Source organism: Bradyrhizobium sp. GW821-FHT13H06 (assembly GCF_058803975.1).
In genome coordinates, this window is sequence record NZ_JBXAPN010000001.1 from 507,412 (window position 1) to 622,754 (window position 115,343).

Annotated in this window: 92 protein-coding genes (2 of these 92 only partly in view); 46 read left to right on the plus strand and 46 right to left on the minus strand. The window is 63.2% G+C overall.

Annotated elements, in window-relative coordinates:
* The 8 genes from flgF to AC1RQP_RS02485 form a co-directional block, all read right to left on the minus strand.
* Positions 1-385, minus strand: partial view of a flagellar basal-body rod protein FlgF gene (gene flgF, locus AC1RQP_RS02450; protein ID WP_492935802.1) — the 5' portion only. The gene continues 350 nt to the left of window position 1, outside the view; only the first 385 of its 735 coding nucleotides appear in the window; its start codon is at positions 383-385; its stop codon lies off the left edge, out of view.
* Positions 386-559: 174 nt separating this feature from the next.
* A complete protein-coding gene (locus AC1RQP_RS02455; RefSeq protein WP_492935803.1) occupies positions 560-934 on the minus strand; it encodes a hypothetical protein in 375 nt (124 codons plus the stop codon).
* Positions 931-4,179, minus strand: a complete 3,249-nt coding sequence (locus AC1RQP_RS02460; protein ID WP_492935804.1) for an efflux RND transporter permease subunit — start codon at positions 4,177-4,179, stop codon at positions 931-933. The genes AC1RQP_RS02455 and AC1RQP_RS02460 overlap by 4 nt, the downstream gene beginning before the upstream one ends.
* Entirely contained in the window at positions 4,169-5,122 is a 954-nt protein-coding gene (gene ihpB / locus AC1RQP_RS02465) for a divalent metal ion exporter adaptor subunit IhpB (RefSeq protein WP_492935805.1), read from the minus strand. The genes AC1RQP_RS02460 and ihpB overlap by 11 nt, the downstream gene beginning before the upstream one ends.
* Before the next feature lie 235 nt (positions 5,123-5,357).
* Positions 5,358-5,708 carry a hypothetical protein gene (locus tag AC1RQP_RS02470; RefSeq protein ID WP_257194687.1) on the minus strand — a complete coding sequence of 117 codons (351 nt, stop codon included), beginning with the start codon at positions 5,706-5,708 and terminating at the stop codon, positions 5,358-5,360.
* Positions 5,709-5,919: 211 nt separating this feature from the next.
* Positions 5,920-6,327: a hypothetical protein gene (locus tag AC1RQP_RS02475; RefSeq protein ID WP_492935806.1), complete on the minus strand. Its 408-nt coding sequence runs from the start codon at positions 6,325-6,327 to the stop codon at positions 5,920-5,922.
* A gap of 179 nt (positions 6,328-6,506) precedes the next feature.
* Complete coding sequence (locus tag AC1RQP_RS02480) at positions 6,507-6,989, minus strand: cupin domain-containing protein (protein ID WP_492935807.1); 483 nt, start codon at positions 6,987-6,989, stop codon at positions 6,507-6,509.
* A gap of 112 nt (positions 6,990-7,101) precedes the next feature.
* A complete protein-coding gene (locus tag AC1RQP_RS02485; RefSeq protein WP_492935808.1) occupies positions 7,102-8,010 on the minus strand; it encodes a dienelactone hydrolase family protein in 909 nt (302 codons plus the stop codon).
* A gap of 160 nt (positions 8,011-8,170) precedes the next feature.
* Here AC1RQP_RS02485 and AC1RQP_RS02490 point away from each other — a divergent pair, with 160 nt between their 5' ends.
* A complete protein-coding gene (locus AC1RQP_RS02490) occupies positions 8,171-9,319 on the plus strand; it encodes a helix-turn-helix transcriptional regulator (protein ID WP_492935809.1) in 1,149 nt (382 codons plus the stop codon).
* 192 nt (positions 9,320-9,511) lie between these two features.
* Here AC1RQP_RS02490 and AC1RQP_RS02495 read toward each other — a convergent pair whose 3' ends face one another.
* A complete protein-coding gene (locus tag AC1RQP_RS02495; protein WP_492935810.1) occupies positions 9,512-9,841 on the minus strand; it encodes a hypothetical protein in 330 nt (109 codons plus the stop codon).
* Between the two features lie 209 nt (positions 9,842-10,050).
* Between AC1RQP_RS02495 and AC1RQP_RS02500 the strand changes: the two genes are divergently transcribed.
* From AC1RQP_RS02500 to AC1RQP_RS02555, 12 genes are all read left to right on the plus strand, one after another.
* Positions 10,051-10,656: a hypothetical protein gene (locus tag AC1RQP_RS02500; RefSeq protein ID WP_492935811.1), complete on the plus strand. Its 606-nt coding sequence runs from the start codon at positions 10,051-10,053 to the stop codon at positions 10,654-10,656.
* An 8-nt stretch (positions 10,657-10,664) separates the two neighbouring features.
* Entirely contained in the window at positions 10,665-11,201 is a 537-nt protein-coding gene (locus AC1RQP_RS02505) for a hypothetical protein (RefSeq protein WP_492935812.1), read from the plus strand.
* Positions 11,202-11,205: 4 nt separating this feature from the next.
* On the plus strand, positions 11,206-12,009 hold the full coding sequence (locus AC1RQP_RS02510) for a metallophosphoesterase (protein WP_492935813.1): 804 nt from the start codon (positions 11,206-11,208) through the stop codon (positions 12,007-12,009).
* 83 nt (positions 12,010-12,092) lie between these two features.
* The gene (locus AC1RQP_RS02515) at positions 12,093-12,680 is read left to right on the plus strand and encodes a hypothetical protein (protein WP_492935814.1); all 588 of its coding nucleotides are present in this window, start codon (positions 12,093-12,095) and stop codon (positions 12,678-12,680) included.
* Positions 12,677-14,752 carry an AAA family ATPase gene (locus AC1RQP_RS02520; RefSeq protein WP_492935815.1) on the plus strand — a complete coding sequence of 692 codons (2,076 nt, stop codon included), beginning with the start codon at positions 12,677-12,679 and terminating at the stop codon, positions 14,750-14,752. Before AC1RQP_RS02515 ends, AC1RQP_RS02520 begins: the two co-directional genes overlap by 4 nt.
* Positions 14,749-15,015, plus strand: coding sequence for a hypothetical protein (locus tag AC1RQP_RS02525; RefSeq protein ID WP_492935816.1), 267 nt, complete (start codon positions 14,749-14,751; stop codon positions 15,013-15,015). Before AC1RQP_RS02520 ends, AC1RQP_RS02525 begins: the two co-directional genes overlap by 4 nt.
* Positions 15,016-15,891 (plus strand): tyrosine-type recombinase/integrase, encoded by an 876-nt coding sequence (locus AC1RQP_RS02530; protein WP_492935817.1) that lies wholly within the window; start codon positions 15,016-15,018, stop codon positions 15,889-15,891. It abuts the gene before it with no gap.
* Between the two features lie 482 nt (positions 15,892-16,373).
* The gene (locus AC1RQP_RS02535; RefSeq protein ID WP_492935818.1) at positions 16,374-16,583 is read left to right on the plus strand and encodes a hypothetical protein; all 210 of its coding nucleotides are present in this window, start codon (positions 16,374-16,376) and stop codon (positions 16,581-16,583) included.
* Complete coding sequence (locus AC1RQP_RS02540; RefSeq protein ID WP_492935819.1) at positions 16,576-17,340, plus strand: hypothetical protein; 765 nt, start codon at positions 16,576-16,578, stop codon at positions 17,338-17,340. The genes AC1RQP_RS02535 and AC1RQP_RS02540 overlap by 8 nt, the downstream gene beginning before the upstream one ends.
* Positions 17,334-19,682 (plus strand): TnsB C-terminal domain-containing protein, encoded by a 2,349-nt coding sequence (locus AC1RQP_RS02545; RefSeq protein ID WP_492935820.1) that lies wholly within the window; start codon positions 17,334-17,336, stop codon positions 19,680-19,682. The genes AC1RQP_RS02540 and AC1RQP_RS02545 overlap by 7 nt, the downstream gene beginning before the upstream one ends.
* 13 nt (positions 19,683-19,695) lie before the next feature.
* A complete protein-coding gene (locus AC1RQP_RS02550) occupies positions 19,696-20,697 on the plus strand; it encodes an ATP-binding protein (RefSeq protein WP_492935821.1) in 1,002 nt (333 codons plus the stop codon).
* Positions 20,698-20,708: 11 nt separating this feature from the next.
* A complete protein-coding gene (locus tag AC1RQP_RS02555) occupies positions 20,709-21,743 on the plus strand; it encodes a TniQ family protein (RefSeq protein ID WP_492935822.1) in 1,035 nt (344 codons plus the stop codon).
* Here the strand turns inward: AC1RQP_RS02555 and AC1RQP_RS02560 are convergent.
* The 3 genes from AC1RQP_RS02560 to AC1RQP_RS02570 form a co-directional block, all read right to left on the minus strand.
* Positions 21,685-21,999 carry a hypothetical protein gene (locus AC1RQP_RS02560; RefSeq protein ID WP_354220490.1) on the minus strand — a complete coding sequence of 105 codons (315 nt, stop codon included), beginning with the start codon at positions 21,997-21,999 and terminating at the stop codon, positions 21,685-21,687. The genes AC1RQP_RS02555 and AC1RQP_RS02560 overlap by 59 nt on opposite strands.
* Positions 22,000-22,554: 555 nt before the next feature.
* The gene (locus tag AC1RQP_RS02565) at positions 22,555-23,115 is read right to left on the minus strand and encodes a hypothetical protein (RefSeq protein ID WP_194387366.1); all 561 of its coding nucleotides are present in this window, start codon (positions 23,113-23,115) and stop codon (positions 22,555-22,557) included.
* 21 nt (positions 23,116-23,136) lie between these two features.
* Positions 23,137-24,918 carry a caspase family protein gene (locus AC1RQP_RS02570; RefSeq protein ID WP_492936366.1) on the minus strand — a complete coding sequence of 594 codons (1,782 nt, stop codon included), beginning with the start codon at positions 24,916-24,918 and terminating at the stop codon, positions 23,137-23,139.
* Positions 24,919-25,107: 189 nt separating this feature from the next.
* On the opposite strand from AC1RQP_RS02570, the gene AC1RQP_RS02575 reads away from it, so the two are divergent.
* The 4 genes from AC1RQP_RS02575 to AC1RQP_RS02590 all read left to right on the plus strand — a co-directional run bounded on the left by AC1RQP_RS02575 (position 25,108) and on the right by AC1RQP_RS02590 (position 30,438).
* Entirely contained in the window at positions 25,108-25,821 is a 714-nt protein-coding gene (locus AC1RQP_RS02575; protein WP_492935823.1) for a methyltransferase family protein, read from the plus strand.
* 413 nt (positions 25,822-26,234) lie between these two features.
* Positions 26,235-28,121 (plus strand): caspase family protein, encoded by a 1,887-nt coding sequence (locus tag AC1RQP_RS02580; protein WP_492935824.1) that lies wholly within the window; start codon positions 26,235-26,237, stop codon positions 28,119-28,121.
* A 36-nt stretch (positions 28,122-28,157) separates the two neighbouring features.
* On the plus strand, positions 28,158-29,168 hold the full coding sequence (locus AC1RQP_RS02585) for a hypothetical protein (protein ID WP_492935825.1): 1,011 nt from the start codon (positions 28,158-28,160) through the stop codon (positions 29,166-29,168).
* Between the two features lie 91 nt (positions 29,169-29,259).
* Positions 29,260-30,438, plus strand: coding sequence for a hypothetical protein (locus tag AC1RQP_RS02590; RefSeq protein WP_492935826.1), 1,179 nt, complete (start codon positions 29,260-29,262; stop codon positions 30,436-30,438).
* A 19-nt stretch (positions 30,439-30,457) separates the two neighbouring features.
* Here AC1RQP_RS02590 and AC1RQP_RS02595 read toward each other — a convergent pair whose 3' ends face one another.
* The 3 genes from AC1RQP_RS02595 to AC1RQP_RS02605 form a co-directional block, all read right to left on the minus strand.
* A complete protein-coding gene (locus AC1RQP_RS02595) occupies positions 30,458-31,120 on the minus strand; it encodes a DUF4384 domain-containing protein (protein ID WP_492935827.1) in 663 nt (220 codons plus the stop codon).
* 18 nt (positions 31,121-31,138) lie between these two features.
* A complete protein-coding gene (locus AC1RQP_RS02600; protein ID WP_492935828.1) occupies positions 31,139-32,929 on the minus strand; it encodes a caspase family protein in 1,791 nt (596 codons plus the stop codon).
* A 140-nt stretch (positions 32,930-33,069) separates the two neighbouring features.
* Complete coding sequence (locus tag AC1RQP_RS02605) at positions 33,070-34,803, minus strand: hypothetical protein (protein WP_492935829.1); 1,734 nt, start codon at positions 34,801-34,803, stop codon at positions 33,070-33,072.
* Between the two features lie 159 nt (positions 34,804-34,962).
* Between AC1RQP_RS02605 and AC1RQP_RS02610 the strand changes: the two genes are divergently transcribed.
* Complete coding sequence (locus AC1RQP_RS02610; RefSeq protein ID WP_061881617.1) at positions 34,963-35,244, plus strand: hypothetical protein; 282 nt, start codon at positions 34,963-34,965, stop codon at positions 35,242-35,244.
* A 98-nt stretch (positions 35,245-35,342) separates the two neighbouring features.
* Positions 35,343-36,323: a DUF4424 domain-containing protein gene (locus tag AC1RQP_RS02615; protein WP_492936367.1), complete on the plus strand. Its 981-nt coding sequence runs from the start codon at positions 35,343-35,345 to the stop codon at positions 36,321-36,323.
* Between the two features lie 7 nt (positions 36,324-36,330).
* Here AC1RQP_RS02615 and AC1RQP_RS02620 read toward each other — a convergent pair whose 3' ends face one another.
* Genes AC1RQP_RS02620 through AC1RQP_RS02660 form a run of 9 tightly spaced genes read right to left on the minus strand, consistent with a single transcriptional unit; the run spans position 36,331 to position 49,954 of the window.
* The gene (locus AC1RQP_RS02620; RefSeq protein ID WP_492935830.1) at positions 36,331-38,142 is read right to left on the minus strand and encodes a serine/threonine-protein kinase; all 1,812 of its coding nucleotides are present in this window, start codon (positions 38,140-38,142) and stop codon (positions 36,331-36,333) included.
* On the minus strand, positions 38,139-38,915 hold the full coding sequence (locus tag AC1RQP_RS02625; RefSeq protein WP_345946121.1) for a PP2C family protein-serine/threonine phosphatase: 777 nt from the start codon (positions 38,913-38,915) through the stop codon (positions 38,139-38,141). Before AC1RQP_RS02625 ends, AC1RQP_RS02620 begins: the two co-directional genes overlap by 4 nt.
* A gap of 6 nt (positions 38,916-38,921) precedes the next feature.
* Positions 38,922-39,623 carry a type VI secretion system-associated protein TagF gene (gene tagF, locus AC1RQP_RS02630; RefSeq protein WP_492935831.1) on the minus strand — a complete coding sequence of 234 codons (702 nt, stop codon included), beginning with the start codon at positions 39,621-39,623 and terminating at the stop codon, positions 38,922-38,924.
* Entirely contained in the window at positions 39,620-43,171 is a 3,552-nt protein-coding gene (gene tssM, locus AC1RQP_RS02635; protein WP_492935832.1) for a type VI secretion system membrane subunit TssM, read from the minus strand. Before tssM ends, tagF begins: the two co-directional genes overlap by 4 nt.
* A gap of 42 nt (positions 43,172-43,213) precedes the next feature.
* The gene (tssL, locus tag AC1RQP_RS02640) at positions 43,214-44,746 is read right to left on the minus strand and encodes a type VI secretion system protein TssL, long form (protein WP_492935833.1); all 1,533 of its coding nucleotides are present in this window, start codon (positions 44,744-44,746) and stop codon (positions 43,214-43,216) included.
* Positions 44,743-46,080 (minus strand): type VI secretion system baseplate subunit TssK, encoded by a 1,338-nt coding sequence (gene tssK, locus AC1RQP_RS02645; RefSeq protein ID WP_026201979.1) that lies wholly within the window; start codon positions 46,078-46,080, stop codon positions 44,743-44,745. Before tssK ends, tssL begins: the two co-directional genes overlap by 4 nt.
* A gap of 47 nt (positions 46,081-46,127) precedes the next feature.
* Entirely contained in the window at positions 46,128-47,504 is a 1,377-nt protein-coding gene (gene tagH / locus AC1RQP_RS02650) for a type VI secretion system-associated FHA domain protein TagH (RefSeq protein ID WP_239623594.1), read from the minus strand.
* A 12-nt stretch (positions 47,505-47,516) separates the two neighbouring features.
* The gene (locus AC1RQP_RS02655; RefSeq protein ID WP_244430064.1) at positions 47,517-48,056 is read right to left on the minus strand and encodes a DUF6931 family protein; all 540 of its coding nucleotides are present in this window, start codon (positions 48,054-48,056) and stop codon (positions 47,517-47,519) included.
* 29 nt (positions 48,057-48,085) lie between these two features.
* Complete coding sequence (locus AC1RQP_RS02660) at positions 48,086-49,954, minus strand: type VI secretion system Vgr family protein (protein ID WP_239623592.1); 1,869 nt, start codon at positions 49,952-49,954, stop codon at positions 48,086-48,088.
* Positions 49,955-50,311: 357 nt separating this feature from the next.
* Here AC1RQP_RS02660 and AC1RQP_RS02665 point away from each other — a divergent pair, with 357 nt between their 5' ends.
* The 9 genes from AC1RQP_RS02665 to AC1RQP_RS02705 all read left to right on the plus strand — a co-directional run bounded on the left by AC1RQP_RS02665 (position 50,312) and on the right by AC1RQP_RS02705 (position 62,389).
* Positions 50,312-51,625: a type VI secretion system protein TssA gene (locus AC1RQP_RS02665; RefSeq protein ID WP_492935834.1), complete on the plus strand. Its 1,314-nt coding sequence runs from the start codon at positions 50,312-50,314 to the stop codon at positions 51,623-51,625.
* Between the two features lie 123 nt (positions 51,626-51,748).
* Positions 51,749-52,276 carry a type VI secretion system contractile sheath small subunit gene (gene tssB, locus AC1RQP_RS02670; RefSeq protein ID WP_492935835.1) on the plus strand — a complete coding sequence of 176 codons (528 nt, stop codon included), beginning with the start codon at positions 51,749-51,751 and terminating at the stop codon, positions 52,274-52,276.
* Positions 52,277-52,293: 17 nt separating this feature from the next.
* Positions 52,294-53,796 carry a type VI secretion system contractile sheath large subunit gene (tssC, locus tag AC1RQP_RS02675; protein ID WP_028178525.1) on the plus strand — a complete coding sequence of 501 codons (1,503 nt, stop codon included), beginning with the start codon at positions 52,294-52,296 and terminating at the stop codon, positions 53,794-53,796.
* 50 nt (positions 53,797-53,846) lie between these two features.
* Complete coding sequence (locus tag AC1RQP_RS02680) at positions 53,847-54,332, plus strand: Hcp family type VI secretion system effector (protein ID WP_028178524.1); 486 nt, start codon at positions 53,847-53,849, stop codon at positions 54,330-54,332.
* Between the two features lie 182 nt (positions 54,333-54,514).
* On the plus strand, positions 54,515-55,063 hold the full coding sequence (tssE, locus tag AC1RQP_RS02685; RefSeq protein ID WP_345946211.1) for a type VI secretion system baseplate subunit TssE: 549 nt from the start codon (positions 54,515-54,517) through the stop codon (positions 55,061-55,063).
* A 1-nt stretch (position 55,064) separates the two neighbouring features.
* Complete coding sequence (gene tssF, locus AC1RQP_RS02690; protein ID WP_239623589.1) at positions 55,065-57,032, plus strand: type VI secretion system baseplate subunit TssF; 1,968 nt, start codon at positions 55,065-55,067, stop codon at positions 57,030-57,032.
* A complete protein-coding gene (tssG, locus tag AC1RQP_RS02695; RefSeq protein ID WP_492935836.1) occupies positions 56,996-58,060 on the plus strand; it encodes a type VI secretion system baseplate subunit TssG in 1,065 nt (354 codons plus the stop codon). Before tssF ends, tssG begins: the two co-directional genes overlap by 37 nt.
* A 97-nt stretch (positions 58,061-58,157) precedes the next feature.
* The gene (gene tssH / locus AC1RQP_RS02700) at positions 58,158-60,797 is read left to right on the plus strand and encodes a type VI secretion system ATPase TssH (protein ID WP_492935837.1); all 2,640 of its coding nucleotides are present in this window, start codon (positions 58,158-58,160) and stop codon (positions 60,795-60,797) included.
* A 5-nt stretch (positions 60,798-60,802) separates the two neighbouring features.
* Positions 60,803-62,389, plus strand: a complete 1,587-nt coding sequence (locus AC1RQP_RS02705) for a class I SAM-dependent methyltransferase (protein ID WP_492935838.1) — start codon at positions 60,803-60,805, stop codon at positions 62,387-62,389.
* 152 nt (positions 62,390-62,541) lie between these two features.
* On the opposite strand, the gene AC1RQP_RS02710 is transcribed toward AC1RQP_RS02705, so the two are convergent.
* The 5 genes from AC1RQP_RS02710 to AC1RQP_RS02730 form a co-directional block, all read right to left on the minus strand.
* Positions 62,542-63,771, minus strand: coding sequence for a matrixin family metalloprotease (locus AC1RQP_RS02710; RefSeq protein ID WP_492935839.1), 1,230 nt, complete (start codon positions 63,769-63,771; stop codon positions 62,542-62,544).
* 113 nt (positions 63,772-63,884) lie between these two features.
* Positions 63,885-64,172 carry a hypothetical protein gene (locus tag AC1RQP_RS02715; RefSeq protein WP_492935840.1) on the minus strand — a complete coding sequence of 96 codons (288 nt, stop codon included), beginning with the start codon at positions 64,170-64,172 and terminating at the stop codon, positions 63,885-63,887.
* A gap of 19 nt (positions 64,173-64,191) precedes the next feature.
* A complete protein-coding gene (locus AC1RQP_RS02720; protein WP_492935841.1) occupies positions 64,192-65,220 on the minus strand; it encodes a hypothetical protein in 1,029 nt (342 codons plus the stop codon).
* A gap of 81 nt (positions 65,221-65,301) precedes the next feature.
* The gene (locus AC1RQP_RS02725; protein WP_239623582.1) at positions 65,302-65,865 is read right to left on the minus strand and encodes an OmpA family protein; all 564 of its coding nucleotides are present in this window, start codon (positions 65,863-65,865) and stop codon (positions 65,302-65,304) included.
* Between the two features lie 370 nt (positions 65,866-66,235).
* Complete coding sequence (locus AC1RQP_RS02730; RefSeq protein WP_492935842.1) at positions 66,236-67,111, minus strand: ferritin family protein; 876 nt, start codon at positions 67,109-67,111, stop codon at positions 66,236-66,238.
* 257 nt (positions 67,112-67,368) lie between these two features.
* Here AC1RQP_RS02730 and AC1RQP_RS02735 point away from each other — a divergent pair, with 257 nt between their 5' ends.
* The 8 genes from AC1RQP_RS02735 (at position 67,369) to AC1RQP_RS02770 (ending at position 81,277) form a co-directional block, all read left to right on the plus strand.
* Positions 67,369-69,591 (plus strand): 4Fe-4S binding protein, encoded by a 2,223-nt coding sequence (locus AC1RQP_RS02735; RefSeq protein WP_492936368.1) that lies wholly within the window; start codon positions 67,369-67,371, stop codon positions 69,589-69,591.
* Positions 69,592-69,613: 22 nt separating this feature from the next.
* Entirely contained in the window at positions 69,614-71,560 is a 1,947-nt protein-coding gene (gene nosZ, locus AC1RQP_RS02740) for a TAT-dependent nitrous-oxide reductase (protein ID WP_492935843.1), read from the plus strand.
* Positions 71,561-71,584: 24 nt separating this feature from the next.
* On the plus strand, positions 71,585-72,943 hold the full coding sequence (locus AC1RQP_RS02745) for a nitrous oxide reductase family maturation protein NosD (protein ID WP_492935844.1): 1,359 nt from the start codon (positions 71,585-71,587) through the stop codon (positions 72,941-72,943).
* The gene (locus AC1RQP_RS02750; protein WP_492935845.1) at positions 72,940-73,860 is read left to right on the plus strand and encodes an ABC transporter ATP-binding protein; all 921 of its coding nucleotides are present in this window, start codon (positions 72,940-72,942) and stop codon (positions 73,858-73,860) included. The genes AC1RQP_RS02745 and AC1RQP_RS02750 overlap by 4 nt, the downstream gene beginning before the upstream one ends.
* Positions 73,857-74,684: an ABC transporter permease gene (locus tag AC1RQP_RS02755; RefSeq protein ID WP_492935846.1), complete on the plus strand. Its 828-nt coding sequence runs from the start codon at positions 73,857-73,859 to the stop codon at positions 74,682-74,684. The genes AC1RQP_RS02750 and AC1RQP_RS02755 overlap by 4 nt, the downstream gene beginning before the upstream one ends.
* Positions 74,681-75,253 (plus strand): nitrous oxide reductase accessory protein NosL, encoded by a 573-nt coding sequence (locus tag AC1RQP_RS02760; protein ID WP_492935847.1) that lies wholly within the window; start codon positions 74,681-74,683, stop codon positions 75,251-75,253. The genes AC1RQP_RS02755 and AC1RQP_RS02760 overlap by 4 nt, the downstream gene beginning before the upstream one ends.
* Entirely contained in the window at positions 75,250-76,245 is a 996-nt protein-coding gene (locus AC1RQP_RS02765; protein WP_492935848.1) for an FAD:protein FMN transferase, read from the plus strand. Before AC1RQP_RS02760 ends, AC1RQP_RS02765 begins: the two co-directional genes overlap by 4 nt.
* A gap of 286 nt (positions 76,246-76,531) precedes the next feature.
* Positions 76,532-81,277: a hypothetical protein gene (locus AC1RQP_RS02770; protein ID WP_492935849.1), complete on the plus strand. Its 4,746-nt coding sequence runs from the start codon at positions 76,532-76,534 to the stop codon at positions 81,275-81,277.
* Here the strand turns inward: AC1RQP_RS02770 and AC1RQP_RS02775 are convergent.
* From AC1RQP_RS02775 to AC1RQP_RS02795, 5 genes are all read right to left on the minus strand, one after another.
* Positions 81,252-84,332, minus strand: coding sequence for an ATP-binding protein (locus tag AC1RQP_RS02775; protein WP_492935850.1), 3,081 nt, complete (start codon positions 84,330-84,332; stop codon positions 81,252-81,254). The genes AC1RQP_RS02770 and AC1RQP_RS02775 overlap by 26 nt on opposite strands.
* A 321-nt stretch (positions 84,333-84,653) precedes the next feature.
* Complete coding sequence (locus tag AC1RQP_RS02780) at positions 84,654-85,469, minus strand: hypothetical protein (RefSeq protein ID WP_492935851.1); 816 nt, start codon at positions 85,467-85,469, stop codon at positions 84,654-84,656.
* Positions 85,470-85,554: 85 nt separating this feature from the next.
* Positions 85,555-86,847: a siderophore utilization protein FsrB gene (gene fsrB / locus AC1RQP_RS02785; RefSeq protein ID WP_492935852.1), complete on the minus strand. Its 1,293-nt coding sequence runs from the start codon at positions 86,845-86,847 to the stop codon at positions 85,555-85,557.
* Positions 86,848-86,906: 59 nt separating this feature from the next.
* Positions 86,907-88,895: a TonB-dependent siderophore receptor gene (locus AC1RQP_RS02790; protein ID WP_492936369.1), complete on the minus strand. Its 1,989-nt coding sequence runs from the start codon at positions 88,893-88,895 to the stop codon at positions 86,907-86,909.
* A gap of 590 nt (positions 88,896-89,485) precedes the next feature.
* A complete protein-coding gene (locus tag AC1RQP_RS02795) occupies positions 89,486-90,310 on the minus strand; it encodes a helix-turn-helix domain-containing protein (protein WP_492935853.1) in 825 nt (274 codons plus the stop codon).
* A gap of 302 nt (positions 90,311-90,612) precedes the next feature.
* On the opposite strand from AC1RQP_RS02795, the gene AC1RQP_RS02800 reads away from it, so the two are divergent.
* The 5 genes from AC1RQP_RS02800 (at position 90,613) to AC1RQP_RS02820 (ending at position 96,662) form a co-directional block, all read left to right on the plus strand.
* A complete protein-coding gene (locus tag AC1RQP_RS02800) occupies positions 90,613-91,833 on the plus strand; it encodes an amino acid ABC transporter substrate-binding protein (RefSeq protein WP_492935854.1) in 1,221 nt (406 codons plus the stop codon).
* A 64-nt stretch (positions 91,834-91,897) separates the two neighbouring features.
* Positions 91,898-92,773 carry a branched-chain amino acid ABC transporter permease gene (locus AC1RQP_RS02805; protein WP_492935855.1) on the plus strand — a complete coding sequence of 292 codons (876 nt, stop codon included), beginning with the start codon at positions 91,898-91,900 and terminating at the stop codon, positions 92,771-92,773.
* On the plus strand, positions 92,770-94,443 hold the full coding sequence (locus AC1RQP_RS02810; RefSeq protein WP_492935856.1) for a branched-chain amino acid ABC transporter ATP-binding protein/permease: 1,674 nt from the start codon (positions 92,770-92,772) through the stop codon (positions 94,441-94,443). Before AC1RQP_RS02805 ends, AC1RQP_RS02810 begins: the two co-directional genes overlap by 4 nt.
* Positions 94,436-95,167 (plus strand): ABC transporter ATP-binding protein, encoded by a 732-nt coding sequence (locus tag AC1RQP_RS02815; protein WP_492935857.1) that lies wholly within the window; start codon positions 94,436-94,438, stop codon positions 95,165-95,167. Before AC1RQP_RS02810 ends, AC1RQP_RS02815 begins: the two co-directional genes overlap by 8 nt.
* A 43-nt stretch (positions 95,168-95,210) precedes the next feature.
* Positions 95,211-96,662: an aldehyde dehydrogenase gene (locus AC1RQP_RS02820; RefSeq protein WP_492935858.1), complete on the plus strand. Its 1,452-nt coding sequence runs from the start codon at positions 95,211-95,213 to the stop codon at positions 96,660-96,662.
* A gap of 9 nt (positions 96,663-96,671) precedes the next feature.
* On the opposite strand, the gene AC1RQP_RS02825 is transcribed toward AC1RQP_RS02820, so the two are convergent.
* Both AC1RQP_RS02825 and AC1RQP_RS02830 read right to left on the minus strand, forming a co-directional pair.
* Complete coding sequence (locus tag AC1RQP_RS02825) at positions 96,672-98,663, minus strand: primary-amine oxidase (protein ID WP_492935859.1); 1,992 nt, start codon at positions 98,661-98,663, stop codon at positions 96,672-96,674.
* 15 nt (positions 98,664-98,678) lie between these two features.
* On the minus strand, positions 98,679-99,875 hold the full coding sequence (locus tag AC1RQP_RS02830) for a serine hydrolase domain-containing protein (RefSeq protein WP_492935860.1): 1,197 nt from the start codon (positions 99,873-99,875) through the stop codon (positions 98,679-98,681).
* 178 nt (positions 99,876-100,053) lie between these two features.
* Between AC1RQP_RS02830 and AC1RQP_RS02835 the strand changes: the two genes are divergently transcribed.
* A complete protein-coding gene (locus AC1RQP_RS02835; RefSeq protein ID WP_492935861.1) occupies positions 100,054-101,043 on the plus strand; it encodes a helix-turn-helix domain-containing protein in 990 nt (329 codons plus the stop codon).
* A 16-nt stretch (positions 101,044-101,059) separates the two neighbouring features.
* Here AC1RQP_RS02835 and AC1RQP_RS02840 read toward each other — a convergent pair whose 3' ends face one another.
* The 4 genes from AC1RQP_RS02840 to AC1RQP_RS02855 form a co-directional block, all read right to left on the minus strand.
* Positions 101,060-101,833 carry a MetQ/NlpA family ABC transporter substrate-binding protein gene (locus tag AC1RQP_RS02840; RefSeq protein WP_239623562.1) on the minus strand — a complete coding sequence of 258 codons (774 nt, stop codon included), beginning with the start codon at positions 101,831-101,833 and terminating at the stop codon, positions 101,060-101,062.
* Positions 101,834-101,861: 28 nt separating this feature from the next.
* The gene (locus AC1RQP_RS02845) at positions 101,862-102,527 is read right to left on the minus strand and encodes a methionine ABC transporter permease (RefSeq protein ID WP_492935862.1); all 666 of its coding nucleotides are present in this window, start codon (positions 102,525-102,527) and stop codon (positions 101,862-101,864) included.
* The gene (locus tag AC1RQP_RS02850) at positions 102,517-103,668 is read right to left on the minus strand and encodes a methionine ABC transporter ATP-binding protein (RefSeq protein ID WP_492935863.1); all 1,152 of its coding nucleotides are present in this window, start codon (positions 103,666-103,668) and stop codon (positions 102,517-102,519) included. Before AC1RQP_RS02850 ends, AC1RQP_RS02845 begins: the two co-directional genes overlap by 11 nt.
* A 242-nt stretch (positions 103,669-103,910) precedes the next feature.
* Complete coding sequence (locus tag AC1RQP_RS02855) at positions 103,911-104,717, minus strand: enoyl-CoA hydratase/isomerase family protein (protein ID WP_239629762.1); 807 nt, start codon at positions 104,715-104,717, stop codon at positions 103,911-103,913.
* 119 nt (positions 104,718-104,836) lie between these two features.
* Here AC1RQP_RS02855 and nthA point away from each other — a divergent pair, with 119 nt between their 5' ends.
* The 3 genes from nthA to AC1RQP_RS02870 are packed head-to-tail and all read left to right on the plus strand — an operon-like array spanning position 104,837 to position 106,493.
* Positions 104,837-105,460: a nitrile hydratase subunit alpha gene (nthA, locus tag AC1RQP_RS02860; RefSeq protein WP_454647662.1), complete on the plus strand. Its 624-nt coding sequence runs from the start codon at positions 104,837-104,839 to the stop codon at positions 105,458-105,460.
* Positions 105,457-106,116 (plus strand): nitrile hydratase subunit beta, encoded by a 660-nt coding sequence (gene nthB / locus AC1RQP_RS02865; protein WP_492935864.1) that lies wholly within the window; start codon positions 105,457-105,459, stop codon positions 106,114-106,116. The genes nthA and nthB overlap by 4 nt, the downstream gene beginning before the upstream one ends.
* Entirely contained in the window at positions 106,116-106,493 is a 378-nt protein-coding gene (locus tag AC1RQP_RS02870) for a nitrile hydratase accessory protein (protein WP_492935865.1), read from the plus strand. Before nthB ends, AC1RQP_RS02870 begins: the two co-directional genes overlap by 1 nt.
* Before the next feature lie 168 nt (positions 106,494-106,661).
* Here AC1RQP_RS02870 and queC read toward each other — a convergent pair whose 3' ends face one another.
* Positions 106,662-107,375, minus strand: coding sequence for a 7-cyano-7-deazaguanine synthase QueC (gene queC, locus AC1RQP_RS02875; protein ID WP_492935866.1), 714 nt, complete (start codon positions 107,373-107,375; stop codon positions 106,662-106,664).
* Between the two features lie 126 nt (positions 107,376-107,501).
* On the opposite strand from queC, the gene mazG reads away from it, so the two are divergent.
* The gene (gene mazG, locus AC1RQP_RS02880; protein ID WP_492935867.1) at positions 107,502-108,356 is read left to right on the plus strand and encodes a nucleoside triphosphate pyrophosphohydrolase; all 855 of its coding nucleotides are present in this window, start codon (positions 107,502-107,504) and stop codon (positions 108,354-108,356) included.
* A gap of 106 nt (positions 108,357-108,462) precedes the next feature.
* Here mazG and hflX read toward each other — a convergent pair whose 3' ends face one another.
* The 5 genes from hflX to ntrC form a co-directional block, all read right to left on the minus strand.
* Positions 108,463-109,842, minus strand: a complete 1,380-nt coding sequence (hflX, locus tag AC1RQP_RS02885; RefSeq protein ID WP_492935868.1) for a GTPase HflX — start codon at positions 109,840-109,842, stop codon at positions 108,463-108,465.
* Positions 109,843-109,853: 11 nt separating this feature from the next.
* Positions 109,854-110,102 (minus strand): RNA chaperone Hfq, encoded by a 249-nt coding sequence (gene hfq / locus AC1RQP_RS02890; RefSeq protein WP_028179548.1) that lies wholly within the window; start codon positions 110,100-110,102, stop codon positions 109,854-109,856.
* Between the two features lie 310 nt (positions 110,103-110,412).
* The gene (gene ntrX / locus AC1RQP_RS02895) at positions 110,413-111,783 is read right to left on the minus strand and encodes a nitrogen assimilation response regulator NtrX (RefSeq protein ID WP_131868639.1); all 1,371 of its coding nucleotides are present in this window, start codon (positions 111,781-111,783) and stop codon (positions 110,413-110,415) included.
* Between the two features lie 17 nt (positions 111,784-111,800).
* A complete protein-coding gene (locus AC1RQP_RS02900; protein ID WP_492935869.1) occupies positions 111,801-114,209 on the minus strand; it encodes a sensor histidine kinase NtrY-like in 2,409 nt (802 codons plus the stop codon).
* A 493-nt stretch (positions 114,210-114,702) separates the two neighbouring features.
* Positions 114,703-115,343, minus strand: the final stretch of a protein-coding gene (ntrC, locus tag AC1RQP_RS02905) for a nitrogen regulation protein NR(I) (protein ID WP_239623552.1). The gene runs 802 nt beyond the window's last position; only the last 641 of its 1,443 coding nucleotides appear in the window; its start codon lies beyond the right edge, outside the window; the stop codon is at positions 114,703-114,705.

Genomic DNA, 115,343 nt, shown 5'->3' on the forward strand with positions numbered 1-115,343 from the left:
TCGCAGTCAACACGATATCGCCCGACAACGTGACCACGCGGCCTTCCTTGTCGAGCGTGAACGCTCCGTTCCGCGTGTAGCGATCTCCGGCAGCTGTCCGGATCACAAAGAAGCCGTCACCGACGATAGCGACGTCGGTCCCGTTCCCGGTGGCCTTGAGGGGGCCGCCGGAAAAATCAGTGTAGCCGGTGGCGGCCACAAGCGATCGCATCGGAGCCGAGGGTATGTCGTCGGCTTCCTTCGCCTTCGTGAGATATTCGCGGAACTGAAGCCCCTCGCGTTTGAATCCGGTCGTCGTCTGGTTAGCAACGTTTCGAGCAACCTTGTCCAATTGCTGTTGCAGCGTGATCAATCGCGATAGCCCGATGACGGTCTTGTCGGACATTGGAAGACTGCCTTTCAAACTGCCGAATGAGGCCGGTGGTCGCCCTTACGCTGCGCTTGCTTGGTTTGAGGATCGCAGCGGACGGGATCCGCCGCGCGCTCGGTTCTCGGCTTGGAGCCGACATAACTGCGCGCGGCTTTGCCTTGCCGTCGACAATGTCGTCGGATGGAGCCTTCAGCCCTTGTACTTGGCTTGGCCCGACTTGCCCGTGTCCGTCTTGATCATGAGTGTGATCGCGGTGGATGCCGTAATCGGCTTCTTCGTTTCACCCTTCAGGACGTTCTCTCCCGACGGAGAAAGGACAATCGTCTCGCGATCGTCGCCGTTCACGACCAGAGCGGAGGCCGTATAGCCCTTAGTCGACACGGGCTTGTTGTCCTCGTTGAGGACGTTGAACGTCACGGCATTTCCCGACGGCAGGAACTCGATATGCACGCCGGCCGCATCCGCAAGAACGCCGCCATTGGGTCCCTTCGAACCGTGTGAGTGTTGAGCGTGAGCCGGGACGACCGAAAGCAGTACGGCGAGTATGAATGCGGCGGGTTTCATGCAGTTTCTCCTTGTGCGGTTGCGGAAGTCGACTTCGTCGTGACCGCTTCACGACGGAAGAGCGTGTAGAGCGCCGGCAAGACCAGCAGCGTCAAAATGGTCGATGATACGATCCCGCCGATGACCACGGTGGCGAGTGGCCGCTGCACCTCGGCGCCGGCGCCGGTCGCGATCGCCATGGGCACGAATCCCAGGCTTGCCACCAGGGCGGTCATCAGAACCGGCCTCAACCGGGTCAGCGCCCCCTCGCGAACGGCTTCGACGACAGGGCGGCCCTCCGATCGCAGCTTCTGGATGAACGCGATGATGACCAGGCCATTCAGCACTGCGACGCCCGATAGCGCGATAAACCCGATACCGGCGCTGATCGAAAGCGGGATGTCGCGCAGCAGCAGGGCGGCAATGCCACCCGTGAGCGCGAGCGGCACCCCGCTAAAGACCAATGCGGCATCGGCAAAAGATCCCAGGCTCATGAAGAGCAACACGAAGATCAGGAGCAGCGCGATCGGAACGACGATGGTCAGCCGCTTGGTTGCGGAAACCAACTGCTCGAACTGTCCTCCATAGGTGATCCAGTAACCCGCCGGCACCTTGACGCCGTCGGTGATCCGCCGCTGGGCGTCGGCAACGAACGAGCCGAGGTCTCGGCCGCGCACGTTCGCGGTGACCACGATGCGCCGCTTGCCGTTTTCCCGGCTTATCTGATTGGGACCCGGAGCCGCGTCGATCTCGGCGACCGAGGAGAGCGGGACATAACGGACCTGCCCCAACGGTGAATTTCCCCAAGCCGCCTTGATGGCCCCAGCCTGACCTTCGCGCACGGGAAGAGGGATCGGAAGATTGCGGATCGCTTCCATATCCGAGCGAAGGTGTTCGGGCAGCCGAACGATGATTTCGAAACGACGATCGCCTTCGAACACCAGGCCGGCGCTCTTGCCTCCGACCGCGATCTCGACGATGCCCTGCACATCGGAGATGCTCAGGCCTTGTCGTGCCAAGGCCTGCCGGTTCAATTTGACCGTGAGCACGGGCAGCCCGGAGACCTGCTCCGTCTTCACGTCTGCAGCCCCCTGCACACCTTGCAGCACGCTTTGCACCTGGCCGGCGACCTGCAGAAGCGTGTTCAGGTCGTCGCCGAAGATCTTGACCCCGACGTCGCTGCGAACGCCCGATATCAACTCGTTGAAGCGCATCTGAATCGGCTGGGTGAACTCATAGTTGTTGCCCGGCACCTCCGCGACGACCTTTTCGATCTTGGAGACGAGCTGCGCCTTGGTCATCGAAGGATCAGGCCACTGAGCGTGGGATTTGAGCATGATGTAAGTGTCGGCGACGTTCGGCGGCATCGGATCGGTCGCCACCTCTGCCGTGCCGATCTTGGAAAAGACCTCACGGACCTCAGGCACCCTCCGGATGGCCTCCTCCAGCTTGATCTGCATATCCACGGCCTGCGTCAGGCTCGTCCCCGGAATGCGCATCGCGTGCGTGGCGACATCGCCTTCATCGAGCGAGGGTATGAACTCGCCGCCCATGCGAGACGCGGCAATTCCGCTGACGATCACCAACGCGCCGGCCGCCAGTGCGACCATGTGTCGATTGCGTATCGAGGCATCGAGAAGCGGCACATAGGCGAAGCGAGCCCCGCGCATGAACCAGTTCTCCTTCTCGGTCACTTTGCCGGTCACCAGAATGGCAACAGCGGCCGGAACAAAGGTCATCGACAAGATCGCGGCGCCGCCCAACGCCATGAGAACTGTCAGGGCCATGGGCGTGAACATCTTCCCTTCGACGCCCGTCAACGTGAGAACCGGGAGGTAGACGACCGCGATGATGAGGGTGCCGAATAGGCTGGGCTGCACGACCTCCCCTGCTCCCGCCAAAATCGTATCGAAACGCTCCTCGCGGCTCAGTATGCGCCCTCTGCGGTGCTGCTCCTCCGCAAGCAGCCGCAGGCAGTTCTCGACGATGATGACCGCACCGTCGATGATGATGCCGAAGTCGATGGCGCCGAGCGACATGAGGTTCGCGCTGACCTTATTCTCGACCATTCCCGTCACGGTAATGAGCATCGACAAGGGAATGACGAGCGCGGTGGCGACGGCCGCTCTGAAGTTGCCGAGGATCAGCAGCAGGATCACGATGACGAGGATCGCGCCCTCGAGCAAATTCTTCTCCACGGTAGCGATCGTGGCCTCGACGAGGCGCGTGCGGTCGTAGAGCGCCCTCGCCACCACACCGTCGGGCAGGGTTTTCGCGATCTCGTCCAGCTTCGCCGATACACGCTGGGCCACCGTGCGGCTGTTTTCGCCGATGAGCAGCATGGCCGTGCCGACGACGGTCTCGCGCCCATTCAGCGTTGCCGAACCGGTACGGAGCTCTCGCCCTTCGATCACCTCTGCGATGTCGCCGATCCGGACCGGGATCCCTTCCCGCGCCCCGATCACGATGTTTCGGATGTCGCTCGCGTCGCCCACCTGCCCCGGCGTGCGAACCAGGTATTGTTCGCCGTTCCGCTCGATGTAGCCCGCGCCGACGTTGGCATTGTTCGATGCAAGCGCGGTCATCACATCGCGAAAATTCAGCCGATACGCCATCAGCTTGGTAGGATCGGGCAGGACGTGGAATTGCCGCTCGAACCCGCCGATGGTGTTGACCTCGACCACGCCAGGCACCGTCCGCAACTGCGGCTTGATGATCCAATCCTGGATCGTGCGAAGGTCTATCGGGCTGATCTCGCTCCCGTCGGGGTTTTTGGCTGCCTTCTTCGCCTCGACGGCGAACATGAATATCTCTCCGAGGCCCGTCGAAATCGGTCCCATCGCCATTTCGATGCCGTTCGGCAGGAGGTCTTTCACCTGTTGCAAACGCTCGTTGACCAACTGGCGCGCGAAATAGATGTTCGTGCCGTCGGCGAAGACGACGGTGACCTGGCTTAGTCCGTATCTGGACAGCGACCGTGTGTACTGGAGGTTCGGTAGCCCGCCCATGCCGGTTTCGACTGGAAACGTGATGCGCTGTTCGACCTCCAGAGGTGAATAGCCCGCCGCGCTCACGTTGATCTGCACCTGGACGTTGGTGATGTCCGGTACCGCGTCGATCGGAAGGCGCGTGAAGTTCCAGGCTCCTATCGCCCCGACCGCAAGCACCGCAAAGAGGACCAGCCATCGCTGGCGTATCGAGAATGCGATTATCGCGGTGATGACCCCGTGCTTCCGCTCGCCGATCGGGCCCTGCTCAGTGCTCATGGGCGGCTGTTCCCTTGGCTATTTCCGCCTTGACGATGAAACTGTTCCGTCCCACGTACAGGTCGCCCTCCTCCAGGCCGAACTGCACCTCGACGTGCTCGCGATCGCGAGCACCCAGCTCGACCTCGCGCACCTCGAATTTCAGGCCATTGCGGACGAAGACGACGTTGCGGTTTTCGAAGCTTTGGACGGCGGTCGATTTGACGACGATCGGCGCGGACTTGTCCGAGAGCATCAGGCGCGCCGTGACGAAGATGCCTGGCCTCAGTCTTGTCCCCTCGTTCGGCACGCTGGTGCGCGCAAGAGCGCTCTGCGTATCCGCACTGCCGACAGGCGAAATGTAGGTCAGCCTGGCCTCGATCGGCTCCCCGCCGTCGCCGACGTCGATGACGACCTTGTCGCCTTCCCGCACCCGCTTCAGGTCCCGTCGATAGACGGATAGGTCGACCCATACGGTGGAAATATCGGCGATCGTGAAGGCTGCCTTTTGCTCCGACGCGTATTCACCGAGAGAAATTTGGCGGTCGATGACCGTGCCGGCCAACGGCGCCCGGATCTCATACGTCGTGAGACTCTGGTTGCTCTCGATCTTGGCCAGAAGGTCGTTCTTTTCGACGCGATGACCGACGCTCGCCTTGATCTCGCGGACGACTCCTGGAAATCGCGGAGTTACCTGAACGAGAGCCTCCTGATTTGGCTGCAAAATGCCGTTGAGGAGCAGACTGTCGCGAAGAACGCCGGGCGTTGCGACGAGGAGCTCGATATCGGAAGACCTGAGCTTGTCGTCGCTCATTTCGACGCCGTCGGCGTGACCTCCTTCTTCGTGGCCATGCCCCGCCTCCGATTGCTTGCCGGAGCTCTGCTGAGGCAAGTTCAACAGGAAGAAGCCGATTGCAGCCAGGGCGATAGTTGCCAGGACCGAGTTCGCGAAAAGCCGCTTCATGGCGCGCTTCTCGCTGCGCGGCGGGCGCGGTCGCGCAGCGCCAGGAAAACGAGGGTTCCCAAGCCGCATCGACCGGCCGACGACGAACGCCGCTCCCGCGTCTCGAAACCCATGGGCAAAGCGACGAATACATGCGCTCGCGCTTCTCGCGCGGCAGCGATCTCAGAAGACATGGAAATAGACCTGCAAACGAAGGCAAGAAGGCGCACGGATGCGCCGAGCGGGTTCGTTCAGATCAGGCCTTTGGAGGGGGAGTATCCAATGCGGAGGAGGTGCCGGTCAGTCGCTTCGTCGGCATAGCGACCGGCTTCGTCACGGCCGCAGCGAGCGACCAGGCTGCCGTGGCCCGAGCGGGCGAGACGGAGAAGCACCCGTGGCAATGCCGTTCGGTCAGAACGCTGTCGCCACCCGTCGTGCTTCCCAGCCCTGCAGTCGAAAAGACGGTCTCGGTCGAGCCGGTGATTGCCACATGGTCGATATGGGCACTATGGAGGACGGCGGCGCTCAAATGGCCGAACGCAAGCAACAGAACCAGCAGATCGCGTAGCCGGCGAAGGAGAGCATTGCTGGTGGCGGCGATCGGCATAACGCGAGGCAAATCCGCAGAGGCAGAAGTGGCGCTGTCGCTATGGGCGACTCGGCATACTTGGCACTCCTACACGTCGCTCGATCGGTTGTCCTCAGCAAAAACGCGGGGTGCGACAATGTTGCCGCGCTCGCTGCGGCTACCCGGCTACAAGAAGTTACTGCAGCCACTTCGCCTTCTTTGAGTTCCGCGTTGCAACGCAAGCTCTAGCCTACGCGACGCTCCGGGTCTTTTCGGAGGGTTGAGATAGGCCGGTGGTCTCGGCTGCCTCGGATTTCGCATCGGCTATTCGCTCCACCGATCCGGCGATGCCTCGCAGCGGCGTGCCGAAGTCAGGAATGTCGATCAAAGCCAACAGCAAACCGGCGATCCAGAACGCGTGCATCCCGGTGAACAAGGAGATCAGGCCGAGCACGGCGACGAACTCGAACTGCAGCTTTTGTGACTTGTGCGCCATCCGCTCGGGCAGGCTGTGCAGCTTCCAGTAAAGCACCCCCACGGAAAAGATCACCCCCACCAAGAAGACCCCCATCACCACCAGGAGCACGTCGGAGCCATCGGCCCCCGGCAGGAAGAACGGAAGCTTATGAAGAGCCTGAGGGTGAATTTCGGTTGCCAAACCTGTCTCCCGACAAAGAGCAGAATTCTTCTCTCCAAATAGGAGCGCTCGCACCGACGATATTGATCCAAATCAACGAATGAGGGCAAACGCTCCGCACCCGAGGCGACGTCCGGCATAACACTGCGTCAATTCCTGAGGTGCGATCGGCGCCCGCCTCTCCGGATGCAACGAGATGCCTACTGAGCCTTTCGCGGGTCGTCGGTAGAGTTCAGATAGTCTATCCCGGTTGGACCAATGCCAGTCACCTGGAACTCGACCTCTTCACTTCTCGTTTCTGCGAACTGCCAAACTCGAGGCGGCACATGCGAGAACGTGCCTTGTGGGAAAGCGACCAGCTTTGTGCTGTCGACGCTGTCGCCGATCGCCGAATAGTACGTGCCCGCAATGATGGTGCGAACCCGTTCGTCTGGATGGGAATGTACAGGCAACTTGAAGTTCGCCGGCAACTTGACGCGGACTACGAACAGGCCCGGCTTTGCCGGATTTCCATAGAGGACGGCAATTTGCGCACCCTTTCCCATGGCCGGCAGAGCATTCCACTTGAGGTCGGCGGCCGTAAGACGGGTGTAGGCGGCGGGTCGATCCTGCGCCCATGCGGGAGGTGATCCAAGGAAATCGAACATGAGCGCAGCGCAAATCACCAGCCCAAAGAAGCGCATCGCACTCTCCCATGCGGGTTAGAGCTCGGAATTCTTGTCACGTGTGATCGGTAGCCTGGCCTCAGACTCGACTGGCGAAGCTTCTGCTTCATCAAATCATCCCAACGATCATCTACTTCATTTCGCTCGCCAGAAACCGATTGACGCGACCAATCGCATCGGCGCGCGCTTCCGGATTTGAACCCATCATGGGTGCGCTGCCGTCCGGCCGCCTCTGACTCGTCATTGGCGCCAGTGGAAGGTTCGGATGGTCGAACGCGTGAACTGTATCTGGATAGAAGTGCGCCTCGATTGAAGGGCTGCCAGCCTCTCTTGCGCGCGCTATCATGGCCTTGCATGGCCCGGCAGGCGTGGCCGTGTCCGCCTCGCCCATCAGGAGCAGCATCGGTTGACGAGGCTGCCATTTGGGATCTTTATCCGCGACCGGAGGGCAGTTCGGGTAAAGGGCGATCGCTGCGCGAAAATCCTTTTCAGGCGATACAGCCGTGGGCAAGCTCGCAGCGGCAATGGTAAACATCATTGCCATTCCACCATACGATTGCCCCAAGATGGCAATGCTGTCGGGGCGGACGTCGGAACGCGTCCTCAAATAATTCAATGCGCCGAACGCATCCATCGGCGTCTCCCGGTTCGGAAGGACGGGTCGCGAGAAGACCGGCAGTAACGCGCATAGGCTGCCATGGCCGCGTGGTTGAAATGAATCGATCAACAGGACCACGTAGCCATTCTGAGAGAGAACCTCACCCCACGTCCCGTACAATGGACGGACCTCGCCCTTATCGTTCGTGGCGCCATCGCATCCATGAATGCTGACAACGGCGGCAAACGGGCCCGGTCCAGACGGCTTGTACAGGTAACCGCTGATTGCGGTGGGCGTCCCGTTCTTCAGGTCGCCGTCGGTAGATGGGAAGGTCACCTTCTCTTGTGCGTGCGACAGCGGTCCGAGTGCGACCAAGCCACAAATGAAAGCTGCCATGCTCGCCGACCAACGCATCGTCGCCCTAAGCTGTTTGAAGACCATGCCAGCCCCCCAAATGCCACACTTGCTTGCAGTTGCGCAGATTGGCATGATCATCGTGTCGCTGTTATCCCCCGATCGGGGGATCATGGATTCTGCAATGAAGTCTGCCGCGCTAACCTAGTCCGCTTGAATACTGCGGGCTTTCGAAGAGCTGGACGTCATGAAGCCGCAGGACGATGCGTTGCTCGACGTGATCTACGGCGCGATCGCCAATCCCGAGAGCTGGCCCGATGTCCTGACACGAACCTCCGATCACCTCGGCGCCATCGGAGGTCTCATTACCCAGGTGCCAAAGCGGGGTCGTCCGCTCACCGTGATGGGTCGACTGTCTCCGGAATCCCTCGAAACCTACCACAAGCACTATCAATGGAATCTGTGGTCGGAGGCCATGAGGAGCGCCCCCTCCGGCAAGGCGGTCGCCGTCAACTCTTTGACGGAGCTTGGCGCCATCCGCAAGACCGGGTTCTACACCGATGTTCTCGCTCCGCAACGTATCGTCGACGCCGTCCAATTCAGCCATCAATCGATGCGCCTTGGCGGCGGGGTTGGAGGATTCGGCTTCATGCTATCGGCGCGCGGCGCCGATAGCATAGACGAGTCGCTGCGGCGTCTTCAGCGGCTCGTCCCACATCTAGGGCGCGCGCTCGACGTCACCATGCGGTTGGGCGATCTCGAAGATGGTACGCGGCAGCTAGGCAGGGTTCTGCAGCTACTGCCCACTCCTGCTCTCCTTCTCAACGGCAGCGGCTGCATCACCTTGGCGAATCCGGCGGCCGAAGCTTTGATTAGCTCCGGCGACGGCCTCAGGGCAGAGCGGAACGGTGGTCTTCGACTCGCTGCGGCCTTGCCGACGGAAACAAACGCCCTGCACCGCGCCTTGAGGCTATCGCTGGCCGTTGCCCTAGGTGCCGGCAAAGAGCTTGGCTACCCCCTGCGCCTGACCCGTCCATCCGGAGCAGCTCCGCTTCTGGTCCTTTCCGTTCCGCTGCCACCTCCTGCATTCGTGTTCTGGGAAATGCTTCCTCAGGCGCGTGTGTTGGTCTTGATCCTCGACCCCAGCACGCGATCGCGCGTATCTGTAGACGCGGTCCAAGTCACCTTCGGCCTGACTCCGGCCGAGGCCCGCGTCGCCGTACTCATCGGAAGCGGACTGAGCGGCCCCGAGGCCGCGGCATTGCTCGGGATATCGCCGGCGACGGTTAAGACGCACCTGAAGCAATGTTTTGAGAAGTGCGGCGTTCACTCACAGGTTGCCCTTGCGCGTGTCCTCGGTTCGCTACCTACGGATTTGCGCGGACTCAGGTCATGAGGCTTTGGCCTTAGCCAAATCGCGGGCAGATCCCGTGCGTGCTGCGCGATCTCGCGCGTCTGCGGCATCAAGTCCGGCCGTCGTCGGAAACCGTCATCCGCTGCGGGACGCAATGCCCGATGAGCGCGCAAAGGCCCGGAGGAACCGCGGGGCGCCGCTGGAAGGCCCCTTTCCTCCGACGAGAGAGGCGCCTTACTTCGCCGCGCGGGCCTTCACCTTGCGAGCTTTGAGGTAAGCCCGGAGCGCCTTCTCGGCGAGAATGTAGGCGGGCTGACCGTCCTCGATTGCCGCCATCTTGAGGGATTTGATGACGTCCCAAGGCAGATAAAGCAAAATCTGCCGCCTGCCGTCTTCCCCCTCACGGGCCTCCGATACGTCAACCTTGGGCCGCTTCATCCATCGTTCTCCGCAAATAGCCAGGCGTGGATAGCTGACTATCAAAATACGCATACCATCGAGACGCGCTCCCGAGTAGCCGAAATAGACGATTTTAACGCCCTTGTTCACAGCTTCGTAACACATTGCCGGCTCGCCGCGTTGGACAATTCCCGCCTCGGCGTTGCACTATTCGTCACTTCTAGATAGCTAGCTATCTCTTGACTTGACGATGGCGCACGGCTATTTGGCGATTATCGGTGTGGAAATGCGGCGATCAACATGAGCAACGACGAAGAGAACGACGGGGCGGCGGTACGGATCGCGCAGTTCATCGTCCAAGGAGTTTCTCAGCCATGTGCGTCGACATTCCCGGCCATCCGTCCGACCTCCGCCCCTTCCTGACCGCCAAGAGCCCGACCCCGATTCCGGTCGGCGACGCGGTCCGGCTCGATCTCTTGATTCAGTTGGCGCTCGATCCCGCGGTGACGGTCATCGAGCACGTCGCTTCGGTCACTCTCTGCGGGGTCGCCTACCCGCTGGATCTTCTGCTTGCGACGCGCGGCGAAGCGCGGTTGATCCTCGACGTCGGACCTCCGCTTCGCGATCTCGACGACGAAGGAACGCTCCTGCTCGCGGCCGACGAGCTTCGGGCGATGATCGTGCCTCTCTCGCCGGACGAGGTGCAGGCGCTACCGAGGTCATCGAACGCCAGGTTGATCTGGGCCTACCGTAAGCGCCAGGTTCCCGCCGATGGCCGAGAGCGGATCTTCGCGGCCATCGAGGACGACGGCGACTGCACCGTTGCCAGTCTGGGCTTTGGTCTCCGCGACTGGGTCTTCGCGCTCGCCTGCGAGGGCGCCGTCGCGATCGACATCGATCGCGACCCGATCGTCGACGCCCGCGTGCGTCTTGGCCGGTCTGCCCGAGTCCCGCCGCTCCGCTCCAACACACCGCGCTGAGGTTCCGAATGTGCGAATGGCGTCAACGGCTCATCGTCCGGTTTCCCGAGTTGTTCGACAGCACCACGTTCGGCGGGCACCTCCCCGGCCTTTCGCTGGTGGATGATGGTTGGCAGCACATCGTCTGCCGAGCCATCGCCCGGATCGCGACGGCGGTCGGCACCTCGCCGCTGAGGATCACAGCGATCTCCAGGCGATCCGGAGTGCTGAGGCTCGATTACCATCGTTCCTCGTCGATCGCGCGTCTCCCGGATATCGAGGCCGCGATCCAGTACGCCATCGCGCTGGCGGAGGCAGGCTCGGCATGCACGTGCGAGCGGTGCGGTCGCGAGGGATGTCTTCACCAAGTCGGTTCGGAACTCGTCACCGCGTGTCTGGCGCATGCGAACGGGGTGAAGGTGCGTAATGTGCGTGGCTTCGAAAACCTGCATGTCGTGCGGTCGTTTGACGGTAGACGTCCGGGGCCGATAATTCTTGGTCGTTATGACCGGATTTCCGACGCCTTCATCGCGGTCGATCCGCACTCGCTCCCGGCAGAGGAGTGAGGTGGTGCGCATCTGGACCATGAGCGATCTCCATCTCGAATCCGCGAGGGGCTGGGACCTGCCCTCTCCTTCGAAACGGCCTGCCTATGACGTGTTCGTTTGCGCCGGCGATCTCATGCCGGGCTTCGCGCGGGGCGTGAAGTGGTTGGCTGAGCGTATCCACGACCATCCGGTCGTGGTGGTGGCCGGCAATCACGAATTCTTTGGGCGGGACATCGACCGCGAGATCGAGAAGGCCCGCGAGGCCGCCTTCGGCACCAACGTCGTCGTACTTGAAGACGAAGCCAAGATGGTCGGCGGCGAAGACGGCGTCCTCGTCGCCGGCGCGGTCGGGTGGACCGACTTCGACCTGTACGGCACACCGGAGAAATCCATGCTCGCGGCCGCCGCCGGCATGAACGACTACCGTCGGATCCGCACGGATCGTTATGTCCGGCGGCTCCGTCCTCGAGACACGCTCGCCCGCCACCGCAAGACCCGCAAGTTCATCTCGTCGACGTTCGGCGGGCCGAAGACGTCGAAGCGGCTCCTCGTCACCCATCATCCCCTCCACGCTTTCGGCGGTCGGAGCCGTCCGACGTCGACCACGGACGAGCAGTATCTCTTGGGCCCGGCCTACGCTTCGCGTTGCCCCGAAGTGTTCACTCTCGGTCTGGACGCGGCCATCAGCGGGCACACGCACGTCAGCTTCGAGCTGGAGGTCGAGGGCGTGAAACTCATCGCGAACTGCAAGGGATACGGCCCCTGGGACGCTGTCTCGCGCTGGGAAAACGATGACTTCGATCCCTGCTTCACCTTCGACATCTAGGAGGACGCGATGGACGACGAGATCACGCCCGCGCCGCACGACTACGGCTTCTACTCGACCCATCCTTCGACCGGACATGAACCATGCGCTTCGACCACAGGATCCGCCCCCGATCTGCCGATTTCGTTTCGGCAAAGGCTTCACGACCGATTCCGCACGCTGGCGGGATCGTCAGGGACGCCTTGCTACAGGCAACGTTGGACCCCGAAATCCTTGAAATCGACTTCATCGGGACGGCGGGGACCGAAGCGCGGCCGGTAGATCTTCAGGTGGTCACCTTCCGGACAACTGCCGGCTGGCGGTATCTGGACATCGAGGTTGCCCGGCCGCTGCGGTCGCTTGGGGAAGCCGATGCCTTCGACCGGGAACTTCGCGCGCGCGGCTTGGCGCCCTACACATTGACGGGAGCTGATATTCTCAAGGAGCCCCGCTTCTCGACGGCTCGAGCGATTTGGACGTACCGTCGCTTTTCGGTCCCGCTGGACATGCGACACCGGCTGCTCGCGGCCTTGGCGGAGGACGGGCCGATGTCGCTCCATCATCTCTGCACTTTGGTACCCGGACCGCGCGATCCGTTTGCGTCGGTGCTATCGCTCGCATGCCGCAACGAGGTCGAGATCGACATTTCGACGCCGCTGAGTCCCTCGACGACCGTGAGATCTCGCTCATGACCGGGGGGTTCTCCAAACTGCGGCACGGCTTGTTGCCCGCTCCGGAAGACGATCCGAGGGTCTCCGACCTAGAGACAGCGATCGAAGGTCTACCGGATGATGTTCCTGCTCGCCGCTCCGATCGACCTAGCGCACGGCTGAATGCGAAAAAGGTTCGCGGCGCTATCGTTGCCGAGGCCTTTCGGCGGGCCGCCCCTCCGTCGCTTAGGCGAGCCATTGCGGCGGGGCGCCCGGTCGCGAGCGTCGTTCAGGTGCCCTCCTCGGCATGGATGAAGGCGGTCGACGAATATATAACTGAGGCCCGCGTAAAGACTATCGCACGTGACGGCTCGAGCAAGTCGATCGACGTCAATCACGTCGGAAACGAAGAGGTGGCGAAGTGTCTGGTCGCCGGACACAGCGTCGTTGGGATATCGACCGACCCGCAGCGTTTCTTGCCGATCACCCTCCTGCTGTCGGCCGACGTCACCGTGAAACTGGTTCCGCCCGACGCCAAGTCGGTCCGCAACCTTCTCAGAACTCTGCTGCCACTGACGGGACGCATACCGAGCAGCCGCATCGCCGACACGTCAGGTCTAGATCTGAACGATCTCGTTTCCATCTTCAGGAGCGGATCGACGGCTTCCGACGCGCTGGAGCGGCTTGCGACCCTCGCGATGCGCCGGCGGCAGAGCTCGCCCCATGTCGAAGGTGCGCCGATCCTCTCTGACGCGATCGAGTTCGGCGGCGCCGCCCGAATTTTTGGCCTGAACTTCGTGAAGGATGTCCAAGATTGGAGACGAGGATCCATACAGTGGGCGGAAGCGGACCACGGCGCGATTCTGCATTCAGAGCCGGGCCACGGGAAAAATTTTTTCGTAAATTCTCTCGCCTTGGCGGCAGGCACCGGCCTCGTCGTCGCGAAGATCTCAGATTTCTTTGCCGAACGTGAAGGTTACTTAGGAGATGTCGTCAAGTCGCTCAAGGCAGTGTTCAGCAAGGCCCGAGCGGAAGCGGCTCGTTTTGGACCGTCGGGGCAGCGCGGATGTCTTTTGGCATTCGACGAATTGGATGAACTGCCATCTAGAAACCGGATGTCGCGGCACAACAGCGACTTTTTTTCGGTCGTCGTAGGAGAGATGTTGACGAGTTTGGATTCCGTTATGTCCGACAATGAGAGCAACGTCGGGCTGTGCGTGTTGGGAATGACCAACCGGCTCGACGCCATCGATCCCGCACTCCTGCGTCCCGGGCGCTTCGAACGCACGATCGAGATTCCTCGTCCCGACGCGGCAGGCCTGGCCAACGTCCTGCAGTATCATCTTCGCGGTACGCCTCTCGAAGGAGTGGATCTGTCATCCGCGACGCGTCTGCTCGAAGGCATTTCCCCGGCCGAAGCGATGGAAGTCGCAAGAGCGGCGAGGCGCGCCGCAAGGCGTGCCGGCCGGCCTCTCAACGTCGACGACCTCGTCAGGGAAGGTAGCGGGCCAACACTTCCCCAGGCGGTCCTGCGTCGGGTGGCCGTGCATGAGGCGGGCCATATGGTCGCCTGCATCGCGACCGGAGGGAACCCCCTCAGCGCCAGGATTCTCAACCGGGGACAGATCGGCGGCGATGCCCGCCTGAATTCCGACGCCAACCGTGTATGGACGCTCGATCGTCTCGAAGCCCATATCGTCTTTCTGCTCGGGGGTCTGTGTGCAGAGAAACTGGTCCTCGGTTCGGCTTCCACGGGGGCCGGTGGCACTCAGTTGAGCGACCTGGCGATCTGCACGGGGCTCCTCGCGGCGGCCTTCACATCCACGCCACTGCTCGGCGGGCTCGTCTATCGCTGCGCCGACGGCGAAGCGCTGGCCATGGTTAGCAGGGATGCTGCGCTTGCCAAGCAGGTCGACGGCCGACTGAAAATGCTCGAGCGGCGGACGACGGGGATAGTCACGCAGCACGCGGCCGCCGTAGTCCGGATCGCGGACGCTCTCATGGCCCGACACTACGTGAGCGGCGACGAAGCGAGGGATCTCTTCCGGGGGCGGGCGCCTGTCCGCCAACCCATTCCAGCCGTCGCGACCGATAAGCCGAGGAATACCCCATGATCCGCATCCAGATCGAACTTCTGCCGGGAGGCTCGACGCATCTTCGGCGCTCCATCGCGAGCATCCGAATCTCCAATTTGAGCGATCTGGCCGACCGATCCGACTACGGCATCGACGTGCTGGAGACCGCCAACCCGCTCGCAGGGACCCCGCCGCGGCTCGCCAGCACCAAGGTATTCGACCACTACCGACGGCAGTCGATCTGGGCGTTGCTGGCCAAGGTGGTGGATGCCATCGAAAGCGCCGATTTCGTGGAGCTCTGAATGAAGATCCGGTGCCCCACGACGTCGCCATTTTCTCCGGAGAGCTCGGCCTGGTTGGACGGCTTGAGAGATGCGGATGCTTCGGCGTCGACGATGGACTGCTATTCGCGGGACATTCGGGATCTAGCGGCTGTGCTCGGCTCCGACGAGGTAGCCGCGATCGTGCGGATCGACCAGTCGGCCGTCGACGGCATCGCAGGCACCTGGGCTGCGACCGGAACAGCGCAGTCCACCATCTTTAGACGCTTCTCCGCGTTGCGAAGTTTCGCCCGATTTCTCAGTCTGGAGCGTTCCTATGACTGCTCGAAGCTGTTGAGCTGCCGCTTCCCGCCGTGCGGTAGAGTCCGCCGCGTGGCCGTGGGCGACGACGTCATCGAGATCCTGCTCGCGGCGCCGACAGGCGATTGCGACGAGTCATGGACACACGCGCGCGATCACGCCGCGCTTCGCTTGACTGCATCGTCCGGACTCACCACTGCCGAGCTGGTCGCGTTGAACCGAGGCGACTACAATCCGCGGCTGTCGACGGTCAGGGTAACCGGCTCCCACCTGAATGGGCGGCCTGGCATCGTTTCGCCAGAGGCCAAAGAGTGGCTGGAGCGCTACCTTCGAGCACAGCCCTTCGAGCTTCCGCCGACCGCACCATTGTTCGTCACGACGCGGGGAACCCGCTTCAGCGCGAGATCGCTTCAACTCGCCTGCCGCCGGCTGCGACAGGCGACCGGAGTCTGTCTGGACGCCGTGCCGACCTCATTGCGCAACGCACTCGCCGCGAACCTGGTCCGCTCCGGTGCGGCGCCCGAAGTGGTGGCAAAGACCTTGGGCATCGGCGTCGCAGCGGCGTGGCGCTACTTCGACGCGGCGGAGAAGCTGTGATGCGCGTAGCGGCACGAATTCAGGAAAAACGCAAGAGCGCAAAATCTGGCGACAAACATAGAGCCGTCCTGAGAATTTCTAGGAAATGCTCCGAAAAGGCCCGAAGAAATCCACGGGATTCATTTCGCTAGGATTCCGGAAGGCCGATGGTATTCAATGAGATACGCCGCAGCGGCGGCACCACGGGGACCGCGGAATGATCTAGCTAAGGAATATGCGCGACCGGAGCGGACTCCGGTCGCGCAGGTATCGACGGATCTCAGGACCACGCCCGCAAAGCCGTTCCGAAAGATCCAAGTCCGAAAATCCCGGACGAAAGTCCGGCATCGCTCGGCAGTAACGACCAAGAAGAACGCTTGGACGACAGGAGAATCGCACGTCCGATTCCAAGTCGCAAGCCCTTCTTGAATCCTTTCCGCCGAACAAGAGTCCCGCAGCATATCGCTGCGCGAGTCCTTTGGTAGGCAAGAAAGGTCAGCGACATGGCGCGTTCCGTCCATCCCAATTTCTCCGCGGTCGTCGAGCGCATCTTCAGCGGCGTCGATCGCAGGTTCGGAATTCCGAAGCGCATCTATTTCGACAACTCGCACGAATTCTGCAGTCTCATCACTCTGGACGCTTTCGTGCGAGAACATGCTGAACTCCTCTACGGAGACCTGCGCCCGCACCCCGGCAAGGACACCGATGCCTAGGAAGATCGAGCGCGTCTGGACCGTCCTCTGCGACGGCGTCGAGGTCTTCCGCCTCGGGGCCAATGAGGCGACGCGCCGCGTGATCACAGGCCGCCGCAATCACGTCGTCGGCGGTCATTATTCGATGAAGATGAACGGGCACGTCGTCCACGAAGGCGGCATCGAGGAGCGTTTCGTCCGGGTCTGCGACTACGTGCTCGGCGTCAAGCGGATCTGGGCCCAGCCAGAGACGATCCGGATGAACATCTTTGCCGAGTTCGCGAACGAGATCTATACGCCCGACTATCTCGTCGAGCACGACACGGGGTTCGTGCGTTACGAAATCAAGGAGTGGCGCGAACTTCGCCCGCCGCGGCCGACCATAGGCGACGAGAAGGCGCAGAGGCTATGGGATGATGCGGTTCTGCTCCGCGCGCGTCTCCGTCGCATCCGCGAGGCCTACCGGCGGGCGGGCCTTCCCTTCCGCGTCATCACGGAGCGCGGCATCGGCTTGCGTTGGGGAGACCGCGACGTCGTGGACGAGATCGCGGCCAACGACCGCTGGGACATCGAACCGGAGGAGCTCGACCGGCTCGTCACGGCGCTGAACGACGCCGGCGGCTCCCTGCCCCTGTCGCGTTGCCAAGCCCTCTTCGAGGAGGCGCCGCATCCGCGCGGCGTCGTGCTGTCGCGCATCCCGGAGCGCATCGTCTACATCGACCTGTTCGCCCCGATCGGCCCCGAGACGATCGTCCACAAGGGAGCGATCTCATGCTGAAGATTCTCGATGCGAGCGAGGCCGCCGCCTTGTCCACGCCCGTGGACGAGGAACCGCGTCCCACTATCGACTATCTTCTCTTCGATAACCTGACGCCCAACCAGACTGTTCTCATCGACAGCAAACCTCACCAGTTCTTCAAGAAGATGGAGGGCGAAGGCCCCCACCTCCTCATCAACCACCATACCGGCGAGACCGCGCGCTTAACAACGACCCGGCTCATCGAGCTATTCCAGGAGGGACGCTACTACAACCCTCTCAGGAAGCCGCCCCTGGTCGACGAGAAGAAGGCTATCGACGAAACACGCGCGTTGATTGGCAAGGTTTACCACACCCTCAACGCCAAGCCGCGCGGACGCGCGGCGGGCATCTGGCGTTACGTCGGCGCGTTCATCAACGAGATGCTCATCGCGCCGCCCGGGAAGCCGTTCTATCGCAACCGTGCAAACGCCGAAACGATCATCGAACAGGTAGACGGCGCGATCGACCTCGAGAACCGAAAGCGGCCCGAGGGTAAGCAGATCAAGAAGCCCAAGAAGACGACGCGAACGGTGCTTCGCTGGGTGGCCGCCGAACTGGTGCACGGCATGCAGGAGGCCACCTTCGTGCACAAGAATGCGATCAAGTCCCGCGAGCCGAAGCTGCCCAAGGAGGTGTTTTCCATCATCTCCGCGACCATCCGTTACCTGGTCGAAATCTCGGCCGAGTTCGGCCCGACCAAGATTCAAATGGTCGCGAACCAGAGGATCGATGGCCGCAACGCGGAGATCCGAATCCGCAACGAGGAGATCAAAAAGCTCATCGAGAATGGCGAACTTTCGGAGAGGCGGTTGCTCGATGAGCTTCCGACCGTTGGTTTGACGACGGTACAGGTTCAGTACCGTCGCTTCGACGCGTGGATCAGGCTCGCAAAGGAGCAAGGTGTACAGGCTGCAGATCTCCAGTTCGGCGGCCAGGGAAGTTTCGAGCGTCCGAAACGCATCCTGGACGTTGTCGAGTACGATCACCACCAATTCGATTTCGCGGGCGTCTTGGGCGAGACCCCGTTCGGTCGTGTCTGGTCGAAGGCCGGGATAGACAGGTTCTGGATTTGCCTCGGTTTGGATACCTACAGCGGGTACCCTGTCGGATTCTTTCCATCGTTCGAACCTGGCGGGCTTTACCCAGCACTGGCCGCGATCGATCATGGGATCAAGGTCAAGACTTACGTCGATAAGCGATTTCCGCAGATTCGCGGCTCGCTCCTGAGCTACGGCAAGCCAAGAAAGATCCGGTACGACAACGGGAAGGAGTTCGTCTCGGAACAGATGGCGCTGGCCTTGGCCCGCGTCAGGATCGGGTTCGAGATGGCAGTGCCCCATCAGCCGGACACCAAACCTTATGTGGAGCGGTTTTTCGGAACGCTCGAGTCGGATTTCGTGTCGTGGCTCAAGGGATCGACCGGATCCAGTCCGCAAAAGCGAGGTGCGCGCAAACCCCTGCTCGACGCGTGCATCACGATCGACGACTTCATCATGCTGTTCCACCTCTGGCTGATCGAGGTCTACGCCCGGCGCAAGCAGGAAGGAATGGACTGGGACACTCCGGAAGAGCGGTGGCTCCGAGGTGCGTCGAGCGATTCGAGCCGCCCGCAGCCGCTCACCGTGGACGAAGCGAAGAAGTGGGACTTGATCCCGAGTTTGGAGTTGAAGCTTACCGCGGGCAAGGACGGCATCCTCTGGAACAACCTCGTCTATCAGTCACCGCAAATCCAGGCGATGCGAGCCCGATCGGGCAGCATGGGAATGAGAAAGCGAGCGAACACGCCGGTCACGGTGCGCATTCCGCTGGCGAATGTAGGCCGCTGCGTGGTGATCGATCACACCAGCCGCTTCCCCGGTAACGAACACCTCCCGGAGGAGTTCGTGGTGATGTCGACCGACGAGGAGGCGCACGGCCTCTCAAAATTCCAGTGGGAGGCGCTGAGCAAACTGCGCCGCGCGAAGAAGCATGCCCCTACGGAACATCCCTCGCACACGGTCGGATTCAACCACCTTCTCGAGGAAGCACTGAAAGCGATGGGCGCGGTGCCGACCGGCGAGCGGCCTCCGGCGAAAGCCGTGCTCTCGAACGGCTACTATCCCCGTATCGCCGGCGTCCTCGGTCGCGGTGCCGAGGAGCATGCACTCGCCGTCACCGACGAGTTGATCGAGAAGACCGGATTGTTCAAGTCCGTTCCCGAAACACCGTCGGCCTCTGCCGCCGTCGCGGCTCCGCCCGAAGCGGTCGCTTCCGAACCCCCTCCAGCGCCGCGGAAGAAGCTGCGTTTCGCAGTGGACGCGCCGCTGAACAGGTCCGAGTAAGGACAGGCACCGCATGCCCACGTCGGATCTTGAAGGCATCCTCAATTCTCCGCTGGTCACAAGCAAGCTCGACGCTATTCGAGGCATTTTCGTCAGACACACAAAAGCGGAAGAAGCGCGGGAGATGTTGCTGCTGTCGCTCTCGTTTGCGAGACGTCTGCGCGAAAACTCGAGCACCTACCTGATCGGCTGGTCTCGTTGCGGCAAGAGCGAGATCGTCAAGCGGATGCTCACGGAGCGCACTGGCAGGCCCGTCTCCAAAGAAAAGGTTCAGCTCCTCCAAGGCAACGGGAGGCGCTACCTGTACGTCGATCTCATGGGTGGGTCGACGCCACGGATCTTGGCCCGGAAGATCAACTTCACGATCTTTAACGATCGGCTCGGCATGCGCCTCAGCGAGGAAGAAGGAACAGACGCTCTCATCACCAATCTCAACGAGCACGCGGTCGACGCCGTCATTCTGGACGAGGGACAAAATCTCGCCGAAGACGGCGTAAAGAAGCTGGCACGGTTTATCCTGGCCTTCGAGAACTCCTGCAATGCACCGTTGTTCGTCGTGGGGCCCCCGGTCCTGACGAAAATGATGATCAAGGCGGACGCGATGGGCCAAAGGTCGGGCGGCATCAAGATTCTCAAGCCCTTCGGGATTGCGAACGACGAACAAAGGGAGGTCCACTCCGCGTTCGTGGCTGCCTTCTCGGAGCAGCTTCCCTTTGAATCGAACTGGTTCAAGGACAATGAAGACGATCATCACATGCTGCGTGCGACTTTCTTCGCCCAACGCGGGCGGCCCGGACGACACTCGTTGCTGGTGGAGGCGGCCGTACCTCATGCCTTCATGCGCACCGGCGGGGCTGAGCCGAAAGAGCTGACGAAAGAAGACATCGCCGCGGGTTTTGATCGTGTCTTCCTGAGCCAGGAGATCATGCACGGCCGGAACCCGTTTCGTGACGAGGACTACATCAGACTTCCTCCGTTTCCGCTGAGCGTGGAACAGGAAGCGACCAGCGAGTAGGCAGCGAGACGATGATTCCGAACACGCCGTGGCTCAAGACCGTCCGTCAGTTCGACGATGAGGCCATCGCGTCTGTCGCGGTCCGGCTGGCCCCGGTGGGGCGCATCGACGCGGACAAGCTACTCCGGCTTCATCTCGACATGCGCTGGGAGTCGGTCTCGGCGATCGCCGGTAAACCCGAGGCGGTCGCCGAACTGGCGGCCTTGGGTTCGTTCGATCTCCAAAAGCTTTCGATGGGTACTTGGAAAATATTCAAAGACCGCATCGAATTCCTCGGTCGCGAATTGCCTGTGGGGTGGTTCTTGCCAGAGCGTCGTAGAGTCGCCCCCGCTCGTTTGGCAGCGGATGGCAACGATGCACGCATCAGGAACCTCTGGCTCGTCTCGGCCTTTTCCTGCGACATCGAAAGCGGGGAAGTGCTGCTCGACAGATGCCCGTCGTGCATCAACCTGTTAGGCTGGCGAAATCTCACCAACGTGTGGTCCTGCCAGATCTGTGGCTTCGACATGCGGACTGCGACGCCAAAAACCTGCCCGCATGAGACCGTCGCCTCGGCAAAAGCGTTGGCGGACTACGTCCTCGACTGCAAGCCCGGCTTGCCGGCTCCTCTCGACGACCTGTCGTCGGTGGACATTCTCAAGCTTAGCGGATGGCTGGCCTACTTTAGAGCTATTCCCCAGGAGCTGTTGCTCGGCATCACCGCGAAAAACGCTGCTGCGGGATTCTTGCAACTCAAACGATGGCCAGGCTCCTTCGATGAGGTCGTCTTCGAACTGCTCGGGGCCTCGACCGCTGCCGACTTGACTGCCGGAGACGCGATCTCGCGCCATAAGGGCGCTGCGGGCGTTATGGCCGCCATCGACCGCCTACCCTCGTTCAAGGCCCGCGCTATCCTGACGACGCGTCTTATGGAACTTCTGGACCTCGGTCACGACTTTACTGAAGCTTTCCGCGACGTAACGGAACCCGTGTTGTCGATCAGGCTCGCTATTTCGGCGACCGACCGTCAACGATCGAGTAAAGCCGCTCGAGCCAAGACCGAGTGAGGTCTAACCCTGCGGGGTTGAACACGTAAACTGTGCCCTCCCGCGTCTCCTTCTCCGCAACTAGTCCGATTGTGTGGAGGATTTCCATCGCCTCGCCGATGCGGTTGGCGGAGGTGTCCATGACCAGCAGCAGGTCCCCACGCGAGCAAGGGCCTAGGGCCAAGGTCTCGAGGATCTTGCGGGTATTGATGTTGGCGAGGGCCTGGAGCACCCGCGTCAGAAAAAGCTGATTGTTAGGATCGTCAAAGTCGACCATGCCAAACCTCTGTCGGTCAGCACGCCACGACTTCCGAGCGCGCTGCGGCTTTGCGAGACCGCGCTCTTAACCCGACCCCAAAGCGCCCGAAAGTCAACGGAACGGCCATCACGAGAGCCGGGAAAACCACCTCTTTTGGACGTATCAACAGTGCCAAAATGGAGTTTCAGAAATGACGCCAGTGCCAAATCTGAGTCTTGAGTGCCAAAATCTGCTACCTGCATGAAAAAAAGATCGAACAAACTCAGGCACGTAGCATGTGGATAAATCGGCTCCAGTGCCAAAATCTAACGCGGATTACACTGAACCCTCTCGCCTAATCCGAGTCTGTTTTCGGCCATTTTGAGTCTGGCCCTCTACAACGCACCGAGCCGCAGGCCATGATCGCCTTGGACGCGTTCAGCCAATGTCCGCCATTCGATCGGTCGAGTGCAGCTTGGCGCGGTGCGCCGCGCCCTTCTCCGAATTGTCGAGGAGTCACTTGCGTGGGATCGATCGCTCCTGCCCCTTTGGAAGATCATGGTTCGCAGCGAGGATGGTCAAATCCGATTGCGTCTAACCACCAAATCTCTTGACGAGCTTTGAGCCCTTGGCCGTTCTGATCTGCTGGCTGGTCAAGTCGCTTCCCGCGCTCAATCCCTTCACCATGAGGTTCTTGACGCGCTGCGCCGCCTGCTTCTCGTTGGAATAGTCGATCTCGACGTGATCGAGCTCCATCAGATGGCCGAGCTCGTGCGCCCAGGCGCGTCCATTGGCGTGGTCATTGCCATACCACTGGACGAAGCTCGCGGGCTCGGGAGAGCCATTCGGGTATGAACCGCCGCCGGCGTTCAGACTTGCGATCGAATTGACCAGGAAGATGTGGACCGCGTTGTCCGCGTCGTGCCGGGAAGCGAGAACGCCCAGCAGGACCTCATCGCTGCTGCGCCTGCTCGGCGCCATGTCGAGCGGTTTTTCCATGATGCAATCGCTGATCACGAAGGCGATCTTCGCCTTCGACCAGATCGTATTGACGACATCGAGCGCCTTCTTCGCGGTGTCGCAGTCCCATTGCGCAGGCTCGAGGACGCCCCTGTTGGCGAATGGGGTGACATAAAGTCTAAGCGGAATGGACATGCGCCGGGCTACCGAGCACTCTCAGGGCAGGAAGAACGGTATGAAGCCGATTCCGCCACCACCACCGCCTCCACCGGCGTTAGCCTCGGGTTTCGGCGGCCTTGCAGCCCGTGCCGGAGCTTCTTCGGGGTCCCTGTTCCTGCGCTCGAGCTTTGCGGATGGTGTCGGACGGGCCCTGCGCTTCTCGCACTCATCGTCATTATTCAGGAAGTAGCCCGCGGCGCAGGTGATCTTCACACACCGATCTCCATCGCGTTTCTGGCCGGATCCGCAAATTATCGGGCAAACCCGCGCCGATTTAAGCTTGATCGCGTCGAGCGCCTCAGTGCTCGCAGCCTTGGCATCGAACGTGGTGCCGGCATTCTTGTTGTACAATTCGAGCGAACGCCGTGAGGCCGCATCCCAGTCGCCATCGGCCGGTCCGCTAAAGCAACCGACCCGGCGTAACTCGGCTTGCACCGATTTTGCAAGCTCGGCCTTGGACGGCGGTGCCGGCGCGGACGTCTGTGGAGCCGGCAGCGCGGCCACTTTCGCATCCGAGTTCGGGCGGGCCTCTTGCGACGGGTCGGATCCAGCCTGAGCGCCAATTCTCCCGACGGCTATTTCAGCTTCCCGGCGACGCTGCTCGGCCTGCGCGGCCAATTGTTGCGCGGTTTCTCTGGCCTTCTCCGCCTCGGCACGAGCGTCCTGCGCTGCTTTCAAGTCGGAGGCGGCTTTGGCCAGTTGTGTCTGCTGGGCGCCCTGGTTGACGAGCCGCGCCTGCTCCTGCTCGGCCTGGCGCGCCTTTTCCGCTGCGGCGGCGCGCTTATCTTCCGCATCGATCTTGGCGAGCTGCAGCTTGGCCAGATTTGCGTAGTAGCCGTCCGGATACTGGGCAAGGAAGTAGTTCAGCGCATCCTTGTTGCCGATCTGCAGCGCGAGCTCGTAGTCGTGCCGAATTTCTGCACGCGCCGAGACCGGTGGAGTCGCAGGCAGCGGCGGCGGGGCCGGTTGAGGCGCTGCGGCGGCCGCTTCCTTGGCCGGTGCCGGCACGAGCGGCACATCATCGCCACCAAGCGTACCGTACACATAGGGCTCCTGCTTGTTGCCGGTCGCCTTCATGACGTCGTCGCGGACGAAGCCGAACACCCTGCGCAGGTCCATGCCCGGAGTAGCGATATATTTCACCAGTGCCGAGGCATAGGGACTGTTCTTGCTGCCACCGTCGGACGCCGTCGAGCCAGCCTTGGCAGCGAAAGCAACCAGCGTATTCGAGGTCGCCGGCTCGATCCTGGCGAGGCCCCGGCTGACGGCCCGCGAGCCGACCGTCCGCTTCATCTTGTCGGCGAAAGGATTGTTGCGGCAAGCATCGAGGATCACGAGCCGCAGCTGCCGTGCCGGCTCGATCGCCAGCAGCACTCGCTCGAGCGAAAAGGCCTCGTCGTACACATCTGTATCGCGCTCGAGCGTCGCATCCGTGGGGATCAGGTAGTTCGTACCTTCGAGCTCGATCCCGTGGCCCGCGTAGTAGACGACGGCGACATCCGAGTCGCGCGCCACATCGGCAAAATCACGCAGCGCACGCCGCATCTCCGATGCCTGGAGATCCGTGCGGGTCTGGACGACGCTGAATCCCGCTCTCTTCAGCGTCTCCTCAACGATCGCAGCATCATTGGCTGGGTTGGCAAGCGCTGCGGCGTTCTTGTAGGCCGAGTTGCCGATGACGAGCGCGACACGGTTCGCAGCCCATGCCGGCTGACAGACAATCAGCGCAGCGAGAAGAAACAGGGTACGGCGCAATGCGACAGATCGGTGCAAATGCATGGCAGTACTACTTTTAGATCTTCTTCTTCCATCATTTGTGTCGTCACCACAGAAGCGGTTCAATGCGATCTCATGATCCGGTCGTGGAACCCACAGGGATGGCATGACCGCGCTGGCTGGCCGGTCAATTGACCTCACCGCAACCCTGCCGTTTAATGAGGCAGGTTTCGAACAGGCGAGATCACTCCCGTGACTGACGCGAAGCCCGATCAGGTGGGAACAGCCCGGAAGAAGATTGGCGGGCGCGGGGGCAATGCCCTGTTGGATTGGACCGCCAGGGCAGTTGTCGTGATCATCTATGGCGGGTCTGCTTTTATGGGCGCTGCCAGCGTCCCTCACCTGCTTCCGCCGGACAATATCCACGACTGGCTTTCGCTTGCGGCCAGAATTGCCAACATCCTGTTCCTCGGCCTCGTCGCGCTGACGACCATCACCCGGCTGGCGCCGATCATGAAATCGCAGGGCATCGAGACGCGGGTCTCAGCCTTGCTGGGGACTTTTTTGAGCATCGTCCTCGCATTTCTTCCGAAGGCGGAACTCGGCCCCGTCTGGTCGGCTGTGTCCTCGACGTTGGTCCTGGTGGGTACCTCGCTCTGCATCGTGGTGCTCCGCTGGCTCGGCAGATCCTTCAGCATTCAAGCGGAGGCCAGGCGTCTTGTGACGGAAGGGCCTTATCAGATCGTCCGGCATCCTCTCTATCTCTGCGAGGGGATCGCCCTCGTCGGCGTGACACTCCAGGTCCTTTCACCGCTTGCCGTCCTCGTCGCCACCGTGATTGTGATGATCCAATGCCGGCGGATGATCAACGAAGAGCGGATCCTGAGGCGGGCATTTCCCGAATATGCCGCCTACCGCAAGACAACTCCTTTTCTGATCCCGACTTGCCGGGCGATTGGCCGATAGACCGGGGCCAGGCACCGGCCAAGGCGGTCGATCCGCACGCCTGACACCACGCTTCACATCCGCTCGATCCGCAACCGGCGGACTTCGATCCGAACCGACTTTCGGCCTTCTTCAGCGCTTCGGGCAAGCGATCGAATGGACTATTAAAAATTAGATATATCAACAATTTACATCAAAGGACCGGACTGCGAAGAGCGCCGTCGGGGCCTACCTCGCCGTTCCCAGCAATCGTCCGAGGCCTTTGAACGCGTTCACTGGAATACGCGACCAACATGAGGAATGGATCGGGCTCGAAACTGTTCCCTGCACGGAGCCAAGCGGTCGCCAGGAGCTATGAGTTTAGTCAGCATTCTGCGCGGCCATGCCAACTTCGTTGACGCTACCATTCTTCGGCTGATGTTGGACGTCGCGCCATGAACAATTACACGCAGATCAAGTTGTACGCTCTTCTTCTTGTTGCCTCGCTGTTCCTGACTGCTCAGCCGGCTTTCGCGACAAAGCGCGTGGCCCTGGTGCTTGGCAATGCCACATATCAAAACGCTCCCCTGCTTCCCAACCCGGCCAACGACGCCGGCGCCATCGCTGCGACGTTGAGAGCCGCAGGGTTTGATGTGGTCGACTCGAGGCTCAACCTCGCAGCGACGGACATGAAGCGAGCCCTGAGGGATTTTGCAGATCAGGCGCGCGACGCCGACATCGCACTCGTCTACTACGCAGGCCACGGGATCGAGATCGATGGCACGAACTATCTGATCCCAACCGACGCCAGGCTTGAACGTGATACGGACATCTACGACGAAGCGTTCTCGCTCGACCGTGTCTTGATGGCGATCGAGCCGGCAAGGCAGCTACGGGTCGTGATCGTCGACGCGTGCCGCAACAATCCTTTTGCCGACACGATGAAGCGAACGGTCGCCTCGCGATCGATCAGCCGCGGGCTCGCCAGGGTCGAGCCAACGGTCTCCAATACGTTGATCGCCTTCGCCGCGAAGGCCGGGTTGACGGCGCTCGACGGCAACAGCCAGAACAGCCCGTACGCGGCCGCACTGGTCAAGTATATCGCAAAGCCGGGCCTCGACCTGCGCAGGGCCTTTGGGTTCGTCCGCGACGACGTCTTGCAAGCCACGGGCAACCGGCAGGAGCCTTACGTCTACGGCTCGTTGGGCGGCGAGGACGTTGCGCTCGTGCCTGCTCCAAAGGCCGTGGAGCCCACGCCCGCGGCGGCCAACCCCCAGTCGGAGGTTCGCCGTGACTACGAACTGGCGCTGCAGCTCAACAATAAAGCCGCTCTGGGCGCATTCCTGACCCAGCATCCAGACGGATATTACGCAAGTCTCGCCAAACTTCAGCTCAACCAGATCGAGGCGGAGGAGGCACGGGTTGCGGCGACCGAAAAGGCGCGCCAAGCCCAACAGCAGCAAGCCCGGCTTGCCTCCGAAGGCGCCCTGCGCGCAGAGCAGGAAAAGGCGGCCGCTGATCTGAAGGCTGCGGAGGACGCCCGCATTGCGGCCGAAAGAACAAAACTGGCGGCGCAACAGCAAGCGGCCGATGCCGAGCGGAAGCGGACCACATCCGAGGGATCGATCAGCACCGCGCTCACTCGGAACAAGGCCGCCATCGACAATTCCACCACGGTGAGTCCGCCTCCAGCCGCTGTGGCCGCTCAGAGTGACACAGACACGAAGGTCGCCGCTCTGAGCGCCGGGCCGCAGCAGCAGGCCGATCCGGCCAGGGCCGATATTCCTCAGGCCGATCTCGCCAGGTCGGTACAGAGCGAATTGAGCCGCGTCGGATGCTTCACCAGTGCGGTCGATGGCGAATGGAATGCCGCTTCGCAACGCTCACTCTCGCTCTTCAACCGCCACGCGGGAACCAAGTTCGACGCGAAGCTTGCGAGTCTCGATGCACTGGACGCAATCAAGCTCAAATCGTCGCGGGTCTGTCCGCTGGTCTGTGAACGCGGCTACAAGGCTGACGGCGACCAGTGCAGCAAGATTACCTGCGCCGAGGGCTCGTTCCTCAATGACGACAATGAATGCGAGAAGCGGCGCGGCAAGAAGCCTGTTGCAAACCGCAACACGGGCGAGCGCCCGACCCGCGCGGATCGCCCGGCCCGCGAGAGGTTCGCGCCGGCTGCGGAGGCTCCCGCGCCACGGCGACAGGCGACTGCCAAGGGAAGCAGTGGCAGCATCTATTGTGACCAGCATATTTGCCGGCAGGTCAATCGTGGCTGCCGCCTCGAATACCGGGGCGGTGGAGGTCCCGGCGGCAACACTGGAAATGTCGAGGTCTGCAACTAGCGCCACGCAAAAGAGGTGTCCGAAGGAGTGACCTGAGTGACAACCTGCGAGCTGGAGCAGAAAGATGTCGGCAGCTTTCCGGGTGTGACGCTCTTCACGACTCGGCAGGCGCCCGGCATGAGGCCGACGGCGGTCTATCTTCCACCGAAGCACGCAACGGCCGCCACCAAGTTCGATGTCGTAATCTGGCTCCACGGTTTCTATGTCAGGGATCATGAATACCTGTTCCGGAATGATCCTGCGCGTCTGCGCGAACAGGTCCGGGATTCGGGGAAGGATGTCGTGCTTGTCGCGCCATTCCTGGGCTACGAATATGCCGTCGGTGACACCTTTGCCGGAAACTACAGCGTGAAGGATCTGGCTTCTGCCAAATGGGGCGAACGCTATCTGGACGAGATCCTCGGGGCTCTTGCCAAGTTCGTGGCGCCTGTCGCCAGCACCGGCAACGGCACCCGGAGCATACCCCAGCTCCAGGTCGGCAAGCTCGTCATCGCCTGCCATTCCGGCGGCGGGAGCGGCATGCGCAACCTGGTCGGAAGCCTCGGAAAGTATCAGCCGAATCTGTCGGCCTGCTGGGGATTTGATTGCCTCTACGGCGCCAAAGCGCAACCGGACGACGCCACGTTCTGGTACCAATGGTTGTCGGGCCAGAGCACCTGCGCGCTCGAAATTGTCTATGGCCCGACCACCCTTTCGCAATCGGTGAAGCTGGACCTGGTCGGACGCGGACTCGCAACGGTCGACGGCAATCGCCCTCCGTCACCGCGCCCTGCTCTCAAGAACCTCACTGTGAGCGTGGGTCACTATGATGCATTTCCGGCCTTTGGGCAGATGGTCAGGGTCAACGATCTGGATCCGGCCTTCGTAGACCGCTTCATGATCCCGCAGGTCGCCGACGAACCTCCACTGGGCCACAAGCCGGCGTCGCGCAATGGAGAATTCCTCAAACAGGCGATTGCCAACGTTCGCGGCGCCTTCCCCTTTCCGAAGGACATTCACTACATGATTGCCCGCGGCGGCTTCTACAGCCGCCTGAGTAGACTGTAGCGTCGCAAAGGCCCCCTCCCCGGCGGGCACGAATTAGCCAGTCACCGGCTCGCTGCTTAACCTTGGCTGTGATGATGCGAGGAAACACGACATGACGGAACCACCTTTCGATCCGAACACCGCGCCGAGAGCCGGCAACTCGGCTCAGGACCGCTCCGCGATGCGGGCGGACATGAACAAGGTCGCGCTGAAGCTGCGCGAAGCCGGCATTCAGCTCTACGGATTCTACAAGATCCACGACCTCGTGCCGTACTGGAATCCGCTTGGCTTCGATTTCATGTGCGACAACTGGCGGCAATTGCTCGACGCCGCCGGCAAGGCACCGCGGCTAGGCTCCGACCAGATCAACATGCCGGGCTACGACCCGTGGCTGCAGGCCGGCGTCAAGAGCGTCGGCTTCACGCAGACCGGCAAGGCTCCGCACGTGCATCTCGACATTGCGATCGATCGGCCCGGGCTCTGTCGGATTTACATCCTGGAGAAAGACGAGGAGCGCCGTCTCGACGCCCTGCGACGGGCCCGGGTGGTCACCGCGAGAGATACCGACGTATTCAGGAAGATCCACCGGCGGGTGGAGGGTCTCGGCGTCGATCTCGACGACCACATCGGCTCGCACCTGGAGGCGGGGCGGCTCGTGCTCGACGGCATCAATTTCGTCGCCAAGGATCACAAGCGTCTTCTCGATGTGCTGACGAACCTGAAATATCCCGCCGGCAACAATGTCTTCTTTCGCGGGGAGAGATCCGGCCGCGGTCATTTCTTCGGCATGGCTTCATTCCTGGCCACCGACGGCATCGGCTTTCGGCAAATCTGGCAGACATTTCCGGAGGAAAGACCGATCGCAACACCAGATCCGCGTACCGGACCGGCGATGGATCCCAAGGCTTCCGGGCGGTTCGGCGATTCACCGAACCTGCCGGATCTCACCTCGGTGCACTGCGCCGTGTCGAACCGGATCTGCAACGTCCATATCGACGAGATGGGCTTCGTGGTCACGGACAGCAAAGGCACCATCATCGTCGACCCTGACGCGCTGCGGCACATCTTTGTCGAATTGCTCTGGAAGACCAACCTGCAGGGCAAGCTGCCCTTCTGGGCGCTCGATAACGTCAATTTCATCATCCCGAGCTCGCCAAACGACTTTTCCCGCGTTGGAGTCAGCGTCGACATCGCGAAGTTCGGGCGTGTCAAGATTGCGCTCAACGGGAGCTGCTCGGCCGACGGCAAGATGGAAGCAGCCGGCACGCTCACGCTCGGGTTCAAATTCTGAGACAGCCGACAGCCACGGCTCACTTGATGGAATAGGATTTGACGTCGAACGACCAATTGTTCGGCATCAGTTTTCCGCTGCCGCCGTCCGGCACACGCAGCTCCCTGGTCCACGCCGACAGGTAGCTCAACGTATCGGCTTGGTTCTGTAGTCTGCGCGGGAGATCCGGCAGATCGAGCAATTGCACGCGCCGTTCACTCAGGATCGCAACCATGACGGCCGAGCCGGTCGGCGGTGCGACGACATATTCAAAGCCACGTTGCCGCCCTGCCGGGGTCGGCACAACAAATTGCACGCCGGGCTTGACGAGATTGATGTCGCGGCCGTCCGACTGCTCCAACAATTCGGGAGTCGGAAAGATCTGGGACATCCGTCCGTCCGCATCGACATCCACCAGAATGAGATAGCCTGCCCTCTTCGCCGTCACGCCGAATGACACCTTGCCGCCAACGTCGACGGTCAGGCCGGGGAGGATCTCAAGGGACACACTTGCAGCATTGCTCTGTGCGGCGCCGGTCTGTCCGCGCGTCGCCTGGATGCGCCAAAACCATGGTGCGCTCGCCAGGCTCGCATGTAGAGATTCCGGCCGCAGCGGCGCCGCGGGCGCGGCCCCGCTTCCCGCCAGCAGCAGGGCGAATGCGAAGCATACTCGTTTACGGCGGATCAGCTCCGATCGCCACATGGCTCCCCCAAGCAGATGTCAGGGAGCGCTGAAAAAGCCGATCGAGGCGATCCGCGCGTCCGCAGGCAGGTAGCGCTCGAGGTTCTTGATCAACTGCCCCGAGGCGCGTCGCCGATTGAGCTGAATCAGGACGGTCTCGAGATCGACCATGCGCCGCTGCGAGGTTACAGCAATGACCTGCTCGGCACCGAACGGCTCACCCACCCGGAGTGGCAGCCGCAAGTTCGACGATTTGGCCACCGCCGCATCTGTACCCACCGGGTACAACATCTGGATGGTACCGTCGCCGGATACATTGAACAGCAGCAATGCCCTTGAAGCCACGTCGGACAGTTCGACTTCGATGGTCTGACCAGCGCGCTGCTGTCGATCATCCGGCCAAATACGCATGATCTGCGGCGATCGGGTCGCCATTCGCTTGAACTCGCGCATTGCTGCGGTGCGATCCACGACCGTCGGCAAATTGGCTACGTCCATCCCATAGGCGACGACGTCGCCCCAGGCGATCACGTCATGAGAGACGGGGTCCCAGATCAGGTCGGGATTGTCCGTCGGCTGAACGGCCTGCACGGTGGCGTCCTTCGGCGTCACGCCGGCGAAATAGTTCATCTTGCCGTCGAGCGCCGCCAGACGGATCGGTGCCGTGAGACGAAGGGGCGCCGGCGCAGCGACGGTCGGGGCTGCAGCAGTCGGAGCGGCGACGGGCGCAACCTTATTGGGTGCAGCGGCCAGGGTCGGCGGCGCCGGAGCCTTGGTCGTCGCAGCCGGCGGGGCAGCCGCCTGTGCATCAGCAGCCTGACCGGAGGCCGTCCTCGCGGCCGGCCCCTGAATCAGCACCACGCCGCGCGTCAGCTCGAAGGCGACGGCGGTCTCCGGCGCCTGCGCCGGTGACGATATCGTCACGATGTTCTGGCGCTGGTCCGAGAGCTGATAGACCACCTGCCGGACATTGGCGAAGAGCTCCTTGAGCGTCACCTTGCCATCGCGATTGATGTCCGCGCTGCCCTCCACTGCCCGCGCCACCGCGTAGCTGAGAGCCCCGCGCAGCCCATCGATCCCGGGAATCCGTACTTCGGGCGCCTTGGTGTAGCGATCAACAGCGGCGAGGAACGCCGTGTGGTCGAGATCGAGCTCCGACTTCGGATCGTTGCTGTCCGATACCGGTTTCAATTCATCGACAAGCAACGTGTAGCGCGGCACCTGCCGGAAGCTCATCTCCGCAGCCCGCGGGTCGATATCGCGCACCATTCCGCCGCCATGGCAGGTATCCGCAACGAAGATCACCTTCGCGCCGCGCAGCTCGAGCTGCCGGATGAAATGGTTGAACTCGCTCCCCAGAATGCGCTCGACGGACCCCTTCGACGTGGTTTCGAAGCCGGGCAGCAGGAACACGTTCTCCATCCCATCGGGCTCCGAGCCCTTGACGCGCTCAGGCTCCTGCGTTCCGTGGCCGGCGATCGACAGGAAGACGAGGTCGTTGTTCCTTGTGCGCGTCACCAATGCACTGATTTCACGCAAGACGCTCGCCCTGTCCGCTTGGGCATTGGTCAACTCGACGACGTCGCTAACCCCCATCGTCTTCAGGCTAGACACGAGATCTCCAGCGTCAGCGACTGCGCCCTTCAGTTTGCGGACGTGCTGGTAATCGTCGATTCCGATCACGAGCGCGCGCACGGCCGCCCCATCCGGATTGCTGATCGACAGTGGTTCCGCTGCCTGGACGCGCTGCAGCGGCAGACCGATCATCGCAGCAAGCGCGATGGCGGCAGCGCAGCAGATCCTGTACTCAAATCCTCTGGGCCTTCGCATCGTGATCCACCTCGATGTCATGCAAGCCGGTTCCCGAACCGCGCCGGTCGGACGTGGCGGCGACACCTCGTCCGAACGTCCCGGATCCAGCCTGCGAACAGCATTTGCTATCCATCTGTAGCGCCAGTGACACACATGGTTCAGCGCCTCTTGGTCGCGGTTTTCGCGGCCGCCGATTTGCGGCCCGTCGGCGCATCGGAGTCCTGGTAGGCGTCAGCCGAAACGGTGGTCTGGTCATCGGCGAAGGCACGGAAGCGAACCGGAGTGTAGCCACGCGCAAGCAGGCTCGCCAACGGATAGATGTTGCGGCAAACGCGTCCGTTGCAGCCGCCGGTTGAGGATTCCATCACCTCCGCCTTGCGATCCGGCGTGAACCGCAGGAACAACATCACATGGGAGCCCGGCTTGTTGAGTGCATCGCCGGGCTTCAACTCCCAGGGGTTCGTCACGGGCGCGGCGATCGCAGGAATGGCGGCGGTCGTGTAGTGGACCGAGAGTCCCCACGTGGCGCTGACGAACGCCGAGCAGTCGACGCCCGCCACATCCGGCCGCGGCGCGTTGCGGGTGCAGACATTCCCGGCCAATGTGCCGCTCTCGATGCGCTGCCGGAAGTTTGCGAGCGAGCCGTGACAGCCCCAGCAATAGGGTACGCCGCGAACCTCCTGGTTTACCTTGCCCTGAAGGTACCATGGGCGGCGAATGCGATTGAATCCGCTGCACTGGCTGTCCGGATCGTTGCCATAGTTCGCCTGCGTCAGCTTCCACTGCACACCCTCGAACGCAAACGCGGTCTCGATCGCCTGCTGGCGATTTGACGGCCGCACCGCCGCTGTCGCATTGAACTTGCCATTGTTGGAAGGCTGCGCGGTTGCCGGCCGCGACGGCCGAGCGTCGATCACCGACGCGTTGCGCAGCGGGCGGAAGCCGACGCCAACCACATCGACACCGTTTGGCTTGGTTCGCAGAAAATAGACGTCGCCGTCACCCGAGACCGTGACGAACCTCCTCGTCAGCGGGGCGTTATCGAGAGGCAACTCGTAGATTCCCTCGAGCCGGCCGTTGGCGGCATAGCGCACGACGAAAGTGGATGCGTTCTTTCCCGACGGCGGAATGTCTTCGGCCAACACATAGAAGCGATCGCTATTGTCGATCTCGAGGAACTCGACCGTACCGAGCTGGTCACGCACGCGCAGGCCGAGCGCGCCTATGGTCTCATTGGTGACCATGGTCTGGATCTCGATCCGCACGCTGGAATTGCCCTTGTCCGGGATGATATCGGCGATGACCGAGCCCTTGCTGCGGGACGCGACGTACTGCCGGTCGGGCTGCCGGCCCGTTTTGATGACGGCCGCGCGGGTGTTCTGGTCGAGCAGCTCGGTCGCGCTGCCGGGTGGCTGCGATCCCATCTGGGCGAAGGCGGAGATGGCGACCTGGTCGTCCGTGCCGCGGCTCGAGACTTCCTCAAGTTGGATTTCGTCGCCACCGAGCCCGCGCGTGGACTGGTCTGGCGCCGCCTTCAATGTGCGGACGCCGCCGTCCCAAACCATGATGTCGCCGTTATGAACGACGAGATCGGTCGGCTGTACATCCCTCGGCATCTTGAGGACGTCAGGATCGGAATTCGGTTGCTTGGGATCGAACTGGAGAATGCGTCCGTTGACCTGATCGAGCACGAACAGGTTGCCCTGCCCGTCGGCACTGAGCGCCTGGGGGCCTAACAGTTCCACGTCCTCGCCGGCCGGGACGATGCCGACCATGGAGGCAGCCGAGCCGCCCGAAAAGCTCCGCACGACGGTGTCCTCGGCGTGCGTCCCGGTGGCGAAAATGCTCGCACCGGCGATGAAGACCCAGATCCAACTCGTTGGACGAAACATGTTCGCCTCAATGTGCCCGAACCGATTGTCGCGCCAGATCGACTAATCCGAGATGCCGTTGATGCGGCGCGTCAATTAGTGGTGAGCAATCTCAATCGCGTTCAATTCTATCACCGGACGGTGATAGCCCGAATGTCTTCAGCTCGCGGTGCAAAAACCATGGCCAAGAATAGATTTGAGCAGGTCAACGAGATCCAGCCCGACGCCATTACGCTGGTCCTGAAACGCGACATTGATGGCGCCACCGGATCGGTTGTGATGCCGGCTGCCAGCAGCGGCGGGCGGCTGTCCAATGACCAGGTCAGCGCCCCATTGCCGGCCCAGGACGCCTTTCGCGGCGCGATCCGGCTGGCCAATGACGTGAAGCTCGCGATCGTGGTGTGCGATCCGGACGGCGTCTGGAAGCCCGAATGGGGCGATCTGTACCAGGCCCTCGACTGATTGATTGCCGGGCGGACCGGCACATGTTGCGACGCCGTATGGAGACGAGCATGCTGAACGGACCGCTGCCCCGCGCGTCGTTGCGGGTCCGATCCTTGATGGTCGCGCTGTTGGTTGCGACCAATTGGCCGGCACGGGCCAACGACTCGGCCGCCGAATTGTCGATCGGAGGGCTCCAGTTCGTTCGCACCCGCGATGTGGCCATGGAGAGCGAGGACCTGCGTATCGCACTCGACAGGATCATTGTTCGCTATCAGTTCGCCAACGTCACCAGCAAGCCGGTTACGCTGACTGTGGCCTTTCCGCTGCCCGACATCGACTTGTCGGAGGCCGATAGCATTGCGCTGCCGTCGAACGACCCGGTGAACTTCGTCGACTTCGAGACCAGGATCGACGGCAGCCCAGCGCCGCTGACGATTGATCAGCGCGCCATGATTGGCGACAAGGATGTCAGCGCACTGCTCCGCCAGCTCAAGCTGCCGCTGTTGCCCATCGGCAGCCGCGAGATCCGCGTGACCGACCTCCCGGCAGCAACCCGAACCCGACTTGTGGACGAGGGGCTATTGATGCCCGCCGGAATGAGCGACAACGGCCGTCAGCAATATGCTCCAGGCTGGGTCACCAGGACGTCTGCCGTGCGCCAGCAGGTGTTTCCGCCCTCGCGCACCGTTGTCGTCGAACACCAGTATCGGCCGAGCGTCGGCTCCAGTGCTGACACCATACTGCGCCCGGGCCTGCGGCGCAGCAACGCACTCGGCCCGGAAGTCGCGCGTTACCGGAAGGATTATTGCGTCACGGATGGGTTCCTTGCCGAGCTCGACAAGCGCGCCGGCGACGGCACGGCCAATACCGCCAGGCTGCAGGAGCGGCGCATTTCATACGTGCTCAAGACCGGCGCGAATTGGGCCGGGCCGATCCGGGCGTTCAAGCTGACCATCGACCCGGGTGGCAGCGACCGCATGGTCAGCTTCTGCCAGGGCCGTCTCAAGGCCTCCCCGACCGGAAGCACGCTTGAATATACGGCAAGCGATTTCAAGCCGGATACCGACCTGAAGATCCTGGTCATTGGAAAATTCTGAGCGCCGATCAGTTCGTAAGCATCACGTAGCGCGCGGCCGCGGTGATCGTCACGCGGTTGCGCTGGGCGTCACTCAGCGCCTGCAGGAAGAACGTGTCGGCAGCGGTCGGTCGCGGCTGGCGCAACGAGTCCAGAACCTGCGGAGTCGCTACGGCCAAGATCAGTTGCGGACCGCTCGCGCTCGGGACCGGGAGCGAAAACGACAGCGAGTCAATACCCGGCTTCAGGAGGTAAGACAGGCTCTGCACCTCACCGCGATCCGATACCATGAGCAATTCCACCACACGATTGGCGAAGTTCTCGATGGTGCCGTTGAGGGTTTCGCCAGCCTTCAGTTCCGTCGCTGACAGGGTGACGCGCGGCACTCGCATCTGATCGCTTCCCACCTGGCTCAAGAACTTGACGGCCGGGCACTGGGCCTGGGTCACCTGCCGGACACCGACCGAAGCTTCAAATCCCTGGTCCCGCCGAAACGCCTTGTCGAACGTATCGAACGGGGCCGTCGAGGCGCCGTAGCCTTCGATCACGGCGGCGGTTTGACTGACCGCAACCGGCAAAATGAAGAAGCAATCGCCGCCGGAATATTGAGTTACATATTTGCGGATGCGCTCGGCTCGTCCCTGCCCCTCGGCTGGCGGAGTGGGCGTCACCGTCGGCGGTGGTGACAGCTTCACCGGCTCCTGACGTCCGGGCTGTGGTGCAGAGGGCTCGACTTTCGGCGGCGACATTGTCCCCGCCAGTTTCGGAGGCGGCGGCAAGCCCGCCGCGCCAGGTGCCGACCACACCAGCTTGTAGAAGGCATATCCACCCCCGGCCAACATGAGCAGCACCGCGGCTGCGCTCGCATAGAGCCAGAGACTGCGCGGCCTCTTCTGCGCGGTTGAGGGCGCCCTGTCCTGCCAGGCCGGCGCCGCGGTTTCCGGCCGCGCCAGCGGATCGAAGCCGGACAGCGGCGCGGTGGATGTCTGAGGCGGACCTGTCGGCGTCCATTTGGCGACCTCCGCCATGGTCGCACGCAACGCCGGATCGGGCTGCAGCATCCGCTCCAGCAAAGGTCTGATGCGCATGTCTACCGCACCGAGATCGGGCACACGCCGGCGCTTCTCCACCAGTTGAAACTGGCTTCCGCCCATGTCGAGCTTCTGTCCGGTCAGCGCATGGAACAGCACGAGGCCGAAGCTGTAGACGTCGGACTTCGCTGTGATCTCGTTGCCGTACAGGCCGACCTGTTCCGGAGACGCGTAGTTGTCCTTGCCGGCGAAGCCCGAACCGATGATGGTCTTGTCACCCATCTGGGTCGATCGGGCGATGCCGAAATCGATGATCTTGGCGCGTCTCACATCGTCGAGCGGCACGATGATGTTGTCCGGGGAAACGTCGCGATGGATGATGCCATGCTCGTGGGCGGCCTCCAGTCCCGATGCAACGCGCTGCATCAGCTTGACCAGCGCCTCGAAAGTCAACGGCCCTTCGTCGAGCATGTTCGAGAGCGAACGGCCGTTCACGAACTCCATCGCGAGATACGGTCGCTGCAGCACGGGCTCCACGGTGAACAGGAAGTAGCGAACGATCGCGTCGTGCGGGAGATTGTGAAGCGCCGCTGCCTCCCGCCGGAACAGCGCGAGCGCGGCCTCGTTGTCGACCATGTCGGGCAGCAGCATTTTCACCGCAACCGGCGATCCGGTCTGGATCTCACGGCACTTGTAGACCTCACCCATGCCGCCCGCGCCGATCACCGCTTCGATCTCGTAGATGCCGTTGAGGCGGGTGCCGGGCGGCACACCGCGGTAGCCCGACGGGAATGGATCGTTGACGGTCATGGTTGCGGCTCCCGATCCAGCGGCGATCTTGTCGGCTCTGAGGATCGCGGCACCAGCAGCCGCACAACCACGATCGTCACGTTGTCGAGCCCTCCCCGATCAAGAGCCAAAGCGAGCATGTCATCGCAAGCCGCCTGGGCGTGCCGCGTGATCGCATGCTGCAGGATCTCGTCGTCCTGCACATGCTTGGTCAAGCCGTCGCTGCAGATCACGAAGACGTCTTCCGGCTCGGCCGGACCTGTCACGACCTCGAACTCCGGATCATCGGCGACGCCAACGGCCCGGGTAATGGCATTGCTCGGCCAATCCTTGACGTCTTCGCGCGACACCGCGCCGCCGGCGATCAGTTCCTCCAGCTCGCTGTGATCATGCGATACCTGATTGATGCTGCCCCGGTTGACCAGGTAGACCCGGCTGTCGCCCGCCCATATGCAGGCATAATAGCCGTCGCGCACGAGCAGAACCGCCGCCGTGGTGCCGACGGTGGCCCCCTGCCGTTCCTTGCTGAGCGACAGGATCTGTCGGTTCGCGTGGAACAGCCGCTCCTCGCACTGCGCCAGCAAGTCGGCGGCCGAGTCCGGCAAGCCGATCGTATCAAGCGACTGCACGACGATGCGGCTGGCGAGATCGCCGGCCTCGTGACCGCCCATACCGTCGGCGACGGCCCACAGGCCGACATCGGTCCGGACCAGGCACGAATCTTCGTTGCGCGTCCGCACCCGTCCGGCATGAGTGACGCTGCCGACATCGAACAAGGAAGGGACATGCACCATCGCGCGTCACCCCGTCCCGGATGCTGAACGGCCGAGATCGCCGGTCAGCATTGTGGAATAGTGAAATGGGTCCGGCAATCCGCGGCAAGCGAGCGCCATTGATGGAAAGCCTTCGCCACCCGCGGTCCACCAGAAACTTGCCGCAGCATAGATCTGCGGACTGGCAGCGGAAAGCGCGGCAAAGGACTTGGTGAATGCGTCATCCGCCGAAACCGCTCCGACGGTCGTTGCGCCCAGTGCGATCATTTGCGATCCGTCGGCGATCGGCGCCTGCGGTCGCGGCACCGCGAGACGATCCAGGGCACCCGATATCTGCTCAAAGGTTGAAGTTTGATCCAGGGTCGAAAGCAGGAACGCCTCCGCCTGCCCGTACCATTCATCCTGAGGATCGATGCTCGGCGGCGGCAGTAAGGCGCTTTCGTCCGACACCGCATGCAGCGTCAATGGATAGTACCGCCCCACCCCGTCGAGCGAAGGCATCATTGCCCCCGCCACCGTCGTGCCGCAGATGGCCGCGCCAAGCCAGAATCGCCAGACCGGTGCGGTCAGGAACGCCTGCTGCCAGCCCGGGCCAAGCTGATGACGACTGGCCGACAGCGCAGACTGCACCCATGGCTCCCAGGCTTCCAGGAAGCTGCGCGGGGTGGCGATCGCGATGAAATCACGCTTCGCGCCGATCTTGCCGAATAGCCCACAACGCATGGTCATATTCCGGTCGGGCAACGAAATTCGCGGAGCACCGACAGGTTGAGGGGATTGCGCAACGACCCGGTCGAAATCTGATAGTTGAGCTCGCGCCCCGCGACGATGAAAGTCGCGCTGGCGGTTTCCGCTTTCACCACCAAGGATCCAGCCTCTAGCATCCGGAACAACGACCACGGACCGATGCGCTCGAGCACGGATGGCGGCCCGAAATCGTTGCTGACCGAAATTGCCGTCCGCGGCGACGGACCCGGCCAGAGGATGGTGGTCGGTGTGTTGCTCTGAGGCTGCGGCGGTGGTGGCGGAGGTTGCGGCCCGCCGAACATGGACGAAGCCGTGGGCGGGCCCGGCGTGACCGGGCTGGTGATCGTCGTGCCGCCAATCTCGGTCTTGACCGTCACGCCCGGTCCGGACGCCCCGGGCGGCCGGATCGCGAACGACACCGCCGGCACGCCACCGCCGGTCTGGAAGAAGGCGTCGCGGACATAGGCCGCATTCTGGAACTGCTTCAGCGTGTCGGGCGAGAACGATCGGCCGACGGGACTCTCCTTCCGCCACGTCCAATCTGATCGCGAAGTGTCGGCGTAAGATGCCAGGAACTGGGTGAAGAATTTGTCCATGACGCCGTTCGGGCTGAAAAGCTTGGCGAAATCGGCGAGTGGCACCTCCTGATTGCTGCCGCGGACGAACGGATACCGGTTGGTCACCGTCTGCTGGCAAACCGGCGTGACCTGATCGCGCAGCGCCTGCAGGATCTGTCCGGCAGTCGAGGCGGCAATGCTGCCCTCGAACTCCGCGGCGGCCGCGCGCAGCATGTCGGAGAACGGCGGCGGCATGCGCGAGGCATTGTTGCGCAGGGCCGCAACCTGGCTCTGAAGCGAAGCGGTCGCCTGCGCGGTCAGTTGCGGGTTCTCGACGATCAGAGTCAGATTCTGTGCGATGTCGTTCAGGTTGGCGATGGTCGAGTCGATCGGCCGGCGGGTGCTGTCGCCTTCCAGCACCGCATGATATGGCTTGAACTGCGCTTCGATCGTCGTCCCGGGTGGTCCATCCTGGGCGTTGGTGAACAGTGGCGGCGCGGCCACAGCAGGCGTGGCCGGGTTCGTCGCAGCGTTCGCCGGCTTCGGCCGTTCCTTGGTCAGCATCGTCTCGTCGCGCACCGATTCCAGGATTTGCCGCATCGGTGAGGTCGGCGCCGAAACCGCCCTTAGCACCTCGTATTTCGGCTTGTCGGCGAGCAGTTTCTTCAGACGCAAGCTGCCCAGCGCGGTTCGCCAAGTCGTGACAAACTCGTTGGAATAGATGTTCAAGAGGTCGCCGGCGAGGTTGTCGTACTGCTGGTCGATGACCGACTGCTGGCCGGCATCGCCCAGAACCCAGCGTTCCTTCTTCATGCGCTCCGACAAACCCGGCAGCCGGGCGATGAAGTTCTGCTGGAAGCCGTTATACGTGAAGAACTGGGGCACCCGCACAGCGTCCAGAGGCTGCCCCGTCGTGGTTTCGAACACGACCGCCATATCAGGACCGCCGCGGCGGGCGGCGATCCAGTCGCCTGCAGTCGATGAGCGAGCCTCGGATTTCAGGAATTCGTAGGCGCGCTGCGACACGCTCAGGCGCGCGAGCGAATTCTGCGCCTGCTTGATCAGCCGGCCGTCCAGCTCGACAAGCGGGGGCTGCTCCGTCTCGAGGTCGAACATCGCCGTGAGGTTCTCATCGAGCAGGCGCCGTCCTTCTGCGTTGGTTGCACCGGGATAGAGGTTGTCCTGCCAGTCGCGCTGCATCCAGGAGCGGATCAGCTCGCGGTCCGGCGACTGCAGGCCGCCGAGCATCAGATAGACCTTCAGCGCCTCGTAGACGAACGCAGATTCGTTGATGCGCGCGTTGAGCTGCTCCTCCAAACGATACAGCAGGCGTGGCCTGAACATGCGCTCGAGCGCCGCATGATAGGCCGCCTTGGCGGGCGACATCAGCCGGGCGTGCTGGCTGAGCCCGTAACGGGCCGACAGGGGCACCGACTCGTTGCGCGATCCGTAGCCTGCGGGGGCGTTGCGCAGCCGATAGAGCAGTGGCAACACCTTGTCGAGATCATGATCGTCGATCAGCGTCTGCTTGATGAGAGGCGCCCCGGCGGCTGCATATTCGTTGTCCGCCTGCACACTCTGCGCGATCAAGTCGGAATTGCGCTTGTAGCTGGTCAGCCATCCTGCGATCAGCCCGATCGAGACCAGACCGATCAAGGATAGCGCTGCGGTTTTCAGAATCAGTGCGCGGCGCACCGCCGCACGGTCGGTCGAGACCCAGTCGGCCTCGCCGATGATGACCTTGGAAATGAGATCGGCGAGAAAATAGCTCTTGCCCGTCCCTGAATAGGATCCGGAACCGACCTCCTCCGCGCCGAACGTGCGCGCGAGCGACCCGATCAGTTGGTCGATGGGCGTCCCCTGCTGCGTACCCGAGGTGAAGTAGAATCCGCGCAGGTTCGCGTTCACGTGGTAGCGCGTTGGCTCGAAGATCTGGTTGAGGAAGTCGTGGATCTGGGGCTTGAGCCGCGCCATCTGTGCCGGGAAGCCGAAGAGTTGCACGCGGTGCTGCGGCGTCGGCTCGTCCTGCAGTCGGTCGAGTGTCTCCTCGCTCAGGCGCTCCAGCAGACGGTCGAACTCGACCGGTATCTGTCCCACCAGATTCTGGGTCTTGTCAGCGGTTTGGAATGTCGCACCCCAGACCTGGCGACGGCCGGCCTCGCCGAGATAGGCGAAATATTCGGTGAAGCCGGCAACGAGATCGGCCTTGGTAAATAGCGCGTAGACGGGGAAGCTGACCTTGAGCTTCTGATGCAGCTCGAGCAGGCGCATTCTGATGGCGTCGGCGTGAAGCGCGAGCTCCTGCTTCGGCAGCGTCAGCACGTCCTCGATGCTGATGGCGACCAGGACGCCGTTGATCGGCTGGCGTGACCGGCTCTTCTTGAGGATGTCGAGGAAGGCCAGCCAGCTTTCCTTGTCGGCCTTGGCGTTGGAATCCTGAGTGGTATAGCGGCCGGCCGTATCGATCAGCACGGCCTCCTCGGTAAACCACCAATCGCAATAGCGGGTGCCGCCGACCCCCGCGACCGCAGCCGGCGTCGCGCCGCGTGCGAGCGGAAATTTGAGCCCGGAATTGACCAGCGCGGTGGTCTTGCCGGCGCCGGGCGGGCCGATGATGACGTACCAGGGCAGATCGTAGAGATAGCTCGATTTGTTGCCGCTGGCGGTCTTCAGCGTGGCGAGCGCATCCTTCATGCGCTCCTTGAGAACCGGCTCGTCGCTGACGGGCTGATCTGCCGCGCTGATCCCGTCGGCGATCTCCTTGGCATTCTTGCGCCGCTTGAAGAAGCTGAAGCCGGCGAAGCCCGCCACGGCCGTGACCAGCAGCAGAATCGCGATCTGGCGGATGATGTGGTTCTCGAGCGGATGCCAGTCGCCGAATGCAATGAAGGGCCCTGCGAAATAGATCACGGCGCCGAGCGAGCTGAGCCCGACTCCGTAGAGAATGATGCGGATGATATCCTTGGCAAGCATTGATCGGTACCTGTCGCAAACCGCGTGAGCCGTGGAGCCTGCTTATTCGCTGCGTTCGATGAAGATCTCGACACGCCGGTTCTTGGCGCGTCCGTCAGGCGTCGAATTGGGTGCGATTGGCGCGTCCGCTCCCTTGCCGTCAACGTCGACGCGCGAACCATCGGTCAGGCCGGGCTTCAGCGCGGCGGCAACCGCCTTGGCGCGCTCGACCGACAGCTCGAAGTTCGAAGGAAAGCGCACTGTTCGGATCGGCGAGCTATCGGTGTGACCGACGACCCGGATCCGTCCCGGCTCCTTGTCGAGGGTTGCCGCGACGCGGGCTGCAACCGGCTTGAAGCCGTCGAGGATGGTGGCCTGGCCCGACGAGAACAACGCGAGGTCACAGACCCTGATCACGATAAAGCTCGCGGTCTGGTCCGCAGTCATGGCACAGGCGGTGTTCTCCTTGGCGAGCGCGTTGCGGATGCGCTGCAGCTGGGTGATACGGTCCGGCGGTGGCGGCGGAGGCGGCGGTGGCGGTGGTGCAATGACCTTGCGCTTGAGCTCGATCGGATCGCTGGGATGCAGCGCCAGAGCGACTTCGGCAGCGTTCTCCGCCCGGCCGGCCAGCAGCGTCCGCAGGACGAAATAGGACCCCGTCAATAGCGCGGCGGCCACGGCTGCCACCAGCCAGACCGGAACGCGGAGACGCTGCCGGCGACCGGCCAGCGCCTGCCCCCTCCAGTTGGGCGACAGGTCGCTCACCGTCTTGGGACGGACCCGGCGCAACAATTCGTAGAGGTTGCGCTGGATCACCTGCAGGTTCGCAAGCCCGCCTGCCGATGTACGGTGGATGCCCTGGAAGCCGAGCGCGAGGCAGGCATGCTGCAGTTCGAGCACTGGATAGTTGATCAGCGGATCAACCTTCAAATGGTCGAGGATCTCGAAGAAACGGACACCACCCACACGCTCGCCGAAGAATCGGCTCAGCATGGAATATTGCGTCCAGACGTGGCGCTCATCGGTCGGGATGTGTTGCACGATATCGTCGGCGGTAGCGCATAGGATGTATTTCGCCGTGTTGGCCTGATGCTCGGAGATCCCCGCCGAACGGATATCCTTCTCGAAGAACTTGATCGCATCGGCGACCTGCTCCATCAGACTTGCGAATGACGCGCGCATGAGCGCCACGCGCAACCGGCCAAGCAATTGCAGCAAAGGGCCGGCCGCACGCATCACCGGATTGGCGTTTGGCGCCACCAGATCGTCGATGCGCAACGGCGGTCCGGGCGGCAGCATCCCCTGCTGCACCGGTGCCTGCGCGGGTGTCGATATCCATTCCTCGGCCGGCTGGCTGGTCGGCGCAGCGGCGTAGCTCGGGCGCTGCGGAATGGGAGAAGAGGATGGCGGCGAGGACGGCGCGGGCGCGCCGGGAGACGGCACAGGTGACGGCGAATAGCTTGGACGTGCTGCGGGTCCCTCGCCCGCCGGAGGCTGAGCGGTGGGCGCCGGCGGCAACCTCCCGCCGGGATTGGGACGAATGATCGTCCGCTCGCCCCGACCGAAAGGATTGACCGGCTTGTCCCTATCGCTCATGGCCTGTCTTCCAGGATAGCCCAAAGGTACAGCTCGAGCTCCGGCCAGTCGCCGGAGAAATGCATCCCGATCGAGGCCGCCGTGCTGAACTCTGGCCATAGCGGCGACTTGCGATCCAGATAGAAATAGACGTGATCGGTGATGGCCCGGATGTGCGGCGGCGGAGTCGGCAGGTGCACCAGTGTCAACCCTGGCAAGTTGGCGTGCACGATCTCGTTCATCTTGGTGTTCGGGCCGACCTTGAACAAATGCGGGAAGTCGTTCTGGATCTCCACGAGCGGCCGCCGTGCGGCGACCTCCAGCACCAGGGTCGCATTCCGGAACAGCGCCCGATCGCGGATCGGCGACACGAACGCATTCTGGGCGCGCTCGATGATCTCCAGGCGGATCGCCCGCCGGCCCAGCCGCGCGCTCAGGAAGTCCTGGATGTCGCTCACCAGGGGTGTGAAGATATTCTCGAGATCGTCGTGATCGTACGCCGGATAGTTGCGAGCACGACGTTCTGGTGTGGCAAACGTCGCAAGCTCACCGGCAAACCTCAGCAGCTCCTCGTACAGCCGTTCCGGGTGAACGCTGCCTGAACGCTGGAAATGGGTCAGCACGGGAATGGTCCGGTTCAGCACCTGCAGCACCAGATAGTCGACGCTCTGCAACCCGCCCCCGGACGACGGATCGACCGCGTAACGTGCCAGCTCGTCGAGCTTGGTCTCGACCCAGCCGATGATGCGATTGAGCCAGCCGTCGATGATCGGATGTGCGGCGCAGACCAGCATCGGCGGCACGAACTTGTCGTCGAACAGGATGTTCTTGTCGCGCACTTCCAGAATGCGCGCGATGCCGAGTCCCATGTATCCCGGCTTGCTGGTCTTGCGCAGTTCGAACGACAACCGCGGATAAGCGATGTCGATCTCTTCCTCGATGCGCAGCGCCGAGGTCGAATCGATGAAGGTCTCGGACGTGCGAACATAGCGACTGGCGCTGTCGGTGCGATCCTCATCGACCTCGCGGGTGTTTGGCGCTGCGATCGGCATCATCAGCCAGACGATCTGGCCGGCGGCAGAATCCGGCACCTCGATCGCTTCCGGAATCGGGCTGTCCGCGGGGATGTCGAACGGCGTTCCGTCCGGCATGACACCGGACGCGTTGCGCACCGCGAACTTGCTCTGTTCGGTGAGGTCCTTGTCGATCTCGAGCTGGGCGAATCCCCAGGGGTATGGCGTTGTGTAGCGAACGCGCTTTTCCAGCAAATGTTCGATATAGCGATCGTTCTGCTGCAGATGGTGCGGCCGCAGAAACAGTCCTTCTGACCAGAAAACCTTGCTGTACCAAGACATTCCTACATCCACTCAGCAGCGTTTGGCGACCGCGTGGTCGCCGATAGTCACTTTGAGCCGCCCTTGTCGGCGCGGTCGTAATAGTCCGAAAAATGCAACATGAAAGTATCGATCGGCGCGCTATTGTCGCGGCCGAGATGCGCCTTCCAGCGCGTCAGGAATTCGTCCCAGAGTTTGCCCTTGTTCGAGCCGAACCAGGAGTTTGCGCCGCGCTGAAGCTCGAGCTCGCGCGCCATGAGCGTCGGATCGATGCCGGCGATGAGCTCGTGGACGGCGTGCTGCATCGCCATGTACGTCTTCAACTGATGCGATTTGAGGTCGCCGAAGCCCTGCGCGAAGGCTCGTTGCGCGTCGAGATAGCTGCGCGTCCGCGGCCCGAACAATATGCGCAGGGCCTCTTCCGAGGTCGGCGAGAATTTCAGCGGGTTGTTCTCCACGGCCTGGACAGTCGTCTGGCTGGTGCTGCGGGTCAGCTGCTTGGCCTGAGTTCGCGCCTGCAGCAGCGCCATCAGATTGTCTACGGTCATGCGCAAGATCATGCCGAGCTGTTCGGCGAGCTCCGCGTCGGTCTTGTTGGCAAAGAAATTGTCCGGCAAGCCCGCAGCACGTGCCACCAGCGGCGCGAACTCGGTGCCGCCGACCGGCTTGGCCGCGGCTGGCCCTTCGCTCACCACTTGTGCCGGGCGGGACTGCTCAACGGGTGGCCGCGCGGGCGATGGCGGCGGCTGGACGGGCGCTGTTCCATCATCGGTCCACACCGATGGCCGGCGCGGGGTCGGCATGGCGGGTGGTGGCTCGACCAGTGCTCTCGGCGTCGCAACCTGGCCGGTGGCCCAGCTCATGTCGTCCTGCGCATCGGGCTGGTGCGGAGGCGTCGGCGATGGACGTCGAAACGGATCCACTCCCGGCGCCGGGACGCTCGCGGCCCAATCCAGAAACTCCGGATTGATCGGCCGCGCCGCCTCGCGTGGGTTCTTCAGCTGCTGCGGATCGATCGGCGGCGGCACGTCGCGGTCGGCCGCCCAAAGCTCCTGGTACCCGGCATGCTGCTGGACGGGAGAGACGCGCGGTTGCACCTCGCGGTCCGGGACGCGCCCGCCCGCCTCGTCCTCCAGTGAAACTCCGATGATGTAGTGGCCAATGGTAAGTCGATCGCCGTCGCGCAACCGGTGTGGCCCCCGGATGCGCTGGTCGGTGCCATTGAGAAAAGTGCCATTGGTCGAGACGTCATGCAGCCAATAGGCGCCGTCGCGAAAATGCACCTCGCAATGCTTTCCGGAAATCATCCGTGTCGGATCGGGCAACGTCCAGTCGAGGTGACGGTCCCGGCCAATATCGACCGAACGCCTGCCCGTGACCGAAAATGATACAGGGCCGCCGTCCGGAAGGTTCGGTTCGTTCTCGATATTGAAGCGAAGCACCATCTCATCGTCTCATCAGCGCGGAGGGCGCGGTTCGCCGCGTGCCAATTGAATACCATCCTCCAGGCATGCCGTCATTATCCGGTCCCGGGACTCGCGGGGCAGCCGGCAAAGGGCGATCAGCAGGGCCGCCCGCACCGCGCGCGCGGCTTGGTCGGGCTTGGCCTCGACCGGCGCAAATTCTGCCGGAACCACGCTTCCGCCGGACCATCCGGCCGCCAGCGCCAGCCATGTCGCCGGCTGCTCGGGATCGTTGGCATTGCCGACCGCCAGGGCCTTGTTCCGGGATTGCTCGTCCGGCTGCCGGACCCAGGTCTCCACGAAATTCAGCGACCTGCTGTCGTTGGCGTCGAACTGGTCGAACATCCGTCGCAACGAGCGGCATCCCCAGGCAACCGCCACGCGCCTGGGCAGCAGATAGGCGCAGAAAGAGACGGCTCCGTGCCAATTGCGCGCATCGGTGGCGTCCTGAAGGAAGTCCAGCGAAGGCTTGTCGACTTCGGCCTTGCCGACGTCATGGCGCGCCATGGGATAGGCCTGAAACAGATCCTGCACCGTAGCGAACCGAACCTGGCTCATAGCGGTCAGCCGACAAGAGTTGGCAGGCCGTGGGCGCCCAGCGGGCCCCCGGCTGCAAGTGCCATGGCGCCCTGCGCCGTCATCGCGATCGTCGGCGCGTTGATGACGATACCCGCAGGGGTCAGGATGATCTGGCTGGGGCCAACCTGCAGGGTGATGTTGACGTTCGCCATGAGCGTGATGGTCAGGCCTGCGTTGACGGACTGATCCATCGTCATGGTGATATGCTGGCCGCCCAGCTCGATGTCGAGCTTGTCATTGCCGTTGACGAGTGTGGTCTTGCGGGTGTCACCACCGAGCGCGGCTTCACCGATAGTCCGCGTCTCGGTGTCGCGGACCGTAACGTCGTGGTCCTTCTCGGCGTGCACCGTGATCTTCTCGGAGCCCTTCTTGTCCTCGAAGTTCCACTCGTTGTAGCCGCCGCCCCCCTTGGTGGAGTCCGATTTCAATCCCGCGATCGTCTTCTTGGACGGCAGATCGTAAGGCAGCTTGTATTCGTCGTTATACACCGTGCCGATCACCAGCGGCCGGTCCGGATCTCCTTCCAGGAATTCGACGACCACCTCCTGTCCGACGCGCGGAATGATCTGACCGCCCCACTTCTTGCCGGACCAGACCTGGGCGACGCGCAACCGGCATGACCGCTTTTTCTTCCGGTCCCAGAAGAACCGGACATAGATTTCGCCGAGATTTTCGACGTCGATCTCCTCGCTGGAATTGTCGTCCTTGGTCACCACCTTGGCGGTCTGGACGCCGTTGATCCTCGGCTTCGGCGTCAGCATCGGCGCGCGGAACGGCCGATCGCTCGGCAGAAACTCGTAGCTGCCGAAATAGACGTGTTGGCCGGCGTCGCTCGGGCCGCCAGTGCGATAGGATTCGATCGAGAACGAATGGGTGGCTCGCACCACGAGATATTCGATGTTCTGCGAGTCCTTGTGGTGCTTTTCGAGCTTGGTCAGTCCGCCTGGGAACAGGTTGACCGCGTCGCCGTTGCCGCGCCGCCGCCGGTCCATGGCTTGTTCGGACTGGAGCTGGATCTTCGCGTAACGCTCGCCGTCGGATTTCTCCTTGAACTTGCCTGGATAGTCATAGAATTCCATCTCCGACCGCGTGTAGTGCTCGTTACCCTTAGCGTCGCTGATCATCTGCGCGTTGGGCTTCTGGTAGTTGTAGTCGTTGAGCTCGACCTTGCCGGTCCGAAACTGGCGCTCCGCGACCCATTCGTAGATGTGTTGCTCGCCGCGCCGATCGGCTCCCGTCAGCGGAATGTAGGGTATCGTGGCAAGACCGTTGATCGGGCTGTGCGACGATTTGGAGTCCGCCAACACCAGCGTGTGCTTGCCGCCCTCGTGCTTGAAATAGTAGTAGATGCCGTGCTGTTCCATCAGCCGGCAAACGAAATTCAGATCGGTCTCCCGGTACTGAACGCAATATTCGAGCTTCGGACAGGAGCCCTCTTCGGTCAGCTTGGATTCATAGTCGGTGAAGCCGCGATCGTTGAAGACCTCCTTGATGATGTCGGGCGCCTTCTTGTCCTGCCAGATCCGGCAGTCGGTGGTTCGCGACAACAGCCATAGCCAAGGCCTCAGCACGATCCGATAGCTGAAGTAGTCGTTCTTCACCCCCAGCCATTGGGCTTCCGTGAGAATGCCGCTGAACTCGCGTTCCTTTTCGTGCAGCTTGATGGTCAGCGTACACTGCTTGCCGATCGCGCGGTCGAAGTCGAGATCGGCATCCTCGCTGAGACACTCGATGCGATATTCGAAGAGTTCGCTAAGTCCTTCCGAAGCCTCGTATCCGACGAAAACCAGAACGTCTTTGCCGAGAGGCGTCTTGAGCTCGCAGAGGCGGGTATCCTGGGTAAGCTGGCCCATGTGGGCGTTAACTCCCTCTTCGTCCGCGTGATCGGCAGAAGTGCAGATCAGGCGTCATGCAAGAACCACGGAAATCCCTTCTGCCGCTGACAGGGCCGGCAAGTCCGCCCCGAGGGTGGGTGGGCCTTCTGACGCGCCACGGCAGCCGTCCAAAGAACCACCTCGCCCCTCAAGTATAGTCGCCTCCAAGAGCTTGCCGGTTCACGCGAAACTGTCATGATCGTTGGGGAATGAACCAGGGCCATCATCGATCTGACCTACCAAGGCAATCAGATCGTGATCTTCCCCTGCCCGATCCTCTGGACGACACGGGCTTCGGCACAGGGGCGGATGGCTCAGGAGACGGACGATCCTCGCATGCTCGACGTCGCATCCCTCACCCAGGCCATAGCGGCCGATGATCCCTGCGGGCCGGATCTCGACGCCGCCGGCGACATTCAGTACCTCAATTTTTTCGCAGGTGCGGAATCCCTGCTGCCGATGTCGTATTTCGAGGTCGTCAACGCCAATGGAGAGCGCGGACGATTCGATCCAAAGGCCGTCGATATCGCGGGCCAGTTTGAGGCCGTACGACCCCTTCTGGCGCGCACCCGCGATCTGCGGCTGAACATGCTGCTGGCCAAGTTCTCCATCCTCAACCGGGATCTCGACGGCTTTCTGAATTGCCTGAAGGCGACCACCACGCTGCTGAGGGATCAGTGGGAAGCGGTGCATCCGAGGGCCCAAGACGACGACTACGCTCTTCGGGCCGTCACGATCGAAGCGATCGATGTGTTTCCAACCGTGATCAACCCCCTCCAATTCCTTCCGCTGATCGAAAACCGCAGGCATGGCAGCCTCAATTACCGGGCCTATCAGGTCGCCAAAGGCGAAATTGCGTCCGGCGATCCCGACGCGGGCGGCCCCGATCTAGCGACCATCGAGCGCATCATCGGCGATACGGATCTCGACACCCTCAAGGCCGTGAGTGGCCGGTGCTCGGCGGTCGCGGCTGAAATTTCAGGCATCAAGGCGATCTGGCACGAAAAGTTGAACACGGGTCAACCCATCAGCCTCGATCGAGTCTCCGGAGTCGTAAACGGTATGGCCGCGTGGCTTGCGGGGCTTGTCACGGAGCGTGATCCGGCCGCAGTGGCCGCGCTACCGGACGATGCCGCGCCGGTTGACGCGCAAGCGCCACTGGAAACGACCGGCGCGCTGGCTTCGTCAGCGCAGGCCACCGCAGCACTTGCGGCCGCAGCGGACTATTTTTCCCGAATGGAACCGTCCAACCCGGCGCTGTTGCTGGTGCGCCAGGCGCAGGAAATGGTCGGCAAGTCATTCATCGAGGTGATGCGGATGCTGGTGCCCACCCACGTGGAAAGCGCCGCGATCAACATCGGGCGCGACAAGGTTTTCGACCTGCCGATCGAACGGATGGCGGAGCTCGCCATAACACCCTCGTCCACGGTCGAGAACACATCTCAAGATATTGTTTTTTGTGCAGAAAACAGAACTCAAGCTCTGGGCCTGCTGGCGAAGGTGGCGGCATTTTTCCGAGCCGCAGAGCCGTCCAGCCCGATCCCTTTTTTGGTCGATCGCGCGCGCGATCTCGCGCAGCGAGACTTCCTCAGCCTCTTGAATGACGTCCTGCCCGAGGGGACGCTCAAGACAATCGACAAATCGCATTGAACCCGCTTTTCGCTCGACGGCACTAACAGGACATAAGGAAGCTTGTCGAATGCGAGTTGAGCCGCCTTATCAGCCTGCGTCGCGCAAGTCGGTTTCCAAAGCGATTTTGTAGAGAGGGCAGCCATGGCTACGGACAGCGGTCAAAAATTCATCCGGCGAAACCGCGCACCGCGCGTGCACATCACATACGAAGATCCCTATGACGCCGAGCGGCTGATCGAGCTGCCGTTTGTCATGGGCGTCCTCTCCGACCTTTCCGGCAACAATGCCGGCGTCGAGAAGTCCAAGGTCGAGGAGCGCAAATTCCTCGAGTTCGACATGGACAATTTCGACAACCGCATGGCGGCAATTCAACCCGGCGTGACGACACGCGTGGCCAATCGTCTGGGCGATGCGCCCGACGAGAAGATTTCCGTCGCCCTGCGCTTCAGCAAGATGGCCGACTTCTCGCCGGTGGCGGTCGCCCGGCAAGTTCCAGCCACGGCCAAGCTGCTGGAGGCCCGCGAACAGCTCGCCAACCTGCTGCGCTACATGGACGGCAAGGTGGCCGCCGAGGATCAGTTGAAGAAGCTTCTCAGCGACCCGCAACTGATGGCCGCGCTGCAGGAGCGCGCAGCCGGCCAGCCGACCGAACCCGACGTTGAGAAATAAGGGAAGGACTGGGGACCATGGCAAAAGAAGCTGGTCAGAAAGCAACCGTTACTCAGCTCGGGACCGTCGAGGCTGACGAGTTCGCGACCCTGCTGAAGCAAAGCTTCAAGCCTCGCACCGAACGCGCGGCGACCGAAGTCGAAAACGCGGTATCAACGCTCGTCCAGGAAGCGTTGAAGGATACCAGCGTCATCAAATCCGACGTCCTCGACACCATCGAGGAGATGATCGCGCGGATCGACCAGAAGCTCACCGCGCAGATGAATGAGATCCTCCACGCACCGGAGTTCCAGGCGATCGAAAGCGCCTGGCGCGGTCTGCATTACCTCGTCTTCAATTCCGAGACGGACGCCAATCTCAAAATTCGCGTGATGAACGTCTCCAAGAGTGAGCTCTATCGCAACCTCCGGCTTTACCCGGACGCCCGCTGGGATCAGAGCCCGCTGTTCAAGCAGGTCTACGAGTACGAATTCGGCCAGTTGGGTGGCGAGCCGTTCGGCTGCCTAATCGGAGACTACTACTTCAGCCATCTGCCCACCGACGTGCAGTTGATGCGCGATCTCAGCAAGATTGCCGGCGCGGCCCACGCCCCCTTCTTCGCCGGGGCCGAACCCACGCTGATGGGAATGGATTCGTGGACCGAACTGTCCAATCCGCGCGACATCGGCAAGGTGTTCGACACGCCGGAATATGCGGCTTGGAAGGGACTGCGCGACCAGGATGACTCACGCTATCTCGGTCTCTGCATGCCGCGGGTACTGGGTCGCCTCCCCTACGGCGCCAAGTCCGAGCCTGTGGAGGAGTTCGCCTTCGAGGAAGAAACCGACGGGCATACCGGCGACAAATACGGCTGGATCAACGCCGCCTACGCGATGGCAGTCAATATCAACCGCGCCTTCAAGGAGTTCGGCTGGTGTACGCGCATCCGCGGTGTGCAGTCCGGCGGCGAGGTCATCAACCTGCCGACGCACACGTTCCCGACCGACGACGGCGGCGTCGACCTGAAATGCCCGACCGAGATCGCCATTAGCGATCGTCGCGAGCACGAACTTGCAAAGGCGGGCCTTATCCCGCTGATCCATCGCAAGAACACCGACAAGGCGGCCTTCATCGGTGCGCAGTCGCTCTACAAGCCGAAGAAGTATTTCGGCGAGAAAGGCGTGGATGCAACCGCGTCCGACAACCTATCGTCACGTCTGCCCTACATGTTCGCAGTGTCTCGCTTTGCGCACTATCTGAAGTGCATGGTTCGCGACAAGATCGGATCCATGAAGGAGAAGGATGAGCTGACGGTCTGGCTGCAGACCTGGATCAACGAATACGTTGATGCCAATCCAGCCCTGTCGTCAGAAGCTCAGAAAGCGCGCAAGCCGCTGGCCGCTGCGAAGGTTGAGGTCATAGCAAACGAGGAGAACCCGGGATACTACAACGCACGCTTCTTTCTCCGTCCCCACTTTCAACTTGAAGCGATGGACGTCGGCCTCAGCCTCGTCTCGCGCCTGCCAGGCCCGAGCTCCTGACGTCACGTCATCGCGACCGTCACTATCAAGATTTTTGAGAGGATTATGCTATGGCTGTCGATATTTTCTTGAAACTCGATCCGATCAAGGGCGAATCGAAGGACGACAAACATCCTGACGAAATCGATGTCTTGAGCTGGTCTTTCGGCGAAAGCCAGACCGGTACATTCCACAGCGGATCCGGCGGCGGCGCCGGCAAGGTCAGCGTCCAGGATCTCCACTTCACGCACTTCGTTGACAAGGCCACGCCGGAACTGTTCAAGGTCTGCGCGAACGGCAAGCACATTGATACCGCGATCCTCACCGTTCGCAAGGCCGGCGAGAACCCACTGGAATATCTCAAGATCGAGATGAAGCACGTTCTGGTCACCAGCGTGTCGACCGGCGGATCGCACGGCGAAGAGCGTCTCACCGAGAACGTGAGTCTGAACTTCGCGAAGGTCAAGATGACTTACAAGTCCCAGACGGAGAAGGGCGCCGCCGGCGCGTCGCCGACCTTCGGCTGGGACGTTCCTGCCAACAAGGAATGGGCTTGATCTACGGCTCCTCGTCTGGCGCCGGTTACCGATAGCGGAAACCGGTGCCATGCGACGCGATCCCGCCCGCACCTTTCGGGCTATCCCGGTTTTCGGGCTGGACGTTTGATCACGGCAGGTCACGCCGGACGCCAATTGCCGCCCCTGAAGCTGCATATGCGCCGGCCGACATGGGGACCGGAATGACGCTTACGCCAAAAAAGGATCGGCTTTCTCCACCGCTCATGCTGGCCTTTCGCGCGGCTCACGAGGCACGTGATGCGCGCAAGGAGCTCAATCTGCGCGACCAGTCCGGTGAACGGATCATCGCGGGCCGGCGCAGCACCGGACGCCATCCGATCTCGGAAACATTGTTGCGGCGCGAGGTCTCCCATGACCTCGAAACGCTCCTCAATACGATCGCTCTGGAATCGACGCTGGACATGACCGGCCGGGATTGCGTGCGAATGTCGATCCTGAACTATGGCTTTCCCGATATTGCCCATCGTTCGATCGACGAGGTCACGGACGATGAACTCAGCGACGCGCTGCGCGAGACCCTGACGACTTTTGAGCCGAGGCTCGATCGCAAGACGATCCGTGTCCGCCGTGACGGCTCGGTCGGCCCTGAGCAGCTCAAGCTGCGCTTCATCGTTCACGCCGACATGAAAGCTGAACCGCTCAACGTTCCCGTGGAATTCGTCGCCGACGTCGAGCTCGACAGCGGCGATATTCAGATCAACCGACTTTAGCATGAACCGCGAATTCCTGGACTTCTACAATCGTGAACTGTCACTGCTGTACGAGCAGGCGGGAGACTTCGCCGAAGAATTCCCCGGAATCGCGGAACGCCTCGGCGGCCTGATCCGGGATCGCTCGGATCCGATGATCACCGGCCTGCTGGAGGGCGCCGCGTTTCTCGCCGCCCGCGTCCAGCTGAAGCTCAAGCACGAATTTCCTGAATTCACCGCAAACCTGCTCGAACAGCTGGTTCCGAACTATCTTGCCCCGACTCCATCGGCCATGCTGGTCGCGGCGCGGCCACCCTATGCCGATCCGGCGCTGCGCGACGGCAAGAAGATCGCGCGCGGCGCGTATTTCGACGCCACGTACCGCGAGAGAGAACGAAGCCTCGCCTGCCGATTTCGACTTTGCCGCGATATCGTGCTCTGGCCGTTCGACCTCAACGGCGCCGAATACTTTTCGACAGCCGGCGCACTGCAGGCACTCGGGATACCGGTCGGCGGCGATGTCATAGCGGGACTGAGACTGTCGTTGACCCACCGTACCGCGGCCCGGCTCGAGGAGGAGCCGCCCGACACCGAGGCCCGGACCAAACCGGAAACCTGGTTTGCAGGCTGCCGCGTGGGCGAGCTCCCGATCTACCTCTCCGGCGCGGAGTCGGATTCCATCGCGCTTTACGAGCAATTGATCGCGAATTGCAGAGGTGTCTACTTCCGCCATCTCGACGACTTCGGCGATCCCGTGGTGACGCGTGCGCCGCTCGACTGCGTTCAACAGATCGGCTTCGATGAGAACGAGTCGCTGTTTCCCAACGATAATCGGATCTTCCGTGGCTCGGAGCTGCTGCGGGAATATTTCGCATTTCCACGCAAGTTCCTTGGGGTCAACCTGACCGGACTTCGCAGCGTGATGCCGCGCCTGCGCAGCAAGTCGATCGATATCGTCTTCGCTTTCGATGAACACAATTCGCGGCTCGCTGCCGCGGTGCGTCCCGACAGCTTCAAGCTCTATACTGCGCCGGCGATCAATCTGTTCGAGAAGACGAGCGATCGCATCCCCGTCAAATCGAATACCCACGAATACCACGTGGTGCCCGATCGTAGTCGCTATCTCGAATACGAACCGCACCAAGTGATCGAAGTCTACGCGCACCTTCCGGCGGAGAAGGACAAGCGGCTGGTGCGCCCGCTGTATTCGGCTGCCGTCGACCCGACCAGCGGATCGGTCGAGGGTCTCTATTTCACCGTCCGCCGCCTGCCTCGACGCCGCACAATGGAGGAGAAGACGTACGGCTCATCGTCCGACTACACCGGGACCGACATGTTCCTGTCACTGCTCGAGCCTGGTGAGCTGAGCGGAGAAAACCCCGTTGCCGAACTCAGCGTCCGGGCGCTGTGCTCCAATCGGCACCTCACGGAGCACCTGCCGGTTGGCCACGGCGGCGCTGACTTCCGCCTGCTGGATGATACGTCCCTCGATCTGGTGTGCGTCGCCGGTCCCACACGTCCACGGGAGCCGGTGGTGGCTCAGTTGCGCAGCCGCAGCGAGGTCGCCAATAGCGGAGTTGTCAGTTGGCGGCTGATCAACATGCTGAGCCTGAACTACCTTGGCCTTGTCGAGCGTGGCGGCGGCAAGAACGCCGGCGCGCTGCGCGAAATGCTGTCTTTGTTCGCCGACCAGTACGACGACGCCACGGAACGCAAGATCCGCGGCGTGCGCTCGATCGAAAGCCGGCCGGTAGTGCGGCGGGTGCGAGAGCGCACGGGTAGCGGCGCAGCGCGCGGGCTGGAGATCACCGTCGTACTCGACGAGAAGGCTTTCGAGGGGAGCGGCGTGTTCTTGCTCGGAGCCGTACTGGAGCGATTCTTCGCCGATTATTCGGGCTTCAACACGTTTACCCAGACAGTCATCTCCACGCCGGAGCGCGGCGAGATCATGCGGTGGCAACCGCGCATGGGCACGCGGAGACCGTTGTGACGCTGATCGACCAGATGAAGTCCGAACCCTGGCGGTTCGATTTCTTCAATACGCTGCGCCAGCTGGAGCGAGCCAACCGGGATCGACCGCGGATCGGTGACAGCGCCGCGCGCCGCGAGGAGTATGTTGACCTCGGCCAAGTCCCCTATTTGGAGTTCCCCGCCTCCAATCTTGCAGCGGTCGACGACCAGGACGGCCGGCTCAGGATACTCGTCAAGTTTCTGGGTCTGCTCGGGCCGCAGGGCGCGCTGCCGCTTGCCACCACCGATGAAAGTCTCAGCTGGTGGCTCATGCGGGATGACGCTTTCCCGCGATTTCTCGACCTGCTCAACGGGCGCTTCCTGCAGCTGTTTTTTCGCGCCTGGGCCGATGCGCGCCCGATCGCGCAGCACGATCGGCCGGCTGAGGATCGCTTCATCGCCTATGTCGGCTCCTTCGCAGGCCTCGGCTCCGACGTCTTCGCCAATCGGGACACCGTACCGGACATGGCGAAGCTCGGCTTCGCCGGGCTTATCGCCCCCAGGGCGAAGTGCGCGTCACGGCTGACGCGGTTCCTGCAGGGGCTGTTCGATGTCAAAGTCGAGATCGACGAGTTCGTCGGGACCTGGCTCGCGTTCGACCCAAGTCACTGCAGCCGGATCGGGCAGGCACATGCCAGCCTCGGTCGAGACGCTCTTCTCGGCTCACGGGTGTTCAGCGTCGAGGACAAGATCAGAGTTCGGGTCTTCGTCAAGAATTTTGCTCAATACGAGCAGTTTCTGCCGACCGAAAGCCGCAACTTGTCGGAACCGCTGGCGGACGCCGTCTTCTTTTATATCGGCGACGAACTGGAGTGGGAGGTTGAACTCGCCATTCCAGCGGGAGAGGTCGCCCCGGTCAGACTCGGCCAGAGCGGACGACTTGGATGGACCACTTGGGTCTCGCCGAACTGGACGTCCACGGAAGAATATCGCCGCGATGCCCGCTTTCAGCTTGGCGAGCGCTTGAGAGCCCGTCGGAGCAGCGCAGCGGATGCCGCGGTGATTTGAACCTATCGGCCGCCCCTGTCGTCCTAACATCATGGGATTCGAGGCAATTCCGCCAGGTGCGAGGCATCCGCGGAGCAATTGAGCAGGAGGGGCCGCCGTGACCGACATCAGCCTTGAAGCGGTAACCGGCAAACTGAACCGGGCTGGCTATGACGCCTTTATACAGGCTCTCCGCCACGCCAAGAGCGCCGGCAACCGTAACGTCGAGCTTGCGCACTGGCTCTTTCATATCCTGCAGCAGGACCGCACCGACCTCAGCCTCTCGGTCGACCATTACAAGCTCGACCGGTCACGGTTGCTGTCGGACCTTGCTGGCGTCATCAACGGCTTCCGCAAGAACGAAACCGATATGCCGGGCGTCGCCAATCCGGTCATCGATCTTCTCGATCGCGGCTGGCACTACGCCACGCTCTTCTTCGGCGAAACCCAGATCCGCACCGGCCATCTGCTGGTGGCCGGGCTCAAGTCGAATGACATCCGTCGCACGCTGAACAACCTCTCCCAGGAATTTGCAAAGGTGAACGTCGACGCATTGGCCGCTGAGCGCCGCGCCGTCTGGGCCGGCTCCGACGAGGAGTCCATGCGTCCGATGGACGGCTCGGGGCTGGTCGGCGCCGGCACGGAGGGCGCGGATCAGGCGAGCCCCAAGGGGACGACGCCGCTCGACCGGTTCTCGCAGGACCTCACAGCCAAGGCCAAGTCGGGCGAGATGGACCCGATCCTGGGTCGGGACGAAGAGATCCGCCAGCTGATCGACGTTCTGATGCGGCGGCGGCAGAACAATCCGATCCTCACGGGCGAAGCCGGCGTCGGCAAGACGGCCGTGGTCGAGGGATTCGCCCAGCGAATCGCCGCCGGCGACGTGCCGCCACCGCTACGCGGTGTCAGGCTCTGCGCGCTCGACATCGGTTTGATGCAGGCCGGCGCCTCGATGAAGGGCGAATTCGAGCAGCGCCTGCGCTCGGTGATCGATGAGGTGCAGAGTTCACCGACCCCTATCATCCTGTTCATCGATGAAGCCCACACACTGATCGGCGCCGGCGGCGCGGCCGGCACCGGTGACGCGGCCAACCTCCTGAAGCCTCCCCTCGCCCGTGGCACGCTGCGCACGATCGCCGCCACCACGTGGGCGGAGTATCGCCAGTACATCGAGAAGGATCCCGCGCTCACGCGGCGCTTCCAGCCGATCCAGATCGATGAGCCTGACGTCGAGACCTGCTGCGTGATGCTACGGGGCCTTCTCGGCCCGATGGAAAAGCACCACGGTGTTCGCATTTCCGATGCTGCAATCGTTGCAGCCGTCAACCTCTCGCACCGCTACATTCCCTCGAGACAGCTACCGGACAAGGCCGTCAGCCTGCTCGACACCGCGTCGGCCCGCGTGGCGATCAGCCAGAGCGCGACGCCGGCCCTGATCGAGGATACGCGCGTCGCGATCACCGCTCGCGAAGCTGAGAAATCGGCGCTGGTCAACGACAGCGACCTGGGCATCGAGGACAACGAGCGCGTTGCCGCGATCGACAGTGATATCGCAACACTGAAGGACAAGTTGACGAATCTCGAGGCCGACTGGGCCAAGGAGCAGGAGCTAGTCAAGGACATCCGCAGCATTCGTGACATCCTGTCCGAACCCGGGGAAGATCAGGATCCGGCCGCCAAGCGCGCGGAGCTGCGCGGCAAGTTCGAGACGCTGGAGGGCATCAATCCGGAAAATCGGATGGTCTACGCCCATGTGGACCAGCAGTCGGTGGCGTCCGTGGTGTCCGACTGGACCGGCATCCCGGTCGGCCGGATGATGCGGGACGAGATCGAAACCGTGCTGAAGCTGCCGGAGATCCTCAACCGCCGCGTCGTCGGCCAGTCCCATGGCTTGACGATGATCGCCAAGCGAGTTGAAACCAGCCGTGCCAAGCTGGACAACCCGTCCAAACCGATCGGCGTGTTCATGCTGGCCGGACCGTCCGGCGTTGGTAAGACCGAAACTGCCCTGGCGCTCGCCGAAACCCTCTACGGCGGCGAGCAGAACATGATTACGATCAACATGTCGGAGTTCCAGGAAGCGCATACCGTCTCGACCCTCAAGGGAGCGCCTCCCGGCTATGTCGGGTATGGCGAAGGCGGTCGCCTCACGGAGGCCGTCCGGCGCAAGCCCTACAGTGTCATCCTGCTCGACGAAGTGGAGAAGGCCCATCCCGACGTCCACGAGATCTTCTTCCAGGTGTTCGATAAAGGAGTCATGGAGGACGGCAACGGGCGACGGATCGACTTCAAGAACACCCTGATCATCCTGACCACCAATGTCGGCACCGATCTGATCATGGGGCTTTCGCGCGATCCGAAGTATCGCAATGAGCCGGAGGAACTCGCCAAGATGCTGAGGCCGGAATTGCTCAAGGTATTTCCAGCCGCACTGCTCGGGCGCATCGTCTCGATCCCCTACTTCCCGCTCTCGGACGAGATGCTCGCCGGCATCGCCCGGCTGCAGCTCGACCGGATCGGACGGCGACTGCGCGACAATCACAACGCGGCCTTCAGCTACGACGATGCAGTCGTGGAGCACATCGTGTCACGCTGCAACGATCCGGATTCCGGCGGACGCATGATCGACAACATCATCACCAACACCCTGCTGCCCGAGCTGTCGCGCGAATTCCTCAGCAAATCGCTTGCCAAGGAAGAGATCAAGCAGACACGCGTCTCGATCGCGGACGAAAAGTTCGCATATTCGTGGAGCTGAGCGCGATGAACATTCAGTCGGAGCATCGCCATCCCCTTACCGGCCCCACACCGTATGACGAGGTCTACTACCCCGGCCACGTCTACGGGCTCACCCACCCCAATCATCTCGCAACGATCGCCACCGTTTACGGCATGCAGCCGGCTCCGGTCGAGCATTGTCGGGTGCTAGAGCTCGGCTGCGGCGTTGGCGGCAACCTGTTGCCGATGGCCTTTCAATATCCGGACAGTGAATTCGTCGGCGTCGACCTGAGCGGCGTGACGATCGAGCGCGGCCAGCAGAATATCGCGACCTTGGGCCTGAGCAACATCAAGCTTCTGCACTGCGACATCATGAATGTCGACACAAGCTTCGGGAAGTTCGACTACATCATTGCGCACGGCGTTTACTCCTGGGTGCCGCCCCACGTGCGCGAGAAGATGATGGCGATCTTCAAGCAGAATCTGGCGCCGCGCGGGGTCTGCTATGTCAGCTACAATGCGCACCCATTCTCGCATCTTCGCGACATGGTCCGCGACATGATGCGGTATCACACCCGCCGCCTCACCGGCATGAAGGAGAAGGTCGGACAGGCCCGCGCGATCCTGAAGTTCCTGAGCGAGGGCTCCAAGGCCAACACGGTGCACGGCGCGATCATGCGGGACCAGTACAATCGCGTCCTCAAGGCTCCGGACGAATTGTTGTTTCACGACGACCTCGACGACGAGGCAACCGCCTTCCTGCTGCACGAGGTCGCCGAGGATGCCGCCCGCCACGGCCTGCAGTATCTCGGCGATTCCCATTTCGCGCGCCGCTATCTCGCCGGCCATTCCGAGGAGGTCCGCGCCACGCTGCAGCGCTTCCCGGAGAGCGAGTTCATGGCGCGCGACCAGTATCAGGACTTTGTCGACGGCAACGGCTTCCGTCGTACCTTGTTCTGCCACGACGACGTTTCACTCAACCGGCAGATCGATGTGGATTTCGTCAGGCGATACCACCTCCTGAGCACGACCAGCCCGCTCGATCCCGAGGCCTGCCTGACCGACGATTCCCCGATGGAGTTCGAGAACCACGACGGCAGCAGGATTACGGTGACCAGTCCGATTCTGAAGGCCGCGCATTTGTGCCTCGGCCGGGCCTGGCCGCGGGCGCTGTCATTCAGTGAGCTGCTGGACGGTGCGCGCGCGCTGCTGGACGGCCGCCGAGCCGATGATGACGAACGGGCACTGACGGATGCGGTGTACATCCTGGCCTGCAGCGGCGAGGTCTCCTTCCTGGTCTCGCCGCCTTTCCTCTTGAAGGAAGTTACCGACCACCCGCAGGCGAGCTTGCTGGCCCGCAAGCAGTCGCAGACAGGTCCGCTGGTCACCAACCTGCTCCACCAAACGGTACAGTTGGAGGACGACCGGACGCGGTATTTCCTGCAACTGCTCGATGGCGCTCGTACCATCGACCAGATCACGGCCGAAATGACCGAAGCATTCGGGTCGACCATCCGGGTCGAACAGAAGGACAAGGACGGTAACCCCGCCGAGCCGCTGTTGCTGTCAACCCGGGAGAGCGTCGAACGCTCGCTTGCGATGGTCGGCAAGCTGGGCTTGTTGGTCGCGTGATGCGATAGCGATCCAACTCGAGACGACGGCGCCAGACCACCGCCGTGGACGACGAGATGCGCGCCTGACCTTCAGAGCTTGGAATGTTACCGGATGCCATTTGTGCGGGCTTACCGAACGTCTCCCGCATTATCAAAGGTAGGCGTGTGTCGTCACGACGGGAGCTGGACCAGTGTCTCACATGGGATGATTATATTGTTCAACTGTACGGTCGGGTTCATCAGGAATCCTATGTTGTTCTTTGTCGTGATGTGGCCCAGACCTAGGGCATGCCCGATCTCATGCGCGGGCACAATATTGGTGTTCACGCTTCCCGGCGTTGCGGGATTGAACCATAGCATCCGATTGCCGGGATCGCCGCGCCCGGCAACGTTCGAGTCTTCGTCATCGATGATTTGTGCTGAAATGAACATGGTGATCGCCGCAGGATTAGTGACGAGCGACCTGAGATCGTCAAATCGGAACTCCTGTGCCGTGGTCAGTGGGCCGAAGCCGGAGCGGATGCTAAGTTTCTTGTTCGGATCGATCGGCACTACCCGGCCTTCGGTGGTCACGGCATCGACGATTCGGCTTGTGCCAGATGTGAACGTCAGGTTCGCCTGATTGTCGTAGATCCGACTGACGACGCTGGTAACGGCCCGCTGTGTAGCGATCATGAGGCCGTTGGCGAGCGTCGCCCGACCGAGATGGACCACGTCGATCGGAATCGAAGACGCCTTGCGCACCTGGAGGCGAACCGGGATCGGACCCCTCTGGCCTTCGACGATTACGCTCAGGTCGGCATCACCCTCCAAACGTCCGATTACCGTGACGGCGTCGCTCGTTCGTTCGAGGATTTCCGCCCTAGAACTCTCGAGGGCAAATCCCACCGCAGCGCCGTTTGTCCCTTTCAACTTCAGCTTCCGCGTCTTGCCTATCGGAACCATCTGGCGAACCGGCGCAAGGCCGTCGAATGCCGACCATTCGGCGCCGACCAGCCTGAGCCTTGCGGCACTAAAGCCGCGCGCATCGCAGGGTCCGAATATCGGACCGTCCGGCGTAATCGTCACGTTCACGTCGAGCCCGCCGCCCTTGCGACGGTTGAACATCAGACGCATGCGCTTGATCGTATTCTTTTCGGGGTCGACGCGACCGTCGTGCAGCAGGCCAGTTTGGGCATTCTGAAACACGAGTATCGCGTCGATCACCGGCTCCATGGCTTCCGGCGTGTTGGTCAGATCGTTGATGTCGAGCGTTCCATCGGCCCCGCCGTCCTGGGGTGCGATGCCGTTCAACAGCGTCTTGATCACGAAGATGTCGTCCGGCTGGTTCGAACCCTTCAGGCCAACGGATTCCGCGATGGAGAAGCCGATCAAGTTGATGGGTTTCAGGTTGATCACCATGATACGCTCCGTCCATTGATCTCCGGACCAGGCGCCTTGCGCTCTTTCCGATGGGTCTCATCGGGGCTAGTGAGGTTCAAAGGGCACGGCAGCGATCGGGGCGACTTCTCTTTCTACCGTCGCCGCACCGTTGGATTGTGCGGCGCCGCATCGACCGGAAGATCCAACAGTACGTGTCGGGCGGCGGCAGCGAAACCCTCAATCCCGGCGATCGCGTCTTCAATCGTGGTCTTGGTCATTTCGCAATAGATGGTGGGACGAGGCGATGCTCGCTCATCTGCGTCGTCTGCGCGGCGTCGATGGACACGCGCGAATTCAAGCCAGCTTTCCTTAGCGTAGCCGAAGTGAACACGATCTTGTGCCTTGCCCGCCTCTGACCAAACTGCGGCATCGAACAGCATCTATGTGATCTTCGGAGTGTTAGCCGGGGAAGTCGCGGAACTCCTTGACGAGATTGAACGGAATTTTCCACCCGGCACCTCCCCCGCGCATCAGCATCTTGATGTCTTCCGCCCTGTTTTCTTTTCCGGTTTTCGGATCGGTCTCCAACGTGTGGCCTTGGCTGTCCCAAGGTTTGGTCGCGCTCTTCGAGTAGTAGCCGAGAAAATGCCCAGCCTCATGGGCAGACGTGTTAGGCCCGCGTTGTGAGCTGATGAAGGCAAGGTCTAACGATCGAGCAAACGATCCATTGGGAGACGAGCCATTGGACCAAAGCTTGTCGACGCAGAAAATGGTGAGATGGGCGCCCTTAACTTTGTATTTGACGAAGAAGCTCTTCAGTTTCTCGACCTCGATTGCATCGGGAAAGGCCGCTAGGCTCGCATCCTTCATGCCAGTGGCATTGGCGAGCTCCTGCTTGACGGCAGCCTGCGAGTCGTCGATGACCAGCCAGTCGCTTGGCACTCGCTCGAAACGGATGTTGGCCTGCGGCCTCCATATACTGTTCATCGTCAGCAGTTCATCTTGCTCGTTGCAGGGCTTCTTGGCGTGAAACGCCGGAGCGCCGCCGATCCCCGGAACCATGACGTTGCGGAACGCGACCTTAATCTTGATCTCTGGCAGCACGGCCACATGGAGCCTGGCTTCGATCTTCCGGCCAGCCGACCGAGCCACCACCTCCAGGCCGGGAAAGCCAATCGGCTTGATCCGGCCATTGATTTCGAAGAACCGTGCATCGCTGTTGAAGGTGGCAGGAAGTGACGCCGCCCTGAGCTGCGGATCGATATCGGGTTCGGAGAAGGTGTCTCTGGCTTGCACTACGCGCCTAAGGATATCGGCGCCATCGATCTCCTTGATCCCGAGGGCATGGGGGTTAGGATCGACCTTGAGCTTTCTTCCAGGGTCGATCAGCGCCACGATGTTGGAGCCCCCGAACGGCACCACCATGCCCGGCGGGCTGCGGTGCTCATCGATGCCGGAGCGGCGGAAGACCTCTTGAAAGGCGGCCATGTCTAGTTCTCCTGTCCTCGTTCGGTCCGACAACGGGAAATTCGCGCGCGGAAATGAGAGCCTCCGTCCTGTGGGAAGTGGCTAGATCGTCCCACCGCCGGCGAAGATTTCGACGACCACGGCGCGATTGGCGGCCCTGTTCATCACGGTCGTGTTGTCCTTCAGATACTCGTAGTGTGAAGCGGGCTTGACGGAGAAGACGCGCGAGCGGGCGCTTGGGCCGAACAGGTGAAAGACGTTCCTGGCCCGGCCCGTGCGCAGGAAGATGTTGTTCCGTTCGCCCCCGGCGCTGTCGCTGTATCCGACGATCTGAAACTGCAACGACTTGTCGGTCTCGAATCGGATGAGCTGCGCTGACAGCAGCGGATCGCGCTTGGCAATGTTCTTGAGATGCCGCCAGTCGACGCCGAAATCCCAGATGATGAGATATTGGCAGATGCCAGCCGGCGGGACCAGACTGACGTCCACACCGAGATGGCCGACCTCGGTGCGGGACGTCGCGACTTCATTGGCCAAGTAGGGAAAGACGGCGGCGCTGTGAACCTTGGCAAGCGGCGAGCACTGCGGTTGCTTCGCCATATTCGGCATCTGTTCCACCGGGCCCGGCGGCGTGTATTGCGGCAGTGGCTGCGGCGCGCGTCCCATGGCCATTTCTCCCGTGCTGGCTGGCGTGTCCTGCCCAAAGCCGAGACTGGAGGGAGCGTCGGTTCCCACCTCGGCTATGACTAGTAGTGACGCGAGCGGTCGGGGAAGTTCAAAGGCAAGGTGCGGGGCCCTCAACAGTCATTTCGGGGCGATGCACAGCATCGCGCTATTGTTCTGACTCATTTCAGATTTCATCGACCACCTTGAAAACATTGATTTTTTTGAGCGCGCGGACTCGAACTTCCATTGAGAGCACAGCCTGCCGGTCTGATCTCGCCCACATTGGGTTTCGTATCGCCTCCTGCATCGCAGGACGGCAGCCACGGTCGCAGCGGTGTTGGCTGTGCGACTCGGCACTGCATCAGAAGGTTTAGTCCGCCAAGAGCGACCGCAGCCAGGCCAGCCTCGAGATCGCTTGCTCTGCAAGTTGCTGCAGGCTTTCGACGCATGCTGCATCGCTCGCGCGCTCGGCGGCATCGAGGTAGCCCTCGACGAGGGCTTCGGCGATCTCCAGTGGGTCCTTTCGTTCCATGGAGGCCGGAAAGCTGCCGAAGCCTGCGGCGGCGTCCGCCATCTTGCTTGCCTGCTGGCGAATCTCTCGTGTCCGGACGGCGGCCGGCCCGCTCTGGCGCTGTTCGATCTCGCCAAGTTGCGCGGCTAGGCGGAACTCGAGCCTTCGCGCGTCGATCAGCGGCTGGGGCGTGGTGGATGCCTCGGCGATATCCCGCTCGTGTTGTTGATGGTAGGCGCGACGCCTCTCCTTCCGCAGCGTGGCGACATGGCCGAGTTCCTCCTTGGCCATCGCCTCGGACGCCTTCTTGACCTCGGGATCATGCGAGTAGGCCGCCAGATAGGACCAGAAGGCGAAGGCGCGCTCCTCGTTGCGGACCGCGATGGCGAGCGCGCGGTACGGCGTCATCAATCGTGATGTCTTCACCTCGGCGGCAGCTTCTGGGGCGAGTGCTTCCGGCGCTTCCCAGCGCACCATAGCGGGATCCGGGCGTTTGCCGCGGCGCGATTGCGACCACTGCGTCACACTGTCCACGTGCTCGCGCTCGGCGGCGGCGAGATGCGTGAACACCTCTGCCAGATCATCCTTGCCCTGGCCGCGCATCTCTTTGGCAAGAGAATCGTAATTGTCGGCGGCCTCCTGCTCCATTGCATGCGCTAGCGCAAAGAGCTCGTCGAGAGACTCCAATACACCGGCGGGCTCAGCGCTGAGCAATGAAGTGCGCAAAAGCGGCATGATGAGGGTCCCCAATGCAAACGGATGATTTGGTTCCGCAAGGACAAAAATACAAATATCTTGGTTCGGCTTGACAGAGGTCGACGTGCGCGATGAGTGTGGCACGTCAGCGGCGACAAATCATCGAAGAAGAATCACAAGGCATGCGCGATCCGGGTGGTCGCGCAGATGGCATTTGAATCGACATGTCGAAGCGACCGGATAACGAGATCGCCTTGGCGAGGCGTGCAGCGCTGGCGCTCGCCGGCCTGCTGCTGATGTGTCTGACATATATTTCGCCTGTCTACGCCGCCGGTGATTTGCCGACATACCTGCCGAAGCTTGCGCCTGCGGATTTTTTCCCGGGAGCGGATCGCTTCGGCCCCCCGCAAGGCGATCCGCCGATCGTGCCGGTGTACCGCGGCGACCAGCTGCAGGGGTTTGTCTTCCTCAACTCCGATTTCGCCAACTCTGTCGGCTACTCCGGCAAGCCGATTCACCTGCTGGCCGGGATCGACCCGAAGGGTGTCATCACCGGCATCAAGCTGGTCGATCACAAGGAGCCGATCGTGCTGGTCGGCATTCCGGAAGCGCGCATCGTCGCGGCCGTGAACGGTCTGATCGGCAAGGACATGAAGCCTGTCGCAAGTGGGGCCGAGAGGCCGCCGCAGGTCGATATCGTGAGCGGTGCAACCGTCACCGTGCTGGTCATGGGCGACAGTATCGTCCGCGCGGCGTCCAAGCTCATCCGGAGCGGTCGCGTTGGCGGCGGCGACCCCGCTGCGGCTTCGGCGGCCCTGCCCCCCGTCATCAAGACGCTCGATCTCGAACAGAGCGAAGTCCGCGACTGGGAGAGTCTCGTCGGCGACGGATCGATACGCCGGCTTCATCTCAGCATCGGCGACATCAACGATGCCTTTGCAAAGTCCGGCAGCGCGGCGGCGATCCAATACCCCGAGCCGGGTGAGGCCAGCGAAACCTTCATCGACCTCTATGTCGCGCTCGTGAGTGCGCCCACGATCGGCCGCAGCCTGCTCGGCGAAGACGGCTATCGACGGTTGAAGGATGGCCTGAAGCTCGGGCAGCAGGCGATCATCGTCGCCGGCAACGGTCCCTACTCTTTCAAGGGCTCGGCCTATGTCCGCGGCGGCATCTTCGATCGCATCGAGATCCTGCAGGAAGGCAATAGCACCCGCTTCCGCGACCGCAACCACACCCGCCTTGGTGCACTGGACGCGATCGGCGCGCCCGAGTTCAAGGAAATCGGCCTGTTCGTCACCCCTCCCGAGTTCACCCTCGATCCGACGCAGCCGTGGCAGGTTCAGCTGCTGGTGCAGCGGAGCCTCGGCGGTCGCGACAAGGCATTCCTGACTTTCGACCTCGGCTATGCCCTGCCCGACAACTACATACGCCGCGAGCAGCGCGCGGTGACGGTACCGGAGAGTGCGGCGCCTCCGGCCTCGCAAGCAAGTGCTGCGGCCGCACCGCCCGCGGAGGCAGACGAGCCGCTCTGGATGCGGATCTGGCGGTCGAGCACGGTCTCGATCGGCTTCACCGCATTCATGCTGGCCGCCCTCACCGGCATCTTCTTCTTCCAGAACCTGCTGGTGGCCCGCCCGGTGTTGTATACATGGGTGCGACGAGGCTATCTCGCCGTCGTTCTGGTCTGGCTTGGCTGGTACGCCAACGCGCAGCTCTCCGTCGTCAACGTCGTCACCTTCATCAATGCGCTGGTGACGGGCTTCCGCTGGGAATTCTTCCTCGCCGCTCCCCTGATCTTCATTCTGTGGGCCGCTACCGCCGGCGGGCTTCTGTTCTGGGGCCGGGGCCCGTTCTGCGGCTGGCTGTGTCCCTTTGGCGCACTGCAGGAGCTCACCAACACGGCCGCGAAATGGCTCAAGGTGCCGCAAATAACAGTGCCGTGGGGACTGCATGAGCGGCTGTGGCCGATCAAATACATCATCTTCCTCGGACTGTTCGGCCTGTCGCTCTACTCCGTCGAGATGGCCGAACGATTTGCCGAGGTCGAACCGTTCAAGACGGCGATCATCCTGAAGTTTTCTCGCAGCTGGCCGTTTGTCGCCTACGCCGTCGCCCTGCTCGTCATCGGCCTGTTCATCGAGCGCTTCTTCTGTCGCTATCTGTGCCCGCTCGGCGCGGCGCTTGCCATTCCCGGCCGCATGAGAACGTTCGAATGGCTGCGGCGCTGGGAAGAATGCGGATCTCCCTGCCAACGCTGCGCCAAGGAATGCCCGGTGCAGTCGATCCATCCCGAGGGTCACATCAACGTCAATGAGTGCATCTACTGCATGCACTGCCAGGAGCTCTATTACGACGATCACCGCTGCCCGCACATGATCCAGGTGCGGCTGAAGCGCGAGAAATTCGCGGCCATGTCCTCGCCCTCGATGCGCTCGAGCGGCAAGGGTCCCACGACCGTCATCACCGCCAACGGCAAACCTGTCGGTGCGTCGGCAGTCATCTCTCCACCACGAAACTGAACCGAAAGCCGAGGAGGCTATCATGAGCGAGAACGAGCAGGCAAAGGGCGTCAGCCGACGAACAGTGCTGGGAACAACGGCGGCCGCAGCGGGCGTGGGCCTTGCCGGCGGAGTCGCGATGAAGGACGGCGGCTTCGTCTCGTCCGCGGACGCGCAGACCAAGAATGCTGCGCCGAAAGCGCCCGCGGCCCGGCCAGCCGTGCAGAAGACCGAGGTCGCGCCGGGAGAGCTCGACGAATATTACGTGTTCTTCTCCAGCGGCCAGTCCGGCGAGATGCGCATCATCGGCCTTCCTTCGATGCGCGAACTGATGCGCGTGCCGGTGTTCAACCGCTGCAGCGCGACCGGCTGGGGCCAGACCAACGAGAGCCTCAAGGTTCTGACCGAGGGGATGCAGCCCGCGACCCGCGAATTCCTCAAGAACCGCGGCGGCACGTACCTGAACGGCGACCTTCACCACCCGCACGTTTCGTTCACGGACGGCACCTATGACGGTCGCTATGCCTTCATGAACGACAAGGCCAACAGCCGCGTCGCGCGGGTGCGGCTCGACATCATGAAATGCGACAAGATCATCGAGCTGCCGAACCAGCACACCGTCCACGGCCTGCGCCTGCAGAAATATCCGCGCACGGGATATGTCTTCGCCAACGGCGAGGATGGCGTGCCGCTGCCCAACGACGGCAAGGTCCTCGACGATCCCAAGCAGTATCGCTCCATTTTCACGGCGATCGACGGCGACACGATGAAGGTGGCCTGGCAGGTGATCGTCAGCGGCAACCTCGACAACGTCGATGCCGACTACCAGGGCAAGTACTGCTTCGCGACCTGCTACAACGGCGAGGAAGGCGTCACCCTCGCGGAAATGACCGCCAGCGAACAGGACTGGGTGATCATCTTCAACATCAAGCGGATCGAGGAGGCCGTGAAGAAGGGCGATTTCAAGGAAATGAACGGCGTGCCCGTCATCGACGGCCGCAAGGGCTCGGCCTACACCCGCTACATTCCGGTCTCGAACAATCCGCACGGCATGAACACGGCTCCCGACGGCATCCACATCGTGGCGGCCGGAAAGCTCTCGCCGACCGTGACCGTGATGGACGTGCGCAAATTCGACGATCTGTTCGACGACAAGATCAAGCCACGCGACGTTGTCGTCGCCGAGCCCGAACTTGGCCTCGGCCCGTTGCACACCGCCTATGACGGCAAGGGCAACGCCTACACCACGCTGTTCCTCGACAGCCAGGTCTGCAAGTGGAGCATCGACCTCGCCAAGCGGGCCTTCAAGGGTGAGAAGGTCAATCCCATCCTCCAGAAGCTCGACGTGCACTATCAGCCCGGTCACAACCATACCTCGATGGGGCAGACCAAGGAGGCCGATGGAAAGTGGCTCATCTCGCTGAACAAGTTCTCGAAGGATCGCTTCCTGAACGTCGGGCCGCTCAAGCCGGAGAACGATCAGCTGATCGATATCTCAGGCGATCAGATGAAGCTGGTGCATGACGGCCCGAGCTTCGCCGAGCCGCATGACGCCACCATCGTCCACCGCTCCAAGATCAACCCGATCTCGATCTATGACCGCGCGGATCCGATGTTTGCGGATGCGGTCAAGCAGGCCAAGGCCGACGGCATCAACCTCGAGGCGGATTCGAAGGTCATTCGCGACGGCAACAAGGTGCGCGTCTACATGACGTCCACCGCCCCCGCCTACGGCCTCGATCAGTTCCAGGTCAAGCAGGGCGAGGAGGTCACCGTCTTCATCACCAATATCGACGCGGTCGAAGACCTCACGCACGGCTTCTGTATCGTCAACTACGGCATCAACATGGAAATCGGGCCGATGGCCACCTCGTCGGTGACCTTCACCGCCGACAAGCCAGGCGTCTACTGGTACTATTGCTCCTGGTTCTGCCACGCCATGCACATGGAGATGAAGGGCCGGATGTTCGTCGAGCCCAAATCGGTCTGAAGTCGATCTGATCGGAGCGACCTCGTGGGTCCATTGTTGCGCGTGTTTCCGGCGGCGCTGGTCGCCGCCGGATTGTCCGGCTTCGCCAGTGCGGAGACGTTGACGGCTGCGCCTGGCCAGTCGCTGCAAGCTGTGCTGGATGGCGCGCGTGCCGGCGACGTCGTCGAGCTTGCGCCTGGCGAATACCATGGTTCGATCCGGATCGACCGTCCACTGCAGTTGGTCGGGAGTCGCGAGGCGGTGCTCGACGGCGACGGCTCGGGCAACGTCATCACGGTCAGCGCCCCCGATGTCACCGTCCGCGGTCTGACCATCCGGGCGTCCGGTCGCGACCTGCAGACGATGAATTCCGGGATCTTTCTGCAGAAGACGGCCGAACGCGCGACCATCGAGGACAATCGGCTGGTGGGCAACCTGTTCGGTATCTATGTGCATGGCGCCCAGGGCTCGCGGGTCGTCGGCAACGAGATCGAGGGACTGCGTGGCGGCCGGCTGAGCGAGGCCGGGAACGGCGTCTCGCTGTGGAATGCGCCCGACGTCACCATCGCCAACAACAATTTCCGCTATGGCCGCGACGGCATCTTCACCATTTCAAGCCGAAAGGACCGCTTCGTCGGAAACCGCTTCGAGCAGGTCCGCTTCGCGATCCATTACATGTACACCAACGACAGCGAAGTGAGCGGCAACGTTTCGATCGGCAACCATGTCGGTTACGCCATCATGTATTCGAACCGGCTGGTGATCCGCGGCAACGTCTCCGATCACGATCGCGACTATGGGATGCTCTTCAACTACGCGAACTATGCCCAGATCGAGAACAACCGGGTGACCGGCGGCCCGCTGAACGCGACGATACTGAGCACGCAAGACAGCCCCGACGACGAGCGAGGCATGCTTCCGCAGCCGAAACGGGAGAGCACTCTGAAGAGCGGCCCGGAGAAATGCGTGTTCATCTACAACACCAATCACAACAAATTCCGCAACAACTGGTTCGAGCGTTGCGCCATCGGCGTGCACTTCACGGCCGGCTCCGAAGGCAACGAGATCACCGGCAATGCCTTCGTCAGCAACGCCAATCAGGTGAAATATGTCGGCACCCGGCACCTTGACTGGTCGACCGGCGGGCGCGGCAATTACTGGAGCGACAATCCTGCATTCGACCTCAACGGGGACGGCATAGCCGACACGGCATACCGGCCGAACGACCTCATCGACCGCGTGCTGTGGACGGCGCCGGCTGCGAAGGTCCTGATCAACAGCCCCGCCGTCCAGGTGATCCGCTGGGCGCAGGCGCAGTTTCCGGCGTTGCTGCCCGGCGGCGTGGTCGACAGCCATCCACTGGTATCGCCGCCCGAGAGCCCTGCACCGAAGGAGACGCGATGACCAGCACGGTGCGCGTCAGCGATGTCACCAAGAGGTATGGCCGGGTCGAGGCCGTGCGCGATGCCTCGTTCTCGCTTGGGCAAGGCGAGCTGGTCGCCTTGATCGGCCACAACGGCGCCGGCAAGACCACGCTGATGAAGCTCATGCTGGGGTTGATCCGGCCAACCAGCGGCGCCATCGAGGTTCTCGGAGACAATCCGGCCGCCGGCGAATTCGCCGGCCGGCGCCAGCTCGGCTACCTGCCGGAAAACGTCTCCTTCGACCCTGCCCTCACCGGCCGCGAGACGCAGGCCTTCTACGCCAGGCTGAAGCGGGAGCCGTTGGCCAAAGCCCTCGGTCTGCTCGACACCGTCGGGCTGGGCGTCGCCAGCCGCCGCCGGGTGAGCACCTACTCGAAGGGCATGCGCCAACGGCTGGGCCTCGCGCAGGCGCTGCTTGGGGCGCCGCGCGTGCTGCTGCTGGACGAGCCGACCACCGGGCTTGATCCGGAGCTGCGGCAGACCTTCTACGACATCATCGCGCGGCTCGCGGCCGGAGGCGCGACGGTGCTGCTGGCGTCGCATGCGCTCACCGAGCTCGAGGAGCGCGCCGGCCGGGTCATCATCATGAACCGCGGCATCAAGGTCGCGGACGGATCGATCGACGAGCTGCGTCGTCTCGCCCGGCTGCCCACCAGGATCCGTCTCAAGGTCGCAGGACTGGCCCCGAGCGAGATGCCGGACTGGGCGCCGCAGGATGCGACCTGCCGCCGCTTGAACGGCCACATCGTCGAGATCGACGCCGCGCCGGAGCGGAAGATCGAGCTGCTGCACCGCGCGACGGCCGCCGGCAATGCCGTGGAGGACGTCGACGTGGTCCCGCCGACCCTCGACGAGCTCTACGCTCACTTTCTTCGGCAATCGGAGCAGGCGCCATGAACGTCCTGATCATCGCCGCCAAGGAAATCCACCAGGCCATCCGCAATCGCTGGGTGCTTGCCGCAACGCTCCTGCTCGCCGGGCTTGCTTTGTCGCTGACCTTTCTCGGCAGCGCGCCAACCGGCAACGTGGGCGTCCGCACGCTGGACGTGGTCGTCGTCAGCCTGTCGAGCCTGACGATCTTTCTCGTTCCGCTAATCGCGCTTCTGATCTCCCACGATGCCATCGTCGGCGAGATGGAACGGGGGACGATGCTGTTGCTGCTGAGCTATCCGGTGGCGCGATGGCAGGTGCTGCTCGGCAAGTTCCTGGGCCACCTCGCCGTGCTCGCCTTTGCGACCTGCCTCGGTTACGGCGCGGCGGTCGGGGCGCTGGCGGCGACCGGCAGCCAGATCGATCGCGATAGTTTCCTGGCCTTCGCAGCCATGGTGGGCTCCTCGGTGCTGCTCGGCGCAGCTTTCGTCGCCATCGGATATCTGGTCAGCGCGCTCGTGCGCGACCGCGGAACGGCGGCCGGCATCTGCATCGGATTGTGGTTGCTGCTGGTGCTGATCTACGACATGGCGCTGCTGGGCGTGCTTGCGCTCGATCAGGGACGCAGCATCTCGGCGGCCGCGCTCAACGCCATGCTGCTGGCGAACCCGACCGACGCCTACCGGCTGATCAACCTCACCGGCTTTGCCAATGTCAGCACCTTCGCCGGCATGGCCGGTCTTGCCCAAACCACGTCCCTGACGATTCCGGTCCTGCTGACCGCCCTGCTCGGCTGGACGCTGTTGCCGCTGGGGCTGGCCGCGCTCACCTTCTCGCGGAGGGAGCTATGAAGCGCCGAACGTTGCTTCTCGCCCTGCTCGTGCCGCTGGCGCTCGCCGGCTGCAACGAGAAGCAGGCGCTGAAGATCCCGCCGCCCCATCGCATGACGGCAGAGGATATCGGCCATTACTGCGGCATGAACGTGCTCGAACACCCTGGACCCAAGGGCCAGATCTTCGCTGCGAGCCTCATTCAGCCGGTCTGGTTCTCGTCCGTACGCGACACCCTCGCCTTCACCATGCTGCCGGATGAGCCCAAAGACATCCAGGCGATTTACGTGTCCGACATGGGCAAGGCATCAAACTGGGACCAGCCCGGCGCCGACAACTGGATCGAGGCGCGCAAGGCGTTGTTCGTGATCGAGAGCCGGCTCAAGAGCGGCATGGGCGGGGACGAGGCCGTTCCGTTCTCGGACCGGGCTGCCGCGGAGAAGTTCACCAGTGAAAACGGGGGCAGAATCGTCGGATTCGACGAGGTGCCCCGCGACTATGTCCTGACGTCTTCGAATGTCGGGGGCAAGGCCTCATCCGAGGAAGCGAGCGAAGTGCCGGCGGGCGAGCGATCGAGGAGGACGCCATGACACGAACTCTGACACGCCGACGTTTCATCCGGATCAGCGCGGCGGCGGCAGGCCTCGGCCCGCTGTCCATCGGACGCCTCGTTCGTGCCGAGATCGCGCCGGTCACCTGGCACGGGTCGATGCTAGGTGCGGTCGCGACGATGGAAATCCACGACGAAGACCGCCGTCGGGCCGAGCGGCTGATATCGCTGGCATGCGCCGAGGCGCGCCGGCTCGAGCGGCTGTTCAGCCTTTACTTGGACAACTCCGCCCTGGTCGAGCTGAACCGGACCGGTATCCTGATCGATCCCGCTGCCGAAATGGTCGATCTGCTCTCGACCTCGCAGCATTATTCCACGCTGACGGACGGGCTGTTCGATGTCACGGTGCAGCCGCTGTGGGACCTCTACTCCCGCCACTTCGCGCAAGATGACGCGAATCCGGCCGGCCCTGCAGCAGCCGAGATCGAGGCCACTCTCGTGCGCATCGGTAGCGGCCGGCTGTCGATCAGCCGCGACCGGATCGTGATGCCTCGGGGCATGGCCATCACCCTGAACGGGATCGCGCAAGGTTACGTCACGGACAAGGTGGTTGACCTGCTGCGGGCGCAGGGCATCTCTCACAGCCTCGTTGACATGGGCGAGGCCCGCGCGATCGGCCCGCGTCCGGATGGTCGTCCCTGGGACATCGGCATCGCCGATCCAGACATCGCGGAGCACACGAAAACGGTGCTGCCGATCGCCGATCGCGCCGTGTCCACCTCGGGCGGCTACGGCTTCCGGTTCGATTCCAAAGCACGCTTCAACCACCTATTCGACCCCCGAACCGGCGGCTGCGCTCTGCGCTATCGCAGCGTGACGACGGTATCGCCCAGCGCGACGGCCGCGGACGCATTATCGACGGCGTTCAGCTTCATGCCGGAAGACGGGATTCGATCGTTGTTGCCGCGTGTGAATATTGACCGCGTGCATTTGATCAACGAGGCAGGCAAGTCGGTCGAGTTGGCGGCGTAGCACCCAACGAAGATGCTAGCTCCTTTCGCGCAACCTTTCGGTCTGCGAGCGCGAAGGAAAAGTTCGGAATTGTGGGCCAGTTCATAGAAACAAACGCGCCGGAGCGGCAGAGTTGAGATGTTTCAAGGCCCGGACTGTCGCGACGAAGACGGAGCGACAGAATGGCCTGCGTCAAAATTCATTCGAAGTATCGTGAGCCAGATTGCACGTTTGCGGAAGTAAGAACGCAATAATTGCACTTTAGCGAGGGCGTAGCGACGGGCCGCTCGCCCTGGGGGGCAGAAGCATGCGCCGGGATTTGACGATCAAGACCGGCAGCATGGCCGGCACTTCGGACTTCAGGGTCATCGCCCCGATCAAGAAGGGGTTTGTGCCGTCACTGGATGCGACGACCTACAAGACACGCGTCAAATACGTGCTGCGAACGCTGAACGCCGGCAAGGCTGGCGCATTCGACGTCGAACTCGCCCGCGTCCTGTCCGACGCCGTGGACCGCGTCGGACGCATCCACTCCGTCGGCATCGCCGTGCTTGAGCCCGAAGACCAGGTGCTGCTGACCGTGACCTTCGACGGCGCGTGGGAAGCCTATATCCGTGTCATCTGGCAAAAGGTTTCACGGCTGCTGGACCTCATTTTCTGCAATACCGAAGGCTATGTCCTTGGCTATGAGAGCACCTACGAAGACTGGGGCGCATGGCTGAAGAGCAGCCAGTCCGAAGCTTACTTTCTCTACGCCACACCTGACTTGACGGTGGACGATACCCGCTTCCTACGGATGGAGGAGCGGGTTTATCGCCGAGCGGAAGGTGCGGACGCCGAACGGCGGGTCACGGAGATCAAGATTCCCTCGCCGGAAGAGATTGCCCGGCGCTCGATCTTCCCTGTCGACGGTCTGATCGGCGTCGATCCCTTGAATTGCGGCTTCAGCAAGCCGCTCACCATCGAGGCTGCCGGGCGGCCACCGTTCCGTCATGGCGTCCGCACGCTGGTCGGCCTCTACCGCCTTGCCGACTTCTATCCCCCCGGCACAAGCGACGGGCAGATCCTGCATCGCGCCGCCCACGAACTGCTGTCGGAATTCGTCGCCATGATCAACGCCGGCAACAGCTACATCGAAGGCACCGAGCGCGCGCGCCGCCGCTTTGACGAGGCCATGCTTTGGTTGATGTCTCCCCCCGAGGGCGCGGAGGTGCGCACCGACCTCCCCCTCGCCTTGCCCGCCGCGCCCCCCCTGGAGGATGCCGGGAACGTCCAGGGCGGAATTCTGAGCGCCTATGAAGGGACGGATCACGGCTGCTTGTTGTTGTTGCAGTTCTCGACGCCGGCTGCGCTCGCCGCATTCTTGAACGTACTGAAGGTGACGACGGAGGCCGACAAGCTCGATCCGGGACAGTTCGCGACCAACATCGCTTTTTCGGTCGAAGGCCTGCGCCAAGCCGGCCTGTCCGATGATGAAGTGCGCAGCCTGCCGGAGGAATTCGTCCAGGGCATGGAACGGCGGGCCGGGCTGCTCGGCGACGTCCGCTGGAATCATCCCCGGCGGTGGCGTCTCCCGGCCAGCAATTGGTCGCTCGGAATCGACGCCCCGGATCTGCGCGAAGACGATCCGTCGCCTCGCATCGACATGAGCGCCGTGCATGCCATCCTTCAGCTTCGACTGGTTTCCACGGGTACCCTGGCGACGGCGGAGGCGCGAGCGCCGCTGATGGCTGAGATGAAGCGGCTGGTCGGCGCGGACCCCGGTGTAAGGCCACTTTCAATCCAGTGGATGCAGCGTCAGTACGATCGGTCTGGCAACGTGCAGGACCATTTCGGTTTCGCCGACGGCAGTTCGAACCCTGTGCTGCACAAGAGCAAGGCAGGCACGCGTTATCCCAACCACGTTCATCTCGGCGAGATGTTGTGCGGCCATCCCAACCTGGCCGACAAGACGGCTCCCTTCGGAGACCAAGCCAATCGTGTGCACAACCTGCTGCGTGATGGCAGTTTTCTGGCTCTGCGCAAACTGCGACAGGATGTCGAGGCGCTCGAGGAAGTACTCTATCGCACCACGCGACAGTCGGCCGATGCGGCCGCCGCCGGTGCCCCTGCCCCGGTGCTGACGCGTGAAACGCTTCTAGCCAAGATGATGGGACGCTGGCCCACCGGCCACCCGCAGGCAGGCGAGCCGCTGACCCCGGTTCCCCCAACAGGCGGACTCAATGACTTCAACTACGATTACGACTCGCAGGGCAAACTGTGTCCATTTCAGGCGCACATCAGGCGCGCCAATCCAAGAGTGCGGGTCACGCGGGCCGATGCGGGCGCCCGGCCGCCACGCATCGTCAGGCGCGGCATGTCCTACGGACCGCCCGTCAAAGCCGAAGACGGGCAAGCCGGCAGAGACAGCTTGCAACAAGAGCGCGGTCTGATCTTCATGGCCTACAACGCCAGCCTCGGCGAACAATTCGAGGTGGTGCAGCGCTGGCTTGCGGGCGGCAACAGCTCGGGCTCCTATTCGGGAGGGAGCGATCCCTTCCTCGGCCTTGCCGAGCCGGGCCGGGTCCGGCATTTCCGTTTCGAACATGAAGGTCAGACCGTGCGTATGGCGCTGGACGGTTCGGACCGCCTGCACGATGAACCTCGCCCGTTCGTACGTCTGGAATGGGGTGCCTATTTCTTCGCGCCTTCGAAGAAGGCGCTCGCGGACATCCAGCAGTGGGCCGCGAGTCACCGCAAGCCGCCCGTGGTGTGGAACGCGGATGAGGGCGAAAAAGCGATTGCACGGCTTCGCGAGATCGAGAGCCGGGAAGGCGAAGCCGCGGCGATGGCCGCGTGGAAAACGGCGCTCGAAGATCCGGACTCGGCCACGAAATTCACCAACGCGTCGATCTGGGCTGCGATCCGCAAACGCCACGGTGGCGTGCTACGAACCCCGTTTGGGGTTCTGGTGGCCGACCGGGACATGGTCCAGCGGGTCTTCGCCGATCCGGATCGCAATCTGACCATCACCGGCTACCTGCCTCGCATGGAGCAGTCGTTCGGGATTCTCTACCTCGGACGCGATGCCGGACAGGAAGATCATGCTTACGAGCAGGAATCCGAGGCCTGCAACGCTGCCATCATGGCGCTCGACCAGCCAGCCGCATTCGAGCTGGCGCGGAAGATCACACAGAAGGTCCTCGAACATCTGGTCAATGAAGCGATCTGCTATGCGCGCAAGGACGGCGAAGCGACCTGGGAGCTGACCGTCGACGTGCGCGAACTGCTGGAGCCGCTACTGGGCAAATTCTGTGAAGAGTGGTTCGGACTGAGCGAGCAGGACGGTTATTTCAGCTGCGGCGGATATCGGTGGGACTGGAAACCAGGAAAGCCGCCATACTATCCCGGGCATTTCCTTTCACCCTCCCGCTACATCTTCCAGCCCCATCCGAACGAGGAAGTCGAGGCGGTCGGCTCGGCGCATGGCCGTGCCGTTCGTAGCGCCATGATCGACTTCCTCACCAAGTTCGGGATGACCATCACCGCGCCTGTCACAAGGGCTGTTCTAGATTCTCCGCGGGGCGCGGGCGACATTCCGTTCGTGGCGCGAACCATCGCCGGCGCCATGATGGGCTTCATTCCGACGGTGGACGGCAACCTGCGACGGATGTTGAACGAATGGCTGCGTGAAGGAACTCTGTGGTCCTTGCGCGCACGCTACGCCGGCACCGTTGCGAGGGATTATATGGATGCCCTTAACCGGCTGAGAGACGATTTCATCCCGGCGATGCAGCTGCGGGCGGTACCCGAATTGATTTGGCGAACGGCGGTAATTCCTCACACGCTGGGAACGGGTGCACACCAAGTGGCGGTCAAGGCGGGTGACATCATCGTTGCCGGCGCCGTCTCGGCCACCCAGCAGAACCTCGTCGAAGGGCGCCAGGACGTTTATCACGCCTTCGGGGGCAATCGTAGGGTTCAGGGGCATCCCACGCATTCGTGTCCCGGAGCAGATCCGGCACTGGCCGTGATGCTTGGCTTCTTCAGCGGGCTGGTCGAAACGCCGCTGCCGTTGCGTGCCGGCCCCGGTCCCCTGACTCTGGGTCTGGATGGACGGCTGCAGGGGCAGCCCGGTTCTCCCCTCACCCTTGCGCTGGAGACCAGAATGCTGACCGCCAATGATTTCCGTTCGTTCGATTTCCGCTCGGCGTCGATCGCCACGCTCCATGATCCTCATGCGTTTCAGATCCAGGAGGTCAATACGGCATTGCTGGCGACGACGACCGCACTGGCGACGCTCGGCGATTCCTGGCTGTTTGAATTTCCACCCGCCTTCTTTCGGCCGAGCCTGACATCAGCGCTCAAGAAAATCGGATACGTCGTCGGTCGCGGCCATGCCTTTGGTACATTCGGCACGCGGCTGGAGGAGATGGCCAGCCCTGACAGCCTGGACGAACTGAGAAACTGCTTCATAAATCCCGATCCCACTCAACCTGCGCCGAAGGCGCTATTGATCGGTGGCGGCGGAAACGACGTGGTCTTTGGCTACCCCCGACCGACCACCACGCCGCTGTACAAGATGCTCGAGGTGCCAGCGGCCGGCGTCGACCCGCTGATCGAACGCGAGGTTCATGCGTTCATCGACGTCAAGATCGCCAACTTCTACCGGACCATCCTGGATTGCATCGTCCATGAATTGAAGGACCATACAGACATTCCGATCCTGATCCACGGCTACGATCATTCAATTCCCGACGGCCGAAAGGACCCGGCTGCCGGCCCATGGCTCGCTCCAATCTTCGCTGCACGGGGCATCACCGATCCGTCAGCATCGCGAGAGATTATACGACGCTTGATCGACCGGGTCGGCGCCATGGTGGCAACCGTCGCAGCCGAATATCCGGGACGCGTATTCCCGGTCAAAACGGCCGGCACTTTGGAGGCGGATCCGCGCTTTCAGCAGGACTACAAACTGCTGTGGGCCAACGAACTTCATCCGACCGAAGCCGGTTACGACCTTCTCGCAAGCGTGGTCGTCGCGACAATCAGGGACCAGTTGCATATCGGCTGACCGGAGTGCTGCCGACGCTCCGAATCGCTCGCTCCGCGTGCCAGGCCATGCCCAGGGTGTTCAATCTCTCGGCGGCTTCCAGTGCAGTCTGGCGGGCCGCCTCGCCCTGCCCCTGCTGCGCGAGAAGCTCACCGCGTGCAGCCAGATTCAGGGCCGCATCGCGTAGCGAGGCCCGCAAGCCTGCGGAGTTTTCGGCCCGCTGCAACCAGCGTTGGCTTAGCCTGAAATCCTGGCGCCGGGCCGCGAGTTTCGCTAGCGAACGGCATGCCGCCGCCTCGCCCAGCCGCTCGCCTTCGCGCGCGCGACGCAGGACATGGACGGCATACCGCCGTGCCGTATCGACATCGCCTTCGGCTGCTGCCGCCTCGACCAGCCAGCTATATTGAACTGACGTGTAGAAGTGGAAGTTTCGCCTTTCCATCCATTGCGCGGCGCTCCGCAACTGCTGCAAACCTTCGGCATCGCCGGTCGCCGACCAGCGGGCAAATCCAGACGCGGCGCGGCAATCCGCCAGCAGCAGCAGGCTGCGCATATTCTCGGCAGCGCGAGCTCCCTCGACGGCGAGCCGCTCCGCCTCCTGCCACCGACCTTGCCAGACGAGCACGACCGAAATCCAATTGCGCACCGAACCGACGACCGGGTGGGTCGAGCCTTCGACCAGGGCCATCGCTTCTCTGAAACACTCGTGAGCGCCGTCGAAATCTCCGCGATCGGCGAGCACACTGCCTTTGCACGACAACGCGTAGGCGGTGCCGATGGCAAGGGCGCCGTGCCGGCGGCTGCGTTGCTGCTTGGTCGAGTTGGCGGCGTCGATCAAGGTGATGGCTTCGTCGTACTGGCAGCTTGCGGCGAGAATCTGGCCCAGCGAAGCTTCGATCTGGGCGATCGGGCGGTGCTCACCGAGCTTGCGTGCCAATTCCAGTGCTTTCCTTGTGTGTGTCACGGCCTCGCGAAAGCGCCCGAATGCGTAGCACATGTAGCCGAGCCATTCATACGCACTGGCCATTGCACGAAGGTCCCCGAGCGAGGACGCAATCGCGACCGCCCGCTCGAACACGGTGGTGTCGTCGGCCAACGATAGCGGGTCGAATACGCTGACCAAACCAAGCTTATTGGCCAGCAAGCACCAACGCAGGGACTGCTCACGAGAGCGATCCGGCACGCGATCCAGCGCCTCCATGGCAAGCTGATATTGGGCACGTGCACGGTCCAGCGCGAATGCCGCCATGGCCTTGTCACCGGCGCGCTCGGCATAATGGGCCGCGCTTTCCCAATGACCCGCGCCGCGCGAGTGGTAGGCCAGGGCTTCCAGCGTGTCTTCGCGATCAGCCTGCTCGGATCGTGCCAGCAACGCGGCCTCGATGCGTCTGTGCAATGCCTGACGCTCGTGCAGACCGATCGTGTCGTACACGGCGTCCCGCGTGATGCCATGTTTGAAGCGTAGGACGCCGCCCGCTGGATCGGGGTAGAGAAAGTCGGCGTCGGCCAGCGCCCGCACTGTTGCCGGGTCAGGTTCGCTGCCGCAGGCCGACACCAACAACCCGTGCGGCACCGTGTTGCCAATGACTGCCGCGGCGCGCACGACATTCACCTCATCCGGCGGCAGCCGCGCCAGTCGCGAGGCGACCAGCGTTGCGATCCATCCCTGCTTGCTGCGCATTTCGAACGAAAGAGGATCGTTGGCCGCGATGGAGTGGCACAGCTCCTCGATGAACAGCGGCACCCCGCCGGCATAGCTGTGAACACGGGCCACCAGGAAGGGATCTGCCTGGGGCACCCAGCGTCGCACAGCAAGGTCGGTTTCCGGGCCCTGGAACGGCTGCAGCTGCAGGGACGGCGCGTTGGCAATCCACTCGGTCTCGTCGTCGCGTGGCCGGCTGGCGAGGATGACGCGCGGTCCATTGGGCAATTGCAACAGTGCCTCCAGCAACTGTCGGCTCGCGTCATCGGACCATTGCCAATCATCGATCACCAGCACCAACGGACCCTGTGCCGACAAGACGGTAAAGAATCCGAGCAGGTCACCGACCACGCCATCGACGGTCATCCGGCCGCCGCGCGCATCGGCGCCGGTCGACGCCAGCGCAAGGATCGATTCAGCACGCGGGCCGAGCTGGGAGGCCCATGGCTGCAGGCCGGCGCGGGCAATCTCGTTGGCCTCGACGACAGATGCGTCCGGTCGGATCCCTAGGTAGGCGCGCAGCATTTGCAGGAACGGTTGCAGGACTTCGGCACCGGCATAGCTTTCGCAGTTGCCCCGCAGCAGCTTGAAGGGTTCGGTACCACAGTGTCGCAACACTTCTTCCAGGAGGCGCGTCTTCCCAAGCCCGGGACTGCCGACGACGACCACGCAGCGTTGCCTGGTCGGATGTGCCTGGTTGAGAAAATCGGTCAGAAAGTTGAAGACCTCGTTGCGACCAATAAAGGGCGTCAGGCCGCGACGAGACGTCGCCTCGAATCGGCGGGTCGCCGTGCTTCGTCTCAGCACCACGCGCGCCTGCGGCATTCCGGCCGCTGCACCCGATGTCTGAAGGCGGTCGCCGAGCTCGAAGAAATTTGCATGCGGACCGAGGGCATCGAGGCTTGCAAGGATCTGCCCCGGCGCAGCGTAGCGTGACAGGTGCGCCGCCGTGTTCACGACATCGCCGATCAGGTCGTACCGGCCGGACTCGATATCTCCCTCGGTCAGGAGCAAGGTGCCGGCGTGGATACCGGAATGCATTTGAAGCGGCATGAGAGCCGGGGACACGCCATCGTGGCGCAACTGCCCGACCCACTGGTGAATATCGAGTGCCGCCTCCGCAGCGCGACGACCGTCATCTTCGCCTGACTGGGGGTAGCCGAACACAGCGAGGGCACCGTCTCCCTGCGTCCTGATGATGCGACCGCCGTGCTTCGCCACCGCGCGATGCCAGATTTGCCGCAGTTGGCTCAGGAGTTCGGAAAGGTGCTCGGACTCGATATCTCTGCCCAGCGCGGTGGATCCCACCAAGTCAGAGAAAAGCACCGTCAATCGATGACGTTCGCCTTTTCGGTCGCGCGTCTGCGTATTCATCGTCGATCGCAGCCAACTCGTTGCCGAACAGCAAGCACGGTCTCCAGCTGGTGCCAGACCGGATACCGCAAGCCATCATACGCAGCCATAGTATCCCGCCTACCCTCGGCCAGCACAAGTGGAACCCGCGGATCGCATCCTCCGAATATGGAGATTGGTGCGGCTGCGTCGGCCTAACCAATTCAACAACCTGATGTTTTTCCCTTAATGCGGTTCGCTGCACTGGCGAAAGCACCGCCGCCCCACCCACAGCGGCTGAGTTGGCCACCTTGCCTGTGAAGGTCCGGGCGGAGGATACGCCAGACGCTCCAGCTGCGGCGCCTAGCGCAACGGCAGCAGATCCAGCTGGCTCTGCGCCTTCTTGACGGCGGCTGCGAACCAGCTCTGGCTTGGCGCTTCCTTGGCAAAGCACTTGGTGTAGGCGTCCATCGCCTGGTCTTCACGGGCCATGGCGTCCTGCAGGGTCTTCCTGGCCATCATCTGCTTCCAGACCTTCTCGCAGGCCGGGATTTCAGCCGTCTTCACGGCGTCCGATGTGGCGATGAAGAAGACCTTGTCATCCTTGATGGCGACGACGTCGATTTCATGCGGTGGTGCCTTGAGGCCGCCATTGCCGCGCACGCCCAGCACGGCGAACGCGGTGCTGGCGGATGCGGGCTTGGTGACCGGCAGCTCGGCATATTTGGCGAAGGCCGCGTCCTGAATCGCGTAATGGTAGAAGCGGTCCGACTTGAACGCGGCGTCTCTCTCCTGCGGCATGCCGTCCTCGCGGTGCTCGCGCAGCCAGTGCTTGAGCAGCCCGGTCGTGGTCACCACGGCCTGCATCTTGTCGCCCTCGGAGGCGAAGCCGAGCCCGTCGAGATGGCCGAAGCCGACGTCGTCCCTGAACAGCGTGTCGACGTTCGACTTGCCCTCGGTCGGCAGCCCCTTGATTGCCACAGGTCCCACCAGTCCGCGCAGCACGCCGGCCAGCTCCTTGAGCGCCGCATCGTGCTGCTTGGAGATCTCGTCGCTCTCCCTGGCTTTCGAGAATTTTGCGATGTAGCGATCGCGCAGGTCGAGATAGTGCTGCTCGGGCGCGGCCGCGTGGATCGGCGCAGCCAGGAGGAGCAGGCAGAGCAAGGCAAGCGATCTCATGGCAATCCGGAAGACTGGGAGCGGTCTCCAGTCTTTGTGCCTGTGCCGGGCGGGAAGGTTCATCCGTCGACGGAGTGCGGGAGCCCTACTCTGCCGGTGTCAGTTGCTGCCGGTTCAGGCGCATCGCGGCGGTCTCGCGCACGCGCACGCGAGCGCGGCGCTTGCGCCACCAGATCACGATGCCGGTTACAGAGAGCGCCGCTACCACCAGTCCCATGATCGAGATCAGGATGCGGCCGAACAGCCCGACGATGCGGCCCGAATGCAGCGGGAATTGCGCCTGCACGAAGATGTCGGCGGCGGTGCCGACCCAGGGCAGTCGCTCGCCGATGGGGCGGCCGTCCTCGCTGTCGTAATAGAGTTGCGCCGGGCCGACGCCGCCTGCGCCGTGGTCGTCGCCGGGGTGGAAGAAGGCGGCGGCATAGACGCCATGGGCCGGGCCGTAATTGATCGAGCCGACCGGGATCGTCCACCCGCGCGCCTTGCCGTCGGCCGCCGCGCGTGCGGCGATGTCGGTGAACGTCACCTTGGGCTCGATCGGATCGTCGAGATCGCGATAGGGCCGCTGCTCGTAGGGCGTCGGCGTGTAGTTCGACACCATCTTCATCAGCGGCGAGAACACCTCGAAATAGAGGTTCAGCGAGAACGCCGTGAAGGCGATGATGAACAGCACACTCCAGGTCCAGAGGCTGAAGGCGCGGTGGATGTCGAAATTGATCCGATAGGCGCTGCCCGACGTCTTGATGGTCCAGGCCGGCGCCCAGCGCGCCCAGAAGCCGCGCCCGAGCTGGCGTGTGACTTCAGGCGCCCGCGCCGCCTTGGCGCGCCGCCGCGAGGGCAGCGTCAGATAGAAGCCGACGAAGCAATCGATGGTCCAGATGATGGCGATCACGCCGAGCACGCGCATGCCCCAGCGGTCGCTGCCCCAGAATTCCGGGATGTGCATCGTATAGTGCAGCTTGTAGAGGAACGAGACGAAGTTCTCCCGCGTCACCGGCCAGACCGCGCCCCAATAGCGGCGGCCAAGCTCGGCACCGGTGTTGGGATCGAGGAAGACCTGGTTATAGTCGAGCGGGTAACGCTTGCCGGTCGCGGGGTCGATACGAGGCATGACGAAGAACCACAGCGAGTGGCCCTCTTCCGGCGTCATGAAGAGGTGGACGACGCGCGCACGGGGATCGCGCTGCTCGATCATCTTGGCAAGCTCGATCGATGGAATGGCCGGGCCCTTGCTGCTGACGTCGAACAGATGACTGTTCAGGACGTCGTCGAGCTCGTGATCCCAGGAGATGATCGCGCCGGTGATGCCGGAGAAGAACAGGAACCCGGCCGTGAGCAGTCCCGCCCAACGATGCAGCCTGCCGAATATCGCTCTCATCGTCTTCTCTCATCCATCTGGTCCGGCCCCCTCAGCGTCGGACCGTCTTCAATTAGAACTCACCAGCGATAGGTCAGCTTGCCGATCGCCTTGCGTCCTTCGGCGTAGAAGCAGCCCGACAGGCTGTAACACGCAGCGACATAGCGCGTATCGGCAAGGTTGGTCACGTTCAGCGACAGGCGCCAATTGTCACGGGTGTAAGCGAGCAGGGCGTCCAGCACAGTCGACGATCCTACCTTGAACGTGTTGGCGTCATCGCCCCAGGTCGCGCCGACATAACGGATGCCGCCGCCGAACTGCAAGCCCGCCAGCGGGCCGTTCTGGAGCGTATAGTCGCTCCACAGCGAAGCGCGGTTGAGCGGCACGGTGACCGGCGCCTTGCCGACATTGACCGGATCCTGCGTGACCACGGCATCGACATAGGCATAGGCCGCGCGCAAATTCCAGCCGTCGGCGAGCGACATCGTGCCTTCGAGCTCGATGCCGCGCGATTTCACCTGACCGGTCTGTTCGGCATAAATGACGCCAGGTGCGTAGGTGACGACGTTGTCGCGCGTCAGGTCGAAGGCGGCGAAGGTGAACAGCGCGTTCCAGCCGAGCGGCTGGTACTTGACGCCGACTTCGTACTGGACGCCGGTCTCGGGATTGAGCATCTGACCGCCCGGTCCTGTCGTGAGCACCGGCAGGAACGATTCCGAGTAGCTGAAATAGGGGGCGATGCCGTTGTCGAAATTGTACATCACGGCAGCGCGACCGGTGAAGGCGGAAGCATCCTTCGAGACCGATGTGTTGGCGATGCCGCTGTCGACCTGCGTCGTCACGAAGTCCTGACGGCCGCCGAGCTGGAACGACAGCCGGCCGAGCTTGATCTGATCCTGCGCATAGAGGCCGACCTGCGACTGCTTGACGCCGGTGTTGTCGCTCATGGCGCCGATGGTCCAGTCATAGCTGTAGACCGGATTGAAGACGTTGATCTCGGGGGCCGATGTCGTAACGCTATACGCGGTGTCGCGAAACGTGGTGTTGCGATAGTCGATCCCGACCAGCGTGGTGTGACTGAGGAAGCCCGTGGTGAATTTGCCCTGGAGCTGGTTGTCCACCGCGAAGGAGTTGATGTAGGAGTTGCTGTAGCTGCCATAGCGCGCAAGCTGCCCCGCGGCCTCGTCGGTATAGCCTCCGCCGTAGAACACCTTCTCCTCGTTGTGCTGATAGGCGTAGCGCAGATTCTGGCGGAACGTGATGTTGTCGGTGAAGTCGTGGGAGAGCTGGTAGCCGGCGGTCGCAATCTCGGTGTTGAAGGCATCGAAGCTCGGCACGCCCGCGAAGAACGAGACCGGAATGGTGCGGCCGTTGTTCGGCCATACCGTGCCCGAGGCCGGCAGGAACTGGAGGCCCCACCCTGCCCGGTCGCGCTGGTAGTTGGCGAGGATCGTGATGGTCGTATCCTCGTTCGGCTTGAAGGTGACGGCAGGCGCGATGAAGACGCGATTGTCCTTGCTGAAGTCGACCTGGGTCTCGCCGTCGCGGACCACGCCGGTCAGGCGCCACAGCACGGTCCCCTCCTTGTTGGCAGGGCCGCCCATATCGAACTGGCCCTGATAGCGGTTGAAGCTGCCGCCGGAAATCGAGACTTCGCCGAACTGCTGTGCAGTCGGCAGCTTGGTCACATAGTTGAGAATGCCGCCGGTGCCGCTGCCGCCATACATCGCGGAGGACGGACCCTTGAGCACCTCGATACGCTCGGCACCATAGGGATCGAGGCCGTTGAAATGCACGTAGTTGCTGGACGGAATCCGCAGGCCGTCGACGTAGAGGCCCGGCATGGTCATGTCGAAGCCGCGGATCTGGAGGCCGCCGAACCGGGTGTCCGAGCCGCCATTGACGTCGCCGCTCACGCCGGCGGTGTAGCGCAGGGCCTCGCCGATCGAGACCGCGCCCTGGTTCCTGATCTGGTCGGTGGTGATGACGGACACCGACTGCGGCGTCTCGATCAGCGGCGTATCGGTCTTGGTGGCGGTGCCGCTCCGCGTCGCCACGAAACCGCGCACGGGACCATTGGCGCGCTCGCCCGTGGCGCCGTTCGATGATGCCGACTGAGTCGGGGCGGCCTGCTGCGCCGGAGCGCGACGATTGGCGCGTGCGGTGCGCGTTGCCGCCGCCCTTCGCGACGAGGCAATCGCCACCGGACGGGTGCGCTCCGCCGGCGCTTCAACGGTAACAGCGGGAATCTGCGCCTGCGCTCGCGCGGAACCGAACGGCACGGTGAGAGCAAGTGTGCTGACCGCACCGAAGAAAAGCACCTGAAACAGTTGACGACGCGTGTCGGAACGCAAAGGAAACTGGAAGTCTGTCACGTCTCGTAAAGCCCCACGCACTGCCGGCTTCGCCGGTTTTGTTCTTGATGCCCCGCCCTAACTCAGGCGGTTTGGGAGTGCGATAGGAACAACGTTAGAATTTCTCCAGACGTGTGCGCAGCATGCGCGACCAATGCGCTCATCGGCAGGCTGACGTTGCCTGCCTTCCCTGGGCAACCTTCGTCCCGATCTGACCTGATTGATTTCGGAGTGTTTCTGTGGCGACGCGTCTTGTGTCTGTCAGCGGTGCGATCGGAATCAAATTCCTGCCGACCGACCGCGGCTTAGGGCCAATCGGCGAAATTCAGCGTTGGCCTTGATCGCCCTGCCCTCACGCGTGCAGCAACGCGTCGCCGCCACATGCCGGGCGCCTCGCCGGTGTGCTTGCGGAAGAAGCGGCTGAAATAGGCAGTGTCCTTGAAGCCGAGCGCGAACGCGACCTGCTTGACGGCGGCCGTGCCGGCCTCCAGCCGCGCCGCGGCTTCCTTGACGACACGCTGCTGGATCAACTCGCTTGGCGATCGCTGGAGTTCGCGACTGCACAGCGAGTGCAGGCGGTCCGCCGTTATGCCGAGCAGATTGGCGTAGTCGCTGACGCGCAGATGCTGGTGATATCGCTCCTCGAGCAGTCGGCGGAAGCGGCTCAAGACCTCCGCATTGCTGCCCTGGTCATCCTGATCGTTGTTGCCGGCGAAGAGACGCCAGAAGCGCAACACGCACAGCGTGAGCTCTGCCGACATGATCGACCCTGCACCGCTGCGCGTCGGCAATGCGAGCTCGGTTGCGATTGCTCCGATCGAACGCGACATCGTCGTCACGAGTTCGGGCTCGACCGGCAATGTCATGATCCCCGCGGCGCTTTCGAGGGCCAGATAGGCCGGCTCCGCCGATGGTGGCAGGAAGCGGTGCCATACGCCGGAGCGCAATTGCAAGAGCTCGGCAGTCGCCCCGGCGGATATCTCCAAATACTCGGCCGAGCCCGCCGGCAACCAGATCAGAGCGGGCCCGGTCAATGCGATCACCTGACCGGCCTGGCGGATCTCGGCAGCGGAGCCGCGATGAAGGCAAAGCAAATGGATGAACGGCCGCGCCGCCTTCGACCCAAGCATCCAGCGTCTCGCAACATAGTGCGATCCGATCAACGCCGCGCCGACCGGTGCCGATGCCGCCGGTGCGGCGATTGCGACCGGATGGGCGCCCGCGACCGCTCGACGCACCTGACCGATGCGACCGGAAACGTCCAATCTTTCCCCGGATTTGTCCATTGTGCGAACAAAACCGACAGTGCTTGCTAGGTCAAGTCCCGATCGCGGCCGGCTTCCGAGCGGCGCCGAAGAAATCAGGACGATGAGGAAGCGACCACTTTCATTGTTGCGAACAATCGCTTGAGTGAACACGAGGGAGGATCGACATGTTTTCGGCGAACCGTCGAACGTTGCTGCGCGTCACTGGCCTGATGGCTTTCGCCACGGCGCTGGGGACCTTTGCGTCCGCAGCCGATGCGCAGGAGAAGATCCGGATCGGCTATGCGATCTCCAAGACCGGGCCCTATGCCGGCGGCGCCGGCATCACCACCCTGCCGAACTACGAGCTGTGGGTGAAGGACGTGAACGCCGCGGGCGGCATCAAGCTCGGCGACAAGAAGCTGCCGATCGAGGTCGTTGAGTACGACGATCGCAGCAGTTCGGAAGAAGCGGTCAAGGCGATCGAGCGCCTCGCCAACCAGGACAAGGTCGATTTCATTCTTCCGCCCTGGGGCACTGGCCTCAATCTCGCCGTGGGGCCGACGTTGAACCGCCTCGGCTATCCGCACCTCGCGGTCACCTCCGTGACCGACAAGGCCCCGGAGTTGGCCAAGCGCTGGTCGAACGCGACGTTCTGGCTCGGCACCTCGGCGCAGATCTCCGATGCGCTCGCCGAGCTGCTTGGCAAGCTCAAGCGCGAAGGCAAGATCGGCGGCACCATTGCGATGGTGAGCGTCGCCGACCAGTTCGGCATCGAGCTCTCCACGGCCGGCCGCGAGGCTTTCAAGAAGGCGGGCTTCACCCTGGCCTACGACAAGACCTATCCAATGGGGTCGCAGGACCTTCAGCCCTTGCTCAACGATGCGATCGCCGCCAAGCCCGATGCCTTCATCGCCTTCAGCTATCCGCCTGACACGATTGCGCTGACCGAACAGGCGCAACTGCTGAAGTTCAACCCGAAGATCTTCTACGTAGGCGTCGGCACTGCCTTTCCGCTCTACAAGGGCAAGTTCGCCGCCAACAGCGACGGCGTGATGGGGATCGGCGGCTGGAACGCGGACTCGCCGCAGCTCAAGGACTATCTCGCGCGCCACAAGGCCGCGACCGGCAAGGAGCCCGATCGCTGGGCGAGTTCGATCACCTATGCGAGCCTGCAGGTGCTGCAGCAGGCCATCGAGAAGGTCGGCAAGCTCGATCGCGCCGCCGTCGCGGCGGAAATCCGCGGGGGCACGTTCGACACCATCATCGGCAAGGTCAAGCTGAAGGACGGGCTGCTCCAGGAGGTGTGGAGCGTCGGCCAGTGGCAAAGCGGCGAGTTCTACGGCCTCGCCCCGACCTCGCTCCCGGGTGCACGCGCGCCGGTCGTACCCAAGGCGCAATGGCAGTGAGTCCGGCAGGCAGGCCTTGCTTCACGAGGCCTGCCAGCCGTTCGATCCGAGGGGACGCCGTCTCATGCTGCTTGTCGACATCGTCCTGCCGGGTCTGGTGCTCGGTGGCATGTATGCGCTGATCGCGCTGGGGCTGACGCTCCAATACGGCGTGGCGCGGATCATGAATCTGTCCTACGGCGAGTCGCTGGTCGCGGCCGCCTTTGGCGCACTTTCGCTCTACACAAGCCTGGGTCTCAGTCCGCTCGCGGCGCTGCTGCTGGCCGTGCCGGTCGCGATGGTGCTGAACTGGCTGCTCTATCGCTTCCTGCTGGAACGGCTGATGCAGCGGGGCAAGGACCGGGGTGCGCAGGAGATCGACAGCATCCTCGTCACGTTCGGCGTGTTGTTCGTGATCCAGGGCGCCATGCTGGTCGCCTTCGGCGGCCAGTACTACAGCTATAGCTATCTCTCCATTCCGCTGACGATCATGGGATCGACCCTTGCGGTCAACCGCCTGGTCGCGCTGCTGTTCGCAGCCCTGGTCGGCGGCGCCGTGTATCTTGCCCTGACCCGCACGCGGATCGGCACAGCAGTCCGCGCCATCGCCGTGGACGCCAATGCGGCGCGCCTCGTCGGGATCGACGTGGCGGCCTTGTCGGGGCTTGCGTTCGCCTTCGGCGGCGGCCTTGTCGCCGTCGGTGGCGTGCTCGTCAGCATGTTTCTCACCTTCAATGCGGCCATGGGCGTGGTCTTCACCATGAAGGCGCTGGTCGTCGTCATCATGGGCGGCGTCGGCAACGTCATGGGCGCGCTGGTCGCGGGGTTGCTGCTCGGCGTGGTCGAGACCGCTGTGGCCCGGCTGGTCGATCCGGGCCTGACGCTGGCTGCGACCTATGCGTTGTTTCTCGGCGTGCTCCTGATCAAGCCGGCCGGCCTGTTCGGGAGAGTGGCGTCGTGACGGGGCTCATCCGGACGTCGCTATGGTGCGCCGGCCTCGTCGCGGCCGCGGCCATCGCCGCCTATCCACTGTATGCCGACGGCTATTATCTCGCACTCGGCATCAGTGTTCTCTATTTCACGATCCTGGCGACCGCCTGGGCGATGTTCTCAGGCCCCACCCGCTACGTCTCGCTTGCCACGGTCGCCTTCTTCGGCCTCGGCGCCTACACGGCCGCCGCGCTTGGGGAGACAATGCCCTGGCCCGTCGTGGTGCTGGCCGCCGCCGGCCTCGGCGCGCTGACCGCCGCCATCACCGGGCTTTCCACCCTCCGCCTGTCCGGCATCTATTTCGTGATCTTCTCGTTCGGGCTCGCCGAACTCATCCGGCAACTTGTGATCTGGTACGAGGTCAACATCCACAAGTCGGTCGGCCGCTACCTGTTCAGCGCCGTAACACAGGACATCCTGTACTGGCAGCTCCTTGGCCTGACCGCGCTCGTCTTTCTCGTGGGATGGCTGCTCGGGCGGTCGCGCTACGGACTGGCGCTACGCGCCATCGGTGCCGATGAAACCGCGGCCAGCCATTCCGGCATCGACGCCACGCGGGTCAAGCTCGCCGTATTCGTTTTGAGCGCGACATTCATTGCGATGACCGGCGCGGTGATGGCGCCGCGCTGGACCTATATCGATCCCGCGATCGCCTTCAATCCGACGATCTCGTTCCAGGTCGTGATCATGGCGTTGCTGGGCGGCGCAGGCTCGCTGTTCGGGCCTGTGCTGGGCGTCGTTCCGCTGGTCTTGCTGTTCGAGGTGCTGACCGCGACCCTGCCCAACCATTTCAGCATCGTGCTTGGCGTTATCTTCGTGCTCATCGTCATGGCGCTGCCGAATGGTGTGATCGGCTTGTTCAGGACCGGACGCTGGCGGATTCCGGTGGCAGCTCCCGCTGCAGCGTCCGCGCGCACGATGAACAAGGCACCGCTTCTCGCAGTCGAAGGCGTCAGCAAGTCATTCAGCGGATTGCGCGCGGTCGATGGCGTCAGCTTCACGGTCGCAGCCGGCGAGATCATCGGCATCATCGGCCCGAACGGCTCGGGCAAGACGACGCTGCTGAATACGCTGTCCGGCGCCTTGAAGCCCTCATCGGGCACGATCCGGTTCAGTGGCACCGTCCTCGCCGGTTTGCGGGCACACCAGATCGCGCGCCTGGGCCTCGCGCGCACGTTCCAGCTGGTGCGTGTGATGCCGGACCTGACCGTTGCCGAGAACGTAGCGGCGGCGCGGCTGTTCTCCACGTCGGATGGTTCCGACACGACGGGACGCGAGCTGCTCGACCTGGTCGGGCTTGGCCCCATGCATGAAGCGCTCGCGCGCGAATTGACCTATATCGACCAGAAGCGGCTGGAGCTTGCCCGTGCGCTGGCGCTTCGGCCGCGCCTCGTGCTGCTCGACGAATGGCTGGCGGGCCTCAATCCGAGCGAGCTCGAAACGGGTATCGCCCTGATCGCGAAACTGCGCGAGCGCGGCCTGACCATCATCATGGTCGAGCACGTCATGGATGCGATCCGCGCGCTCTGCGGCCATTGCATCGTCATGAACGCCGGCCGCGTGATCGCGCGCGGCGCGCCGGACGAGGTGCTGGCCGATCCGAAGGTCGTCGCTGCCTATCTCGGAGACGACGATGCTTGAAGTCGCCGCCCTCTCCCATTTCTACGGCAAGCATCAGGCGCTGGCCGATGTCACGCTCGGCATCGCCCAGGGCGAGATCGTGGCGATCCTCGGTGCCAATGGTGCCGGCAAGTCGACCTTGCTCAAGAGCATCGCCGGCCTGATCAAGCCCGCCCCTGGGGCGACCATCCGTTTCGAGGGGGAAGACATCGGCGAGTTGCCGGCTCATCTGATCGTGGAGCGCGGCATCGCCCTGGTGCCGGAGGGACGCGGCGTGTTTGGTGACCTGACCGTTGCCGAGAATTTGCAGCTTGGCGCCTATCCGGCCCGTGCGCGCGCGGGCGAATCGGACCGGCTCGTGAAAATCCTGGAATTGTTCCCGCGCTTGGCCGAGCGCCTGCCCCAGGCCGTCCGCACCATGAGCGGCGGCGAGCAGCAGATGGTCGCGATCGGCCGCGCCCTGATGTCGAACCCGCGTCTCCTTCTGCTCGACGAGCCTTCGCTCGGGCTGTCTCCCCTGCTCAGCCGCGAGGTCTTTCGCGCGCTGACGCAGATACGCGCCGGTGGCGTCGGCGTGCTGCTGGTTGAGCAGAATGCCCGGGCAAGCCTCGATCTCGCCGATCGGGTCTACCTGATCGAGTCCGGCCGCAACGCCGGCAGCGGACCGGCCAGCGCGATGAAGAACGATCCCGAGATTCAGCGCGCCTATCTCGGCAAGGCGCGCGCTGCATCAAGCCCGCAATAGTCACCCAGCAACCCATATCACCCGGAAACCCATGGAGAGTTCCATGAACGCAATCGACCTTCTCATCGGCGGCAAGGACCAGTCGGCCAGCAATCAGCGCACCTTCCAGCGTCACAACCCGATTTCCGGCGAGATCGCATCCATCGTGGCGGCGGCCTCGATCGACGATGCGATGCGCGCTGCCGACGCTGCGGCCGCGGCTTTTCCGGCCTGGTCGCAGCTCGGCCCCTCCGAGCGCCGCAAGCGGCTCAGCGCTGCCGCCGACATCCTCGCGCGCCGGGCGGCGGAGTTCACCGCGCTGATGGTGGCCGAGACCGGTGCCACCGCGGGCTGGGCCGGCTTCAACGTGCATCTTGCAGAGGGCATGCTCCGCGAAGCCGCGGCAATGACGACGCAGATATCCGGCGAGGTCATTCCGACCGACAAGCCCGACAATCTCGCGATGGCGTTCCGCCAGCCGGTCGGTGTGGTGCTCGGCATTGCGCCCTGGAACGCGCCGGTCATCCTCGGCGTCCGCTCAGTCGCCATGCCGCTCGCCTGCGGGAACACCGTGGTGCTGAAGGCCTCCGAGATGAGCCCAGGCGTGCACCGCCTGATCGGAAGCTGCCTCTCCGAGGCTGGTCTCGGTGACGGCGTCGTCAATGTCGTGACCAACGCGCCCGAGGACGCGCAGGCCGTCGTCGAGGCACTGATTGCCCACCCTTCCATCCGCCGCGTCAACTTCACCGGCTCGACCCGGGTCGGCCGCCTCATTGCGCTGGCTTGCGCCAGACATCTGAAGCGCGCGCTGCTGGAGCTCGGCGGCAAGGCCCCGCTCGTCATCCTCGGCGACGCCGATCTCGACGCGGCCGTGAACGCGGCTGCCTTCGGCGCCTTCATGAACCAGGGTCAGATCTGCATGTCGACGGAGCGGATCGTCGTCGACGACAAGGTCGCCGACGCCTTCATCGCCAAATTCGCCGCCAAGGCAAAGGGGCTTCCTTTCGGCGATCCAAGCAAGGCAAATGTCGTGCTCGGCTCGCTCGTCGGTGCCGCTGCTTGCGATCGCGTCAGGGGCCTGATCGACGATGCCGTCGCCAAGGGAGCGGTGCTCGCGGCGGGCGGACACGGGAGCGGCACCATCATGCCGGCCACCATCGTCGATCACGTCACGCCGGCGATGCGCATCTACGGCGAGGAGAGCTTTGGTCCGGTCGTGACCGTCGTTCGCGTCAGTGGGATCGACGAGGCCGTGCGGGTCGCCAACGACACCGAATATGGCCTCTCGTCCGCGGTGTTCGGTCGCGACATTGCGCGCGCCCTCGGTGTTGCCAAGCGGATCGAGGCCGGCATCTGCCACGTCAATGCTCCGACCGTTCACGACGAACCGCAGATGCCGTTCGGCGGCACCAAGGCATCGGGCTACGGGCGCTTTGGTGGCAAGGCGGCGATCGACGAATTCACCGAGCTGCGCTGGATCACCGTGCAGACCGGGCCACGGCATTATCCGTTCTGACCGGATGGACTATTTCTCTTGGCAGCACGAGCTGCCGGCATCCTTCCCGGTGCCGGCCAGCACGCTGCGGCTGTTGCGGTCGGGCGGAATGTCTCCGGCTGCATTGGCGCCGAAGAAGCCGACCGGTTTCAGCAGGAAGCCGGTATATTCGACCGGCATGATCGGAAAGTCCTCGGGCTTGCAGACATGGGTGTGGCCGAACGAGTGCCACACCACGATGTCCGCATTCTCGATGCTTCTGTTCTGCGCGACATAGCGCGGCAGGCCGTCGCCGCCGGCATGGACATTGGGATAGTCGCCGCTGGCGTATTTTTCGCTCGCGTCGAACGCCGTCACCCAGACATGCTTCGTCGCGAAGCCCCCGCGGCTGCGCACGTAGCTGCCCTCCTGCGCCAGCATCAGCGGGCTCGGATTGACCACGAGCTTGTAGGCGGGAGCATTGCCGACCGAGTTGGTCTCGTTGGGATTGCTGATCTTCCAGAAGCGGCCGGTCTCGCCGTTGGCAATCGCCGCTGCGTCACGCTCGCGTGACAGGACGCGCGTGGTGGTGTCGAACACGTTGCCGTGCGGATTGTCGTGGCCCCAGGGCCGCGGCACGAAGTCGTGCTCGCTGACGGTGTTGCCGCCGCCGTCGAGATCCATGTGCAGGCGCACGTTGAAGAAGTGCTGATGCGTCGGTCCACCCAGTTGGTCATCGACCATGCCGCCCCATTTGTAAGTCTCGCCAGGCGGCACCGCGGCGGTCTGGATGATGCCGGTGAGCTTGGTCTCCAACTGGATCGTGCCGTCCTGGTAGAGGTACCAGTAGAATCCGTAGTCGTAGTTGCCGACGGTCGCGAAGAACGAGATCACGAGCCGTCGGGAGCGGCGGACCTCGAACAGGCCATTGCGAAACTCATAGTGCTTCCAGGCGATCCCATAGTCCTCTTCATGCATGCAGATGGCGTTCTGCATGACGAAGGGCTCGCCCTTGCCGTCGGCGGCCGGCACGTCGAAATAGTGGATGTTGCCGAGGCAGTCGCAGCCGAGTTCGAGCGCGTTGGCGAGCATGCCGAGGCCGTATTCGCCGGCATCGAACGCCGACTTCCAGAAATGGTTCGCGGTCGGGTCGGCATAAGGCACCACCATTTCGGTAACGCTGGCGCGATGAATCAGGGAGCGCTTGCGCGCGCCGTCCTGATAGGCGAGCTGATGCAGCACGAGGCCCTCGCGCGGCGTGAAGCCGACGCGAAAGCTCCATTTCTGCCAATCGACCTTCCATCCGTCGACGCGAAAGCTCGGGCCCTCAGGCTGCTCGATGTGCAGGGGCTTGATGTCCGTGCGCGGTTCTGCGACTTCATGCGCGCCGTAGTTCCGTTTCTTGCGCGGTATCGGCACGATCGGATCTTCATCCGTGAGGTCGATGACCTTGCCACCGATGAGGTCAACGACAGCGACAACGCCCTCGAGCGGATGGGCGTAGCCGTTGTCCTGGAGATGCTCGCGGAAATAGCTGACGGCGCGCACGATGCGTGCACCGCGCTCGAATTCCTTGTCGAAGAAGCCAGAGGAGAACGGGTCGACCTGAACGAGCTCGATGTCCCTATCGCTGAGCCCGCGCCGCTGCATCGCCGCACGCCAGCCGGGGTCGGCCTTCACAACGGCCTCGCATTTGAAGAACTCTTCCAGCATCACCGGCGGCTGCCCATAGGGCACGTCGCGGTTGGGGAGGAGTTTCCGATCGACGATCTCGCCGCGGCCAAGATCGACGATGTGCTCGATGGCCTCGCCGGTGGCGACGTCAAGTGTCAGCACGAAGGCACGGCGCCCTGCTCCGCCCGCGGCCAGCTCCTGCTTGGTCGGCTCTTCCAGCCGTACCGTCGGGAAGCGGCAGTGCTCGGGCGAGCTTGCGGCCGCACGCACCAGCGTGCAGGCCGCCGTGATCTCCTCACTCGTCAGAGGATCGAGCGGATGCGCCGTGGCGGCATGGGCGGGCGATCGTGCCTTGGCGGGATCGAGCATGATGATGTCCAGAAGTCAGCGCGGGGCGAGATGTGCGGTGATGGCGCGGAAGGCCGCGAGCCAGCGATGGTCGAGCGGCACGTCCATCGCCTTCGGCTGCGTTGCGAGCTTGACGATGACAGTCTCGGAAGCCGCGTCGATGTAGAGCCACTGGCCGTGGATGCCGATCCCGGCAAGGTCGTTGCGTGACGGATCGAGCGTGTACCATTTGCTGCGGTAGCGTGCGCCCGGGAAGATATCAGCGAGATCGCCCTCGGCCCAGGCATTGGGATCGCCGTTCTCGTGGATGTCGTCGATCCACCAGCCCGGCACTACCTGCTGTCCCTCGACAACGCCGCGGCAACGGATCATCTCGCCGAAGCGGATGAGATCGCGGGCAGTGACGGAAAGGCCGCCGGCGATGCGGCCCATGCCGTGGCTGTCGAGCGTGAGGGAGCCGTCCTCCTCGGCGCCCATCGGCTGCCAGAGATATTCGGAGAGGATGCGAGGGTAAGGCCTGCCACAGGCGCGCTCGCAGACCCAGCCGAGAATTTCCGTATTGGTCGAGACGTAGTGGAACACCTTGCCGTGCGGCTTGCCGGTGCCGCGCAGGGTCGTGAGATAGGCGCGCTGGTGGCTGGGCTCGACACCCGGTGGCGGCACATCCCAGCCCGAGGAGAAGCGGTAACGCGCGACGTCGCCGGCAGGGTCCTCATAGTCTTCCTCGAACTTGATGGCGACGGCCATGTCGAGGACATCGCGGACCGTGCAGCTGCCGTAGACGGAATTCTCCAACTCCGGCACGTAACGCACCACCCTCGCCTCGGGATCGAGCAGCCCGCGCGCGGCCAGCACGCCGCAGAGCGTGCCGGCAACCGACTTGCTGATCGAGCAGATCAGATGCGGCGTTGTCGCGCTCATGCCGTCGCCATACCATTCATGGATCAGCGTGCCCCGATGCATGACCAGCAGTGCATCGCCAAATGTCTCACGCAGCGTGGCCTCGATCGTCGTCGGCTGGCCGTCCGGCGCTTTGAAGCCGAGCTTTGACAATTCGCGCGGCGCCGTTTGCATCGGCGTCGGCCGGGCCGAGCGGCGCACCTCCGCGGTGGGCAAAACTTCGCGAGTGTGGGTGAAGCCCCAGCGGATCGCGGGAAAGCTGCGCCAGTTGGCGCGCGTCACCTGGGCCTCGGGCGCGGGAGGGCTGCCGCGCATGACATCGGTCGGTCGCATCTCGTTCCTCCGCAAGGCCATCCCGACTGCGATGTCGGAATGGCTGGAAGGAAATCTGCACCGCGGCGCTATCGGGCGTTATCGAGATCCGGCAATATTTTGCTGGACTCGGCCGTCCGCCGTGTCAGTCTCGGCACGTTTACTGCTGGTCTCAGCTGGAAAATTTCGGCGCATTATCATGGCCTTGAGCGTAACTCCTCCGATTCAAGACTCGGTTGCCGGCCTGATCGAGGCGAGCAGCACGGATGTTGATGAGCACTGCGCCGCGCTCGGCCGCTGGCGGCTGCGTTACGACCAGATCAGCGCCGGCGCGTTTCGAGGCAGCTTCACCCAGCTCTCTCTGCCCCGTGTCGAGGTGTTCCGCGAAATCACCAGCCAGCAGGTCCGCCAATACGGTCAGCTTGGCGCCGACAGCTTCGGCATCGGTCTACCCTGGCGCGGTGACAGCGAGGTCAATTGCAACGGCGCCAGCGTTGCAGGCGCCCAGGTCATCGCCTGCATCGACGCCGAGGTCGATATGTGCACGCCGAAGTCATTCGAGCTGCGCGGTGTCGTCGCCAGTGCGGCGCTGATCCGGGATCTCGCCGCCCGGCTCGAGATCGATCTGCCGCGCGCGATCTGGCACCAATTGCGGGTGATCGAGATGGCGCAGGCGCCGGTCGCACGATTGCGAGCCCATCTCGAGGCCATTCACGAGGCCATCGCGACCGCGCCCGAACGGCTTGAAGATCCGGCCACCCGGCAGGTGCTCGAAGACGCCCTCCTCGTCGAGATCATGGACATGCTGCCGACCGCACGCCCCACCGATCCCGGCCGCAGCGCGAACGCGCGCAAGCGTACCGTCGATCGCGCGCGCGAGCTGATGCACGGCAACGGTGACCATTCGCTGTCGCTGCTGGAGGTCTGCAAGGCGGTCGGCGCCAGTCCGCGCAAGCTCGGCTATTGCTTCCAGGCGGTTTTGGGCACGAGCCCGATGCACTATTGGCGTGCGATGCGGCTGAACCGCGTACGGCGCGATCTGAAACGCGCCGGCCGCGCTGGGACAACCATTTACGACGTCGCCGTGCAGCACGGCTTCTGGCATTTCAGCCAGTTCTCTCTCGACTACAAGCGCCACTTCGCCGAGTTGCCCTCGGAGACGCTGCGGCGCGCGAGGCTTGCGGCCTGACGCGCGCGCTTGCCGCCTACCAGGTCGGCAGATAGGTGCCCTTGAAGCGCGTCTCCAGGAACGCCTTCACGGGTTCGGAGTGGTAGGCCGCGATCAACTGCCTGACCCACGGCTTGTCCTTGTCCTCCTCGCGGACGGCGAGGATGTTGACCCAGGGACCGTCGGGGTTCTCGCGCGCGATCGCGTCGGTGGCCGGGTTGAGGCCGGCCTGCACCGCGTAATTGTTGTTGATGGAAACGACGTCGACATCCTGCAGCGCGCGCGGCAGCTGGGCCGCATCGAGCTCGACGAAGCGCAGCTTCTTCGGGTTGTCGGCAATGTCAGCGACGGTCGAGGCGACGTTGTTGGGGTCCTTCAGCTTGATCACGCCATGCAGGGCCAGGATCATCAGGCCGCGCGCGCCATTGGAGGGATCGTTGGCGATGGCGACGCGGGCGCCTTCCGGAAGGTCTGCGAGCTTCTTGTACTTCTGTGAATAGACGCCCTGCGGCGAGCCGATCGTGTTCGCGACCTTGACGATCTTCCAGCCGGTCTTGGCGATCTGGTTCTTCAGATACGGCTCGTGCTGGAACGAATTGGCCTCGAGGTCCTTCAGCGCCAGCGCCTGGTTCGGAATCACATAGTCGGTGAACTCGACCACCTTGATGTCGAGGCCGCGTTCGGCGCCGACCTTCTTCACGACGTCGAGAATTTCGGCGTGGGGACCAGCGGTCACGCCGACACGGATGGTTTCAGCCTGCGCCGTGGTTGCGAGCAAGGCTGCAGCCGCAAGGGTTGCCAGAAAACGCATGGAAGTCTCCGATATTGAACGAGAAGGATCAGCGATGCCGCAGCCGGCGGTTGACCCGGCGCGCCAGGTAGTCGCCGGCACTCTGGACGAGTTGCACCAGCGCGATCAGCACGACGACGACGGCGAGCATCATCTCCGGCATGAAGCGCTGGTAGCCGTAGCGGATGCCGAGATCGCCAAGCCCTCCGCCGCCGACCGCGCCGACCATGGCGGAATAGCCGAGGAGGCTGACTACGGCGAGCGTCAGCGCCAGGACGAGGCCCGGCAGCGCCTCGGGAATCAGCACCTTGAACACGATCTGGAGCGGCGAGGCCCCGAACGAGGACGCAGTCTCGATCAGGCCGCCGTCCACCTCGCGGATTGCGGCCTCGACGAGACGCGCGATGAAGGGCGTCGACGCAATCGTCAGCGGCACGATCGCGGCGCTCGATCCGATCGAGGTGCCCGCGATGAGGCGCGTGAACGGGATGATGGCGACGACGAGGATGATGAACGGCGTGGAACGCGTCGCGTTGACGACGATGCCGAGCGCGCGATTGACGATGGGGGCCGCGAACAACTCGCCCTTGCGGCTGGTCGCGAGGAAGACGCCGAGCGGCAGGCCGAAGGCGGTGCCGAGCAGCGCGGCGATGCCGACCATGTACAGGCTTTCGAAGGTCGCCTGGATAATCAGGTTGATGAGTTCAGGCGACATAGCCGAGATGCTCCGCCGGGAATTGATGTTGAGACAGAAAGGCCAGCGTCCGCGTCACCGCGTCCGCGCCGCTGGAAACACCGAGAGGAATGCCGAGAACGAGCGAGCCGACATTCTGGCCGCCGATCTCGTCGATGCGCGCCGACAGCAGCGACACGTCGCGGCCGATTTCGCGCGCGAGCCGCGCCACCAGCGTGTCGCCGGCCCCTGCCCCGCCCACCTGGATGCGGATCACGGCCTGCCCGCCGGCCGAAGGCTCCGGCACGATCCGGCTCGACAACGACACTGGCAGGCTGTCGCCGATCACCTCGGCCAGGAAGGACTGTGTGATGGGATGCCTGGGATGGGTGAAGATGTCGGCGACATGGCCGCTCTCGACGACGTGTCCAGCGTCGAGCACCACCACTTCCTTCGCGAGCTGGCGCACCACGGACATTTCGTGGGTGATCAGCACGATGGTCACGCCGAGCTCGCGGTTGATGTTCGCGAGCAGGTCGAGGATCGCGCGCGTGGTCTGCGGATCGAGCGCGGAGGTCGCCTCGTCCGACAGCAGCACGCTCGGCCGCGTCGCCAGTGCTCGCGCGATGCCGACCCGCTGCTTCTGGCCTCCGGAGAGTTCCGACGGATAGCGATCGTGCTTGTCGGCAATTCCGACCAGCGCCAGTAGTTCGGCTACACGGGCCATGACGTCGGCCTTCGCCCAGCCGGCGATCTCCAGCGGCAGCGCGATGTTGTCCGCGGCCGTGCGCGACGACAGCAGGTTGAAGTGCTGGAAGATCATGCCGATCGAGCGCTGCGCCAACCGCAGCGCACGGCCAGTCAGCGCCGAGATGTCACTGCCGTCGACGATCACGCGGCCCGTGGTCGGCTTCTCCAGGCCGTTGATCAGCCGCACCAGGCTGGACTTGCCTGCGCCGGAGCGGCCGATCACGCCGGTAATGGAGCCGCGCGGAATTGCAAAGTCGATATTCTGCAGCGCGTTGACGCCGGGCTTGCCGCGATAGGCCGGATAGGTTTTTGAGATGCCCTCGAAACGGACCATCGCGTCCGGCTCGGTCACGGCAGGGGGAATCGCTTCAAGCTTTCCGATCGGCTGCCCGATTGCGAGCGATTGGTGGGCGTTCATGGAGACGGCCTTCATGCACAATAGTTCGCTTGCCCGGGCCGCTCATGGGCGCACGGGAGTCAGGTCGCATGGAGCGACGGAGGTGAAATTGCGATGCCGGCCGGGGGAAGCGCGCTGCACCGCAGCACGCACCATCGCCCTTTCCAGTCTTCCTTGCAATGTCAGATATTTGCGAGGAGTTGGACGAAGTTTTCCCAATCCGTCACATGCGAAGAAAATTCATCTTCCGACGGGATCATCGTCCTGCCGCGCCTGATCTATCGGCCCCTGAAGCGTGGCTTTCGGCGGGCCAAGAATGCTTCGACGCCCTCCTTGTGATCCTCGCTCAGGCTGGCGAGCGCGAACTGATCGACATCCATGTGGCTGGCGAGATCGTCCAGCGCATGCGCGAGCCGGTTGACGGTCAGCTTGGTCATGGCGACCGAGAGCGGCGGCTGTGCGGCGACCTTGCGGGCAAGCTCCATGGCCGCATCGAAGGCATGGCCGGGGTCGGTCACCTGTTCCACCAGGCCCCATTCATAGGCCTCGTCCGCGCTGATGCGCTGGTCGGCCAATATGACCGCCTGCTTGGTGCGGGCCGGCCCGATCAGATGCAGCATGCGCGGGATGCTTTGCCAGCTCATGTTCATGCCGAGCCCGATCTCGGGCACGCGCAAATGCGCGTTGCGGCCCATGATGCGGAAGTCGAGCGCGACGGCGAGGGCCACCCCGCCGCCGACGCAAAAGCCCTCGATCGCCCCGATCGTGATTTGCTCCATCTCCTGCCAGGCATGCGTCAGGCGCGGCCCGAGCTTGAGATGCCGCCGCAGCGTGCCGAGATCCATCTCCTTGCGCGAACGTCCCTCCGCATCCTTGAGGTCGAAGCCGGCGCTGAACGCGCCCGAGCTGCCGGTCAAGACGACGACCGATGTCGCGGCGTCATCCTCGAAACTGCGCGCTGCTGCCGTCAGCTGCCGCAATGCCTCCGGCGAGAGTGCGTTGATGCCGTCGCCGCGGTCGAAACGGACCACCGCAATCCGGCCCTCAGGCCCAAGGCCCTTCTCAATCTTCACGTAGTCCGTCACCACCATCTCCAAGCTGCTTTCGGCGATGTTAGCGCACAAATGTCGCCACGAATATGGGACCCGATCACGATGCAAGGAACACTCGACAGGCCTGGGCCATTGCGCATATCTTTGCCGCCATGAGCCACGATCACGACCATCACCACGACCATTCCGAGCTGTCGGAGACCGAGCTGCGCGTGCGCGCGCTCGAGACGATCCTGACCGAAAAAGGCTATGTCGAGCCCGCCGCGCTCGATGCCATCATCCAGGCCTACGAGACCAGGATCGGCCCTCATAACGGCGCGCGCGTCGTCGCCAAGGCCTGGACCGATCCGGCGTTCAAGAAGGCGCTGCTCGAGGACGGCAGCAAGGCGATCGGCACGCTCGGCTATGTGAGCCGCGTCGGCGATCATCTCGTCGTGGTCGAGAACACGCCTGAGCGGCACAACATGGTCGTGTGCACGTTGTGCTCCTGCTACCCCTGGGAAATGCTGGGACTGCCGCCGGTCTGGTACAAGGCTGCGCCCTATCGCTCCCGCGCCGTGAAGGATCCGCGCGGCGTGCTCGCCGATTTCGACGTCACCCTGCCCAAGGACATGGAGATCCGGGTGTGGGATTCGACCGCCGAGACGCGCTTCCTGGTGCTGCCGATGCGCCCTGCAGGCACGGAGGGCTGGACCGAGGAGCAACTCGCCGAACTCGTCACCCGCGACTCCATGATCGGCACCGGCTTTCCGCGGAAGCCTGGAGCCCCCTCATGAACGGCGTGCACGACATGGGCGGCATGGACGGGTTCGGCAAGGTCGAGCCCGAGCCCAACGAGCCGATGTTTCACGCGGATTGGGAAGCGCGTGTGCTTGCCATGGTACGCGCGATGGGCGCGGCCGGTGCCTTCAACATCGATACCTCGCGCTTCTACCGCGAGACGCTGCCGCCGCACGTCTATCTCGCGAGCTCCTATTACAAGAAATGGTTCCTCGGTCTCGAGGAGATGCTGATCGACAAGGGCTACCTCACCAGGGAGGAAGTCGCCGCCGGCCATGCGATGCAGCCCGCAAAAGCGCTCAAGCACGGCAAGTTCGACCTCGGCAATGTCGAACGCGTGATGGTGCGCGGCAAATTTGACCGCCCTGCCCCGGCTCCGGCGAAATTCAATATCGGCGACCGCGTACGCGCGAAGAACATCCATCCGGCCACGCACACAAGGCTGCCGCGTTATGTGCGCGGCCATGTCGGCGTCGTCGAGCTGAACCATGGCTGCCACGTGTTTCCTGACACGGCGGCGATGGAGCGCGGCGAGAATCCGCAATGGCTCTACACCGTGGTGTTCGAGGGCAGCGAACTCTGGGGCTCCGACGCCGATCCGACTACAAAGGTCTCGATCGATGCGTTCGAGCCCTATCTGGACCCGGCGTGATGAGCACGCCACTTGCTGCGGCCGCCACGGCGGCCATTCCGAGCATTCCCCGCGACGACGACGGCCCGGTCTTCCGCGCGCCCTGGGAGGCGCATGCCTTTGCCATGGCGCTGACCTTGCACGAGCGCGGCGTATTCACCTGGCCCGAATGGGCCGCCGCACTCGCGCATCAGATCAAACGAGCGCAGGCCGCGGGCGATCCGGACACCGGCGAGACCTATTACCTGCACTGGCTCGCCACGCTGGAAGGCCTGGTGGCAAGCAAAGGCGTCGCCTCGACGGACACGCTGCACCGCTATCGCGATGCCTGGGACCGCGCCGCCGACCGCACGCCGCATGGCAAGCCGATCGAGCTGCAGCCGGAGGATTTTCGGTAGCTTGCGCACGCGCGTGTCCCGGACAAGCTGCAACGCGCTAGCGTTGTGGCGCAGAGCCGGGACCCAGCCAGCGACACGATACGTTACCAAGCATGGGCCCCGGCTCTGCAGCGCACCACTGAGGAAGCGCTGCGCTGCGTCCGGGGCACGACAGGAGTACGGCGAGCCTCAGCGCCCCGCCACATACTCCGCCCACCCCTTCGCCCGCAGGCTGCACGCCGGGCACTCGCCGCAGCCATGGCCCCAATCGTGCTGCGCGCCGCGTTCGCCGAGATAGCAGGTGTGCGAGTGCTCGCGGATGAGGTCAACGAGCCCCTCGCCGCCGAGATCGTGCGCGAGCTTCCAGGTCGCGGCCTTGTCGATCCACATCAAGGGCGTGTGCAGCTCGAACTTCCTCGCCATGCCCAGTGAGAGCGCGACCTGCATGGCGCGGATGGTCTCGTCGCGGCAGTCGGGATAGCCGGAGTAGTCCGTCTCGCACATGCCGCCGACGATGTGGGTGACGCCGCGCCGGTAGGCCAGCGCGGCGGCGAAGGCGAGGAACACCAGATTGCGGCCGGGCACGAAGGTATTGGGCAGGCCGTCGGCTCCCATCGCGATCTCGACATCGCGCGTCAGCGCCGTCTCGGACACCGCCGCCAGCGTCGGAATCGACAGCGTATGGCTCTCGCCGAGCCTTGCGGCCCAATCCGCGCGCAGCCCCTTGATGCCGTCGAACAACCGCTCGCGGCAGGCGAGCTCGATGGCATGGCGCTGGCCGTAGTCGAACCCCAGCGTCTCCACGCGGGCAAAGCGGCTGAGCGCCCAGGCCAGGCAGGTAGTGGAATCCTGGCCGCCGGAGAACAGCACCAGTGCGGTCTCGGAGGAAAATGCGTCACTCATGGCCCGCGCTTTAGCATTGCGCGACCTGCTCGCCAATCGGTGGAAATCGGCCTGTTCCACCGCACTTGGCTGGGAACGCCGGCCGGGTTTTGGCATAAGTCGGTCGACCCAGGAGCCCGCCCCGCAATGACCCCTTCCCGCGAGATTACCCGCCTGATCGAGATCATGGCGGCGCTACGCACGCCGGTGACCGGTTGCCCCTGGGACCTCGAGCAGGATTTTGCGACGATCGCGCCCTACACGATCGAGGAAGCCTATGAGGTGGTCGACGCCATCGCCCGCGGCGATCTCGACGATCTGCGCGAGGAGCTCGGCGATCTCCTGCTCCAGGTCGTGTACCACGCCCAGATGGCCTCGGAGCAGAACGCGTTCGATTTTGGTGACGTCGTCGAAGCCATCACCCGCAAGATGATCCGCCGCCATCCCCACGTCTTTGCCGACAAGAACGGCAATCTCGCCTCCTCGCACGTCAAGGAGGTCTGGGACCGCATCAAGGCCGAGGAGAAGGCCGAACGCGCCGCACGCCGGCCGCCGGAAGAAGCTCCGTCGCACAAATCGTTGCTGTCAGGCGTGAAGGCCGGCCAGCCCGCGCTGACCCGCGCCATGGAGCTGCAGCGCAAGGCCTCCACCGTCGGCTTCGACTGGAACGACCCGCGCGCGGTGCTGCAAAAGATCCGCGAGGAAGCCGACGAGATCGAGGCCGCGCTCGATCGCAACGATAGGCAGGAGCTGGCGGAAGAAACCGGCGACCTGATGTTCGCCCTCGTCAACCTCGCCCGCCATGTCGATGCCGATCCGGAAGCCGCACTGCGCGCAACCAACGCGAAATTCGAACGGCGCTTCGCCTATATCGAGCGGGCACTGCAGGCGCAGGGCCGCACGCTGGAGGGCGCGTCGCTGGCTGAGATGGACGCGTTATGGAATGCGGCGAAGGGTGAGGAGACGTCGGCGTCGGAGAAAGACAAGGACGTGCGCCGCTAGTTAGCCACGGGAAGCAACTTGGCGAAGGCGTGGAGTTATGTGCAATCAACCGCACAAAGCTCGATAGATCGTGCGGTATGGTCCCGCGTTCGCCGGACGACACCGATTATGTGGCGTGATGCGGCACCGCGTCGAACCTGTTCACCACGATATCCCGCTTGGTCTCGTCCACCCGCACGGTCATGTCGAAGCGGCCGTCGTGCAGCTCCTTCGACAGGACCTCGGCGTTGCGGTGCAGCCAGCTGATGCCGGCACCGTCCGAGGCGTCGACGGAGAGATCGAGCGTGGTGCGCTTGGCGGCGAGGCGTTCCTCGATCGCGGCGAGCAGTGGATCGATGCCCTCACCTGATACGGCGGAGACCAGCATCGCCGGATGATCGTCCGGCCTGCGCGCAGCGATATTGAGCAGCTCTTCACGCTGCGCGGCGTCGAAACGGTCGATCTTGTTCCAGACTTCGATGATGCGGCCGGAATCATCGGGGTTGATACCGAGCTGGCGCAGCACCGCGTCGACGTCGCTCTGCTGCGCTTCGGCGTCCTCGTGCGAGATGTCGCGGACATGCAGGATGACGTCGGCCTCCAGCACCTCCTCCAGCGTGGCACGGAAGGCGGCGACGAGCTGGGTCGGCAGATTGGAGATGAAGCCGACGGTGTCCGACAGCATCGCCTTGCCGCCATGCGGCAAAGTGAGTGCTCGCAAGGTGGGGTCGAGCGTCGCAAACAGCATGTCGGCCGCCTGCACGTCGGCGCGGGTCAGGCGGTTGAACAGCGTCGACTTGCCGGCATTGGTGTAGCCGACCAGCGCGACGACGCGATACGGTACGCGCTGGCGGCCGGCGCGATGCAGGCGCCGCGTCGCCTGCACCTTTTTCAGCTCGCTCTCGAGCTTGGAGATGCGCTCCTGAATCAGGCGGCGGTCCGCCTCGATCTGCGTCTCGCCAGGACCGCCCATGAAGCCGAAACCGCCGCGCTGGCGTTCGAGATGGGTCCATGAGCGCACCAGGCGCGAGCGCTGGTAGTTGAGATGCGCAAGCTCGACCTGGAGCGAGCCCTCCCTGGTCTTGGCGCGGCGGCCGAAGATCTCCAGAATGAGACCGGTGCGGTCGAGCACCTTGGCCTGCCATTCCTTCTCGAGATTGCGCTGCTGGATCGGCGATAGCGCGCAATCCATCACCACGAGCTCGACCTCCAGGCTCTTGATCAGCCCTGCGATCTCTTCGACCTTTCCCTTGCCGATATAGGTCGCGGGCCGAATCTGGCTGACCGGAGCGATGATGGCATCGGCAACGACGAGATCGATCGCGCGCGCGAGGCCCGCGGCCTCGTCGAGCCGGGCCTCGGTGTTGCGCAGGACATGGCCTTCCGATTGCGCGTCAGCATTCCCTGCACGCACCCGCAAATAGGGGCCGATGACCAGCACCCGCCCCGTATTGGCCCCTGCCGACCGCGGACGGTCGGCATCCCCGTCGAAATTCCGGGGTTCCAATCAGATCACTCTCAAGTCGGCTGATCCTCGCCGCCTTCGAACAACTGGATGGGTGCGCCCGGCATGATGGTCGAGATCGCATGCTTGTAGACCAGCTGCGAGTGACCGTCGCGCCGCAACAGCAAACAGAAATTGTCGAACCAGGTCACGATGCCCTGGAGCTTCACTCCGTTGACCAGAAAGATCGTCAGTGGCGTCTTGGTTTTGCGAACGTGATTAAGGAAGGTGTCCTGTAGGTTTTGTGCGCGGTCTGCCGCCATTGTTTTTTTCTCGCTTTGAGTTTCTTTTTATTGCGCCGGTTGCGGCCCTCTTGTGACGTTCGGGGCCTCTCCCGGTTGCTGTCCCTCATGAGATCCCCCTCGGAAGGAACAGCGGTTCGATTAGAGGACAGGTCGGGATATTAGGCAAGCCGCTTCACGCGGCAGGCCACGCCCAATCGTCCCGGAAAACTACGGAAATCGATGATCTTGCTCGCTTATTCCTGACGCCTGGCCACAAGGTCGCGTGCTGGCCTATTGTTTTGACGCGTCTTCTTGACGCGAACCGGTCTCCACCCCGCTGGAAAACGCATTAGCCGACGCCGAGCGCTTTCAATTTGCGGTGCAGCGCCGAACGTTCCATGCCAACGAACTCAGCCGTACGAGAAATATTTCCTGAGAAACGGCTTATCTGCGCAATTAAATAGTCGCGCTCGAACACTTCGCGCGCCTCACGCAGCGGCAAGCCCATGATGTGCTCGCCATTGTTGCTGGTCGGCATCGCCGGCACCATCGAGCCGACGTCCTGCGGCAACATGTCGGCCGTGATGATGACCTCCGGCCCCCCTGCCGCGAGAATCATGACCCTCTCGACGTTGTTGCGGAGCTGACGCACATTGCCGGGCCAAACATGGGATTGCAGCACCGCCATCGCGTCCTGCCCGATCTGGCGCTTGGGCAGGCCGCTGCCGGCGGAAATCTGCTCCATGAAATAGTCGATCAATTCCGGAATGTCCTCACGCCGCTCCGACAGCGCGGGCACGCGGATCGGCACCACCGAGAGCCGGTGGTAGAGGTCCTCGCGGAAACGGCCGGCCGCGATCTCCTCCTCCAGGTTGCGCGCGGTCGAGGAGATGATGCGCACGTCGACCTGCACCCTGGCGGTGCCGCCGACGCGCTGGAACGACTGCTCCACCAGCACGCGCAAGATCTTGTTCTGGGTCTCGCGCGGCATGTCGGCGATCTCGTCAATGAACAGCGTGCCGCCATGGGCTTCCTCGAGCGCACCGGGCTTGCGCGGCTGCTCGCCATTGGACTGCTCGATGCCGAACAGCTCGTGCTCCATGCGCTCGGGCGTGATCGCTGCCGCGTTGATCACCACGAAGGGACCGTCGGCACGGCCCGAGGCCGTATGCAGCGTGCGAGCGGTCAATTCCTTGCCGGCGCCGGCGGGGCCGACGATCAGGATGCGGCTGTTGGCCTTCGCAGCACGCTCGATGGTCTGGCGCAGCTGGTTCATGCTCGGCGAGCGGCCGACGAGCTGGCTCGCGCTCGGCGCGAGCTGCTTCAGCTCCTTGACCTCGCGCTTGAGTCGCGAGTTCTCCAGCGCTCTGGTCGCGACCAGGATCAGCCGGTCAGCCTTGAACGGCTTCTCGATGAAGTCGTAGGCGCCGCGCTTGATCGCGGCGACCGCGGTCTCGATGTTGCCGTGGCCGGAGATCATCACGACGGGCAGATCGGCATTGTCCTTCTTGACCTGCTCCAGCAGCTGCAAGCCGTCGAGCTTGGAGCCTTGCAGCCAGATGTCGAGAAACACCAGATGCGGCCGCCGATTGGCAATCTCGGCGAGCGCCGTATCGCTGTCGCGCGCGGTCCGGGTCACGAACCCCTCGTCTTCGAGAATGCCCGCAACGAGATCCCGAATATCGGCCTCATCATCGACAATCAGAATTTCACTTGCCATGGATCGCGCCTGTGTTGTCAGCTGCCTGTTGAGGCTTCGATTTTCGTTGAATCATTGGTCTTTTCAGCCGGCTCTTTGGTTCCGGCGGCCGGCTCTTTTGTTTCCAGGTCGTTGCTGGATTTCTTGACGGATTCCGTGACCGCTGCCTTGTTTTCCGGCTTGGTTGCTTGGTTGGCCGCGGGCGCTGGCTCGGCGCCCCCGGATTTCGCGGGTTGCCCCGAGATCGCAAAGCGCATCCGCATCCAGGCGCCGCGCTGGCCTTCGCGGAAGTCGGAGGCGTCCTTCAGCTCGATCCGCCCGCCGTGGTCCTCCAGCACGCGGCCGACGATGGCCAGCCCCAGGCCCGTGCCCTTGGCACGCGTGGTGACGTACGGCTCGAGCAGGCGCGAGCGCGCGACCTTGGGCAGGCCGATACCGTTGTCGATGACGTCGATCAGCACGTCGTCGCCCTCGCGCGACACCACGACGTCGATTCGGCCTTTGCCGAGCTCCTCGGGGGGAACCTGCTCGATTGCCTCGGTGGCGTTCTTGACGATGTTGGTGACCGCCTGGGAGATCAGCCGACGGTCGAACTGGGCGCGGAGCGGATCGTCCTTGAACTCGGCCTCGATATCAATTTCGGGATGGGCCACCTTCATCAGGAACACCGCCTGCCGCACGGTGTCGGCGACGTCCTCGCCTTCCATCACCGGTTTGGGCATCCGCGCAAAGCGCGAGAACTCGTCGACCATGCGCCTGATGTCGTCGACCTGGCGCACGATGGTGTCGGTGCACTGGTCGAAGATCTGCTTGTCCTTGTCCTCGGTGATGGACTTGCCGAACTTGCGGCGGATGCGCTCGGCGGAGAGCTGGATCGGCGTCAGCGGATTCTTGATCTCGTGAGCGATGCGGCGCGCCACGTCGCCCCAGGCCGAGGTCCGCTGGGCCGAGACCAGCTCGGTGATGTCGTCCAGCGTGATGATGTAGCTGTCGTGCGGCTGGTTCTTCTCGGCGCTGACGCGGACCGACAGATTGCGCTCGGCACCGTCGCGGGTGATGGTGATCTGGCCCTGCACCAGGCGCTGGGTCCCTTCCCGCGCCGTCTTCATCATCTCGTCGAGCTCAGGCAGAACGTCCGAGAGCGGATGGCCCAGCGTCTCCGCTTCGGAGTGCCCGATCAGCTTCTCGGCGGAACGGTTGAGGATGCCGACGCTGCCGGAAGCATCGACGCCGATGATGCCGGCGCTCGCCGAGGACAGCACGGCCTCGATGAAGCGGCGGCGGCTGTCGATGAGGTCGCTGGCATTGACGAGCTCGTCACGCTGGCTGCGCAATTCCTGCGTCATCTTGTTGAAAGTCTCGCCGAGCTGGGCGAGATCGCCTTCCGACTGATGCACGGGCACCTGGACATGGAGGTCGCCGGTCGAGACCGTTTGCGCCGCGTTCATCAGCCGCCGGATCGGCGAGACCAGCGAGTTGGCGAAGTTGAGGCCGATCAGCACCGACGCCATCAGAATGGTCAGCGCGATCACCGCGAACATCAGCGCGAAGGCGACCTGGATGCCGAGGCGGCGCGACTCGATCTGGGCATATTCGGCGACACTGACTTCGGTCTGCTTGAGCTGATTGACGACGTTCGGATCGAGCGGACGGGCGACATAGAGGAAGGTGTCGTTGAAGGCGCGCAGACGGATCACCGCGGCGACGAAGCTCGCGTCCGGGAGGATCGCGATCTCGGGCTCGTTCTCGCTGACGTTGCTGAGGAAGTCCGGCGCGGGCGGCGAATAAGCCAGCCGCATGCCGGTGTCGGCGGATTCCAGGATATTGGTGTTCTTGTCGATGATCATCGCGCCCGGCAAATTGCGCGAGGCGGCGCTCGCCGTCAGCATCTCCCGGAACGAGCGGCGATCCTGGTCGTAGAGCGGCCTTGCGTGCGCGATATCGTTGGCCATGCCGAGAATGTCGCCGCGGATCAGCTGCGCATGGTCCTGCATATAGGCCCGCGCGATCGTGAGCGAGTTCTGGATGACCTCCCTGGTCGGACCGGAGAACAACCGGTCGAGGCCGCGCTCGATGGTGACGTTGGCAACGACGGAGACCAGCACCGCCGGCAGCACCGCCACGATCGAGAACAGGCTGACGATCTGGACATGGAGGCGCGCCGCCGCCCTGCCCCGCCGCCGCGCCAGAATCAGCTGCCAGAGTTCCCGGACGATGATCCCGACCAGGAGCAGGACCGTCGCAGCGTTGATCAGGTAGAACGAGCGGACGACCTCGGGCGTCGGATCGATCCTGGCAAGGCCGGTCAGGACCAGGAAGGTCAGGAGGGCCGACAGCAGCGCCAGCGCCACGGCAAAGGGTGCCAGCCAGCGCCGCACCGACCAACGCCGGGGCTCTTCCGCTGGGGCCGTGTCAAAGTGTGCGGCCGAGGTGTCTGCGCTGGTCATTCCGGCAATGGTGATGATGAAAACGCGTCCGCGATGGGCGGATACTGATGTATTCGTACCACATTGTTGCCGAATTGCGACAATTCCGCGGCGCGACGCCCGGGGCGGAGCGGTGAAATCCACAGATGGTCTTGGCAGACTAACCTGCGGGAACGGATTCCCGCGGCTGCGGCTTGTCCGAGATGGATAGGTTCTTTCTCGCGATAATGGTTTCTGCCGTTCTGCTGCTGATCGTCGCCGCCGATCTGCTGGTCAACGGCCCCGGCCTGCAGGAGCCGACGGCGGACGTCGCGCGCATCCTGCCGCCCACAATCATCAGGTGAATGTGTTCGCCGCCGCCGGTGGCGGAAGGTCCCATTCTTGTGTGACCGCGGAACATTTCTGCCCCGCTCCGACTTCTGCTCACCGCGTCAGCCATTACGGCCAGCGCGATCCGGACAGGCTCAGCTCCACCTTGGTAGGGGGGAGCTGAGCCACCGCCCGCTTCGAGAGGTTAGCCGCCGCTCCGATAGACTTGGATATCCAGGTCCCGGATCTTCTTCCGCAGCGTGTTGCGGTTGAGGCCGAGCAGGTCGGCGGCACGGATCTGGTTGCCCCGGGTGGCGGCCAGCGCGGCCGTGAGCAGCGGCACCTCGATCTCCTTGAGGATACGGTGATAGAGGCCGGGCGGCGGCACGCCGTTCGGAAAGCCCTGGAAGTGCGAGGACAGATACGCCTCAACCGCGCCGCCGAGATTGTCGACGCCCTGCTGGACCGCGGCGCCCGGACTGACCGAGGGCGGCGCAAGCTCGCCGTCAATGACGGAGGCCGTGATCACGTCCTGCGGATAGAGGGCGGCAAGGCGCCGGGCGAGATTTTCCAACTCGCGCACGTTGCCGGGCCAGCGGTGCTGCTTCAGCCGCTCCAGCGCCAGCGAGTCGAGCTTCTTCGGCGGCAGCCCGTCCTTCTCGGCCAGCGTGAAGAAGTGCCGCACCAGATCCGGCAGATCCTCGATGCGTTCGCGCAAGGGCGGCAGCCGCAACGGCACGACATTGAGGCGGAAGAACAGATCTTCGCGGAACAGGCCCTGCTGGATCAGGACACGCAGATCCTTGTTGGAGGCCGCGACGATGCGCACGTCGGTCTTGATCGGCG

Bases quoted from the DNA above. Each gene is read 5' to 3' on its own strand.
- tagH (WP_239623594.1), bottom strand. From the start codon at position 47,504: ATGGTGCTTCGCTTCAATATCGAGAACGAACCGAACCTTCCGGACGGC.
- AC1RQP_RS02680 (WP_028178524.1), top strand. From the start codon at position 53,847: ATGGCTGTCGATATTTTCTTGAAACTCGATCCGATCAAGGGCGAATCG.
- AC1RQP_RS02755 (WP_492935846.1), top strand. From the start codon at position 73,857: ATGAACGTCCTGATCATCGCCGCCAAGGAAATCCACCAGGCCATCCGC.
- AC1RQP_RS02495 (WP_492935810.1), bottom strand. From the start codon at position 9,841: ATGTGTTACGAAGCTGTGAACAAGGGCGTTAAAATCGTCTATTTCGGC.
- AC1RQP_RS02460 (WP_492935804.1), bottom strand. From the start codon at position 4,179: ATGAGCACTGAGCAGGGCCCGATCGGCGAGCGGAAGCACGGGGTCATC.
- AC1RQP_RS02595 (WP_492935827.1), bottom strand. From the start codon at position 31,120: ATGTGGCGATCGGAGCTGATCCGCCGTAAACGAGTATGCTTCGCATTC.
- AC1RQP_RS02815 (WP_492935857.1), top strand. From the start codon at position 94,436: ATGCTTGAAGTCGCCGCCCTCTCCCATTTCTACGGCAAGCATCAGGCG.
- AC1RQP_RS02845 (WP_492935862.1), bottom strand. From the start codon at position 102,527: ATGTCGCCTGAACTCATCAACCTGATTATCCAGGCGACCTTCGAAAGC.
- nthB (WP_492935864.1), top strand. From the start codon at position 105,457: ATGAACGGCGTGCACGACATGGGCGGCATGGACGGGTTCGGCAAGGTC.
- AC1RQP_RS02625 (WP_345946121.1), bottom strand. From the start codon at position 38,915: ATGGTGCATGTCCCTTCCTTGTTCGATGTCGGCAGCGTCACTCATGCC.
- ihpB (WP_492935805.1), bottom strand. From the start codon at position 5,122: ATGAAGCGGCTTTTCGCGAACTCGGTCCTGGCAACTATCGCCCTGGCT.
- AC1RQP_RS02615 (WP_492936367.1), top strand. From the start codon at position 35,343: ATGGTCGCGCTGTTGGTTGCGACCAATTGGCCGGCACGGGCCAACGAC.
- AC1RQP_RS02590 (WP_492935826.1), top strand. From the start codon at position 29,260: ATGACGGAACCACCTTTCGATCCGAACACCGCGCCGAGAGCCGGCAAC.
- AC1RQP_RS02870 (WP_492935865.1), top strand. From the start codon at position 106,116: ATGAGCACGCCACTTGCTGCGGCCGCCACGGCGGCCATTCCGAGCATT.
- AC1RQP_RS02735 (WP_492936368.1), top strand. From the start codon at position 67,369: ATGTGTCTGACATATATTTCGCCTGTCTACGCCGCCGGTGATTTGCCG.
- AC1RQP_RS02600 (WP_492935828.1), bottom strand. From the start codon at position 32,929: ATGCGAAGGCCCAGAGGATTTGAGTACAGGATCTGCTGCGCTGCCGCC.
- AC1RQP_RS02900 (WP_492935869.1), bottom strand. From the start codon at position 114,209: ATGACCAGCGCAGACACCTCGGCCGCACACTTTGACACGGCCCCAGCG.
- AC1RQP_RS02485 (WP_492935808.1), bottom strand. From the start codon at position 8,010: ATGGTCTTCAAACAGCTTAGGGCGACGATGCGTTGGTCGGCGAGCATG.
- AC1RQP_RS02725 (WP_239623582.1), bottom strand. From the start codon at position 65,865: ATGGGACGCGCGCCGCAGCCACTGCCGCAATACACGCCGCCGGGCCCG.
- AC1RQP_RS02520 (WP_492935815.1), top strand. From the start codon at position 12,677: ATGACCGGGGGGTTCTCCAAACTGCGGCACGGCTTGTTGCCCGCTCCG.
- ntrX (WP_131868639.1), bottom strand. From the start codon at position 111,783: ATGGCAAGTGAAATTCTGATTGTCGATGATGAGGCCGATATTCGGGAT.
- AC1RQP_RS02770 (WP_492935849.1), top strand. From the start codon at position 76,532: ATGCGCCGGGATTTGACGATCAAGACCGGCAGCATGGCCGGCACTTCG.
- tssK (WP_026201979.1), bottom strand. From the start codon at position 46,080: ATGTCTTGGTACAGCAAGGTTTTCTGGTCAGAAGGACTGTTTCTGCGG.
- AC1RQP_RS02730 (WP_492935842.1), bottom strand. From the start codon at position 67,111: ATGCCGCTTTTGCGCACTTCATTGCTCAGCGCTGAGCCCGCCGGTGTA.
- AC1RQP_RS02470 (WP_257194687.1), bottom strand. From the start codon at position 5,708: ATGCCGATCGCCGCCACCAGCAATGCTCTCCTTCGCCGGCTACGCGAT.
- AC1RQP_RS02720 (WP_492935841.1), bottom strand. From the start codon at position 65,220: ATGGCCGCCTTTCAAGAGGTCTTCCGCCGCTCCGGCATCGATGAGCAC.
- tssF (WP_239623589.1), top strand. From the start codon at position 55,065: ATGAACCGCGAATTCCTGGACTTCTACAATCGTGAACTGTCACTGCTG.
- AC1RQP_RS02530 (WP_492935817.1), top strand. From the start codon at position 15,016: ATGAAGATCCGGTGCCCCACGACGTCGCCATTTTCTCCGGAGAGCTCG.
- AC1RQP_RS02805 (WP_492935855.1), top strand. From the start codon at position 91,898: ATGCTGCTTGTCGACATCGTCCTGCCGGGTCTGGTGCTCGGTGGCATG.
- tssB (WP_492935835.1), top strand. From the start codon at position 51,749: ATGGCTACGGACAGCGGTCAAAAATTCATCCGGCGAAACCGCGCACCG.
- tssL (WP_492935833.1), bottom strand. From the start codon at position 44,746: ATGAGCGATAGGGACAAGCCGGTCAATCCTTTCGGTCGGGGCGAGCGG.
- AC1RQP_RS02560 (WP_354220490.1), bottom strand. From the start codon at position 21,999: ATGGTCGACTTTGACGATCCTAACAATCAGCTTTTTCTGACGCGGGTG.
- AC1RQP_RS02825 (WP_492935859.1), bottom strand. From the start codon at position 98,663: ATGCTCGATCCCGCCAAGGCACGATCGCCCGCCCATGCCGCCACGGCG.
- AC1RQP_RS02500 (WP_492935811.1), top strand. From the start codon at position 10,051: ATGTGCGTCGACATTCCCGGCCATCCGTCCGACCTCCGCCCCTTCCTG.
- tssC (WP_028178525.1), top strand. From the start codon at position 52,294: ATGGCAAAAGAAGCTGGTCAGAAAGCAACCGTTACTCAGCTCGGGACC.
- AC1RQP_RS02480 (WP_492935807.1), bottom strand. From the start codon at position 6,989: ATGCGCTTCTTTGGGCTGGTGATTTGCGCTGCGCTCATGTTCGATTTC.
- AC1RQP_RS02605 (WP_492935829.1), bottom strand. From the start codon at position 34,803: ATGTTTCGTCCAACGAGTTGGATCTGGGTCTTCATCGCCGGTGCGAGC.
- fsrB (WP_492935852.1), bottom strand. From the start codon at position 86,847: ATGAGAGCGATATTCGGCAGGCTGCATCGTTGGGCGGGACTGCTCACG.
- nosZ (WP_492935843.1), top strand. From the start codon at position 69,614: ATGAGCGAGAACGAGCAGGCAAAGGGCGTCAGCCGACGAACAGTGCTG.
- AC1RQP_RS02710 (WP_492935839.1), bottom strand. From the start codon at position 63,771: ATGGTGATCAACCTGAAACCCATCAACTTGATCGGCTTCTCCATCGCG.
- AC1RQP_RS02660 (WP_239623592.1), bottom strand. From the start codon at position 49,954: ATGGGCCAGCTTACCCAGGATACCCGCCTCTGCGAGCTCAAGACGCCT.
- AC1RQP_RS02780 (WP_492935851.1), bottom strand. From the start codon at position 85,469: ATGAGATCGCTTGCCTTGCTCTGCCTGCTCCTCCTGGCTGCGCCGATC.
- hfq (WP_028179548.1), bottom strand. From the start codon at position 110,102: ATGGCGGCAGACCGCGCACAAAACCTACAGGACACCTTCCTTAATCAC.
- AC1RQP_RS02800 (WP_492935854.1), top strand. From the start codon at position 90,613: ATGTTTTCGGCGAACCGTCGAACGTTGCTGCGCGTCACTGGCCTGATG.
- AC1RQP_RS02775 (WP_492935850.1), bottom strand. From the start codon at position 84,332: ATGAATACGCAGACGCGCGACCGAAAAGGCGAACGTCATCGATTGACG.
- AC1RQP_RS02850 (WP_492935863.1), bottom strand. From the start codon at position 103,668: ATGAAGGCCGTCTCCATGAACGCCCACCAATCGCTCGCAATCGGGCAG.
- AC1RQP_RS02765 (WP_492935848.1), top strand. From the start codon at position 75,250: ATGACACGAACTCTGACACGCCGACGTTTCATCCGGATCAGCGCGGCG.
- AC1RQP_RS02830 (WP_492935860.1), bottom strand. From the start codon at position 99,875: ATGCGACCGACCGATGTCATGCGCGGCAGCCCTCCCGCGCCCGAGGCC.
- AC1RQP_RS02795 (WP_492935853.1), bottom strand. From the start codon at position 90,310: ATGCTTGGGTCGAAGGCGGCGCGGCCGTTCATCCATTTGCTTTGCCTT.
- nthA (WP_454647662.1), top strand. From the start codon at position 104,837: ATGAGCCACGATCACGACCATCACCACGACCATTCCGAGCTGTCGGAG.
- AC1RQP_RS02835 (WP_492935861.1), top strand. From the start codon at position 100,054: ATGGCCTTGAGCGTAACTCCTCCGATTCAAGACTCGGTTGCCGGCCTG.
- AC1RQP_RS02515 (WP_492935814.1), top strand. From the start codon at position 12,093: ATGCGCTTCGACCACAGGATCCGCCCCCGATCTGCCGATTTCGTTTCG.
- queC (WP_492935866.1), bottom strand. From the start codon at position 107,375: ATGAGTGACGCATTTTCCTCCGAGACCGCACTGGTGCTGTTCTCCGGC.
- AC1RQP_RS02555 (WP_492935822.1), top strand. From the start codon at position 20,709: ATGATTCCGAACACGCCGTGGCTCAAGACCGTCCGTCAGTTCGACGAT.
- AC1RQP_RS02505 (WP_492935812.1), top strand. From the start codon at position 10,665: ATGTGCGAATGGCGTCAACGGCTCATCGTCCGGTTTCCCGAGTTGTTC.
- AC1RQP_RS02705 (WP_492935838.1), top strand. From the start codon at position 60,803: ATGAACATTCAGTCGGAGCATCGCCATCCCCTTACCGGCCCCACACCG.
- tssM (WP_492935832.1), bottom strand. From the start codon at position 43,171: ATGCTTGCCAAGGATATCATCCGCATCATTCTCTACGGAGTCGGGCTC.
- AC1RQP_RS02665 (WP_492935834.1), top strand. From the start codon at position 50,312: ATGCTCGACGTCGCATCCCTCACCCAGGCCATAGCGGCCGATGATCCC.
- AC1RQP_RS02570 (WP_492936366.1), bottom strand. From the start codon at position 24,918: ATGCATTTGCACCGATCTGTCGCATTGCGCCGTACCCTGTTTCTTCTC.
- tssE (WP_345946211.1), top strand. From the start codon at position 54,515: ATGACGCTTACGCCAAAAAAGGATCGGCTTTCTCCACCGCTCATGCTG.
- AC1RQP_RS02550 (WP_492935821.1), top strand. From the start codon at position 19,696: ATGCCCACGTCGGATCTTGAAGGCATCCTCAATTCTCCGCTGGTCACA.
- AC1RQP_RS02535 (WP_492935818.1), top strand. From the start codon at position 16,374: ATGGCGCGTTCCGTCCATCCCAATTTCTCCGCGGTCGTCGAGCGCATC.
- AC1RQP_RS02750 (WP_492935845.1), top strand. From the start codon at position 72,940: ATGACCAGCACGGTGCGCGTCAGCGATGTCACCAAGAGGTATGGCCGG.
- AC1RQP_RS02525 (WP_492935816.1), top strand. From the start codon at position 14,749: ATGATCCGCATCCAGATCGAACTTCTGCCGGGAGGCTCGACGCATCTT.
- AC1RQP_RS02715 (WP_492935840.1), bottom strand. From the start codon at position 64,172: ATGCTGTTCGATGCCGCAGTTTGGTCAGAGGCGGGCAAGGCACAAGAT.
- AC1RQP_RS02620 (WP_492935830.1), bottom strand. From the start codon at position 38,142: ATGACCGTCAACGATCCATTCCCGTCGGGCTACCGCGGTGTGCCGCCC.
- AC1RQP_RS02540 (WP_492935819.1), top strand. From the start codon at position 16,576: ATGCCTAGGAAGATCGAGCGCGTCTGGACCGTCCTCTGCGACGGCGTC.
- AC1RQP_RS02610 (WP_061881617.1), top strand. From the start codon at position 34,963: ATGGCCAAGAATAGATTTGAGCAGGTCAACGAGATCCAGCCCGACGCC.
- AC1RQP_RS02455 (WP_492935803.1), bottom strand. From the start codon at position 934: ATGAAACCCGCCGCATTCATACTCGCCGTACTGCTTTCGGTCGTCCCG.
- AC1RQP_RS02820 (WP_492935858.1), top strand. From the start codon at position 95,211: ATGAACGCAATCGACCTTCTCATCGGCGGCAAGGACCAGTCGGCCAGC.
- AC1RQP_RS02565 (WP_194387366.1), bottom strand. From the start codon at position 23,115: ATGTCCATTCCGCTTAGACTTTATGTCACCCCATTCGCCAACAGGGGC.
- AC1RQP_RS02545 (WP_492935820.1), top strand. From the start codon at position 17,334: ATGCTGAAGATTCTCGATGCGAGCGAGGCCGCCGCCTTGTCCACGCCC.
- tagF (WP_492935831.1), bottom strand. From the start codon at position 39,623: ATGACCATGCGTTGTGGGCTATTCGGCAAGATCGGCGCGAAGCGTGAT.
- AC1RQP_RS02840 (WP_239623562.1), bottom strand. From the start codon at position 101,833: ATGCGTTTTCTGGCAACCCTTGCGGCTGCAGCCTTGCTCGCAACCACG.
- AC1RQP_RS02580 (WP_492935824.1), top strand. From the start codon at position 26,235: ATGAACAATTACACGCAGATCAAGTTGTACGCTCTTCTTCTTGTTGCC.
- AC1RQP_RS02760 (WP_492935847.1), top strand. From the start codon at position 74,681: ATGAAGCGCCGAACGTTGCTTCTCGCCCTGCTCGTGCCGCTGGCGCTC.
- AC1RQP_RS02490 (WP_492935809.1), top strand. From the start codon at position 8,171: ATGAAGCCGCAGGACGATGCGTTGCTCGACGTGATCTACGGCGCGATC.
- mazG (WP_492935867.1), top strand. From the start codon at position 107,502: ATGACCCCTTCCCGCGAGATTACCCGCCTGATCGAGATCATGGCGGCG.